Annotated in this window: 102 protein-coding genes, 4 tRNA genes, 1 other RNA gene and 2 pseudogenes (2 of these 109 cut by a window edge); 59 read left to right on the forward strand and 50 right to left on the reverse strand. The window is 71.9% G+C overall.

Features of this window, described 5'->3' with window-relative positions:
• Positions 1–730, reverse strand: partial view of a zinc-dependent metalloprotease gene (locus GA0070562_RS22860; RefSeq protein ID WP_091426057.1) — the 5' portion only. 338 nt of this gene lie to the left of the window's left edge; only the first 730 of its 1068 coding nucleotides appear in the window; it begins with the start codon at positions 728–730; its stop codon lies off the left edge, out of view.
• Between the two features lie 66 nt (positions 731–796).
• Entirely contained in the window at positions 797–2227 is a 1431-nt protein-coding gene (dacB, locus tag GA0070562_RS22865) for a D-alanyl-D-alanine carboxypeptidase/D-alanyl-D-alanine endopeptidase (RefSeq protein WP_175438839.1), read from the reverse strand.
• 490 nt (positions 2228–2717) lie between these two features.
• Here dacB and GA0070562_RS22870 point away from each other — a divergent pair, with 490 nt between their 5' ends.
• Positions 2718–3224: an inorganic diphosphatase gene (locus GA0070562_RS22870; RefSeq protein WP_091425759.1), complete on the forward strand. Its 507-nt coding sequence runs from the start codon at positions 2718–2720 to the stop codon at positions 3222–3224.
• Between the two features lie 55 nt (positions 3225–3279).
• Here GA0070562_RS22870 and eccD read toward each other — a convergent pair whose 3' ends face one another.
• Entirely contained in the window at positions 3280–4662 is a 1383-nt protein-coding gene (gene eccD, locus GA0070562_RS22875; RefSeq protein WP_091425763.1) for a type VII secretion integral membrane protein EccD, read from the reverse strand.
• A 105-nt stretch (positions 4663–4767) separates the two neighbouring features.
• On the opposite strand from eccD, the gene eccCa reads away from it, so the two are divergent.
• The 4 genes from eccCa to GA0070562_RS22895 all read left to right on the forward strand — a co-directional run bounded on the left by eccCa (position 4768) and on the right by GA0070562_RS22895 (position 11696).
• Positions 4768–8706 carry a type VII secretion protein EccCa gene (eccCa, locus tag GA0070562_RS22880; RefSeq protein ID WP_091425767.1) on the forward strand — a complete coding sequence of 1313 codons (3939 nt, stop codon included), beginning with the start codon at positions 4768–4770 and terminating at the stop codon, positions 8704–8706.
• A gap of 88 nt (positions 8707–8794) precedes the next feature.
• The gene (gene mycP, locus GA0070562_RS22885; RefSeq protein WP_175438840.1) at positions 8795–10108 is read left to right on the forward strand and encodes a type VII secretion-associated serine protease mycosin; all 1314 of its coding nucleotides are present in this window, start codon (positions 8795–8797) and stop codon (positions 10106–10108) included.
• A gap of 40 nt (positions 10109–10148) precedes the next feature.
• Complete coding sequence (locus tag GA0070562_RS22890) at positions 10149–10940, forward strand: phosphatase PAP2 family protein (RefSeq protein ID WP_091425770.1); 792 nt, start codon at positions 10149–10151, stop codon at positions 10938–10940.
• Between the two features lie 30 nt (positions 10941–10970).
• A complete protein-coding gene (locus tag GA0070562_RS22895) occupies positions 10971–11696 on the forward strand; it encodes a phosphatase PAP2 family protein (protein ID WP_091425773.1) in 726 nt (241 codons plus the stop codon).
• A 15-nt stretch (positions 11697–11711) separates the two neighbouring features.
• Here GA0070562_RS22895 and GA0070562_RS22900 read toward each other — a convergent pair whose 3' ends face one another.
• The 6 genes from GA0070562_RS22900 to GA0070562_RS22925 all read right to left on the reverse strand — a co-directional run bounded on the left by GA0070562_RS22900 (position 11712) and on the right by GA0070562_RS22925 (position 17110).
• The gene (locus GA0070562_RS22900) at positions 11712–12890 is read right to left on the reverse strand and encodes a MarP family serine protease (RefSeq protein WP_091425775.1); all 1179 of its coding nucleotides are present in this window, start codon (positions 12888–12890) and stop codon (positions 11712–11714) included.
• A gap of 76 nt (positions 12891–12966) precedes the next feature.
• Complete coding sequence (locus GA0070562_RS22905) at positions 12967–13659, reverse strand: NUDIX hydrolase (RefSeq protein WP_091425777.1); 693 nt, start codon at positions 13657–13659, stop codon at positions 12967–12969.
• A complete protein-coding gene (locus GA0070562_RS22910; protein ID WP_175438841.1) occupies positions 13656–14261 on the reverse strand; it encodes a TlpA family protein disulfide reductase in 606 nt (201 codons plus the stop codon). Before GA0070562_RS22910 ends, GA0070562_RS22905 begins: the two co-directional genes overlap by 4 nt.
• Positions 14258–15100 (reverse strand): endonuclease III, encoded by an 843-nt coding sequence (gene nth, locus GA0070562_RS22915; protein WP_372443333.1) that lies wholly within the window; start codon positions 15098–15100, stop codon positions 14258–14260. The genes GA0070562_RS22910 and nth overlap by 4 nt, the downstream gene beginning before the upstream one ends.
• A complete protein-coding gene (locus GA0070562_RS22920; protein WP_091425784.1) occupies positions 15097–16251 on the reverse strand; it encodes a CapA family protein in 1155 nt (384 codons plus the stop codon). Before GA0070562_RS22920 ends, nth begins: the two co-directional genes overlap by 4 nt.
• 172 nt (positions 16252–16423) lie before the next feature.
• Positions 16424–17110 (reverse strand): adenosylcobinamide amidohydrolase, encoded by a 687-nt coding sequence (locus GA0070562_RS22925; RefSeq protein ID WP_091426060.1) that lies wholly within the window; start codon positions 17108–17110, stop codon positions 16424–16426.
• A 219-nt stretch (positions 17111–17329) separates the two neighbouring features.
• On the opposite strand from GA0070562_RS22925, the gene GA0070562_RS22930 reads away from it, so the two are divergent.
• The 7 genes from GA0070562_RS22930 (at position 17330) to GA0070562_RS22960 (ending at position 22531) form a co-directional block, all read left to right on the forward strand.
• Positions 17330–18007 carry a Crp/Fnr family transcriptional regulator gene (locus GA0070562_RS22930; protein WP_007466162.1) on the forward strand — a complete coding sequence of 226 codons (678 nt, stop codon included), beginning with the start codon at positions 17330–17332 and terminating at the stop codon, positions 18005–18007.
• Positions 18008–18120: 113 nt separating this feature from the next.
• Positions 18121–18864: a metallophosphoesterase family protein gene (locus GA0070562_RS22935; RefSeq protein ID WP_091425786.1), complete on the forward strand. Its 744-nt coding sequence runs from the start codon at positions 18121–18123 to the stop codon at positions 18862–18864.
• 75 nt (positions 18865–18939) lie between these two features.
• A complete protein-coding gene (locus GA0070562_RS22940) occupies positions 18940–19404 on the forward strand; it encodes a glycosyltransferase (protein WP_091425788.1) in 465 nt (154 codons plus the stop codon).
• A gap of 2 nt (positions 19405–19406) precedes the next feature.
• Positions 19407–19901: a hypothetical protein gene (locus tag GA0070562_RS30945; RefSeq protein ID WP_091425790.1), complete on the forward strand. Its 495-nt coding sequence runs from the start codon at positions 19407–19409 to the stop codon at positions 19899–19901.
• Positions 19898–20686, forward strand: a complete 789-nt coding sequence (locus GA0070562_RS22950) for a class I SAM-dependent methyltransferase (RefSeq protein WP_091425792.1) — start codon at positions 19898–19900, stop codon at positions 20684–20686. Before GA0070562_RS30945 ends, GA0070562_RS22950 begins: the two co-directional genes overlap by 4 nt.
• Positions 20683–21756, forward strand: a complete 1074-nt coding sequence (locus GA0070562_RS22955; RefSeq protein WP_175438842.1) for a radical SAM protein — start codon at positions 20683–20685, stop codon at positions 21754–21756. The genes GA0070562_RS22950 and GA0070562_RS22955 overlap by 4 nt, the downstream gene beginning before the upstream one ends.
• A gap of 4 nt (positions 21757–21760) precedes the next feature.
• Positions 21761–22531: a class I SAM-dependent methyltransferase gene (locus GA0070562_RS22960; protein ID WP_091425795.1), complete on the forward strand. Its 771-nt coding sequence runs from the start codon at positions 21761–21763 to the stop codon at positions 22529–22531.
• A gap of 14 nt (positions 22532–22545) precedes the next feature.
• Here the strand turns inward: GA0070562_RS22960 and GA0070562_RS22965 are convergent, their stop codons facing one another.
• The gene (locus GA0070562_RS22965; RefSeq protein ID WP_091425797.1) at positions 22546–24585 is read right to left on the reverse strand and encodes an aminotransferase class I/II-fold pyridoxal phosphate-dependent enzyme; all 2040 of its coding nucleotides are present in this window, start codon (positions 24583–24585) and stop codon (positions 22546–22548) included.
• Positions 24586–24725: 140 nt separating this feature from the next.
• On the opposite strand from GA0070562_RS22965, the gene GA0070562_RS22970 reads away from it, so the two are divergent.
• From GA0070562_RS22970 to GA0070562_RS23000, 7 genes are all read left to right on the forward strand, one after another.
• Positions 24726–25337 (forward strand): TetR/AcrR family transcriptional regulator, encoded by a 612-nt coding sequence (locus tag GA0070562_RS22970; protein ID WP_091425799.1) that lies wholly within the window; start codon positions 24726–24728, stop codon positions 25335–25337.
• A gap of 32 nt (positions 25338–25369) precedes the next feature.
• The gene (locus GA0070562_RS22975; RefSeq protein ID WP_091426065.1) at positions 25370–26167 is read left to right on the forward strand and encodes a TIGR03084 family metal-binding protein; all 798 of its coding nucleotides are present in this window, start codon (positions 25370–25372) and stop codon (positions 26165–26167) included.
• The gene (locus GA0070562_RS22980; RefSeq protein ID WP_091425801.1) at positions 26164–27834 is read left to right on the forward strand and encodes an acyclic terpene utilization AtuA family protein; all 1671 of its coding nucleotides are present in this window, start codon (positions 26164–26166) and stop codon (positions 27832–27834) included. The genes GA0070562_RS22975 and GA0070562_RS22980 overlap by 4 nt, the downstream gene beginning before the upstream one ends.
• Positions 27831–28970: an acyl-CoA dehydrogenase family protein gene (locus tag GA0070562_RS22985; protein WP_091425804.1), complete on the forward strand. Its 1140-nt coding sequence runs from the start codon at positions 27831–27833 to the stop codon at positions 28968–28970. Before GA0070562_RS22980 ends, GA0070562_RS22985 begins: the two co-directional genes overlap by 4 nt.
• Positions 28967–30574: an acyl-CoA carboxylase subunit beta gene (locus GA0070562_RS22990; protein WP_091425806.1), complete on the forward strand. Its 1608-nt coding sequence runs from the start codon at positions 28967–28969 to the stop codon at positions 30572–30574. The genes GA0070562_RS22985 and GA0070562_RS22990 overlap by 4 nt, the downstream gene beginning before the upstream one ends.
• A 68-nt stretch (positions 30575–30642) precedes the next feature.
• Positions 30643–32619, forward strand: coding sequence for an ATP-binding protein (locus tag GA0070562_RS22995; RefSeq protein ID WP_091425809.1), 1977 nt, complete (start codon positions 30643–30645; stop codon positions 32617–32619).
• On the forward strand, positions 32616–33779 hold the full coding sequence (locus GA0070562_RS23000; RefSeq protein ID WP_091425811.1) for an acyl-CoA dehydrogenase family protein: 1164 nt from the start codon (positions 32616–32618) through the stop codon (positions 33777–33779). Before GA0070562_RS22995 ends, GA0070562_RS23000 begins: the two co-directional genes overlap by 4 nt.
• Before the next feature lie 102 nt (positions 33780–33881).
• Here GA0070562_RS23000 and GA0070562_RS23005 read toward each other — a convergent pair whose 3' ends face one another.
• Positions 33882–35660, reverse strand: a complete 1779-nt coding sequence (locus GA0070562_RS23005; RefSeq protein WP_091425814.1) for an alpha/beta hydrolase — start codon at positions 35658–35660, stop codon at positions 33882–33884.
• Between the two features lie 235 nt (positions 35661–35895).
• Here GA0070562_RS23005 and GA0070562_RS23010 point away from each other — a divergent pair, with 235 nt between their 5' ends.
• Complete coding sequence (locus tag GA0070562_RS23010; protein ID WP_091425816.1) at positions 35896–36360, forward strand: hypothetical protein; 465 nt, start codon at positions 35896–35898, stop codon at positions 36358–36360.
• Here GA0070562_RS23010 and GA0070562_RS23015 read toward each other — a convergent pair.
• The 7 genes from GA0070562_RS23015 to GA0070562_RS23045 form a co-directional block, all read right to left on the reverse strand.
• Positions 36347–37822 (reverse strand): serine/threonine-protein kinase, encoded by a 1476-nt coding sequence (locus GA0070562_RS23015; protein WP_091425819.1) that lies wholly within the window; start codon positions 37820–37822, stop codon positions 36347–36349. The genes GA0070562_RS23010 and GA0070562_RS23015 overlap by 14 nt on opposite strands.
• Before the next feature lie 30 nt (positions 37823–37852).
• Positions 37853–38311: a hypothetical protein gene (locus GA0070562_RS23020; RefSeq protein WP_091425823.1), complete on the reverse strand. Its 459-nt coding sequence runs from the start codon at positions 38309–38311 to the stop codon at positions 37853–37855.
• 135 nt (positions 38312–38446) lie between these two features.
• On the reverse strand, positions 38447–42028 hold the full coding sequence (locus GA0070562_RS23025) for an adenylate/guanylate cyclase domain-containing protein (protein WP_091425825.1): 3582 nt from the start codon (positions 42026–42028) through the stop codon (positions 38447–38449).
• Positions 42025–42825 (reverse strand): MBL fold metallo-hydrolase, encoded by an 801-nt coding sequence (locus GA0070562_RS23030; RefSeq protein WP_372443331.1) that lies wholly within the window; start codon positions 42823–42825, stop codon positions 42025–42027. Before GA0070562_RS23030 ends, GA0070562_RS23025 begins: the two co-directional genes overlap by 4 nt.
• Before the next feature lie 116 nt (positions 42826–42941).
• Positions 42942–43403, reverse strand: a complete 462-nt coding sequence (locus GA0070562_RS23035; protein WP_091425832.1) for a RidA family protein — start codon at positions 43401–43403, stop codon at positions 42942–42944.
• Between the two features lie 5 nt (positions 43404–43408).
• Complete coding sequence (locus GA0070562_RS23040) at positions 43409–43564, reverse strand: Sp36 family protein (protein ID WP_013289021.1); 156 nt, start codon at positions 43562–43564, stop codon at positions 43409–43411.
• 62 nt (positions 43565–43626) lie between these two features.
• Positions 43627–44067, reverse strand: a complete 441-nt coding sequence (locus GA0070562_RS23045) for a hypothetical protein (protein ID WP_091425833.1) — start codon at positions 44065–44067, stop codon at positions 43627–43629.
• Positions 44068–44402: 335 nt separating this feature from the next.
• Between GA0070562_RS23045 and GA0070562_RS23050 the strand changes: the two genes are divergently transcribed.
• The 3 genes from GA0070562_RS23050 to bagB are packed head-to-tail and all read left to right on the forward strand — an operon-like array spanning position 44403 to position 47208.
• Positions 44403–44981 (forward strand): Rv0361 family membrane protein, encoded by a 579-nt coding sequence (locus GA0070562_RS23050; RefSeq protein WP_091425835.1) that lies wholly within the window; start codon positions 44403–44405, stop codon positions 44979–44981.
• A 49-nt stretch (positions 44982–45030) separates the two neighbouring features.
• Entirely contained in the window at positions 45031–46005 is a 975-nt protein-coding gene (gene bagA / locus GA0070562_RS23055) for an ATPase BagA (RefSeq protein ID WP_091425837.1), read from the forward strand.
• A 54-nt stretch (positions 46006–46059) separates the two neighbouring features.
• The gene (bagB, locus tag GA0070562_RS23060; RefSeq protein WP_175438843.1) at positions 46060–47208 is read left to right on the forward strand and encodes an ArsA family ATPase; all 1149 of its coding nucleotides are present in this window, start codon (positions 46060–46062) and stop codon (positions 47206–47208) included.
• 9 nt (positions 47209–47217) lie between these two features.
• Here bagB and GA0070562_RS23065 read toward each other — a convergent pair whose 3' ends face one another.
• Entirely contained in the window at positions 47218–47538 is a 321-nt protein-coding gene (locus GA0070562_RS23065; protein ID WP_013289026.1) for a WhiB family transcriptional regulator, read from the reverse strand.
• 404 nt (positions 47539–47942) lie between these two features.
• Here GA0070562_RS23065 and GA0070562_RS23070 point away from each other — a divergent pair, with 404 nt between their 5' ends.
• Positions 47943–50387: a transglycosylase domain-containing protein gene (locus GA0070562_RS23070; protein ID WP_091425843.1), complete on the forward strand. Its 2445-nt coding sequence runs from the start codon at positions 47943–47945 to the stop codon at positions 50385–50387.
• A gap of 77 nt (positions 50388–50464) precedes the next feature.
• Here GA0070562_RS23070 and GA0070562_RS23075 read toward each other — a convergent pair whose 3' ends face one another.
• The gene (locus GA0070562_RS23075) at positions 50465–50920 is read right to left on the reverse strand and encodes a GatB/YqeY domain-containing protein (RefSeq protein ID WP_091425846.1); all 456 of its coding nucleotides are present in this window, start codon (positions 50918–50920) and stop codon (positions 50465–50467) included.
• Positions 50921–50945: 25 nt separating this feature from the next.
• On the opposite strand from GA0070562_RS23075, the gene GA0070562_RS23080 reads away from it, so the two are divergent.
• Together GA0070562_RS23080 and GA0070562_RS23085 are read left to right on the forward strand one after the other, a co-directional pair.
• Positions 50946–51839, forward strand: a complete 894-nt coding sequence (locus tag GA0070562_RS23080) for a metallophosphoesterase (RefSeq protein ID WP_091425849.1) — start codon at positions 50946–50948, stop codon at positions 51837–51839.
• A gap of 135 nt (positions 51840–51974) precedes the next feature.
• Positions 51975–52051: transfer RNA gene (locus GA0070562_RS23085), tRNA-Pro, on the forward strand.
• 156 nt (positions 52052–52207) lie between these two features.
• Here GA0070562_RS23085 and GA0070562_RS31085 read toward each other — a convergent pair.
• The 3 genes and pseudogenes from GA0070562_RS31085 to GA0070562_RS23095 form a co-directional block, all read right to left on the reverse strand.
• Positions 52208–52348, reverse strand: a pseudogene (locus GA0070562_RS31085) (tyrosine-type recombinase/integrase); the annotation flags it as partial.
• Between the two features lie 866 nt (positions 52349–53214).
• Positions 53215–54006 (reverse strand): hypothetical protein, encoded by a 792-nt coding sequence (locus tag GA0070562_RS30075; RefSeq protein WP_139135494.1) that lies wholly within the window; start codon positions 54004–54006, stop codon positions 53215–53217.
• Positions 54007–54464: 458 nt separating this feature from the next.
• Positions 54465–54848 (reverse strand): annotated as a pseudogene (locus GA0070562_RS23095) (site-specific integrase); the annotation flags it as partial.
• 811 nt (positions 54849–55659) lie between these two features.
• Here GA0070562_RS23095 and GA0070562_RS23100 point away from each other — a divergent pair.
• Positions 55660–56334: an HAD family hydrolase gene (locus GA0070562_RS23100; protein ID WP_091425853.1), complete on the forward strand. Its 675-nt coding sequence runs from the start codon at positions 55660–55662 to the stop codon at positions 56332–56334.
• A gap of 76 nt (positions 56335–56410) precedes the next feature.
• Positions 56411–57514, forward strand: coding sequence for a calcium:cation antiporter (locus GA0070562_RS23105; protein ID WP_091426068.1), 1104 nt, complete (start codon positions 56411–56413; stop codon positions 57512–57514).
• A gap of 69 nt (positions 57515–57583) precedes the next feature.
• Here GA0070562_RS23105 and GA0070562_RS23110 read toward each other — a convergent pair whose 3' ends face one another.
• A complete protein-coding gene (locus GA0070562_RS23110) occupies positions 57584–58078 on the reverse strand; it encodes a hypothetical protein (protein ID WP_091425856.1) in 495 nt (164 codons plus the stop codon).
• Between the two features lie 88 nt (positions 58079–58166).
• On the opposite strand from GA0070562_RS23110, the gene GA0070562_RS23115 reads away from it, so the two are divergent.
• Positions 58167–59456 carry an MFS transporter gene (locus GA0070562_RS23115; RefSeq protein ID WP_091425858.1) on the forward strand — a complete coding sequence of 430 codons (1290 nt, stop codon included), beginning with the start codon at positions 58167–58169 and terminating at the stop codon, positions 59454–59456.
• Between the two features lie 92 nt (positions 59457–59548).
• Here GA0070562_RS23115 and GA0070562_RS23120 read toward each other — a convergent pair whose 3' ends face one another.
• From GA0070562_RS23120 to GA0070562_RS23130, 3 genes are all read right to left on the reverse strand, one after another.
• Positions 59549–61291 carry a bifunctional metallophosphatase/5'-nucleotidase gene (locus tag GA0070562_RS23120; protein ID WP_091425861.1) on the reverse strand — a complete coding sequence of 581 codons (1743 nt, stop codon included), beginning with the start codon at positions 61289–61291 and terminating at the stop codon, positions 59549–59551.
• A 402-nt stretch (positions 61292–61693) separates the two neighbouring features.
• A complete protein-coding gene (locus GA0070562_RS23125) occupies positions 61694–62386 on the reverse strand; it encodes a histone deacetylase (RefSeq protein ID WP_091425864.1) in 693 nt (230 codons plus the stop codon).
• A gap of 12 nt (positions 62387–62398) precedes the next feature.
• Positions 62399–63178, reverse strand: coding sequence for a phosphodiesterase (locus tag GA0070562_RS23130; protein ID WP_091425866.1), 780 nt, complete (start codon positions 63176–63178; stop codon positions 62399–62401).
• Positions 63179–63354: 176 nt separating this feature from the next.
• Between GA0070562_RS23130 and GA0070562_RS23135 the strand changes: the two genes are divergently transcribed.
• Positions 63355–64812 (forward strand): GGDEF domain-containing protein, encoded by a 1458-nt coding sequence (locus GA0070562_RS23135; protein ID WP_091425870.1) that lies wholly within the window; start codon positions 63355–63357, stop codon positions 64810–64812.
• A 175-nt stretch (positions 64813–64987) separates the two neighbouring features.
• Here GA0070562_RS23135 and GA0070562_RS23140 read toward each other — a convergent pair whose 3' ends face one another.
• Positions 64988–66049, reverse strand: coding sequence for an aspartate-semialdehyde dehydrogenase (locus tag GA0070562_RS23140; RefSeq protein ID WP_091425873.1), 1062 nt, complete (start codon positions 66047–66049; stop codon positions 64988–64990).
• Positions 66050–66055: 6 nt separating this feature from the next.
• Positions 66056–67321 (reverse strand): aspartate kinase, encoded by a 1266-nt coding sequence (locus tag GA0070562_RS23145; protein ID WP_091425876.1) that lies wholly within the window; start codon positions 67319–67321, stop codon positions 66056–66058.
• A 238-nt stretch (positions 67322–67559) separates the two neighbouring features.
• Here GA0070562_RS23145 and GA0070562_RS23150 point away from each other — a divergent pair, with 238 nt between their 5' ends.
• The gene (locus GA0070562_RS23150) at positions 67560–68321 is read left to right on the forward strand and encodes a hypothetical protein (protein ID WP_254663857.1); all 762 of its coding nucleotides are present in this window, start codon (positions 67560–67562) and stop codon (positions 68319–68321) included.
• A 23-nt stretch (positions 68322–68344) separates the two neighbouring features.
• Here the strand turns inward: GA0070562_RS23150 and GA0070562_RS30780 are convergent, their stop codons facing one another.
• Positions 68345–69331, reverse strand: a complete 987-nt coding sequence (locus GA0070562_RS30780; protein WP_091425880.1) for an ArsR/SmtB family transcription factor — start codon at positions 69329–69331, stop codon at positions 68345–68347.
• Between the two features lie 71 nt (positions 69332–69402).
• On the opposite strand from GA0070562_RS30780, the gene GA0070562_RS23160 reads away from it, so the two are divergent.
• Positions 69403–70677 (forward strand): MFS transporter, encoded by a 1275-nt coding sequence (locus GA0070562_RS23160; RefSeq protein ID WP_091425882.1) that lies wholly within the window; start codon positions 69403–69405, stop codon positions 70675–70677.
• A gap of 238 nt (positions 70678–70915) precedes the next feature.
• Positions 70916–72661 (forward strand): 2-isopropylmalate synthase, encoded by a 1746-nt coding sequence (gene leuA, locus GA0070562_RS23165; protein WP_091425883.1) that lies wholly within the window; start codon positions 70916–70918, stop codon positions 72659–72661.
• Positions 72662–72679: 18 nt separating this feature from the next.
• On the opposite strand, the gene GA0070562_RS23170 is transcribed toward leuA, so the two are convergent.
• Positions 72680–74125: an MFS transporter gene (locus GA0070562_RS23170; RefSeq protein ID WP_091425885.1), complete on the reverse strand. Its 1446-nt coding sequence runs from the start codon at positions 74123–74125 to the stop codon at positions 72680–72682.
• Positions 74126–74233: 108 nt separating this feature from the next.
• Between GA0070562_RS23170 and GA0070562_RS23175 the strand changes: the two genes are divergently transcribed.
• Both GA0070562_RS23175 and GA0070562_RS23180 read left to right on the forward strand, forming a co-directional pair.
• Positions 74234–74893 (forward strand): HNH endonuclease family protein, encoded by a 660-nt coding sequence (locus GA0070562_RS23175; protein WP_091425889.1) that lies wholly within the window; start codon positions 74234–74236, stop codon positions 74891–74893.
• Complete coding sequence (locus GA0070562_RS23180) at positions 74875–75327, forward strand: hypothetical protein (protein ID WP_091425892.1); 453 nt, start codon at positions 74875–74877, stop codon at positions 75325–75327. The genes GA0070562_RS23175 and GA0070562_RS23180 overlap by 19 nt, the downstream gene beginning before the upstream one ends.
• Positions 75328–75380: 53 nt before the next feature.
• Here GA0070562_RS23180 and GA0070562_RS23185 read toward each other — a convergent pair whose 3' ends face one another.
• The 9 genes from GA0070562_RS23185 to ffs form a co-directional block, all read right to left on the reverse strand.
• The gene (locus tag GA0070562_RS23185) at positions 75381–76484 is read right to left on the reverse strand and encodes an ABC transporter ATP-binding protein (protein WP_091425895.1); all 1104 of its coding nucleotides are present in this window, start codon (positions 76482–76484) and stop codon (positions 75381–75383) included.
• On the reverse strand, positions 76481–77596 hold the full coding sequence (locus GA0070562_RS23190) for an ABC transporter ATP-binding protein (protein ID WP_091425897.1): 1116 nt from the start codon (positions 77594–77596) through the stop codon (positions 76481–76483). The genes GA0070562_RS23185 and GA0070562_RS23190 overlap by 4 nt, the downstream gene beginning before the upstream one ends.
• Before the next feature lie 11 nt (positions 77597–77607).
• Positions 77608–78576 (reverse strand): ABC transporter permease, encoded by a 969-nt coding sequence (locus tag GA0070562_RS23195; protein WP_091425898.1) that lies wholly within the window; start codon positions 78574–78576, stop codon positions 77608–77610.
• Complete coding sequence (locus tag GA0070562_RS23200) at positions 78573–79577, reverse strand: ABC transporter permease (RefSeq protein WP_091425900.1); 1005 nt, start codon at positions 79575–79577, stop codon at positions 78573–78575. Before GA0070562_RS23200 ends, GA0070562_RS23195 begins: the two co-directional genes overlap by 4 nt.
• A 78-nt stretch (positions 79578–79655) precedes the next feature.
• Positions 79656–81317 carry an ABC transporter substrate-binding protein gene (locus tag GA0070562_RS23205; protein ID WP_091425902.1) on the reverse strand — a complete coding sequence of 554 codons (1662 nt, stop codon included), beginning with the start codon at positions 81315–81317 and terminating at the stop codon, positions 79656–79658.
• Between the two features lie 322 nt (positions 81318–81639).
• Complete coding sequence (gene recR, locus GA0070562_RS23210) at positions 81640–82233, reverse strand: recombination mediator RecR (RefSeq protein ID WP_013289050.1); 594 nt, start codon at positions 82231–82233, stop codon at positions 81640–81642.
• 8 nt (positions 82234–82241) lie between these two features.
• On the reverse strand, positions 82242–82550 hold the full coding sequence (locus tag GA0070562_RS23215) for a YbaB/EbfC family nucleoid-associated protein (protein WP_064446817.1): 309 nt from the start codon (positions 82548–82550) through the stop codon (positions 82242–82244).
• Between the two features lie 108 nt (positions 82551–82658).
• Entirely contained in the window at positions 82659–85550 is a 2892-nt protein-coding gene (locus GA0070562_RS23220) for a DNA polymerase III subunit gamma and tau (RefSeq protein WP_091425904.1), read from the reverse strand.
• Positions 85551–85657: 107 nt separating this feature from the next.
• Positions 85658–85747, reverse strand: an RNA gene (ffs, locus tag GA0070562_RS23225) — signal recognition particle sRNA small type.
• 81 nt (positions 85748–85828) lie between these two features.
• Here ffs and GA0070562_RS23230 point away from each other — a divergent pair.
• A tRNA-Ser gene (locus GA0070562_RS23230) sits at positions 85829–85913 on the forward strand.
• 63 nt (positions 85914–85976) lie between these two features.
• On the opposite strand, the gene GA0070562_RS23235 is transcribed toward GA0070562_RS23230, so the two are convergent.
• Both GA0070562_RS23235 and GA0070562_RS23240 read right to left on the reverse strand, forming a co-directional pair.
• Positions 85977–87197 (reverse strand): RNA polymerase sigma factor, encoded by a 1221-nt coding sequence (locus GA0070562_RS23235; protein ID WP_091425906.1) that lies wholly within the window; start codon positions 87195–87197, stop codon positions 85977–85979.
• Positions 87194–87526: a YciI family protein gene (locus GA0070562_RS23240; protein ID WP_091425909.1), complete on the reverse strand. Its 333-nt coding sequence runs from the start codon at positions 87524–87526 to the stop codon at positions 87194–87196. The genes GA0070562_RS23235 and GA0070562_RS23240 overlap by 4 nt, the downstream gene beginning before the upstream one ends.
• Before the next feature lie 511 nt (positions 87527–88037).
• On the opposite strand from GA0070562_RS23240, the gene GA0070562_RS23245 reads away from it, so the two are divergent.
• The 5 genes from GA0070562_RS23245 (at position 88038) to GA0070562_RS23265 (ending at position 93376) form a co-directional block, all read left to right on the forward strand.
• Positions 88038–89063: an NsdA family TPR-like regulatory protein gene (locus GA0070562_RS23245; RefSeq protein ID WP_244254203.1), complete on the forward strand. Its 1026-nt coding sequence runs from the start codon at positions 88038–88040 to the stop codon at positions 89061–89063.
• 21 nt (positions 89064–89084) lie between these two features.
• Positions 89085–89597: an NUDIX domain-containing protein gene (locus GA0070562_RS23250; RefSeq protein WP_091425915.1), complete on the forward strand. Its 513-nt coding sequence runs from the start codon at positions 89085–89087 to the stop codon at positions 89595–89597.
• A gap of 51 nt (positions 89598–89648) precedes the next feature.
• Positions 89649–90263 carry a hypothetical protein gene (locus GA0070562_RS23255; RefSeq protein WP_091425918.1) on the forward strand — a complete coding sequence of 205 codons (615 nt, stop codon included), beginning with the start codon at positions 89649–89651 and terminating at the stop codon, positions 90261–90263.
• Positions 90260–90781 carry a hypothetical protein gene (locus GA0070562_RS23260; RefSeq protein ID WP_091425920.1) on the forward strand — a complete coding sequence of 174 codons (522 nt, stop codon included), beginning with the start codon at positions 90260–90262 and terminating at the stop codon, positions 90779–90781. The genes GA0070562_RS23255 and GA0070562_RS23260 overlap by 4 nt, the downstream gene beginning before the upstream one ends.
• Before the next feature lie 102 nt (positions 90782–90883).
• Positions 90884–93376 carry a hypothetical protein gene (locus tag GA0070562_RS23265; RefSeq protein ID WP_139135496.1) on the forward strand — a complete coding sequence of 831 codons (2493 nt, stop codon included), beginning with the start codon at positions 90884–90886 and terminating at the stop codon, positions 93374–93376.
• Between the two features lie 68 nt (positions 93377–93444).
• Here GA0070562_RS23265 and GA0070562_RS30370 read toward each other — a convergent pair.
• A tRNA-OTHER gene (locus tag GA0070562_RS30370) sits at positions 93445–93537 on the reverse strand.
• A 139-nt stretch (positions 93538–93676) separates the two neighbouring features.
• Here GA0070562_RS30370 and GA0070562_RS23270 point away from each other — a divergent pair.
• Together GA0070562_RS23270 and GA0070562_RS30080 are read left to right on the forward strand one after the other, a co-directional pair.
• Positions 93677–94546: a YDG/SRA domain-containing protein gene (locus GA0070562_RS23270; RefSeq protein ID WP_091425926.1), complete on the forward strand. Its 870-nt coding sequence runs from the start codon at positions 93677–93679 to the stop codon at positions 94544–94546.
• Positions 94547–95070: 524 nt separating this feature from the next.
• Positions 95071–98343: a PIN domain-containing protein gene (locus tag GA0070562_RS30080; RefSeq protein WP_338060920.1), complete on the forward strand. Its 3273-nt coding sequence runs from the start codon at positions 95071–95073 to the stop codon at positions 98341–98343.
• A 28-nt stretch (positions 98344–98371) separates the two neighbouring features.
• Here GA0070562_RS30080 and GA0070562_RS23275 read toward each other — a convergent pair whose 3' ends face one another.
• Positions 98372–99052 carry an HAD family hydrolase gene (locus GA0070562_RS23275; RefSeq protein WP_091425927.1) on the reverse strand — a complete coding sequence of 227 codons (681 nt, stop codon included), beginning with the start codon at positions 99050–99052 and terminating at the stop codon, positions 98372–98374.
• On the reverse strand, positions 99049–99915 hold the full coding sequence (locus tag GA0070562_RS23280; protein ID WP_091425929.1) for a GntR family transcriptional regulator: 867 nt from the start codon (positions 99913–99915) through the stop codon (positions 99049–99051). The genes GA0070562_RS23275 and GA0070562_RS23280 overlap by 4 nt, the downstream gene beginning before the upstream one ends.
• A 397-nt stretch (positions 99916–100312) precedes the next feature.
• On the opposite strand from GA0070562_RS23280, the gene GA0070562_RS23285 reads away from it, so the two are divergent.
• From GA0070562_RS23285 to GA0070562_RS23345, 13 genes are all read left to right on the forward strand, one after another.
• Positions 100313–100558 carry a DUF6284 family protein gene (locus tag GA0070562_RS23285; protein WP_091425931.1) on the forward strand — a complete coding sequence of 82 codons (246 nt, stop codon included), beginning with the start codon at positions 100313–100315 and terminating at the stop codon, positions 100556–100558.
• A complete protein-coding gene (locus GA0070562_RS23290) occupies positions 100558–100932 on the forward strand; it encodes an RRQRL motif-containing zinc-binding protein (RefSeq protein WP_091425933.1) in 375 nt (124 codons plus the stop codon). The genes GA0070562_RS23285 and GA0070562_RS23290 overlap by 1 nt, the downstream gene beginning before the upstream one ends.
• Complete coding sequence (locus GA0070562_RS23295; RefSeq protein WP_091425935.1) at positions 100929–101720, forward strand: ABC transporter permease; 792 nt, start codon at positions 100929–100931, stop codon at positions 101718–101720. The genes GA0070562_RS23290 and GA0070562_RS23295 overlap by 4 nt, the downstream gene beginning before the upstream one ends.
• A gap of 89 nt (positions 101721–101809) precedes the next feature.
• On the forward strand, positions 101810–102139 hold the full coding sequence (locus tag GA0070562_RS23300) for a hypothetical protein (protein WP_091425937.1): 330 nt from the start codon (positions 101810–101812) through the stop codon (positions 102137–102139).
• Positions 102136–102321: a hypothetical protein gene (locus tag GA0070562_RS23305; RefSeq protein WP_091425941.1), complete on the forward strand. Its 186-nt coding sequence runs from the start codon at positions 102136–102138 to the stop codon at positions 102319–102321. Before GA0070562_RS23300 ends, GA0070562_RS23305 begins: the two co-directional genes overlap by 4 nt.
• Positions 102314–104557: a cell division protein FtsK gene (locus tag GA0070562_RS23310; RefSeq protein WP_091425944.1), complete on the forward strand. Its 2244-nt coding sequence runs from the start codon at positions 102314–102316 to the stop codon at positions 104555–104557. Before GA0070562_RS23305 ends, GA0070562_RS23310 begins: the two co-directional genes overlap by 8 nt.
• A 142-nt stretch (positions 104558–104699) precedes the next feature.
• Complete coding sequence (locus GA0070562_RS23315) at positions 104700–104942, forward strand: hypothetical protein (protein WP_091425946.1); 243 nt, start codon at positions 104700–104702, stop codon at positions 104940–104942.
• A complete protein-coding gene (locus GA0070562_RS23320; protein WP_091425948.1) occupies positions 104939–105235 on the forward strand; it encodes a hypothetical protein in 297 nt (98 codons plus the stop codon). Before GA0070562_RS23315 ends, GA0070562_RS23320 begins: the two co-directional genes overlap by 4 nt.
• A gap of 62 nt (positions 105236–105297) precedes the next feature.
• Positions 105298–105534 carry a hypothetical protein gene (locus GA0070562_RS23325; protein WP_338060921.1) on the forward strand — a complete coding sequence of 79 codons (237 nt, stop codon included), beginning with the start codon at positions 105298–105300 and terminating at the stop codon, positions 105532–105534.
• 38 nt (positions 105535–105572) lie between these two features.
• On the forward strand, positions 105573–106565 hold the full coding sequence (locus tag GA0070562_RS23330) for a bifunctional DNA primase/polymerase (RefSeq protein ID WP_091425956.1): 993 nt from the start codon (positions 105573–105575) through the stop codon (positions 106563–106565).
• Positions 106562–108124, forward strand: coding sequence for a hypothetical protein (locus GA0070562_RS23335; protein WP_091425958.1), 1563 nt, complete (start codon positions 106562–106564; stop codon positions 108122–108124). The genes GA0070562_RS23330 and GA0070562_RS23335 overlap by 4 nt, the downstream gene beginning before the upstream one ends.
• Positions 108125–108604: 480 nt before the next feature.
• Positions 108605–108814 carry a helix-turn-helix domain-containing protein gene (locus GA0070562_RS23340; protein ID WP_091425960.1) on the forward strand — a complete coding sequence of 70 codons (210 nt, stop codon included), beginning with the start codon at positions 108605–108607 and terminating at the stop codon, positions 108812–108814.
• Between the two features lie 15 nt (positions 108815–108829).
• A complete protein-coding gene (locus tag GA0070562_RS23345) occupies positions 108830–110047 on the forward strand; it encodes a tyrosine-type recombinase/integrase (RefSeq protein WP_091425963.1) in 1218 nt (405 codons plus the stop codon).
• A 67-nt stretch (positions 110048–110114) separates the two neighbouring features.
• Here GA0070562_RS23345 and GA0070562_RS23350 read toward each other — a convergent pair whose 3' ends face one another.
• The 3 genes from GA0070562_RS23350 to GA0070562_RS23360 form a co-directional block, all read right to left on the reverse strand.
• Complete coding sequence (locus tag GA0070562_RS23350; protein ID WP_091425965.1) at positions 110115–111209, reverse strand: three-Cys-motif partner protein TcmP; 1095 nt, start codon at positions 111207–111209, stop codon at positions 110115–110117.
• An 82-nt stretch (positions 111210–111291) separates the two neighbouring features.
• On the reverse strand, positions 111292–112068 hold the full coding sequence (locus GA0070562_RS23355; RefSeq protein WP_091425967.1) for a DUF5131 family protein: 777 nt from the start codon (positions 112066–112068) through the stop codon (positions 111292–111294).
• Between the two features lie 282 nt (positions 112069–112350).
• Positions 112351–112437, reverse strand: a tRNA-Ser gene (locus GA0070562_RS23360).
• A 75-nt stretch (positions 112438–112512) separates the two neighbouring features.
• On the opposite strand from GA0070562_RS23360, the gene deoD reads away from it, so the two are divergent.
• The 3 genes from deoD (at position 112513) to GA0070562_RS23375 (ending at position 114434) form a co-directional block, all read left to right on the forward strand.
• Positions 112513–113220: a purine-nucleoside phosphorylase gene (gene deoD / locus GA0070562_RS23365; protein WP_013289061.1), complete on the forward strand. Its 708-nt coding sequence runs from the start codon at positions 112513–112515 to the stop codon at positions 113218–113220.
• 111 nt (positions 113221–113331) lie between these two features.
• The gene (locus GA0070562_RS23370; RefSeq protein WP_091425969.1) at positions 113332–113970 is read left to right on the forward strand and encodes a TetR/AcrR family transcriptional regulator; all 639 of its coding nucleotides are present in this window, start codon (positions 113332–113334) and stop codon (positions 113968–113970) included.
• Positions 113967–114434, forward strand: a complete 468-nt coding sequence (locus GA0070562_RS23375; RefSeq protein WP_091425971.1) for an acyl-CoA thioesterase — start codon at positions 113967–113969, stop codon at positions 114432–114434. Before GA0070562_RS23370 ends, GA0070562_RS23375 begins: the two co-directional genes overlap by 4 nt.
• A gap of 4 nt (positions 114435–114438) precedes the next feature.
• Here GA0070562_RS23375 and GA0070562_RS23380 read toward each other — a convergent pair whose 3' ends face one another.
• Positions 114439–114882, reverse strand: coding sequence for a nucleoside deaminase (locus GA0070562_RS23380; protein ID WP_336624796.1), 444 nt, complete (start codon positions 114880–114882; stop codon positions 114439–114441).
• 172 nt (positions 114883–115054) lie between these two features.
• On the reverse strand, positions 115055–115343 hold the 3' portion of the coding sequence (locus GA0070562_RS23385) for a tRNA adenosine deaminase-associated protein (protein ID WP_091425975.1). The gene runs 233 nt beyond the window's last position; only the last 289 of its 522 coding nucleotides appear in the window; its start codon lies off the right edge, out of view; it ends in the stop codon at positions 115055–115057.

A 115343-nucleotide genomic window follows, 5' to 3' on the forward strand; every position in this document is an offset into this window, starting at 1 on the left:
TCATCAGCGCGGTCAGCCGGTCCAGCACCGCACGCTGGGCCGGGGTCTGCACGATGTCCAGCACGCTGGCCCGGCTCTCCGGGTCCTTCACCGCGTCGGAGAGCGTGGCCACGCCGCGGCGCAGCCGCTCCAGCAGGTGCTCGCCGCCCTGGGAGGCGTCCACGAACGCCTGCACCTCGCCGAGGAAGTACGCGCGCATCCACGGCACGGCGGTGAACTGGGTGCGGTGGGTGACCTCGTGCAGGCACACCCAGAGCCGGAAGTCGCGCGAGTCGGCGCCGAGCTTCCGTTCGACCTCGAGGATGTTCGGCGCCACCAGCAGCAGTTGGCCGGGGTCGCCGGCGAAGACCTCGTACTGGCCGAGCACGCGGCCGGAGAGGTACGCCAGCACGGTGCCGGCCTGCACACCGGTCACCCGGGAGCCGATCGCCTCGGTGAGGGCACCGGGCCGCTTGTCGCCGGAGAGGCGCTCGACAAGCGGCGAGACCACCTCACGCAGGCCGGCGATGTTGGCCGCCGCCCAGTCCCGGCGGTCGACCACGCGTACCGGCGGGTGTGCGACCTGCGCCCGCAGGCCGGTGTAGTCGGCGACGTGACCGGCTGCCTCGTCGGTCAGCCGGCGCAGGTCGCCGACCACGTCGGTGGCCTCGGCGTACGACACCCGGGGGCCCGACTTGCTCAGCGCCCCCGCGGTAGCGGCGGCCAGATCCCAGTCCACGAACTGCGCCATGAACCCACCGTACCCGCGCCGGAACACCCCCACCCGGGCTCGCGCCCGCCGATCGACGCCCGTCGGTCAGCGGCAGCCGCACCCGGCGAGCGCGGAGGTGATCCGGTCCAGGGCCGCCCGGGTCTCGTCCAGCGAGCCCTGGGTCCGGTCGGTGAGCACGGCGAAGGTGAGCAGCCGGCCGTCGGCTGTGGTCACCGTGCCGGCGATCGCGTTGACGCCGCTCAACGTGCCGGTCTTGGCCCGGACGACGCCCGCGCCGGCGCTTGTCGCCGCCGCCCGGTAGCGCTCGTCGAGCGTGCCGGACCAGCCGCCGACCGGCAGGCCGCCGAAGATCGCCGCGAGTTCGGGGTGGCTGCCGTTGCCGGCGAGCGTGATCAGGTCGGTGAGCAGCGAAGGGCTGATCCGGTTGGTGCGGGACAGCCCGCTGCCGTCGGCCAGGCTGATCTCGCCGGCGGGCAGGCCCAGTTCGCCGAGCACCTGGTCGGTGGCGGCCGCGCCGCCGACGAACGAGCCGGGCTTGCCCTTGGCGAGCGCCACCTGGCGGGCCATCGCCTCGGCGATCACGTTGTCGCTGTCGCTGATCATGATGTCGACCAGCCGGATCATCGGCAGGGACTCGACAGTGCCGAGTTCGGCGCCGGGGGCCGTACCCGTGGCGCCGGACGCGGCCGGCGCGGTGCCCCGGCTCACCTGGGCGGCACCGCCGGTCAGGCCGAGCAGCTTGGCGAACTGCCGGCCGGCGGTCAGGTCGGGCTGCGGCACCCGCTCGGCGGCGTGATTGGTCTGCTCGGCGGTGCGCCGCGCCTCCGCCGCGTTCTTCCGGGCGCCGTCGGTCATCAACGCGGTGATCGCCGCGCCGAAGCCGCCGGTGGGGATGTCGGCATCCCAGCCGGGCTCGAAGACCGGGCCGCTGAACAGCGACGAGTCGACGATCACCTTGGTCGGGGCGGTGCCGCCGAGCGCGTCGCGCACCTGGGCGGCGAGGTCGTCCAGCCGGGCCGCGCCGGGGTAGAAGCCGTTCTTGTCCACGGCGAGCGTGGGGTCGCCGCCGCCGACCAGGACCACCTCGCCCGGGTTCGCACCGGCCACCGCGCGGGTCGGGATCCGGTAGGCCGGGCCGCGCGCCGCGAGCACCGCCACGCCGGTCGCCAGCTTGGTCACCGAGGCGGGCACGGTGGGGGTGTCCTGGCCGCTGCCGTAGAGCGCCTGGCCCGTGCTCACGTCGGCCACCGACACATGCACCCGGTCGCCGAGCGCGGCGGCCCGGACCAGCGGGTCCAGGGCGGAGCGGATGCCGGCCCCGGTGGGCAGCGGGGCGTTGCCGTCCGGCCCGGCAAGCACGGCCTGCGGGGAGGGCTCGGGCGGCGCGGCGACCGCCGTACCCGTGCTGTCGTCGTCGCCCAGCCACCCGGCGACCGGGCCGGGGCGCAGCACCGCGAGCCCGGCCACCGCCAGGGCCAGCACGAGCACGGAGGCGAGCGCCGCGACGAGCCGCATGCGACGTCGCGGCCGAGCCGGGGGCGGCCCGGAGGGTACGGGCGGCGCGGCGCCGGCCGGCGGGACCGGCGGGCTGACCGGGATCGGATCCGGCGCGCCGGGCCGGTTCAGCGCAGCCGTCGGCTCGTGCGGCGGCCCGACGCGGGCCGAGCCGCTCGCCGGGCCGGAGCCGTGGTGCGGCGGGCCGACGCGGGCGGACCCGGTGGCCGGAGCCGGACGATGAGGGACGTTCGCCCCCGGGACGGACACCCGCCCGGTGGCCCCGCCGGGGCCGGAACCGGCGGACCCGCGCCCGTCAACCCTCTCGGGGCGGTAGTGTGAATCTTCCCTCCCCACGGCCCCCTCCTCCCCGCTCGAAATCGCCTTGGGCGACACTACTTCGGTCCGAACACTATGCGGCGGCCGGAGCCGACGGGGGGCGTTCACCCCGCGCCGGGGGTGAGCCGCTGGTTTCCGTTAGCCAGCGTGGGCAAACGAGGGAGCGTGGAAGATGGATTTCGACGTCACGGTTGAGATCCCGAAGGGTCACCGCAACAAGTACGAGGTAGACCACGCGACCGGCCGCATCCGGCTGGACCGCACCCTCTTCACCTCCACGCAGTACCCGGCCGACTACGGGTTCATCGAGGGCACCCTGGGCGAGGACGGCGACCCGCTGGACGCGCTGGTGCTGGTGCCGGAGCCGACGTTCCCGGGCTGCCTGATCCGCTGCCGCACCATCGGCATGTTCCGGATGACGGACGAGAAGGGCGGCGACGACAAGGTCCTCTGCGTTCCCTACGAGGACCCCCGTCAGGAGCACCTGCGCGACATCCACCACCTGGGCGAGTTCGACCGGCTGGAGATCCAGCACTTCTTCGAGGTCTACAAGGACCTGGAGCCGGGCAAGTCGGTCGAGGGCGCGACCTGGGTCGGCCGGGTCGAGGCCGAGGCGGAGATCGTCGCCTCGTACCGGCGCGCCAAGGAGGCCGAGGAGCGCGGCGAGACGCTGCACTGACGCTCACGCCTGCCGCAGGCCCGGGTCGTGCTTCGCGACCCGGGCCTCCGCGTGTTCATGCGAGCAGGTCGCGGGCCCGTTCGTAGAGGCCGAGCACCGCGCAGGCCACCGGCACGACCGCGACCACGAGCGCGGTGTCGGTCAGGTCGGCCAGCCGGCCGAGGTACGGGGAGACCGGGCGCCGGGCGTACGTGGCGCCGGCGGTGACCGCCGTCAGGGCCAGGGCCAGCCCGCCCACCGTCAGCGCGAGCCGGCCACCCGGACCGGCCCGGTCGGCCAGCACCACGCCGAGCAGCGCGAACCCGGCCAGCCCGGCGACGACCGCGGGCACCCGGTGCCGTACCGCCACGAACAGGCGGGAGCGCAGCAGCAGCACCCCGCAGGCGACGGCGGCGAGCAGCAGTCCGGCGGGCCGGCCGACGGAGACGAGCACCGCGACCGCGCCGACGGCCAGCACCGCGTGGCCGAGCAGCATCCCGGTGAGCACCTCCTCGGCGCGGGCGACAGCCGCGTGCACCCGGCCGCGGTCCGGCAGGTCCCGGGTGCCGGCCGGGCTGGGCAGGGTGAGCGGCGGCAGCGGCAGCTTGCCGACCCGGATCGCCAGCAGCGGCAGCCCGCCGAGCGCGAACACCAGCACGGCGAGCAGGACGGCGGCGGTGCCGTCCGGGTCGAGCAGCAGCCCGCCGAGCGCTGCTGCCACGCCTGCCACGCCGACCGTCACTCCGGCCACGAAGACGCGGGACCGGCTGGCCACGCCGAGCAGGCCGAGCACCGCCGCCAGCAGCAGCGCCACCGAGCCGACGAGCAGTTCGGGGGCACCCACCCAGCGCAGGCCGGGGATCGGGCCGACCGGATCGCCGGAGGCGACAGCCAGCGCCCCGGTCACGGCGGCCCAGGGCAGCGCGTACCCGCCGAGCGTTGCGCCGACCGGGCCGTCCCCGTACGCCCGGGACGCCGCGGTGGCGGTGAGCACCAGGATCAGGGCGACCGCCGCGGCGACCGGCCAGCCGCGCGCGCCCGGCCCGGCGGCGGCCACGGCGACCAGCCCGACGGCCAGGGGTACGGCGGCGCCGGCCAGCGCGGCGGCCCGGGTGGCGTGGCCGGACCAGGCGGCGCCCCGGCGCCGGGCGCCGTCCACGATCGCCTCGACCACGTCGTCGTACTCCAGCTCGGGCCACTGGGCGCGGGCCGGCACGAGGTGCAGCACCTCGCCGTCGCGGACGCCCTGCGGCAGCAGCGCCTGGGCGGTGACGAGCACCGCGCCGTCGGTCCGGCGCAGCACCCATCCGCCGTGCCGTTCCCCGTCGTCGGCCAGTCCCTCACCGGCGTGCCGGAGCACCTCGGGCAGCAGCTCGGCCAGGGGCACCTGTTCCGGCAGGGCCACGTCGACCCGCCGCCTGGGCGCGCTGATGGTGACCCGGGCGAGCCCGCTTGTCATCGAGGTATCTCCATATCGAGCGGGAACAGTGGGCTGACGGACGAGAGGACTTTACCTACGATGAGCCAGGCTCGGGTTACCCAGAGCCACTTTCGGGAGGGTTGAGTGTCCACTGTCGTCATCAAGCGGCCGCCACGCCGCCCGGCCCCGGAGATCCCGGTCGGTGAGCTGCCCGTCGAGGCGCCGCCGGAGATCCCCGCGGCGGCCGGTGGGCGCTGGCAGCAGGCGCTGATGGTGTTGCCGATGCTCGGCGGGACGGTGGCCATGGCGATGATGTTCGGCCGCGGCGGCGGGGCGTACTCGTACGTGGTGGGCGGCATGTTCGGCCTCTCCTCGCTGGCGATGCTGGTGACCACCTGGGGCAGCGCCGGGCCGAAGAAGTCCGAGCTGATGGCCGCCCGCCGGGAGTACCTGCGGCACCTGGCCACGCTGCGCCGCCGGGTGCGGGAGACCGCCGGGGCCCAGCGGGCCGGGTTGTCCTACCGCCATCCCGAGCCGGGGCGGCTCTGGTCGACTGTCGACAGCCACCGGGTCTGGGAACGCCGGCCGGGTGACCCGGACTTCGCCGTGGTGCGGGTCGGTGTGGGGCCGCAGACGCTGGCCACCCCGCTGGTCCCGCCGGTCACCCGCCCGCTGGAGGAGCTGGAACCGATGACGGCCGGGGCGCTGCGGCGCTTCCTGGACGCGTACTCGGTGGTGCCGGACCTGCCGGTGGCGTTGTCGCTGCGCAGTTTCGCCCGGGTCTTCGTGCGCGGCCCGGCCGGCCCGGTACGCGGTGCCGGCTCGCCCGCCACGCAGGCGCTGGCCCGGGCGGTGCTCACCCAGCTCGCCGTCTTCCACGCGCCGGACGAGCTGCTGATCGCGGTCTGCGCCGGGCCGGAACGCCGGACGGTCTGGGAGTGGGTGAAGTGGCTGCCGCACGCCCACCATCCGGCGCGCACCGACGCGCTGGGCCCGGTGCGGCTGGTCACCAGTTCCGCCGCCGACCTGGAACGGCTGCTCGACGACGTGCTCGGCGCCCGGTCCCGGTTCAGCCCGCACGGCACGGCGACCGACGGGCCGCATGTCGTGGTGGTGCTCGACGGCGGTGATCTGACCGGCGCGACCGACCTGGCCGGTGACGGCGGCGTCGACGCGGTCACCGTGCTCGACCTGGACACCCCGCCGCCCCGGCTGCTCGACCGGTACGCGCTCCTGCTCGACCTGGTCGACGGCCGGCTGCACTCGCACTCCGCGGAGGGGCACGCCGAGGTGGGCGCCGCCGACGCGCTGGCGCCCGCCGACGCCGAGGCGGTGGCCCGGCGGCTCGCGCCCCTACGGCTCGCCGGCACGGTACGCGGACCGGACGCGCCGCCCGGCGCCGAGCTGGGCCTGCCCGAGCTGCTCGGGCTGGGCGACCCGGAGAGCTTCACCGCCGAGCAGGGCTGGGCACCCCGGGCCGCGCGGGACCGGCTGCGGGTGCCGATCGGGGTGGGCGCCGACGGCGGGGCGATCGACCTCGACCTGAAGGAGTCGGCGCAGGACGGCATGGGCCCGCACGGCCTGCTGATCGGCGCGACCGGCTCGGGCAAGTCGGAGCTGCTGCGCACGCTGGTGCTCGGGCTGGCCGCCACACACAGCTCGGAGCAGCTCAACTTCGTGCTCGTCGACTTCAAGGGCGGCGCCACGTTCGCGCCGTTCGAGCGGCTGCCGCACACCGCAGCCGTGATCACCAACCTGGCCGACGCGCTGCCGCTGGTGGACCGCATGGTCGACGCGATCAACGGGGAGCTGATGCGCCGGCAGGAGCTGCTGCGCCGGGCCGGCAACTTCGCGAGCGTGCGCGACTACGAGCGGGCCCGGGCGGCCGGCTCGCCGCTGGCCCCGCTGCCGTCGCTGCTGCTGATCTGCGACGAGTTCTCCGAGCTGCTGTCGGCCAAGCCCGACTTCATCGACCTGTTCGTGCAGATCGGGCGGCTGGGCCGGTCGCTCGGCGTGCACCTGCTGCTCGCCAGCCAGCGCCTTGAGGAGGGGCGGCTGCGCGGGCTGGACACGCACCTGTCGTACCGGATCGGGTTGCGGACGTTCTCGGCGCTGGAGTCCCGGACGGTGCTGGGCGTGCCGGACGCGTACGAGTTGCCGCGCAGCCCGGGGCACGGTTACCTGCGCTCGGGCACCGACCCGCTGGTCCGGTTCAGGACCGCGTACGTCTCCGGCGCGGTCCGCCGCCGCGGCGGTGCGGTGGGCGCGTCCGGCACCGGTGAGGCACGCGTGCTCACGTTCTCCACCCACCTGGTCCCGGTGCCCGAGCCGCCCGAGCCCGTCGCGCCGCCCGCCGAGGACGACGGCGGCGAGACGCTCCTCGACCTGCTCGTGGACCGGCTGGCCGGGCAGGGCCCGCCGGCGCACCAGGTGTGGCTGCCGCCGCTGGACGCCTCGCCCGCCCTGGACGAGCTGCTCGGCCCGGTCGGCGCCGACCCGGTACGCGGGCTCACCGTGGCGAATCCGGAGCTGCACGGGGCGCTCCAGGTGCCGGTGGCCGTGGTGGACAAGCCGTTCGAGCAGCGGCGTGACCTGCTCTGGCTGGCGCTGGACGGCGCGGCCGGGCACGTCGCGGTGGTCGGCACCACCCGCAGCGGCCGGTCCAGTCTCTTGCGCACGCTGGTCTGCGCGCTCGCGCTCACCCACACCCCGGCCGAGGTGCAGGTCTACTGCCTCGACTTCGGGAGCGGGACGCTCGGCACGCTGCGCGACCTGCCGCACGTGGGCGGCGTCAGCGGACGGACCGACGGCACCGCCGTACGCCGTACCGTCGGCGAGGTCGCCGGGCTGCTGGCCGAGCGGGAACGGCGTTTCGCCGAGGCCGGTGTGGAGTCGATGGCCGCGTGGCGACGGCGGCGGGCGGCGGGCGCACCGGACCCGTTCGGGGACGTCTTCCTGGTGGTGGACGGCTGGAACACGTTGCGCGGCGAGTACGAGGACCTGGAACCTCTGGTCACCGAACTCGCCACCCGGGGCCTGGCGTACGGGGTGCACGTGGTGGCGAGCGCCCTGCGCTGGTCGGACTTCCGGCCGGCGATCCGCGACCTGTTCGGCTCCCGGCTGGAGTTGCGCCTCGGCGACCCGGCCGACTCGGTGGTGGTCAAGCGGGCGCTGGCGGCCACCGTGCCGGAGGAGCGTCCGGGACGCGGCATCACGGCGGGCGGACTGCACTTCCTCACCGCCGAACCCCGTGTGGAGGCGCTCGGCGCGGAGACCGCCGATCTGGTGAAGGCGGTCGCCGGCGCGTGGACCGGTCCGTCCGCGCCCCGGGTGCGGTTGCTTCCGCCGGTGCTGCCGTACGCCGAGCTGGACCAGAACGCGACGAGCGGGCTGGCGTTCCCGATCGGCGTGGCCGAGGCGGACCTGTCCCAGGTGGTGCTGGACTTCGCCACCGAGCCGAACTTCGTGGTCTTCGGCGACGCCGAGTGCGGCAAGTCGTCGTTCCTGCGCGCGCTGGCCACCTCGATCGTCAACCGGTTCACCCCGGAGCAGGCCCGGGTGATGCTTGTGGACTACCGGCGCAGCCTGATGGGCGTGATCGAGACCCCGCACCTGATCGGGTACGGCACCGCCGCGCCGCACACCGCCGAGCTGATCGAGTCGGCGGCCGGCTATCTCCACGGGCGGCAGCCGGGCCCGGAGGTGACCCCGGCGCAGCTGCGCAGCCGGTCGTGGTGGAAGGGGCCGGAGCTGTTCGTGCTCGTGGACGACTACGACCTGGTGGCCGGCGGGCCGACGAACCCGTTGCGGGCGCTGGAGGAACACCTGCCGCACGCGCGGGACGTGGGGCTGCACCTGGTGCTGGCGCGGCGTACCGGCGGCGCCGGGCGGACCGCGTACGAGCCGATCGTGCAGCGGCTGCGCGAGCTGTCCACGGCCGGGCTGGTGATGTCGGGCGGGCCGGAGGAGGGTGCGCTCGTCGGTCAGGTCAAGGCGGGGCCGCTGCCCCCGGGGCGGGCGCGTCTGGTCACCCGCCGGGAGGGGGTGCGCCTGGTGCAACTGGCGCATCTCCCGCCCGGGTGATCCGCCTTGCGGAGTTGCCCCGTGACGGTCGGGACAACCGGTAATCTCCGTGCAGCATGTGTCTGACGCGACCGAACGGCTGGGGAATGTGACAGGGGATCGGCAGGGACCACCCGGTGGGCCGCCCCGGCGTCTCGCCGGACGCGCGTTGCTCGCCGCCGTGTCGGCGCTGGTCGCCGTGGCCGGTCCGCTGACGCCGCCGGCCCATGCCGCACCCGCCGCCCCGGCCACAGTGGCGCGGCCGTGGGTGAGCCCCGACCGCCTGCTGCGCACCGACCAGGTGCGCGACGAGCAGTGGCAGCTGGAGGAGTTGCGGGCGAAGACCGCCTGGCGCACCTCGACCGGGCGTGGCGTGGTGGTCGCGGTGATCGACTCCGGTGTGGACGGCGCCCACGCCGACCTGGCCGGCCAGGTGCTGCCCGGCCTGGACCTGGTGACGCCGGACGGCTCGGACGGCCCGGACCCGGTGGGGCACGGCACCACTGTCGCCGGGCTGATCGCCGGGCGGGCCGACGACGACCGGGGCGTGGTGGGGCTGGCGCCGGACGCCAAGATCCTTCCGGTCCGGGTCCTCGACGCCGAGAACCGCTACGACGACGCGCTGGTCATCGCCAAGGCGGTGCGCTGGGCCGTCGACAACGGTGCCCAGGTGGTCAACCTGTCGCTCGGCGGCAGCAGCGACAACCCGGCCCTGGCCGCGGCGCTGGACTACGCGTTCGCCCGGGACGTGGTGGTGGTCGCCTGCACCGGCAACCTGGCCACCTCGACGACCACCGAGGTCTGGTACCCGGCCCGGGAGCCGGGTGTGCTCGCGGTCGCCGGGCTGGAGCGGACCAGCGAGAACCTCTGGTCCGGCTCGATCACGGGTCACGAGACGGTGCTCAGCGCCCCGGCCACCGGGCTCTACGGCGCCCGGCCGGAGGGCTACTGGCGGGTGCAGGGGACGAGCTTCGCCGCACCGCTCGTCGCCGCGACCGCTGCCCTGGTCCGCGCGCGTTATCCGAAGATGTCGGCCGGGGACGTGGTCAACCGGCTGATCGCCACCGCCCGGGATCTCGGCCCGACCGGCCGGGACGACCGGTTCGGCTACGGCCTGGTCGACCCGGTGGCCGCGCTCACCGCCGACGTGCCGTCGGTGGGTCACAACCCGCTCGACGACAACGCCTCCCCCGGCGTGGTGGGCTTCGGTCCGGCGCCCGGCGACGGGCGGGACTCCCGGGCCGCCGCGGCGGGCCGGGGTGGCGACCCGCTCGGGCGTACGGCGGAGGCCTGGAACGCCCGGCCGGCGGGCCAGACGGACGTCTCCGCGCCGGAGCGGCTCTGGACCGGACTGGCCCTGTTCGTCGCGCTCGTCACCGGCACCGCGTTGATGGTTCGCCGGTTCCGGCAGACCCGTCGCTGAACCGGTCTGATCCCGCCCCTGGGTGGGTAGGGGAAGCCCCATGGAGACCACCGGGGCGACGGTCACGCACCGGTCGTGGCGGAGTCGCCGCCTCGACCCCGAGCACTCGCTGGGCCTGCGGCTCAGCCTGACCGTGCTCGCGGCGTTCCTGGTGCTGGTGCCGTTCGCCCTGCTCGCGCTGCTGGTGCTCGGCGCCTGGCCGCCGCTGCTGCGGCTGGACGCCTCGATCACCGACGCGTTCCACGGGTACGCGCAGGACCATCCCGCCTGGGCCGCTGTGATGACGGTCTGGACGCACGTGTTCGGGCCCGGCCCGCTGCGGGTGGCCGCGGTCGTGGTGGTGGTGTGGCTGGTCCGGCGCGGCGCGCCCCGGCTCGCGGTCTGGGTGGCGGTCACCATGGTCGCCGGCGGGCTGCTCGGCGCGCTGCTCAAGCTGCTCGTCGGCCGGGACCGGCCGGATCTGCTGGATCCGGTGGCCCGCGCCGCCGGCTACTCCTTCCCGTCCGGTCACGCGCTCAACGCGACGCTGGCGGCGGGCGTGCTGCTGCTGGTGTTCCTGCCGTTCGTGCGGGACAGCCGCCGGGGCCGGGCCGCGCTGTGGACCGCCGCCCTGCTGGTCACTGTGGTGACCGGGCTCAGCCGGATCGCGCTCGGCGTGCACTGGACCAGCGACGTGGTGGGCGGCTGGGTGCTCGGGGTGGCGGTGGTGGCCGCGACCTCGGCCGCGTTCGCCACCTGGCGCAGCGGATCCGGGCGGCCGTCCGCCCACCCGCTCCGGGAGGGGGTCGAGCCGGAGCTGGCCGACCAGCGGCCGGAGGGCGGCCGGGCGTAGCCGGACCTCCGCCGGGGTACAGGCGAGCTCATGTCCGATGTCGTGATCCGAGTCACCCGGCGTGTCCTGCTGCCGCTGGCTCTGCTCTTCGCACTGATGGTGGGCCTGGGCCTGCTGGTGACCCGGGTGCTGGCCCACACCTGGCCGTTCACCGTGGAGGACACGGTCAACCGGGAGCTGGCCGGCGACCGGACGACGGGTTGGAACGACGTCTCACTGGTGTTCAGCACGCTCGCCAGCACCCAGATGATCGTGGTGGTGACGGTACTGGCGGCGCTGGTGCTGCGGCTGGTGCTGCACCGCTGGCGGGAACCGCTGTTTCTATGCGCGGCGGTGACAGCGCAGGCGCTGATCTTCCTGTCCACCACCATGGCCATCGACCGGAACCGTCCGGCCGTCGCGCACATGGACGCCTCCCCGCCCACGTCCAGCTTCCCGTCCGGGCACACCTCGGCGGCGACCGCGCTCTACGTCGGTCTCGCGGTGCTGCTGGCGCTGCGGGCACGCAGCACCCCGGCCAAGGTCGGCTGGTGGACGCTGCTGGTGCTGGTGCCGATCGGCGTGGCGCTCACCCGGATGTACCGGGGCATGCACCACCCCAGCGACGTGGTCGCCTCGTTCCTCAACGGCGGCGCCTGCGTGGCGATCATGGCGCGGGCGGTACTCGACCGCACGCTCACCTGGGGTCGCGCCCGGCTGCCGCTGTCCCGCTCCGGGGACGAGGCGGCACCGGCGCGAGCACCGGCGGGTGGCTGAGCGCCGCCGGCCGGCTCAGGTGCAGTCGCCGGTGGCCACTCCCCGGGTACGCTCCGCGCCCGCGAGCGCCACCGGTCGCGCCTCGGCGGCGGTCACCGCGAAGCCGGTGTTCGGGTCGTCCGCCGCCGCCGCGAAGATCACGCCGAGCACCAGGCCGTTCGAGGAGACCAGCGGGCCGCCGGAGTTGCCGCTGCGCACCAGCGCCCGGATCGTGTAGATCTCCCGGTTGACGTCGCCGGTCGAGTAGATGTCCGGGCCGGTGATCCGGTCGACGTCCCGGATCCGGGCCGGGCGGGCGTCGTACGGGCCGTCGAGCGGGAACCCGAGCACGATCGCGTCCGCGCCGGTCGCGGCCGGACCGGCGGCGAAGCGCAGCGACGGTCCGGGCAGCCCGGGTACGTAGAGCACCGCGAGATCCCGGTCCGGGTCGTAGACCACCACCTCGCCGTCGTACCGCTCGCCGCGCAGTTCCACGGCCACCGAGCGGGTGCCGGCCACCACGTGCGCGTTGGTCATCACCCGGTCGTCGGCGTACACGAAGCCGGAGCCCTCGATGCGCCGCGAGCAGCTCGGCGCGGAGCCGAGCACCTTCACCACCGACCGCCTGCTGTTCTGCACCACCTGGGAGTTGGCCAGCGCCGGGTCGGGCGGCGCGACCTGCCGGGCCCGGGTCGGCGCGAGGTCGCCGAACACGTCCGGGAAGCCGTTTGTGTCGACCGTGTCGCGCAGTGCCGTGGACAGGTCCTGCGCCCTGTCCGGCAGCACCTGGTCGACGACGGTGAGCAGCGCGCTGTTGCGCACCGAGGAGGCCAGCCACGGCACCGAGGAGGAGCCGAGCGGCACGGCGACCAGCCACGCCACGAGCATCACCGCGACGACCGAGATGAACGCGCCGCCGACGTCGTCGATCTTCCGCCCGGCCGGCCCGGTGATGGCGGCCCGGAGATTGGAGCCGAGCCAGCCGGCCAGCGCCTGCCCCAGCACCGCGAGCCCGAAGATCGCCACCAGGGAGATCAGCACGCGCGTGCCGCTCGTCGTGAACTGCTGCGCGATCAGCGGCCCGACCTGGAGGCCGAGCAGCGCGCCCAGGAAGAAGCCGGAGAACGACAGGGCCCCGATGACGAAGCCCTGACGGTATCCGCTGATCGCGAACACGAGCATGAGCAGAAGAAGGACGAGATCCACGGCGGACACGCCCCAAGGGTACGGGCACCGGGCCCGCGGTCGGCTCAGCGCTCGCGGAACGTGACCCGGGGATGCGTACGGGTGATCACCGCACCGGGCTCTCGTCGGCCGCCTCGGTGCCCGCCGACGGAGCGGGCGTGGCGTCCACCGGCGGCAGGTCCACCACGCGCGAGTGCGGCCAGGGCCGGGACCAGCCGCCCATCTCCAGCAGCCGGTCGATCACGCCCGCGGTGAAGCCCCAGACGAGCATGCCACGTGCGGAGAAGGCGGGACCGATCCAGCCGCTCGGGTGGCGTACCCGCATGCGGTTGTCCGGGTCGACCAGCTCGCTGACCGGCAGCCGGGCCACGTGCGCGACCTCGGCCGGCTCGCGCGGGTGCACCGGGTGCGGGTCGTGCCACCAGGCGAGCACCGGGGTGACCACGAAGTCGCTGACCGGGATCCAGAGCCGGGGCAGCTCGGCCAGCACCGTCACGCTGCCCGGGTCGAGGCCGACCTCCTCGTTCGCCTCGCGCAGCGCGGTGGCGCGGGCGTCCGCGTCCTCCGGGTCGGCCGCCCCGCCCGGGAAGGCCGGCTGCCCGGCGTGGTTGCGCAGCGTCGCGGCGCGCTGGAGGACGAGCACGTCCGGCCCGGCGCCGGGCTCCTCGCCGAGCAGCACCAGCACGGCGCTCTCCCGGCCGCCGCTCTCCGGCGTGACGATGCGGGTGAAGTCCTCCGCCCGCGCGGTGCCGAGCCGGCCCAGCAGCGGGTCGAACCACCCGGGTGGCCGTCGGGTCATACCCGCACCCCGAGGTGGCGCTGGAGCAGCGCGGCGAGGCGGGCGTCGTCGAGCGCGCCGGTCGCGTCGGTGTGCCGGATCCGCCCGTCGGCGTCGACCAGCACCGTCAGCGGGAACGCGTTGCGTTCGAGCGCACGCTGGAACGCGTCGCCCTGGTCGAGCAGCATCGGGAAGTCGACGCCGTAGTCCTCGCCGATGGACTGCGCTCCGCCGCGGCTGTCCCGGCTGTTCACGCCGATCACCTGGAACCGGCCGTCGGCCCGCTCGCTGAGCCGCTGGAAGGCGGGCAGTTCCTTGCGGCACGGCGGGCACCAGGACGCCCACACGTTGATCACCGCCGGACCCTTGACGTCGCGCAGACTTACCGGCGTGCCGCCGGTGAAGCAGTTGAGCGTCAAGTCGGGTAGCTGGTCCCCGGCCTTGCCGGCCGGCGCCGGGGACGCCGAGGCGGGCGCGACCGTCAGCGGGGTGCAGTCGGCGAACGGCGAGGGACGCTCGGCCCGGGTCGCCGGCGCGGGGCGTTCCGGCTGCTCGGCCGTGGCGGTGCAGCCCGCCGCCGCCAGCAGCAGCGGGGCGAGCAGGAACGCGAGCCGGCGCATCACGGCACGTCCGCCGCGGCCGCCTGCTGCGGCACCAGGTCGGGATCGAGGCCGACGGCCACCGCCAGGTCACGGGCGCGGGGCCCCTTGAGCAGCTTGGCCGCGGCGGCCGGCTCGGTCGGCCCGGTGCCGTACGCGGGGCACAGCTTCGCCAGCGTGCACGCGCCGCAGGCGGGCTTGCGGGCGTGGCAGACCCGGCGGCCGTGGAAGATCACCCGGTGCGACAGCATCGTCCAGTCGCGCTTGGGGTAGAGCGCGCCGATCGCGTGCTCGATCTTGACCGGGTCGGTCTCGGTGGTGAGCTGCCACCGCTGCACCAGCCGCTGGAAGTGGGTGTCGACGGTGATGCCGGGGACGCCGAAGGCGTTGCCGAGGATGACGTTGGCGGTCTTGCGGCCGATCCCCGGCAGGGTCACCAGGTCGGCCAGCCGGCCGGGCACCTCGCCGTCGTACCGCTCGCAGAGCGCCCGCCCGAGGTTGATCAGGGAGCTGGTCTTGTTGCGGTAGAACCCGGTGGGCCGGATCATCTCCTCCAGCTCGGCGCGGTCCGCCCCGGCGTAGTCGGCGGCGGTGCGGTAGCGGGCGAACAGCTTCGGCGTGACCTCGTTGACCTTCTTGTCGGTGCACTGGGCGGACAGGATCGTCGCCACTGCGAGCTCCAGCGCGTTGGAGTGGTCGAGTTCACAGTGCGCGTCGGGGTGCGTCTCGGTCAGCACGCGGCCGATGCGCCGGGCGCGGCGCGTACGGCCGAGGTCGGTCTCGGGGGAGCGCGTGGTCACGTCGGCCAGCCTACGTCGCGGGGCCGACGCTCCGGCGGCTCGGCGCGGCCGGGGTGCGCTCAGCCACCCGCCGGTGCGGTGATCTTGCCGGTCCCGTCGAGCTTCGCGCCGGTGTCCGGGAAGTCCGCCCGGTTCAGCTCGCGGACCAGTCCGAGGCCGCGGTTCTGCCGGTCGACCGACGGACGGCCCACGCCGTTCATCACCGTGGAGGTGAACGTGCCGCCGGCGAACTTCCCCTCGGCGGTGAGCGACACCTTGAGCACGCCGCCCCAGCCGAGCCGGCCCGAGCTGTTCAGCGACTTGCCGCCACCGGCGAAGTTGCCGAGGCTGTACGCGATCAGCCGCCCCTTGTAGAACTCCATCCCGCGCAGCACGTGCGGGCCGTGCCCGATGACCAGGTCGGCGCCGGCGTCGATGACGGTCCGGGAGAAGCGGACCGGGTCACCGCGGTTCTCGCCGAAGAACATCTCGGTACCCGGCTTCACCCGGGTCTTGTCGGCACCCTCGGCGCCCATGTGTACCTGCACCACCACGATCTGGGCGGACTCCTTGGCCATCTCGACCACCTGCTTGGCGGCGTTCAGGTCGACCAGGCTGTTGGACCAGGGGTAGGACGAGAAGCCCACCACGGCGACCTTGATGCCCTTGACGTCCACCACGGTGATCTCGCCCGGCGCACCGGTGTGCTTGAGCCCGTGCGCCTCCAGCGCCGACTGGGTGTTCTCGTAGCCCTGGCGGCCGTAGTCGTAGCCGTGGTTGTTGGCCTGGTTGAGCAGCTGGAACCCGGCCGACCGCAGGTGCGCGGCGTAACCGGGCGGCGCGCGGAACTGGTAGCAGTTCTTCGGCTCCGGGCCGCACTTGCCGGCGCCGGTGTCGTCGGTGAGCGGCTCCTCCAGGTTGCCCATCACCAGGTCGCCCTTGAGCGCCGACTTGACGTCGTCGAAGAAGCCCTTGCCGCCGTTGGGCGGCAGCCGGTCCGGCGCGTTGCCCATGATCACGTCACCGGTCGCGGTGAGCGAGATCGACGGTTCCTTCGACGCGTCCGGCGCCGCCGGCTGGTCACCTGTCTGGGGCCCGGCCGAGCCGGTCGATCCGCCGCCCTGTCCCGCCTGCCACCTGGGGTCGCCGCCGGACCCGCCGGTGTCCCCGCCGCAGCCGGCGACGAACAGGACCGCGACGAGCGCGGCGAACGCGGCCAGGCGCCGACCGGGCACCGCGCGACGCGGGCCGGGAACGGCAGCGGGCGGTCCGGCGACGGCGGCGCGGAGGGTACGGGGCACAGAACGGGCGGGAGCGTACATCGTCGGCGACGCTACCGTCCCCGGGACGCCGCGACGAGGGCCGATCGGTCGGAAAACCCGGCGCGCCGGATATGACCCGTCCATGTCAGCCCGCCCGCCGGTCGGACCAGGGCACGACGGTCCCGGCGCCGCCGGAGCGGACGGCGGCGTGCACGGCCCGGGCCAGCGGCGCGCCCCAGGCCGACCGGGGACCGCCGTACGGGGCCGGATCCCCGTCGGCCGGGCAGAGCACCGTCACCGCGTCGGTGGGGGTGCCGGTGGCCGGCAGTCCCAGTTCCCAGATCGCCTGCGCCTTCGCCTCGGTGGCGGTGGCCACGGCGTTGACCAGGGCGGCGTCGCCGAGCCGCACCGGCACGTACGCGACGATGTTGACAGTGCCGACGTGCTGCGCGGGCCGGGCCGGTTCGCTCGCGGCGGGCGGCGCCGGCTCGGGCGCGGCGGCCCACACCGGCGTGCCCAGGCCCACCGTCGCCCAGACCCGGACGCCGCCGTCGGTGCGGCGGACCACCTCGGTCACGTCCACGCCGGTCAGCAGACCGACCCCGGGGCCGTCCAGTTCGAGGCCGTGCGCCAGCTCGGCCAGGTGCGCGGCGGGGTCGTCCCGGTCGTACGACATCGGCACCGTCGCGTTCAGCACCCACCCGCGGACGCCGATCCCCCCGCCCAGCGGCGCGGAGCCGACCGCCAGCAGCGGCGCCTCGGCCCGCCAGGCCAGCATCGGGATGTCCCACCCGGATTCGGACCGGCTGGTCAGGAACGGCTCACACAGCACGCCGGTCACCCTACGATCACAGGAGGGAACGGGTGGCGCCGGGCCGGGCCGGAAGCGGGATCTTAGCTGCTCACCGGGTCGGGCGGGTTACGCCCAACGATCAAGATTCCAGGGGTGCACCTCTGATTCCTACTCATGTGCGCCTAGACTGGCGGCGCGCGAGGGATCAGCGGACGGCGGACCCGGCCGACGGACGGCACGCGCAGGCGGAGGTGCGCGATGGACGAGGTACTGGCCCGCAGCGGGATCTTCCAGGGTGTCGACCCGGAGGCTGCCGAGGCGCTCGCCAAGGAGATGGAGACGATCGAGGTCCGCAAGGGCGAAATCGTCTTCAACGAGGGCGAACCCGGCGACAGTCTCTACATCCTTCTGTCCGGCAAGATCAAGGTGGGTCGCCGCGCGGCGGACGGCCGGCAGAACCTGATCGCCGTGATGGGCCCGTCGGACATGGTCGGCGAGCTGTCGCTCTTCGACCCCGGTCCGCGTACGGCGACCGCCACGGCGGTCACCGACACCCGGCTGGTCCGGCTGCGCAAGCAGGCGCTGCGGCCGTGGCTGAACAACCGGCCCGAGATCGCCGAGCAGTTGCTGCGGGTGCTGGCCCGCCGGCTGCGCCGGACCAACGACTCGCTCGCCGACCTGATCTTCACGGACGTGCCCGGCCGGGTCGCCAAGAACCTGCTCCAGATGGCCGGCCGCTTCGGCACCCGCGACGGCGGCGTGCTGCGCGTGACGCACGACCTCACCCAGGAGGAGATCGCCCAGCTCGTCGGCGCCTCCCGGGAGACCGTCAACAAGGCGCTGGCCGACTTCGCCTCGCGCGGCTGGCTGCGGCTGGACGGCAAGAGCATCATCATCCTCGACCCGGAGCGACTGGCCCGCCGCGCGCGGGTCTGACCTCCGTACCGGCTTCCCCGGCCCGGCCCGCCTCCGCGGGACCGGGCCGGCGCCGTCTCTGCCCGCCGCAGAATCGCTTGGTCCTGCCGGGCCGGTGTCGTCAGGCTGGGACGATGCCTGATCGTGTCGCGGTGCTCTCCGACATCCACGGTGTGCTGCCCGCGCTGGAAGCAGTCCTGGCCGAGCCGGACGTGGCCGCCGCCGACCTGATCGTCCTCACCGGTGACCTGGCCGCCGGTCCGCAGCCGGTCGAGGTGCTGGACCGGTTGGCGGCGCTCGGTGACCGGGCCTGCTGGGTCGGCGGGAACGCCGACCGGGAGCTGGTGCAGGCGCGGGCCGGCAAGTCCTCCTCGATCGAGGTCTCGGACTGGGCCGCCGGGCAGCTCCGCGACGACCAGGTGGCCCGGCTGGCCGCGCTGCCGCCGTCCGTCACGCTGCCGGTCACCGGTCTGGGCGAGGTGCTGTTCTGCCACGCGACCCCACGCGACGACGAGGAGGTCGTGCTCGTCGACTCGCGGCTCGACCGCTGGGCCGAGGTCTTCGCCGGCCTGCCGGCCGAGGTCGGCACGGTGGTCTGCGGGCACACGCACATGCCGTTCACCCGGCTGGTCGACCGCCGCCTGGTGGTCAACCCGGGCAGTGTCGGCATGCCGTACGGGGGCGCGGGCGCCTGGTGGGCGCTGCTCGGCCCCGGTGTGCAGTTGCGCCGGACCCGCTTCGACGTGGACGCCGCCTGCGCCCGGGTCGCCGCCGAATCCACGTTTCCGGACGCCGCGGCCTGGGCCGACGAGTACGTCCGCTCCCGCCACTCCGACGTCGACGCCCTCACGGTCTTCGCTCCCCGGGACGGCCGCTGACCCGAGTGCTCGGGGGGCGACCGTCCAGCCTGGAGCGGGGCATCGCGATCCGCGACGCTGGGATAGCGTGAAGTAGTGACGGACCGGCGGTATCGGATCCTCCTCGTCTCCAGCAGCGGCGGCGTCCTGCTCGACCTGCTCGCGCTCCGCCCGTGGTGGGAGCGACACAACCCGGTGTGGGTGGCGGTCCGCGCCCCCGACACGGAGGTGGCGCTGACCGGGCAGCGGGTGCACTGGCAGCCCGAGCTGTCGACGCGCACCCGGTGGCGGGTGCTGCCGGCGGCCTGGCGGGCCCTGCGGCTGCTGCGCCGGGAGCGACCCGACGTGGTGGTCTCGGCCGGCACCGGCGTGGCCGTCGGCGTCTTCCTCGCCGCCCGCCTGCTCGGGGTGCCGTCGCTGTGGCTGGAGACGTTCAACATGACCGGGCCCGCCGGAGCCGCCGCCCGGCTCTGCTCCCGCCTCGCCGCCGCCGTGCTGGTGCAGCGACCCGCCCTGCTGGCGTCCCGGCCCCGCGCGGTCCTCATCGGAGAGCTCTACTAGCCATGGCCCGCCTCCTGGTCACCGTCGGCATGGGTCCGTGGCCGTTCGACCGCCTGATCGAGGGTGTCGCGCCGCTGTGTGCCGCGCACGAGGTGTTCGTCCAGACCGGCACGTCGGCGGTGACCCCGCCGTGTCCGCACGCCCCGTTCCTGCCCCTGGACGACCTGCGGAGGCGGCTGACCGACGCCGACGTGGTCATCACCCACGCCGGGAACACGGTGCGGCTGGTCCAGCGGCTCGGCCGGGTGCCGGTCGCGGTGGCCCGGGAGGCGGCACGGGGCGAGATGGGCAACGACCACCAAGTCGACTACCTGCGCGAGGAGGAACGCTCCGGCCGGGTGGTCGCGGTGTGGGACGTGGCCGAGCTGCCGGCCGTGGTGGCCGCGCACCCGCAGCGGCAACACCGGTTGCTCGCGGACCGCCCGTTGCCCGGCCCGGTCGACGGCGAACGCCTGGCCGCCACTCTGGACGCGCTCTGCGCCCGGCTGGTCCGATGAACCGGGCCGACGGGGCGACACGCCAGGCGGGTGTGCAGCCCTTCGCCACCCACCCGCTACGTCGGTACGCGTTCGCCTGGGCCGCACTGTCCGGCCGCACCGGCCGGCACCTCGACCTGGGCTGCGGCACCGGAGACTTCCTCGCCGTGCTGCACGAACACGGCACCGTGACGTGCGAGGGCGCCGACCCGCACCCGGGTTACCTCGCCGAGCTGGCGGCCCGCCACCCGGATCTGCCGCTGCGCCGGCTCGGGGTCGGCGAGCCGCTGCCGTTCGCCGACCGCCACTTCGACTCGGTGAGCCTGCTCGACGTGCTGGAACACGTGCCCGACGAGATCGCGCTGCTGACCGAGACGCACCGGGTGCTCGCCCCCGGTGGGCTGCTGGTGCTCACCGTGCCCCGGCGGCACGTCTTCACCTTCCTCGATCCGGACAATGCCAAGTTCGACTGCCCGCGGCTGCACCGCCGGATCTACTCGTGGCGGTTCGGGTCGCAGGTGTGGCACAACCGGTTCGCCGACCTCTCCGACAACCTGCGCGGCGACATGTCGGTCGGCCGGGACCGGCACACCAACTACCGCACCGCAGAACTGCTCCGGCTGCTGCGCACGGCGGGCTTCACCCCGACCACTGTGACCGGCGCCAACCTCTTCTGGCGGTGGTTGCAGATCCCGGCGCTGCTCACCGGCGGCCCGGTGCGCCGCCTGCTGGAGCGCGGCATCCACCTCGACGGTCGACTGTTCCGCTCGGCCAACCTCTTCGTCCTCGCCCGGAGACTGCCGTGACTGTCGCCGACACCGCCCGCCTCGCCTGGTTCTTCGGCCGGCTCGCCGTCAAGGAACGGATCGCGCCCCGGCTGCACGTACGGCCGCTGGTCGCCGAGCTGTTCCTCACCGACAACTGCAACCTGCGCTGCACGAGCTGCGGCTGCTGGACCACGAACACCAAGGGTGAACTCTCCACCGACGAGTGGCGCGACGTCCTGCGTCAGCTGGTCGCGCTGCGTATCCACAAGGTGAACTTCACCGGCGGCGAGCCGCTGATCCGGCCGGACGCGCTGACCCTGATGTCGTACGCCCGCGAGGTGGGGGTGCGCCACCTGCATCTGAACACCAACGGCATCCGCCTCACCCCGCCCGTTCTGGACGAGGTGCTCGCCGCGGGCGTACGCAGCTTCAACGTCTCCGTCGACGGCCCGACGGCGTTGGTGCACGACCGGATTCGCGGGCGACTCGGTGCCTTCGAGACGACGACCCGGCACCTGCGGAACCTGATCGCCGCCCGGGACCGGCTCGGTCTGAAGGTACGCATGAACTTCACCGTCATGCGGGACAACGTGGACAGCCTGCCCGGTATCGCGGCACTGGCCCAGGAGCTGGGTGTGACGCTCTATCTCAACCTGGTCACCGACCGGACGTTCCTGTTCCGCACCGACGCGGTCACCACCCAGACCGACGTGGCCGGCGACCGGCTCGACGCGGCGATGGCCCAGCTGGAGACGATGGCCCGGGCCGACCGGCGGTGGTTGCCGCGTTATTCGGAGCTGCGTTACCTGCGCGGGCACTTCGACGATCTCGTCCAGCGTGACCTGCCCTGCGCCGAGTCGCAGCTCAAGTTGATGGTGCACTCCCGGGGGGAGATCGGCGGCTGCTGGGCGCACGACCCGACCGCCTCGGTCCGGCAGCGCCCGATCGCCGAGATCATCGACGCGCCGGAATACCGTGCCGAGCACGCGCGGCTGTTCCGCAAGGAGTGCGTCGGCTGCGGCAGCAACTACAGCCTCAACCTGCGCTGGCGACCGGGCACCTACCTGGCCGACCGGCAGTGGCTGCGGGGGCGGCGCAGTCTTGTCTGAGCCGATGCGCCCGAGCCAGCCGCTGTACGACGCGCTGGCGTCCGGCTACGAGGAGCATTTCGCGGTGCCGCACCGGCGTGCCTACGACGACCTGGCGTGGGAGCGGGTCCGGGCGTTGTTGCCGCCGGGCGCCCCGGTGGTGGACGCCGGTTGCGGCGTGGGTCGGTGGGCGCGGCGGCTGCTCGACCTCGGCCATCCGGTGACCGGCGTCGAACAGGCGCCGGGCATGGTCGCCGAGCTGCGCCGTCATCCGCCCGGTTCCGGCTTCACACTGGTCGAGGGCTCGATGACGGAGGTGACGCTGCCGGCCACGGCCGGCGCGGTGCTGGCGATGGGTTCCCTGCAGTACACAGCCGATCCCGAGCGGGCGGTCCGGCACCTGGCCGGGTGGTTGCGCCCGGGCGGGGCGCTGGCCGTGCTGGTCGACTCGCTGGTGGGCCTGGTCCTCGAGCTGGTCGGTGCGGGCCGGGACGACGAGGCGGTGGACCGGCTGACCCGTCGGCGGGGTGTCTGGCTTGCCGAGGGGCACGCGGCCGACCTGCACCTGCTGGACCGGGCCCGGCTGGAGGCCGCGTTCCGCGCCGCCGGCCTGGTCGAGATCCGCAGCGCCGGGCTGCTGGTCAGCGCTGCCGCGGTGGGGCGGGCCGGGCTCGCCGGACGGCTGGCCGCCGACCGGGACGCGCTGCTGGCGCTGGAGCGACGGCTGGGGGACGATCCGGTCCTCGCCGACGCCGGTAAGCAACTGCTGGTGACCGGCCGCCGCGCTCCGGGTTGACCGCCCGGCCCGGTTCAGTCCAGGCAGCGGCGGAGCGCCGCGACGACCCGTTCCGCCTGTTCCACAGTGATTTCCGAGGACATCGGCAGGGCCAGCGCCTCGGCGTCCAGCCGTTCGGTCACCGGTAGGCGCTCACCGCCGCCGAGTGGGCCAATGTGGACGGCCGCGAAGTAGGGCTTGGTCTGTACGCCGAGGGCGGCCAGCTGCGTCGCCACTCGGTCGCGCCGGGCGAAGCGGGCCACCCAGTGCACCCAGCAGTGCCGGTCCCCGGGGCGGACCTGCTGGACCTCCACCGGCAGGGCGGACGCGGCGGCGGCGTAGACCTCGGCCACCTCGGCCCGGCACCGGACCAGCGTGTCCAGCTCCGCGAGCTGGTCGACCGCGACGACGGCGTGCAGCTCGTTCATCAGCTCGGAACGGGTCCAGCCGGCCGGTGCGGCGAGGACCGCCTCGGCGGCGTCGGCGGGCAGCACCAGCGCGCCGCCGGCGCCACCGGCCGACACGACCTTGGCGAAGCTCATCGAGTACGAGTGCGACAACGCCTGCTGTGCCACCGGCCGCCCCTGGTGCAGGCTGCCGAGGGCGGCGGCCGAGTCGGCCAGCAGGGCCACCCCGGCGGGGTCGCAGACCGCCCGCAGGGCCGGATAGTCGCACGGGTTGCCGAAGGTGTCGACGCAGAGCACCAGTCGTACGCCGCCCCGGGCGATCGCGGCGGCGACAGCCACGGGGTCGATCGTCCAGGTCGCGGCGTCCACGTCGACGAAGCGCAGCGTGTATCCGAGTTGGACCAGGGTCTCGGCGGTCGCGGGGAACGTGTAGGACGGCAGCACCGCCACGTCGCCGGGGCGGGCCGGCCCGACGGTGGCGGCCACCATGATCCGCAGGGCGGCGGTCCCCGAGGCGGTGACCAGCACCCGATGGTCGTCGTCGAGTTGCAACTCCTTGCCGAGGCGTTCCGTCAGCTCGCGCGTCCACCGGTTGCCGTGCTTGACCTCCCCGCTGACGAGCGCCTCCTGCTGGCGGGCGACGACCGTCTCGGGGTGGGCCGGCGGGGGTGGCACGACGACCGGCAGCGGCGGCCGGAACAGGGGTGTCCGGTCGTCGTCGACCTCGGCCACCAGCTTCGCCAGGGCCGGGCGGAGCGGCTCGACCCGGTGGCCGGCGGCGGTCAGCTTGTCGGTGACCACCAGGCCGGAGCTGTCCGATGCCGGGCGCGGCATGGTGAGCAGCGGCGCCGACGAGCCGCACAGGTCCCGGATCCAGGCCGCGAGGTCGGTCAGTGGCACCGGTTCCCCGCCCACGTTCCATACGCCGGGGCCGATCCCGCGCAGGAGGATCCGTGCGAGGGTGTCCGCGGGCAGGAAGCTGCGTACGGTGTCCGCGGTGACCGGCAGCGGCAGTCCCTGGCGGGCCCGACGGACCAGCCGGGTGGCCGCCCGGTGCTGGCCCGCGCCGAAGACGTTCGCGAGCCGGAGCACGGTCAGCCGGTCGGGCGGGATCGCGTCCGCGACGAGTCGTTCCTGCGCGAGCTTCGCCATCGCGTACGTCCACCGGCGGGTGGGGTCGGCGTCGGTCATCGCCCGGGCCAGTGGGGCGGCCCGCCACGGCGGGCAGGGTTCCCGGGCCAGGTCGCGCACGCGGGCGCACCAGCGGTCGATTTCCTCGGCGGACCACGGCAGGTCGGGCGTGGTGTCCTCGGTGAGCGGGCCGGACGCGGCGCCGTAGACCTCGACGGAGGAGGTGAGCACCACCTGGCGCCCGGCCAGGCGGGGCAGCAGCCGGGCAGTGCTGACGGCGTTGTCCAGCGGGAGTGTCCAAGGGTGGCGGGGCCGGGGGTGGCTCGCGCCGAGCAGCACCACGACGATGCCGGGCGGCAACTCGGGCGGGTCGGCGGTGAGCAGGTCGGCCCTGATCCAGTCGAGGCCGGCGGCGGTGTTCGCCTCGGCGGGCGCATGACGGTCCACCGTGGTGACGCGCGCGCCGGCGGCCAGCAGCGCCGCGGCGGTCGCCGTGCCCAGAAAGCCCGCCCCCCCGACGAGCACAAATTCATTCATGTTGTGCCTCCCCGTGATCCAGCACGATATCGCGGAAATCCGCAGCGCGGAGGTGTCGGATAGCGGTCCGGGGTCGACGTCGGCGACGCTCCGAAAAAGTCAGGCTTGACTGTTTGTTTTGGGCGGGGCAGGCTGTCTGCGTGTCGAGCCGAGTTCCGCAGCAGGAGCGCAGCCGCGCCACCCAGGCCCGGCTGCTGGAAGCAACTGTCGAGTGCCTGGTGGAGCACGGCTGGTCCGGCACCACGACGACCGTGGTGGCCGCCCACGCCGGCGTCTCCCGGGGCGCCCAGCTGCACCACTACCCCACCAAGACCGCGCTGGTGACCGCCGCCGTCACGCACCTGACCGAGCGCCGGGCGGCCGAGCTGCGCGCCGAGGCGGCGGCCCTGCCGTCCGGGCCGCAGCGGCTCGACGGGGTGGTCGACCTGCTCGCCGCCTCCTTCACCGGCCCGCTGTTCGTGGCCGCGCTGGAGCTGTGGGTGGCCGCCCGCACCGACGCCGAGCTGCGCGCCGCGCTGGTGCCGCTGGAGGCGCGGATCGGCCGCGAGATGTACCGGCTCACCGTCGAGCTGCTCGGCGTGGACGAGCGCAGACCGGGCGTACGCGAGTCGGTGCAGGCCACTCTCGACCTGCTGCGCGGTCTCGGCGTGGCCAACCTCCTCAGCGACGACTCGCCCCGTCGCGCCGCCCTGCTGCACACCTGGAAACGCCAGCTCGCCGCGCTGCTCACCCTCGAGAGCGAGCGGCGCTGATCCCCTGACGTCCACCCCCGCCCGGAGGCATGATGGTCGACCTGACAGCCCTGCTCGCGGACCTGGCCGCCGAGTCCGAACAGCTCGACGCGCTCGTCGCGGACCTGCCGCCGGAGGGATGGGAGCGGCCGACACCGGCACCGGGCTGGACCGTCGCGCACCAGGTCGCGCACCTGGCCTGGACCGACCACGTCGCCTATCTGGCGGCCACCGACGAGTCGGCGTTCTTCGCCTCGGTCATGTCAGCGCCGGACCCGTCGCGCCTGGTGGAGGACGGCGCCGAGTCCTTCCTCGCGCCGGCGTCCGCGCTGCTGGCCCGCTGGCGCGCCGGCCGGTCGGCGCTCGCCGGGGCGCTCGCCACCGTGCCGGCCGGGCAGAAGATCCCCTGGTACGGCACCAGCATGTCGCCCACGTCGATGGCGACCGCCCGCCTGATGGAGACGTGGGCGCACGGCGAGGACGTGGCCGAGGCGCTCGGCGTCAGCCGTACCCCGACCGAGCGCCTGCGGCACGTCGCGCACCTCGGCTTCCGTACCCTCGGGCACGGCTTCGCGGCCCACGGCCGTGCGGTGCCCACGACGCCGGTGCGGGTGGAGCTGACCCCGCCCGCGGGCGGCGACGTGTGGGAATTCGGACCGGCCGACGCGGCCGACCGGGTGACCGGCCCGGCGCTCGACTTCTGCCTGCTCGTCACGCAGCGCCGGCACCGCGCGGACCTGGGCCTGACCGCCACCGGACCGGTCGCCGACGAGTGGCTGGACGTGGCCCAGGCGTTCGCCGGCCCGCCCGGCGACAAGCGTGAGCCCGCGAGTCGGGGAGAGCAACAATGAGCGTGCTGCGGATCGGGAACGCGTCCGGCTTCTACGGCGACCGCTTCACCGCCTGGCGGGAGATGCTCGACGGCGGCGAGCTGGACGTACTGACCGGTGACTACCTGGCGGAGCTGACCATGCTCATCCTCGGCCGGGACCGGATGCGCGACCCGTCGCTCGGTTACGCCAAGACGTTCCTGCGCCAGGCGGAGGGCGTGCTCGGCACCGCGCTGGAGCGCGGCGTCACGCTGGTCACCAACGCGGGCGGCCTCAACCCGGCGGGGCTGGCCGACGCGATCCGGTCGCTCGGCGACCGGCTCGGCCTCCAGGTGCGGGTCGGGTACGTCGAGGGCGACGCGATCCAGCGGCCGGACGCGCTGACCGCGAACGCCTACCTGGGCGCATTCGGGATCGCGGCCTGCCTCGACGCGGGCGCGGACGTGGTGGTCACCGGGCGGGTCACCGACGCCTCGCTGGTGGTCGGCCCCGCAGTGGCCCGCTTCGGGTGGACCCGCGACGACCTCGACGCGCTGGCCGGCGCCACGGTGGCCGGGCACCTGATCGAGTGCGGCGCACAGGTCACCGGCGGCAACTTCAGCTTCTTCACCGAGCTGCCGGACGGCGGGCATCGCCCCGGCTTCCCGATCGCCGAGCTGCACCCGGACGGCTCGACGGTGCTCACCAAGCATCCCGGCACCGGCGGCGCGGTGACGGTCGAGACGGTCACCGCCCAGCTGCTGTACGAGGTGGGCGGGCCGGACTACCTGGGGCCGGACGTGGTGACCCGGCTGGACACCGTGCGGCTGGAGCAGGAGGGACCGGACCGGGTACGCGTGTCCGGGGTGCGCGGCACGCCACCGCCGGACACGCTCAAGGTGGGCGTCAACAACCTGGGCGGCTTCCGCAACTCGATGACGTTCGTGCTGTGCGGGCTGGACATCCCGGCCAAGGCGGCACTGGTCCGGGGCCAGATCGAGGAGTCGGTCGGCACGGAGGGGCTGGAGTTCACGCTGGCCCGTACCGACCACCCGGACACCGGCGACACCGAGGCCGCGAGCGCGCTGCTGCACGTACACGTGCGCGACGGCGACAAGTCGCGGGCCGGGCGGGCGTTCTCGGCGGCGGCGGTGGAGCTGGCGCTGGCCTCGTACCCGGGCTGCACGCTCACCACGCTGCCCGGTGACGCCACGCCGTACGGGGTGTTCACCGCCGACACGATCGCGCAGGACGGGGTCGAGCACGTCGCCGTGCTCCCGTCCGGCGAGCGGGTGCCGATCCCGCCCCCGGCCGTCACGGCGACACCGGCCGAAGCGCCGGCACGGGAGGCCACCGCCGTACCGGCTCCGGCCGCCACCCGGCGTGGGCCGCTCGGTGAGCTGGTCGGCGCGCGGTCCGGCGACAAGGGCGGCGACGCCAACCTGGGCGTCTGGGCCCGTACCGACGCGACCTGGCCCTGGCTGCGCGACTGGCTGACAGTGGAGCGGCTGGCCGAGCTGCTGCCGGAGACGGCGGCGCTCACGGTCGAGCGGTACGAGCTGCCGAACCTGCGCGCGGTCAACTTCGTGATCCGTGGGCTGCTCGGGCAGGGCGTGGCCGCCTCCACCCGGTTCGACCCGCAGGCCAAGGCGCTCGGCGAGCTGCTGCGCTCGCGAGTGGTCGATCTACCGACGGAGGCTCCGGCATGACCATCGTGGACACGCCGGAACGCCGGCAACTACGCGAGCTGACCCGCTCGTTCGTGACCCGGGAGGTGCTGCCGCACCTGTCCGACTGGGAACGAGCGGGCGAGGTGCCGCGGTCGCTGCACGAGACCGCCGCGAAGATCGGCCTGCTCGGCATCGGCTTCCCGGAGTCGGTCGGCGGCAGCGGCGGCGACCTGCTCGACTCGATGGTGGTCACCGAGGAGATCATCCGCTCGGGCGGGTCGTCCGGGCTGGTCGCCGCGCTGTTCACGCACGGGATCGCGCTGCCGCACATGGTAGGCACGCAGGACGAGGCGCTGATCGAGAAGTACGTCCGGCCGGCGCTGGCCGGGACGATGATCGGCGCGCTGGCGATCACCGAGCCGGATGGCGGCTCGGACGTGGCGGGCATCCGCACCTGCGCGGTACGCGACGGCGACCACTACGTCGTCAACGGCGCCAAGACGTACATCACCAGCGGGGCCCGCGCCGACTTCGTCACCACAGCGGTCTGCACGGACTTCCCCGGCTCGGGCTCGGTCAGCCTGCTGGTGATCGACAAGGGCTCGCCCGGGTTCACCGTGGGCCGGCGGCTGGAGAAGCTGGGCTGGCACTGCTCGGACACCGCCGAGCTGTCCTTCGTCGACGTCCGGGTGCCGGTGACGAACCGGGTCGGCCCGGAGGACACCGGCTTCCTCGCCATCATGCAGCAGTTCGCCAACGAGCGGCTGTCGCTCGCCACGCAGGCGTACGCGACCGCGCAGCGCTGCGTGGACCTGGCCGTGCGGTGGTGCCGGGACCGCCAGACGTTCGGCCGCCCGCTCGTCGGGCGCCAGGTCGTCCGGCACAAGCTGGCCGAGATGCACAGCCGCACCGACGCGGCGCGGGCGTACGTGCACGACGTCGCGGAGCGGGTGGCCGCCGGGCAGCCGGTGGTGACCGAGGTGGCGATCGCGAAGAACGTGGCGGTGTCCGCCTGCGACTTCGTCGTCGACGCCGCGCTGCAACTGCACGGCGGCTTCGGCTACATGCGTGACGCCGAGGTCGAGCGGCACTACCGCGACGCCCGTCTGCTCGGCATCGGCGGCGGAACCACCGAGATCATGAACGAGATCATCGCGAAGGGCATGGGCCTGTGAGCACGACAGTCCTGCAGAGCACGATCGACCCGTCCGCGCCCGCCTTCACCGCCAACCGGGAGGCGCTGCTGGAGCGCCTGGCCGAGCTGGAGGAGGCGCTCGACCAGGCCCGGGGCGGTGGCGGCGAGAAGTACGTGACCCGCCACCACGGTCGCGGCAAGCTGCTCCCCCGGGAACGCATCGAACTGCTGCTCGACCCGGACAGCCCGTTCCTGGAGCTGTCGTCGGTGGCCGCGTTCGGCACGGACTTCCCGGTCGGTGCCAGCACCGTGACCGGCATCGGCGTGGTCGAGGGCGTCGAGTGCCTGATCGTGGCAAACGACCCGACGGTACGCGGCGGCGCGATCAACCCGTGGTCGCTGGCGAAGACCCGGCGGGCGGGTGAGATCGCGGCGGCCAACCGGCTGCCGATGGTGAACCTGGTCGAGTCGGCCGGCGCGGACCTGCCGACCCAGGCGGAGATCTTCATTCCCGGCGGCCGGGTGTTCCGCGACCTGACCCGGCTGTCCGCGCAGCGGATCCCGACCGTGAGCGTGGTCTTCGGCAACGCCACAGCCGGTGGGGCGTACGTGCCCGGCATGTCGGACTTCACCATCATGATCCGCGACCGGTCGCAGGTCTACCTGGCCGGGCCGCCGCTGGTGAAGATGGCCACCGGCGAGGTCACCGACGACGAGTCACTGGGCGGCGCGTCGATGCACGCCACCACGTCCGGCCTGGCCGACTTCCTCGCCGAGGACGAGCGCGACGGGATCCGGCTGGCCCGGCAGTGCGTCCGCCGGCTCAACTGGCGCAAGCACGGTCCGCCGCCACGCAACCCGCACCCGCTGCCACCCCGGTACGACCCGGAGGAACTGCTCGGCATCGCCAGCGCCGACCTGAAGGTGCCGTTCGACCCGCGCGAGGTGCTGGCCCGGGTGCTCGACGACAGCGCGTTCGACGAGTTCAAGCCCGGCTACGGCACCGCGCTGGTCACCGGCTGGGGTGAGCTGCACGGCTACCCGGTCGGTGTGCTGGCGAACGCCCGGGGCGTGCTGTTCAGCGAGGAGGCGCAGAAGGCGGCCCAGTTCATCCAGCTCGCCAACGCGGCGGACACGCCGCTGGTCTTCCTGCAGAACACCACCGGCTACATGGTCGGCACCGAGTACGAGCAGCGCGGCATCATCAAGCACGGCGCCTTCATGATCAACGCGGTGTCGAACTCGACGGTGCCGCACCTGACCGTCAACCTGGGCGCCTCCTACGGCGCCGGCAACTACGGCATGTGCGGCCGGGCGTACGATCCACGGTTCCTGTTCACCTGGCCGAACGCAAAGTCGGCGGTGATGGGCCCGGCGCAGCTCGCCGGGGTGCTGTCCATCGTGGCCCGGCAGGCCGCCGCCGCCCGGGGACGCGAGTACGACGAGGACACCGACGCCGCCATGCGGATGATGGTCGAGCAGCAGATCGAGTCGCAGTCCGGCGCGTTGTTCCTGTCCGGGCGGCTCTACGACGACGGGGTGATCGACCCCCGGGACACCCGTACCGTCCTCGGGCTGTGCCTGTCGGCGATCCACAACGGACCGGTGAAGGGCGCCGACGGTTTCGGCGTCTTCCGGATGTGACCTGTGAGCGCGAGGAACGCAGCGAAGCGGAGTCCCGCAGTCGCGAACGAAAGGCAGGCTCAGCGCCTATGATCACGAAGCTCTTGGTTGCGAACCGCGGGGAGATCGCCCGCCGGGTCTTCGCCACCTGCCGCGCCCTCGGCGTGGCCACCGTCGCCGTGCACTCCGACGCGGACGCCGACGCGCCGTTCGTGGCCGACGCCGACCAGGCCGTACGGCTGCCCGGGAACACGCCGGCCGAGACGTACCTGCGCATCGATTTGATCCTGGACGCGGCCCGCCGGTCCGGCGCGGACGCCGTCCACCCCGGTTACGGCTTCCTGGCCGAGAACGCCGAGTTCGCGGCGGCGGTGACCGACGCGGGCCTGACCTGGGTCGGTCCCTCGGCCAAGGCGATCGCCGCGATGGGCGACAAGATGGCCGCCAAGGCGCTGCTCGCGGACGCGGGCGTGCCGATGCTGCCCACCTGGACCGACCCGGCGGAGGTCACGGCCTTCCCGGTGCTGGTCAAGGCCTCGGCGGGCGGCGGCGGCCGCGGCATGCGAATCGTCCGCGATGCCGCCGGGCTGGCCGAGGCCGTCGCGGGCGCGCGCCGCGAGGCGGCGGCGGCGTTCGGCGACGGCACCGTCTTCATCGAGCGGTACGTGGAACGCGGCCGCCACGTCGAGGTACAGATCTTCGGCGACACCCACGGCACAGTCGTGGCCCTGGGGGTACGCGACTGCTCGATCCAGCGCCGCCACCAGAAGATCGTCGAGGAGGCGCCGGGTGTGCTGCCCGACGACGTGCGCGCCGCGCTGCACGAGGCGGCGGTGGCGGCCGGGCGCGCTGTCGACTACGTCGGCGCGGGAACCGTGGAGTTCCTGCTCGCGCCGGACGGGCAGGTGCACTTCCTGGAGATGAACACCCGGCTCCAGGTGGAACACCCGGTCACCGAGCTGACCACCGGGCTGGATCTGGTCCGGCTGCAACTGCTCGTCGCCGAGGGCGAGCCGCTGCCGGTCACCACCACCCCGCCCGCCGACGGCCACGCCATCGAGGTACGGCTGTGCGCCGAGGACCCGGCCCAGGGCTTCCGCCCGGCCACCGGCACGCTGCACCGGTTCGCGGTTCCCGGGGTGGCCGCCGAGTTCGGCCCGGCCCGTGGGCTGCGGCTGGACTCCGGCGTGGTGGACGGCTCGGCGGTGAGCGTGCACTACGACTCGATGCTGGCGAAGCTCGTCGCCTGGGCGCCCACCCGCACCGAGGCTGCCCGCGCCCTGGCCGGCGCGCTCGCCCGCGCCGAGCTGCACGGCGTGGCCACCAACCGGGATCTGCTGGTCCGCGTGCTGCGCAGCCCGGAGTTCGCATCCGTGGACGTGGACACCGGCTTCCTGGACCGGCACCCGGAGGTGTTCGAGCCGCTGCTGCCGACGGAGCAGCTTCCGGTGGCGGCACTTGCGGCGGCGCTGTCCGGGGCCGCCGCGCGCCGGGCCGCCGCACCGGTGCTCGCCGGGCTGCCGTCGGGCTGGCGCAACGTGCCTGCCTTCCCGCAGGTCACCCGGTTCACCGGCCCGGGAGACGAGGAGATCGAGGTCCGGTACCGGCTCGACCGCAAAGGCGGGCTCGCCGAATGGTCGGTGTCCCCGTCCGACGCCACGCCGGCCGTGACGGTCGTTGACGCCGCCCCGGAACGGGTGCTGCTCGACGTGGACGGGGTGCGGCGGGCTTTCCGCGTACACCGGGTGGGGTCGTCGGTCTTCGTGGACGGCCCGGACGGGGCGGCGAGCCTCACCGAGCTGCCCCGCCTGCCACTGCCCACCGCGGAGCTGGCGGCCGGGTCGCTGCTCGCGCCGCTACCCGGCGCGGTGACCCGGGTGCACGTGGAGGTCGGTCAGCGGGTCGCCGCCGGTGACCTGCTGCTGACGCTGGAAGCGATGAAGCTCGAACATCCCGTGCTCGCCCCCGCCGACGGCGTGGTGACGGAGCTGCCGGTGCCGGCCGGCGGCCAGGTCGAGACGGGTGCCGTACTTGCCGTGGTGGACCCCGAGGAGGACCCGCAGTGAACTTCGACCTGACCCCCGAGCAGGACCAGCTCCGCGACGCCGTGCGGTCGTTGGGCCGCAAGTACGGCCACTCCTACTTCGTCGAGAAGGCCAAGTCCGGCGAACACACCACCGAGCTGTGGCACGAGGCCGGACGGCTGGGCTACCTGGGCGTGAACATCCCCACCGAGTACGGCGGCGGGGGCGGCGGCATCACCGAGCTGGCGCTCGTGTGCGAGGAACTGGCCGCGACCGGCTGCCCGCTGCTGCTCCTAGTGGTCTCCCCCGCCATCGCCGCCACGATCATCAACAAGCACGGCACCGAGGAACAGCGCAAGAAGCACCTCCCCGGCCTCGCCGACGGCTCCCAGAAGATCGTCTTCGCGATCACCGAGCCGGATGCGGGATCGAACTTCCACCGGCTGGGCACCGTGGCCCGCCGCGACGGCGACGACTGGCTGGTCAGCGGCCGGAAGATCTACATCTCCGGCGTGGACGAGGCCGGGCACGTGCTCGTGGTGGCACGTACCGAGGACTCCTCCACCGGAAAGTTGAAGCCGGCGCTGTTCATCGTGCCGACCGACGCGCCCGGCCTGGAGAAGTCCAAGCTGGACATGGAGATCCTGTCGCCGGAGAACCAGTTCCTGCTCTTCCTCGACGACGTCCGGCTCCCCGCCGACGCGCTCGTCGGTGAATCGCTGGACGCCGGGCTGCCCGCGTTGTTCGCCGGGCTCAACCCGGAGCGCATCACGGTGGCCGCGATGGGCGCCGGCACCGGCCGGTACGCCATCGAGAAGGCCAGCGACTACACCGCCACCCGCAAGGTGTGGGGCGGACGTTCGATCGGCTCCCATCAGGGCGTGTCGCACCCGCTGGCGCACGCGGCAGTGCAGGTCGAGCTGGCCCGGCTGATGATCCACAAGGCGGCGACGCTCTACGACGCGGGCCGCGACCTGGAGGCCGGCATCTCCGGCAACATGGCCAAGTACGCGGCGGGCGAGGCCGCCGCGCTCGCCGTCGACACCGCCGTCCAGGCGCTCGGCGGGGCCGGCATGACCACCGAGTACGGCGTGGCGACGCTGCTCGGCGCGGTACGCGCGGGCCGGATCGCCCCGGTCAGCCGCGAGATGATCCTCAACTTCGTCGCCCAGCACGTGCTCGGCCAGGACAAGTCCTACTGACCCGCGGTTTCCACCCGGGCGGCTGACGCCCGCCTCGCCCGAGCGTGGGGTGGGCCCGGGGTACGGCGGGTGCCCGATCACCCGCCGTACCCCGGGGGTCCGTCAGCGGACGGTCAGCGTGCCGGCCGCGGGGCGCGGCGTCGCCACCGGCGGCAGCCTCTTCGGCTCGCCCCGGCCCGGCTCGCCCGCCCGGGCCAGCGCGCTCTTCGACGCGTCCGCCCGGCTTGCCGCCGCGTCCTCCTGGAACGGCTGCGCGTCACCGACGCAGATCGTGCCCTTGGCCGGCAGCTTGCCGGTCAGCAGGTACGCGTCGATCCGGCCGGTCGCGCACGCCGAGGTGCCGTACGCGGTGTGGCCCCAGCTGTCGCTGCTCAGCAGGCGGCTGTTCGGCAGCAGCCTGGCCGAGCTGACCGCGCCCTGGTAGTTGGTCGCCGGATCCCAGTAGTTGCCGACCACCAGCACCGGGGCGGCGGTGACCCGGTTGAACGGCCCGGTCCAGGCGTCCTCGTCCCGCACCGTCCAGGTGTTGCGGGCGCAGGGCGAGGTGCCCCAGGCCCACGCCCGCCCGAAGTACGGCGCCCGCTTGTCCTCCTTCGCCGACAGCGCCGGCCAGGCGTCGGCGCTCTTCGGGTGGTACGCGTCGGTGCAGTCGACCGTCAGGAAAGTCTCCAGCCCGTTGTCGTACGGGAAGTCGTACCCCCGCTGTTGCCGGGCCTGCGCGGCGCGGGCGGCGAGCGCCTTGCGGGCCGACGCGGTGGCGGCCTTACCGGCGGCCGGGTCGGTCGCGGCCAGGAGCTGCACGGTGATGTCGACGACCGACTGCCAGCCGTACGGGTCGTAGAGCGCGCCGAGCGTGGCGCCGACGAAGTCGGCGTAGCTGACGGTGAAGGAGCCGAAGTCCGGGTCCTCGATCACCACCGGCTTCTTGCGCAGCCGCTTCGCGACCGTGTCGTACGCGGCGAGCGGATCCCCGGTGGCGGCCAGGGCGCACTGCTCGGCGCCGGCCTCGCCGCACCGGGCCAGGATCTCCCTCAGCGCCCGGTACGCGCCGTCGGCGCTGCGCAGTCGCGTCTCCTGGAGCTGGTTGCGGGCACTGCCCTGGCCGACCCAGGCGTTCGGGTCGAGCACGCCGTCGACGACGAGCGCGCGGAAGCGGTCCGGGAACATGTTGGCGTAGTACTGGCCCAGCGCGGTGCCGTAGCTGAACCCGAGGTAGCTGAGCAACTTGTCGCCGACGGCCCGGCGCAGCACGTCCATGTCGCGGGCCACCTCGGCGGTGGACGCCGCGCCGGTCAACGGCTTGCCGGTGGTGGAGCACGCCTTGCCGACGGCCTTGGACGCGGCGACGTACGCCTTCTCCTCCGCCTTGGTCCACGGGAACGCGACATTCAGCCCGGCGTACGCCCGGGTCTGGTCCTTCACCGACCGGAAGCACTTGATGTTCGTGCTGGCCTCGACGCCGCGCGGGTCGACGCCGACGATGTCGAAGCGGTCGAGCAGGTCGTCGCCGAGGAAGTAGGGAGCGGCGAGCGCGATGCTCGTGCCGGAGCCACCCGGGCCACCCGGGTTGAGGAACAGGCTGCCGACCTTGCGCTGCTGGTCGCGGGCCTTGACCCGCAGCAGCGCGACCTCGGTGGTGGCACCCTTCGGGTTGTCGTAGTCCAGCGGCAGCCGGACCGTGGCGCACTCGGCGTAGTCGTAGCAGGCGTACCAGTCGAGCTTCGGCGTCGGCACGCGGTCCACCCGGCGCGCCTCGGCGGCGCTGGTGCGGTCGTACGCGGGTGGTTGCGGAGTCGCCGCCGCGGCGGGCGCGACGGCCGGTCCGGCGAGGAGGACGCCGGCGATCCCGGTTGCGGCCAGGGATCGAATTGAACGGGGCATGGAGCTGCCTTCCGTCGGGGAACGATTCCGTCGAGGAGACCTCGACCCCCGTCACTTTAGGGATCGACGCCCACGTTAGCGGCCCCCAAACCTGGATCGATACGGCAAACAACCAGATGATGTAACGATTTTTTCTCGATCGTCGCTATCCGCGACTCCGAAGTGGAGCGTCGGTGACGGGAAGCCGTCTCATCCCGCCGGTTGACAGGTGGACGCGCTGGGCCATGCTTGTCGGGTGAGATCGTTCCCGAAGCCCGATGCGCGGGCGAAGGCCGTCGTCGCGTCCATGGCGACGGTGGCGGCGGTGGTGACCCTCGCCGTGTGGCGTCCGCCCGGCATCCTGTCGGTCGTGCTGGCCCTGGTCTGCGTCCTGCTCGCCATGATCACGGGAGTGACGATCACCGCCGCGCGCCAGCCCGGCGGCACCGGCGGGCCCGCGCCGCAGGCCGAGAGCTGGCCGGTCCCCCACCAGGGGTACGGAGTGGACGCCGACACGCTGGAGGCGATCGATCCGCGCGCGGTGCGGAACCTGCGCACCCCGGCGGGCCAGCCGATCGACGCGGACACGCTGGAGACGCTGGACCCGCGGGTGGTCCGCGGCATGCGGGCACCGACGGCGGTGGACGCCGACACGCTGGAGACGCTCGACCCGCGGTCGGTACGGCAGGGCCGGACCGTGAACGGGCTCAGCGACCGGTGAGCGTGGGGCCGGCGAGCGCGTTGACGCCTTGGCCGGCCAGACAGCGGTAGGTGCGGTCCGCCTCGGCCTCCGGCGGCAGCACCTCCAGGTTCCACCCGCTCGCCGACTTGCCACCACTGACCAGCCGGAACGTGTCGGCGTTGCACACCCGCCCGACGGCCGGGTCCGCCGCCACCGTCTCGTGCCGGGCCCCGGCGAGACCGGCCGGCAGGTCACCGGCGGCGTAGGTCTCCCAGGTGTGCTGGCCGTCGCACGGCACCCGGCTCGCCTCGGCCCGGTCGCGGCGCAGCCGTACCGGACCGAAGCACTCCAGCTCCGTCGCGCAGCGCGCCCCCGCGGGCAGCCGCACGTCGGCGGACGCGCAGCCGGGCACCGGCGCGGCACCGGCCACGCCGCTGGGCGCCGGCGTCGGCGCGACGGGCGGCGCGTGCCCGGCGGCCACCCAGCCACCGCCGGCCGAGGCGGCGAGCGCCAGCACCCCGGCGCCGCCGAGGAACCAGCGCTTGGGCCAGCGCCGGGCACGCGAGGCCACAGTCGGGTGGTCGTCGTCGGCCGGCGGTCGCGGATTCGGCCCGCCGGTGCGGTGGGACCGGTCGCCGGTGGCGCCGTCGTACAGGCCGCCGGTCGCCGGGGCGCCGTCCAGCGGCAGCGAGGCGAGCAGGCCACGCAGCTCGACCGCGGAGGGCCGCGCACCCGGGTCGTTCGACATACCCAACCGGAGCACGTCGATCAGCTCACCGGGCACGCCGGGCAGGCCCGGGATCGGCTGCTGGAACATCTCCAGCACGGTGACCAGGCTCGGGTTGCGTTCGGAGTGCCAGCGCGGCGGACGGCCGTACATCACCGCGTAGAGGGTGGCGCACAGCGAGTAGACGTCGACGGCGGGCGTGGGCGGGCTGTGGTTGAACGTCTCCGGTGGTGCGTACGCCGGGGTGAGCGCCTCCAGCATCACCGAGGAGTCACGGAACTCGGCGAGCACCGCCAGGCCGAAGTCGGCCAGAACGGCCGAGTTGAACTCGGAGTGCAGGATGTTCGCCGGCTTGACGTCGCGGTGCAGCACGCCCGCCGCGTGCGAGTGGACCAGCGCGTCGGCGATCTTCACGCCGAGGTCGCGGGTCTCCGCCGGGCCCAGCGGGGAGGTGCGCATCCGCTCGGCGTACGAGCCGTCGCACAGCTCCATGATGAGGTAGGGGTGCTGGTCGACGGTGACCCCGACGTCGAACAGGTCCACCACGTGCGGGTGCGACGACATCCGCCCGGCGGCACGGGCCTCGCGCAGGAAGCGGGCCTGGTCGCGTTCGCTGTCCAGCGTGCGGTTCTCGATCTTGACCGCGACCTCGCGTCCCACCGAGATCTGGGTGGCCCGGTAGATGGTGGCGTAGCCGCCCCGGGCGAACACCTGCAGATCGGTCAGACCGGGCACGATGGGCAGCCGCAGGGCGCCGGGCGGGGTCTCGGTCACAGCTCGAAAATACCCAACGATCCGGACCCGTCAGCGCGCCGCGTCGGTGGCCGGCACCGGACCCGGGACGGAGTCGTCGGTGGCGGCGCCCGCCCGGCGGGCGTCCCACCACAGGCCGGCAGCTGTCGCGACGGCACCCAGCCCCTCCCATGCGGCGACCGCGAAGAAGCGGTCCGGCGCGACGTCGGAGAGCACCGCGATGGTGAACACGGTGAAGGTGACCAGGCGGAACCACACGGTGAACCGGTAGAACGGCCGCCACTCGGTGGCGACGGCGAGCAGGTAGTAGACCCCCATGTTGAACGAGGCCATCGAGGACGCGGTGAGGAACGTGCCGGTGTAGTCGCCCGGAGCGCGCTCGGCCGGCACCTCGAAGCCGAGCAGGCGCAGCTGCGTCTCCGGCCAGATCAGACCGAGCGCGCCGAGCAGCAGCGCGAGGAGCCCGAAGACCGCGATCGTCCAGCCGGCGCCCGAGCGCGGCAGCCTCATCGTTCCTCCCCAGCGTGGTCTGCCGGTGACGCAGGCGCGCACCGGGAGGCGACAGTCGATCCACGACTGTCGCCGCCCCACGCTAACCGGCCCCACCGACGAACACATCCCCGGAACCGTCAGAACAACGGGCGATCAGCCGCCGGAGAGGCGGATCCGCAACGCGTCCGCGACCATCCGCTCACTGCGCTGCTCGGTGGCGTACGCGAGGCGTACCGCCTCCTCCGCTTTCGTCAGCGCCTCGGCCCGGCGACCGCAGGCGTCCAGCGCCTCGGCCAGCACCAGCAACGCCACCACCTGGCTGCGCACGTCCTCGGCCGGGGCGGTGATCGACCGCTGCGCCCAGTCGAGCGCCTGCTCGCGCTGGCCGTGGGCGAGCAGCGCGGCGGCGTACCGGGCCATCGTCTGCCGCCGTGAGAACAGCAGCGAGGGCGCGTTCGCCGCGCCCGTGGCCACCGGGGCGAGCAGCCCCACAGCGGTGCCCGGATCACCCGCCGCGAGGCGGGCCATGGCGAGCAGCACTCGCGGCGCGACCTGGGCCGGCGCCTGCGGGTTGTGCGGCTCCACCCGGGTCAGCACCGACCGCGCCTCCCGCTCGGCGGTCTCGTGGTCGCCCATGTCCAGCGCCACGAAGCCGCGCAGCGTGCCGGCCATGCCGGTGAGCAGCGGGTGGGTGGTCCGGTCGGCGTACTCGAGCGCCTCGGTGAACAGGTCGGCCGCGTGTTCCGGCTCGCCCAGCCCGCGCGCCACCACCCCGCGCACCACCAGCGCGAAGCCCTGCCCCCAGTCGTCGCCGACCTCGGCGAAGTCCCGGTACGCGCGCCGCGCGGCCCGGTCCGCCTCGGCCAGGTCGCCCAGCTCGGCGGTGGCGTACGCCTCGACCGCCCGCAGCGTCCCCACCGCCCACGCCTCACCGACCCGCTCGCCGAACGGCAGGAACACCCGCGCCATCCGGCACGCCTCCCGCAGCCGGCCGGCCAGCAGCCGGGCGAACGCGGTGGTGCCGCGCAGCCACGCCCGCCCGTACGGATCCTTCAGCTCGGCGAAGAGACGGGCGGCCCGCCCGAGCACCGCGTCGGTGCCGGCGAAGTCGCCCCGGGTGGTGGTCACCCACGCCAGGTTCTGCAACGACCAGGCCTGCCCGCGGGGATCCCGTGCGGCGAGGCTGACCTGGTAGGACGCGGCCAGTCGGCTGCTCGCCTGCCCGAGCCGGCCGGCGATGAAGTCGGCCATGCCGAGCCGCCGCATCGCCGATGCCCGCAGGGTGGGCAGGTCGGCGTCGGTGGCCACCTGCAACGCCTCCTGCCAGTTGCACTCGGCCCGCTCGGCGTCACCGAGGGTCTGCTGGGCCTGCCCGGCGAGCAGCAGCGCGGCGGTACGGGTGGCCGGGTCGCCGGTGTTCGCGGCGATCTTCTCGGCGAACGCGAGCGCGTCGGCCGGGCGGCCGATCTGGAGCAGCGCTCTGGCGTGCACCACCCGGTCGGCCGGTGGCACCCCGTCGCGGGCCAGCTCGGCCGCGCGCTCGGCGTACTCGACGGCGAGCGCCGGCTCCCCCGACCGTAGCGACCGGCGGGCGGCCCGGCCCAGCGCGGCCACGCCCAGCGGGGTGACCGCCCGGGCCGGCGCGTCCGGGCGCAGCTTGACCGCGTCGGCGAGCGCGGTGGCCCGCTCCACGTGCTCGGCGACGAAGTCGTCCCGGGCGGCCTCGGTGAACGCGCCGGCCGGCGCGCCGCCGGTCTCGTCGACGCTCTCCGGCGCGGCCCAGCGGGCCAGCGCCGCGTGCCGCTCGGCCAGCTCGGCCTTGCTCACCCCGGCGTACACGGCCTCCCGCATCAGCGGGGTGGCGAAGGCGAACCCGCTGCGGGTGCGGTGCAGCATGCGCCGTTGCAGCAGCTCCTCCACCGCCCGGTCCAGCTCGACGGCGGCCACCGCGGCGGGCCGCCCGTCGCGTCCGTCCCGCTGTTCCCGCAACGCCTCCAGCGCGCCCGCCGGTACGTTGTCGCCCACCACCGCGGCGTCGCGCAGCGCCGAGCGGGCGTTCGGCGGCAGCGCGTCGATACGCGCCGCGAGCACCGCGGCCAGGTCCCGGGAGAGCAGCCGGCTGCCGAGCGAGCCGGGGGCGAGTCGCCAGCCGACGTCCGCGCCCCGGCCCGGGCCGGCGGTGAGCGCCCCGCGCTCCATCAGCAGCGTGACCAGCTCGGCCAGGTAGAACGGGTTGCCCTGCGCGGTGGCGAGCAGCCGGTCCGCGTCGGCCTGGGGCATGCGGCCACCGGACAGGTAGCTGGTGAGCAGCCGGGAGGCGTCCGCGCCGCGCAGCGGCGGCAGCGCGTGCACCTCGGCGTCCGCGACGCGGGTCAGCGCGCCGGCGGTCCGTACCAGCTCGGGACGGCCGAGCAGCAACACCAGCACCGGCCCGCTGAGCCGGTTGAGGGTCAGCGCCAGCGCCTTGAGCGTCTCGGCGGTGGCGTCGTGCAGGTCGTCCACCACGATCACCAGCGGCGCCTCACCGGCGAGCGCGCTGAGCAGGTCGGCCACCGCGGTCGGCACCGCCTCGTCGTCCGGCGGCGGTCCGGCCGCGTTCCACTCGCCGTTCTCGGCGGCGGGCGGGAGTTCGGCGTACCCGAGCAGGGCCAGGAGCTGGTCCACGGCGATCGGCGGCGGGTCGCCGGGGAGCCGGGACAGGCGCTGGCCGAGGCGGCGCAGCCGCTCCTCGACGGCCGGCCGGGTCACAGCGGTGGCCGCGTCGCCGGGCAGGCCGACGGCGGCCCGGACCAGGTCGGCCAGCGGGGCCAGCCGGCGCCGCTCGCCGAACGCCGCGCAGCGCACCGAGAGCACCCGGGCGCCGGTGTGCGCCGCGTACCGCCCGGCGCCGACGTCGTAGCCGGCGGCGAGGCGTTCCACCTCGGCCGCGAACCGGGACTTGCCGATCCCCGCCTCGGCGGTCATCAGCAGCACCCGGGGCTCGCCCCGGTCGATCACCTCGGCGAGCCGGCCGGCCACCCGGCCGATCTCGGTCTCCCGGCCCACGAACGGCGCCTCGTCGCCGAGGCCGGACCGGGTGCCGGGCGCGTCCAGCAGGCCCAGCAGCTCGTACGCCTCGACCGGTTCCCGCTTGCCCTTGAGCCGCAGCGGGCGCAGCGCGCGCCAGGAGGCGACGTGCCGGGTGGCGGCGGAGGTACGCGCCCCGGCGTAGACCGCGCCGACCGCGGCGGCGTCGGCCAGCCGGGCGGCGGTGTTCACCGTGTCGCCGATGACCGTGTACTCGATCGCCGCCTGGATGCCGGCGATCACGTCCCCGGTGTTGAGGCCGACGCGCAGGCCCAGCGGCGCGCCGCCGCCGCGCTCGTCGTCGAGCACCCGCCGCACCGCGCGCTGCATGGACAGCGCGGCGCGGACCGCCCGCTCGGCGTCGTCCTCGTGCGCGACCGGCGCGCCGAAGACCGCCATGATCCCGTCGCCGGTGAGCTTGTCGACGTGCCCGCCGAACGTCTTGACCGCGCCCGCGAGGGCCGCCAGCACCCGGTCGGTGACCGCGCCGACCCGTTCCGGGTCCAGGTCCTCCGACCAGGAGGTGAAGTCGGAGAGGTCGCCGAAGAGCACCGTCACCACGCGGCGCTCGGCGGCGGGCAGCGTGGCGGCAGCCGGCAGCGCCGCCCCGCAGTTGTGGCAGAACCGCGCCCCGGGCACGGCTACGGTTCCGCACACCGGGCAGGTCACGGCTGCTCCACCCCGAGGTGTTCGAGCTGGGCCCGGACCGACCACTCGGCGGCCCACCACAGCGACCTGTCGACGTCGGCGTAGACCACTGCGACCACCTCGGCGGCGGTGGTGGCGCCCGCGGCGACGGCGGCGCGCACCTGGTCCAGCCGGGCCCGCCGGTGGGCCAGGTAGAAGTCGGCCGCCACACCGCAGTCGGCCAGCGCCGGGCCGTGGCCCGGCAGCGCCGGGATCCCCCGGTACGTGGAGAGCAGCTCCAGGCTCGACAGGTAGTCGCCGAGGTGCCCGTCCGGGTGGGCGACCACTGTGGTGCCCCGGCCGAGGATGGTGTCACCGGTCAGCACGACGCGCTCGCCGCCGTGCGCGGCGACGAGGCAGACCGAGTCGGCGGTGTGTCCCGGGGTGGGCAGCAGTCGCAGGTCGAGGCCGAACCCGCCGAAGTCCTCGCCCGGCTCGGTCAGCGGCTCACCACCGATGGTGTGCGCCGGGTCGGCGGCGAGCACGTGCACGCCGCCGAGCAGCTCGCTGAGCCGGGGCGCGCCCTCGGTGTGGTCCGCGTGCCCGTGCGTGATCAGCACGAGCCCGACCGGCCCGTGCGCCGCGATGGCGGCCAGGTGTCCCTCGTCGGCGGGCCCCGGGTCGACCACGAGGGCGGGCGCGTCCGGCCCGGTCCGCAGCACCCACGTGTTGGTCCCGTCGAGCGTCATCGGCCCCGGGTTCGGCGCACGCAGCAACGTCACCCACCCCGGCAGCCCGTCCGCAAGCGCCCCCGCCGCACCGGCCATACGCCCACCCATGGCTGCGATCGTACGACTCCGCCCGCCACTCCCCGCGATCTTGCAGTTCCGGCCCGGGGTTTGTCCCCGTCTGGGGCTTCTGCCGGGGCAGCAACCGCAAGATCGCGGGTTGAGGGTCACGCGACCTCGACGATGACCTCTACCTCTACCGGGGCGTCGAGGGGAAGCTCCGCCACGCCTACGGCGCTACGGGCGTGACGACCGGCCTCGCCGAACACGGCGCCGAACAGGTCGGAGGCGCCGTTGATCACGCCGGGCTGGCCGGTGAAGCCGGACGCGCTGGCCACGAAGCCGGTCAGCTTCACGACCTTCACCACGTTCTCCAGCCCGACCAGCGCGTCGATCGCGGCGAGCGCGTTGAGCGCGCACCGTTCCGCCAGGTCCTTCGCCTGCTCGGCCGAGACGCCGTTGCCGACCTTCCCGGTGGCGAGCAGCTTGCCCTCGGCCATCGGCAGCTGGCCGGACACGTAGACGTGCTGCCCGGACTGGACGGCCGGCACGTAGCTGGCCACCGGCGGCACCACCTCGGGCAGTTTCAGGCCGAGTTCGGCGAGCTTCGCGTGGGGTCCGTTGCTCATGGAGGTCAGCCCTTCGGACGCTTCAGGTACGCGACGAGCTGCTCCGGGTTCGGGCCGGGGACCACGGAGACCAGTTCCCAGCCGTCCTCGCCCCAGTTGTCGAGGATCTGCTTGGTCGCGTGGACCAGCAGCGGCACCGTGGCGTATTCCCACTTCTGCATCGGAGGAGGGCTCCCTTGCCTGACTTGGACTTCGGTCAGGCACAGCCTACGGTCCGCCGCGGTCACCAGGACGCGGGACGCGGCTCCGGCGCCGGTGGCGGCTCGCCGCACGGGCCCTCGTGCTCGAAGCGCTGCGGGCATCGGCTGCGGTCGGGCAGCAGCAGGTCGCAGAAGACCCGGTGCCTGTTGTTCTGGTCGTCGGCGGTGGAGACGGTGGTCTCGCCCGCGTCCAGCTCCAGCAGGAAGCCCAGCGAGGTGGCCACGGTGCCGGCGAGCGCGGTGGCCGCTGTCAGGTCGGGCACCCGGACCTGGAGGTGGATGACGTAGCCGGGCTCGTCCTCGTCCCGCCCCTTCCCGCCGGAACGGGGAAGCGTCCGTACCCCCTCGACCGGCGGGACGTAGGACCGCTCGTTGAACGGCGCACCCGGCCCCTCGGCCTCGCCCGGCCGTCCGGCCCGGTCACCCGGGAACTGGGCTCGGGGACTGTTCTCCGCGTCGCGCATCCGTCGCCTCCGGGCGTCGTACCTGTTCACCAACACCGCCATCCGGCTCGGAGCCGTCCCCGGCCCGGCTCTCCGCGTCGGGGACGAACGTAGATCCTGCGACGAGTCCCGGCAACGGGACGCGCACGCCTCGTCACGTCCAGTCACATTTGCGACACAAGGCGGGTCGGAAACACGGTGGCCGACTCCGTCCGGCGGGGCGCGTACGCGGGGCTGGCAAGCGCCCCGCCGACCGATACCCTTCCGGACTGGACGCGCGCCGACGCGCGTCCGCACACCTCGACCCGTGCCCGTCGCCTGGGGCGGCGACGGGAGCCGCAACCCGGGGGAGACAGATGACCCAACCGCCCGCCGGTGGCGACACCGGCACGCCCGGCGACCCGAATCCGCAACCGCCGCCCACCGGCGGCGCGCCGCCGGGATCCGCACCGACAGCCGGCCCGCCGGCGTACCCGTCCGACACCCAGCCGCGTAAGCGACCGGCGGTGCTGATCGTCTCGCTGGTACTGGCCGCCGCGGTCCTGCTCTGCGGCGGTGGGGGCACCGCCGCGTTCCTCGCGCTGCGCGACAGCGAGGACGGTCAGGGCGCGAAGGAGCCGCAGGTCGCGGTCGACGGCTTCCTCAAGGCCGTCTACCAGGAGCGCGACGCCGAGAAGGCAGCCGCCTTCGTCTGCTCCGCCGCCCGCGACGACGAGAAGATCGCCACCAAGGTCGCCGAGGTGCAGAAGTACGTCGCGCAGTACCAGAACCCCCGGTTCCGCTGGCCCACCCCGACCGTCGACAACCAGACCGGGGACCGGGCCACCGTCTCCGCCCGGGTGACCATGACCACCGCCGACGAGAAGGTCGCCGAGCAGGCGCTGCGTTTCACGGTGGTGCGGAAGACGGGTTGGTGGGTCTGCGAGGTCGGCTGATCCCACCGGCCGGACAGGGCTGGTCCCAACGGCTGGTTAGGCTCGACGGGTGGCAGCGAGTGAGCAGCCGGCCGAGTCCGCCGGCAGATGGCCGGCCCGCCTGCACGTGGTGACCGGCAAGGGCGGCACGGGAAAGACGAGCGTGGCCGCCGCGCTGGCCCTCGGCCTGGCCGCCGAGGGCCGGCGCACCCTGCTGGTCGAGGTGGAGGGCCGGCAGGGCATCGCGCAGCTCTTCGGCACCGATCCGCTGCCGTACGAGGAGCGGCACCTCGCCGACGCGCCCGGCGGCGGTGAGGTGCGGGCGCTGGCGGTCGACGCCGAGGAGGCGCTCCTCGAATACCTGGACATGTTCTACAAGCTCGGCGCGGCCGGCCGGGCGCTGCGCAAGCTCGGCGCGATCGACTTCGCCACCACGATCGCGCCGGGCCTGCGCGACGTGCTGCTCACCGGCAAGGTCAAGGAGGCGACCACCCGGACGAGCGGGTCGCGCCGGACGTACGACGCGGTGGTGCTGGACGCGCCGCCGACCGGGCGGATCGGCCGCTTCCTGAACGTGACGGCGGAGACCGCCCGGCTGGCGAAGGTCGGCCCGATCAAGACCCAGAGCGAGGGCGTCTCCGCGCTGCTCCGGTCGCCGATGACCGCTGTGCACGTGGTCACGCTGCTGGAGGAGATGCCGGTCCAGGAGACGCTCGACGCGGTGGCGGAGCTGACCCAGCTCGGTTTCCCGGTCGGCCGCGTGATCGTCAACGGCGTCCGCCCGCCGGTTCCGGCCGGGCGGGCGGTCACCGCGGCCGAGCTGAAGCGCGGGCTGGCCGCCGCCGGCCTGCCGACCGACGGCCCGACCGTGGCCGGGCTCGTCGAAGAGGCCCGTGACCAGCAGGTACGCCGCGAGCTGGAGGACTCCCTCCGGGGTGACCTGGTGGATCTCGGCCTGCCCCTGGTCGAGTTGCCGCTGCTGCCCGAGGGGGTCGACCGGGCCGGGCTGGAGACGCTCGCCGGGGCCCTCGTCCGGGCGGATTGACTCACACCTGCGGCCGGCACGGAGCAGAGTGCCCCTCGGGACCGATACGCTCGATTGGTGCCTTCCGAAGACGCGGCGCCTCCGCTTGACGTCGACCAGATCCTCGCCGACGACGGCGTACGGATCGTGGTCTGCTGCGGGGCGGGCGGCGTGGGCAAGACGACCACGGCGGCGGCGCTGGCGCTGCGGGCAGCAGAGCGGCACGGCCGGCGCACGGTGGTGCTCACCATCGACCCGGCCCGCCGGCTGGCCCAGTCGCTCGGCCTGACCGAGCTGGACAACACACCCCGGCAGGTCAAGGGCATCGACGTCGAGGCCAGCGGCGGTGAACTGCACGCCATGATGCTCGACATGAAGCGCACGTTCGACGACGTGGTGCTCCAGCACACCGACCCGGCGAAGGCGGCGGAGATCTTCGCCAACCCCTTCTACCAGGCCATGAGTTCAACCTTCGCCGGCACACAGGAGTACATGGCGATGGAGAAGCTGGGCCAGCTGCACGCCCGGGGCGAGTGGGACCTGATCGTGGTGGACACACCGCCGTCGCGCTCCGCGCTCGACTTCCTGGACGCGCCGGCCCGGCTGTCCCGGTTCCTCGACGGCCGGATGCTGCGGCTGCTGCTGGCCCCGGCGCGCAGCGGCGGGCGGAGCATGTTCAGTCTGGTCACGGCGAGCTTCGGGATGTTCTCGAAGGTGGTGCAGAAGGTGCTGGGCGCCCAGCTGCTCACCGACCTGTCCGGCTTCGTGGCCGCCCTCGACTCGATGTTCGGCGGGTTCCGGCAGCGCGCCGAGCAGACGTACCGGATCCTCCAGGCCCGGGAGACGGCGTTCCTGCTGGTCGCGGCTCCGGAGCCGGACGCGGTCCGGGAGGCCGCCTACTTCGCCGGCCGCCTGCGGTCCGAGCGGATGCCGCTGGCCGGGCTGGTGCTCAACCGGGTGCACCGGCCGGCGGCGGACCTGTCCGCCGCGGAGAGCCTGGCCGCCGCGGAGCGGCTGGCCGGCGTGGGTGGGCACGAGGGCACCGTCGAGGTGTTGCGCGCGCACGCCGCGCTGGCCCAGCAGGCGGTACGCGAGGAGCAGGTGGCGGCCCGGTTCACCGAGGCGTTCCCGGCGGTGCCGGCGGTGTCGGTGGCGGCGCAGCCCGCCGACGTGCACGACGTCGACGGGCTGCGGACGATCGGCGAGGCGATCAGCCGGAGCTGACCGGTCCGGTCAGTTGGCCGTGGTTACCAGGATCTTGTCCTTGCCGGCCTTCTCCTTGGCGTTCTTCTTCATGGCCGCCTCGAACATCTTGCGCCAGCTGGTGACCTGCGGGTGACGGCGCAGCAACGCCCGGCGCTCGCGCTCGGTCATGCCACCCCACACGCCGAACTCGATCCGGTTGTCGAGCGCGTCGGCCAGGCACTCGTACCGAACTGGGCAGCTCCGGCAGATCCTCTTCGCCACGTTCTGTTCGGCGCCCTGTACGAACAACGCGTCCGGGTCTCCGTTCTGACACGCCGCCAGTGACGGCCAGTCAGTGATCATGCCCATCTGTACACGTCCCCCCTTGCAGTACCTACCGACTTCGCGCGAGCAGCCCTCGTACATCCCCCCGGTCGTTCGCGTCGGCCTCCCCAGGGCGGCACGAACGACTCATGGCTGCGGTCGCCGCCACCATCATGCTGTGTAGTCGCCCGATTACGCAACGTTGTCGGCGAAATCCATCATTCCGGACACTCCCGGCTTCCCGGGCTTTCGCCCCGCGACTACCCCGCCCGAGAACGTGAAAACGCTGCGCTACTCCCGGACTTCGCCAGAGACTTCCGCCGGATCTCACGCAACCCCGGACCAGGGCTCGTGCGTTTAGCACAACGAGGCCGGCGCATGCAGGAAATGGGGAAACTTCCCCGCGCGCCCGCCGATTCCTGCTCGCGTACCCTGTCGAGGTGACCTGGATGCGGAAACGTGACCACAACGTGCTGACCAACGCCGCATCGCTGCTGATCTGCGGCCTCTTGGCCGGAGTGGTGGTCGCTGCGGCGGCCTTCCCCGTGGCGGCGATGTCCGGACTGGCCGCAAAGGCCGGGGCGGAGACGTTCGAGGCGCTGCCCAAGGAGCTGACAGTCGCCCGGGCACCCCAGATCACCCGTCTGCTCGCGGCCGACGGCAAGACCGTGCTGGCCACGATGTACGACGAGAACCGCAAGGACGTCAAGCTCAAGGACATCGCGACGCCCATGCAGAAGGCCATCATCGCGGCCGAGGATCACGACTTCTACAAGCACAACGGCGTGGACATCAACGGTGTGGCGCGGGCCTTCGTCAACAACCAGGCCGCCGGCTCCTCCCGGCAGGGCGCCTCGACGCTCACCATGCAGTACGTCCGGCTGGCCATCTCGTACTCGGCCACCCACCCGGCCGACGTGGTCGCCGCGACCGAGGACACCAGCGGCCGCAAGCTGCGCGAGATGAGCCTCGCGCTCCAGGTCGACAAGGAGCTCTCCAAGGACGAGATCCTGGAGCGCTACCTCAACATCGCCGCGTTCGGCAACGGCGCGTACGGCATCTGGGCGGCCAGCCAGGTCTACTTCAACAAGCCGCCGAGCAAGCTCGACATCCAGGAGTCGGCGATGCTCGCCGGCATGGTGAAGGCTCCCACCTCGTTCGACCCGACCACCAAGTCGGGCTACCCGGAGGCGGTCGGCCGGCGCGACTACGTCATCCAGAACATGGTGCAGATCGGCGCGATCACCCAGCAGGAGGCGGACGCCGCCAAGAAGATCAAGCTTGAGGTCAAGGGCAAGCGCACCCCGAACGGCTGCACCCAGACCACCACCCGCTCGTGGGGCTTCTTCTGCGACTACCTCTACCGCTGGTGGCTCCAGCAGGAGACGTTCGGCGCCACCTCGTACGACCGTGAGCGGCGGCTCAAGAGCGGCGGCTACACCATCGTCTCCACCCTGGACGTCCAGGCGCAGAAGGGCGCCGACAAGGCCGTCCGCAACAAGCTCGGCGAGAGCAGCAAGGCGGCCCGGATGGTGGCCGCCGTGGAACCGGGCACCGGCCGCGTCCGCGCCGTGGCGGTGAACCGGAACTTCAAGCTCGACGACCCGTCCGACCCGCAGAACAAGATCTCCAGCGACCCGAAGAAGGCCAAGAAGAAGATCCGGGGCAACTACCCCAACACGGTGAACCCGCTGGTCACCGGCGGTCCCGGCATCGCCGGCTACCAGGCCGGCTCGACCTTCAAGATCTTCACGCTGGTGGCCGCGCTGGAGAAGGGCTACCCGCTCAGCTACCCCATCAACGCGAAGCCGGTCTTCGAGTCCAACTACCCGGTCGAGTTCAACTCGCCCGCCGCCTGCCCGGGCACCAGCAAGTACTGCCCGAAGAACGCCAACCCCGCGATGGCCGGCATGCACAACATGTGGAGCGGCTTCGGCTTCTCGGTCAACACGTTCTTCATCGACCTCCAGCAGCGGGTCGGCGCGGAGAACGTGGTGAAGGCGGCACAGAAGCTCGGCATCTCGTTCCGCTCGTCGAGCGACGCGCAGCTCGCCGCCAACCCGCACCAGTGGGGCGCGTTCAGCCTCGGCGTCTCCCAGACCACGCCGCTGGAGCTGGCGAACGCGTACGCCACGCTCGCCGCCGACGGCAAGTACTGCGAGCCGATCCCGGTGCAGGAGATCCGCGGCCCGGACGGCGAGAAGCTGGACGTCGCCAACCCCCGCTGCGAGCAGCGGGTCAGCACCGAGGTGGCCCGCGCCGCCGTCGACGCCGCGCGCTGCCCGGTCGGTGACCGCTCCTCCACCACCAAGTGCGGCCCCGCCACCGCCGGCAACGTCCGCAACATCGTCGACGCGCCGGTGGCCGGCAAGTCCGGCACCACCGACTCCGACCGCACCTCGGCGCTGGTCGCGATGACCAAGCAGTACGCGGTGGCCGGCATCATGGCCGACCCGGACTGGCCGCAGACCAACCAGAAGATGGGCCACGACGAGACGCCCCAGGGCATCAACCCGGCGGTCTACCAGACGCTGCGTGACGCCATGAAGGGCAAGGAGCGGAAGAACTTCACCCCGCCCAGCGGCAAGATCGTCCTGGGCGACCAGCGCTCCATCCCGGGCGTCAAGTGCGAGTCGATCGAGACCGCGAAGTCCCGGCTGAAGGGTGCCGGCTTCGAGCCGGTGGTCGCCAGCAACAAGGTGCCGTCGGAGTGCCCGGCGGGCACCGCGGCCGGCACCAGCCCGGACGGTCGCACCATCAAGGGTGGCGTGGTGATGATCGAGGTCAGCTCCGGCCAGGGCGGCACTCCGGAGCAGGGCGGCACCGCGACACCGGACCGGCCGGGTGGCCCGGGCGGACCGGGTAACGGCAGACCGGGACGACCGGGCAACTGATCCCGGACAGCAGAGCGCGACGGCCACCTCCTGCGGGAGGTGGCCGTCGTCGTTTCCGCGCTACGGGAAGAGCCGGCTCAGAGACCGAGCTGGCGGCGTACCTCGGCGGCGACCCGACCACCCTCGGCCCGGCCGGCCACCGCGGCCTGGGCGGCCTTCATGGCCGGGCCCATCTGCGCCTTGCCGGTGATGCCGCCCGCGGCGAGCGCCCCCGAGACCAGCTCGGCCAGCTCCTCGTCGGAGAGCTGCTTGGGCAGGTAGCGCTCCAGCACCTCACCCTCGGCGGTCTCCTTGCCGGCCTGCTCGGCGCGCCCCGCGTCGGCGAACGCCACCGCCGCCTCGCGGCGCTTCTTCGCCTCCTTGGTCAGCACGACGAGCACCTCGTCGTCGCTGAGCTCGCGCTTTTCCCGGCCGGCGACCTCGGCGTTGCCCACGGCGGCCAGGGCCATCCGCAGCGTGGAGGTGGTCAGCTCGTCGCGCGCCTTGAGAGCGGCGCGCATGTCGGCGGTGAGACGGTCCTTCAGCGTGCTCATGGACGGTGAAACTACCCTGAACGGCATGCGAAAGCGCACACTATTCCGGCTCGCGGCCGGAACCGTCGCCGCCGGCGCGGCCACCCTGGCGTACGCGTCGCTCGTCGAGCGCAACATGTTCACCCTCCGCCGGTACGACGTGCCGGTGCTCCCGACCGACGCCGAACCGCTGCGGGTGCTGCACCTCTCCGACCTGCACATGATGCCCGGCCAGCGACGCAAACAGGACTGGGTGGCCTCCCTGGCCGCGCTCGACCCCGATCTGGTCGTGGTCACCGGCGACAACATGGCACACCCCGAGTCGGTGCCGGGCGTGCTGCGCGCCCTGCAACCGCTGCTCGACCTGCCCGGCGCGTTCGTCTTCGGCTCCAACGACTACACCGGGCCGGTCCTGAAGAACCCCTTCACCTACTTCCTGCCCGACCGGGAGTACACCGAGGGCGTGCCGCTGCCGTACGAGGAGCTGCGCGACATCCTCACCGGCGCCGGCTGGGCCGACCTGAACAACGCCCGCACCACGCTCAAGGCCGGCGGGCGGGAGATCGAGCTGGCGGGCGTGGACGACCCGCACATCGAACGGGACGACTACGACGCCGTGGCCGGCCCGGTCAGCGGCGACGTGGCGCTGTCGATCGCGTTGTCCCACTCCCCCGAGCCGGTGGTGCTGGACCGGATGGCCGCCGACGGCTTCGGTCTGCTGCTGGCCGGGCACACCCACGGCGGCCAGGTCTGCGTGCCCGGGTACGGCGCGCTGGTGACCAACTGCGGGCTGCCCCGCTCGATGGCGCGCGGGTTGCACCGCTGGCCCGGCTCGGACTCCTGGCTGCACGTCTCCGCCGGCCTCGGCACCCACCCCACCGCCCCGATCCGCTTCGCCTGCCCGCCCGAGGCCAGCATCCTGACCCTGATCTCCCGCTGAACCCTCCGCCCGGCAGACTTGGTACGCGCCCGCCCTTCCCGGGGCCGATCCGTACCAAGATCTGCCGGGTGCGCGGGGCGGGGGGTACCGAGTTTGACCGTGGGGGCGGGTGAGCTACTATTTGTCGGCACGCCTCGGGGTGTGGCGCAGCTTGGTAGCGCGCTTCGTTCGGGACGAAGAGGTCGTCGGTTCGAATCCGGCCACCCCGACCAGAGGTAAGTACAGGTCAAGGCCCCTCCACGGAGGGGCCTTGATTCGTTTCCGCCGATCATTGCTCTGGCAGAGGCAGCGAGAAGGCAGCGAACGACGCGAGCACCCTGCGATCCCGGTCCCGGGTCGAATGCGTGTACCGGTCCAGAGGTCGTGGACGTGTACTCGTGTCCCATCACCTTGGCTACGTCGTTGATCGGCACCCCGTCCGAGACGAGCCAGGTCGCGTAGGAGTGCCGCAGGTCATGGAACCGGAGCCCGATCGGCAGGCCGGCGCGTTGCAGGGACGGCTTCCAGATCCGAGCCCGAAACGTTCCCCCGCTTCAGCGGCTCGCCAGTCCGGGCGACGAAGATCAACCCGTCGGTGCCCGTCTCGAAGGACAGGAGAGTGTCAGGGCGACCACGAGCGGAGCGGGTAGACGCAGCCGGCGTCACGCGAGGATGAGCCAACCGCCTCCGAGGCCGCACAGGATGGCGGCGGCCCGGCGGTGTTGTGGCCGCGCCGGGCTGGGGTCGACTCGGCGCGCTGTACGTAATCTGTTGCCGAATTGGCCTGTACTAGATCAAGCGCGCTCCGCGCGGCGCGGGCCGGGCGCGGTAACCGGCTCCTACGGAGCCGCCGCCCCGCCCGCCTACGGCGGCGGGGCGGTAAGTCAGCCGGCCCGAAAGCCACGCCCGCCCCGCGCGTCACCCGTGGTTCCGTGAAGGGACCGGTGACGAGTCCAGGAGAACGACCTGGACCAGGACGACAACGTCCTACCCTCACGTCGCGCATTCAGCCTCACGACGGAAACCGCGGACCGGTCGACGGCCGGGCCGAGTGAGTTGCCGAACGGAATCACGCCGACCGCTCACGGGTCCGAGGTGGGGAAGAGGTGAGGGTGGGGAAGGGAGCGGATGGTGGGCAGGGGTTGGGTCAGAGATTGTGCCTCCGGCGGGGGCCAGACGACTCCAGGATGGAGTTGCCGAACGGTTGCGGTCGTGGGTGGTAGTGGTTGGGGGATGCCATCCCGTCCACCGCCGACCCAGGCAAGCCGAGCAGACCAGGGCCAGGGTGTGTGGGTCGGCGGCAGACGGGATGGCAACAGGGAGGCGGTCATTGAAGCTCCCAGCTACGCACGTTGAGACGGACCTTGGGCGACCGAGGACGGAATGAGATGGCCGGTCAGGAGCTCATCTCGTTCACGAGCCATAGTGGATGATTTCCGGGAGCCACCATTAGCCTGGCAACTCCTAGCCCTTTCTCCGTGAGCTGCATCCAGTAGCGATCCGACCCCTCAGCATCTCGGTGCTCAAAACGAAGAAGGTCCTTCTCGGCAAGACCGGTAAGGGCGGGGCCCCAATCGCCATTGGCGCGTCGCCTAGCCGGCTGCTTCGCTGAAATTCCTGCCTGCACCCGCTTCCTCGCCTCCATCGCAATTCGAGCAAGACCTTGAGCTTCCCAGGGCGTTAGTGTTTTCAGGATCCGAGCAAATTCGCGTCCCTCACCTTCATCCGGGAAAGAGTTCAAGATCTGATATTCGGGCGATTGTTCGTTCTTAAGTGCTGGCTGAGACGGTAGGCGTGGCAGGACTTCCGGCGTCTGCCGGACGATATCTGTTACCCGTCTGAGGATCTCTTCCTGCAGTTGCTGGCGCTGACGCTCCTCGTTGAGTGAGTCCGTGTTGTCGTTGTCTTCTGACAACGTTAGTTCCACGGCTTCCGGGACTGCCTTGGAAAGCGCAGCTCGTAGCACTTCCCCGAAGTGTTCCTTCTGAGTAGCGAGAAGGGCATCACTTGTGGCGCGTAGTGCCGCTAACGCCGATTGTGTGTCGGCGTTGACTCGTTCAACCTGTGCGATCTGCTGTGCACCCGCCATTCCCTGCGCTAACGAAACGATGAGTTGAGCGGCGAAGGCGATCACTGCTAGGGCGAGAGCAATGGTGCTGAGTGTGTCGATGTCCTTGACGCCAACCACGACAGCGAGGGTGCCTAACGCCCCGATGGCAGCGGTTCCTAGTGCGGCAACTAGCCATGTCCACGGCACAGTAAGGCCGGGCTTCGCTTGAACTCCGCGAGATTGGTATCCGTCCACGGCCCTAATTCTTCCTGCTGGCGTCAAGGGCGTCGCTGCTGCCCGCGCAGGTGTCCGAGTAGCAACAGATCGGTCAGGGGTTCAGTCTTGAACCCGTACAAGGCAGAGCAGCAAGGAGGCAGCGAAACGGTCGTCAGCCGCTGACGACGCCCAGCGTTGGCCGTCATGACGGCCATGCGCAGGAGCAACGGACGGCAACGGCTGACAGGCGATGGTGCACCCTGCTGGCGTTCGGGACGAAGAGGTCGTCGGTTCGAATCCAGCCACCCCGACCAGGTGAGAGGGCACATCCTATCGACGGATGTGCCCTCTCAGTGCATCCTGGGTGACCAACTGAGTGACTACGCCTCAGCCGTCGGCGCGAAGATGCGATCCATTACCGCCGCGCCTTGGAGCACTACCGGCCGGAGCTGATGCCGGTAGACGATTTCCGTCACGGTCGTGCCGGAGTGGCCGCACGGTTCGGCGATGTCTTCCAGGCTGACCCCGCTGTCGGACAGCATCGACACGAGGCTGCGCCGGAGTTCACGAAGGGCTCGTGCGGCCGGATCGGGACCAGCCGGGGTGACGATGAGTCGGAAGGCCCGACGGACGTCGGCCGCATCGAGGGCAGCGCCGACAATCGAGGTGAAGACCAGTCCGAGCGACTGCCAGTCCTCACCGGCTCTCTGGCGCTCCTGACGCGGGCGGTGACGGGTGAGCTCGGCAACGCGCCGCGCGGGCAGGAACCCTAGCCGAGCAACGCTTCGCTATCTATCCACGCCGCTATTGGGGATCGAAGACTCACGGCTCGCTGTCTGCATTATCTGACCTGCGGGTATTTGACCCGGCCCCATAGCTGATTGCGGCCCTCGGATCGATGCCCGTTCCGACACGGTCCACTTATCACCTGCTTTCGCGCCGACGCAGTCCAGCCTCAGGTGAACTTCCTCGGGAATTGGACCATTGAAAGCCACTCTCCACATGGCGCGGTCTCCAGCCGTCAGTGTTCCTTGTTGGGAATGCTCCGCAGACCACGAGGCAGTCTGGATAGGTCCACCCTTCGAGCTTAGGACTCCGTTCTGGCTGGGAGTGAATTGAAGCCCTCCTCCGCCGAGGATTGTTGCCTGCACCGAGCTCAGTGGCACGGGCGTCGCCAGCCGCAGGACGAGTCTCATCCAAGTACCCATGTCCTCCACGTAGCAGTTGAACTTGGGAGCACGCTGATCATGCAACTGTGACCGGACCACCTTCACTTGAAGCCAGGCTATATATGCCGCAGTGAGGGACACGAGCACTGCGAAGATCGAAACTACGAACGCCGCTATGGCCATCTGAACAGCGTAGGCTCGCTCGCTCGACGTGGCTAACCGCAGGGAAGTCACCAGCTCAGAGCCCCGTTCGGTCAGGTATGTCTCGCCTCCCGTGAGCCGAGTGCCCGAGCCGCGATGAATAGCTGGGCGGCTTCGTACAGCCTTGGTGTCAAGCATTCGTACGACCGCCTGAATGAGGTTGCGGACCCGGCAACGGCGGTAACCGTCGCAGTAGGATCCCGGCATGCCACGGCCGGTGGTCTTCGACCTCTTCCACACCCTGGTCCACGGTGCCGACGACGAGCGGGACCGGGTTGTCGGCGAGATGGCGCTCGTCGTGGGGGTGGATCCGGCGGCGCTCGTCGCCGCGTACCACGCCACCTGGCGGGACCGCCTGGTCCGGTGGAACGCGGCGGAGACCGTACGCATCCTCGCCGAGCGTCTCGGGGCCTCGCCGACTGACGATCAGGTGACCCGGGCCGCCGCGCATCGGCTGACCCTCGCCCACCGGGTGCTGGGCCGTGTCGCGCCCGCCACGCTGGACGTGCTCGACGCGCTGCGCCTGCGCGGGCACCGGCTGGCCCTGATCAGCAACGCCACGTCCGAGACGGCCGAGGCGTGGGCGGGCGGCCCGCTGGCCCGGCGTTTCGACGTCGCGGTCTTCTCCTGTGCGGTCGGGCTGGCCAAGCCGGACCCGGCGATCTACCGCACCGCCGCGGAGCGGCTGGGCGTCGCGCCGGCCGACTGCGTGTACGTGGGCGACGGCGCGGACGGCGAGCTGGCCGGCGCGGCGGCGGCCGGGATGACGGTGCTCCGGACGACCGAACACCAGGACACCGATCCGGGCTGGACCGGAACCGTGATCGCGAACCTCCGTGAGGTGCTCGACCACGTGGAGCAACCGGCCCCGATCGAATAGATCGACAGGACTGCCCGGAGCCACCCCGCCACGCGCGGTTGCCCCTGCCTCCTGGCAAAGTATGCGCATGCCGCCGATGATCCGATCCCGCCTGACCGATTGGACCACCGTCGCGCCCCTGGTCGCCGTGCTCGTGCTCGTGATGACCTGGGGACGGGAGTTGCCCGGCCCGCTCATCTTCGTGGTGGCGGCCCTGCTCGCGGCGGCCGTACTGGCGGCGGTGCACCACGCCGAGGTGGTCGCGCACAAGGTCGGTGAGCCGTACGGGTCACTCGTGCTCGCGGTGGCTGTCACCGTGATCGAAGTCGGTCTGATCGTCACGCTGATGATCAGCGGCGGCGACAAGACGCAGGCGCTGGCCCGGGACACGGTCTTCGCCGCCGTCATGATCACCTGCAACGGCATCCTCGGCCTGTCGCTGTTGCTCGGCGCGCTGCGCCGGCAGGTGGCGGTGTTCAATCCGGAGGGCACCGGCGGGGCGCTCGCCACGGTGGCCACGCTCGCCACGCTCAGCATGGTGGTGCCGACGTTCACCACGAGCCGGCCGGGGCCGGAGTTCTCCCCCGCGCAGCTCGCCTTCGCGGCCGTCGCCTCGCTGGCGCTCTACCTGTTGTTCGTCATGGTGCAGACCGGCCGGCACCGCGACTACTTCCTCCCGGTCACGCAGGAGGGCAGCATCCTCGCCGAGGACAAGACCGGCGACGGGCACGCCGAGCCGCCGTCCACGCGTACCGCGCTGGCCAGCCTGGCCCTGCTCGTGGTGGCGCTGGTCGCGGTGGTCGGTGACGCGAAGACGATCTCCCCGACGATCGAGACGGCGGTCAGCGCCGCCAACCTGCCGCCGGCGTTCGTCGGCGTGGTCATCGCGCTGCTGGTGCTGCTGCCGGAGACGCTCGCCGCCGCCCGGGCGGCACGGCGGGACCGCGTGCAGATCAGCCTCAATCTCGCGCTCGGCTCGGCCATGGCCAGCATCGGCCTGACCATCCCGGCCATCGCGATCGCCTCGATCTGGCTGGACGGGCCGTTGATGCTGGGCCTGGGCGGCACCCAGATGACGCTGCTGGCGCTGACCGCGGTGACCGCCGTGCTCACCGTGGTGCCGGGCCGGGCGACGGTGCTCCAGGGCGGCGTGCACCTGGTGCTGCTCGCCGCGTTCGTCTTCCTGGCCGCCAGCCCGTAAGCAGGCACGCCCGCCGCAGCCCGCGAGCAAGCCGTCCGCCAGCCCGTGAGCCGCCGGACAACAAGACCGTCAGTCGTGCAGTTCGGTCCGGGCCACCTCGTCGAACGCGGCGGTCAGGTACTCGGCGAACGGGCGCCCGGTGACCGCCAGCAGATCGGCCACCAGCAGCGGCGCGTGCCGGGCGATCGCCGCCGGGTCGGGCGGGTTCTCGTCGTCGCCGGGGTCGTAGACGCCGAGCGCGCCGGCCAGCAGCACCAGCAGCACGTGCGGGTCGACGTCGGGCCACCACGGCGCCGCCGACCGGACGCACTGTTCCAGCACCTGCCGTACGTCGTCGCCGTCCAGCCCGTCCGGGTGCCCCTCCTCCAGCAGCAGCCGGACCACCCCGCCGAGCACCAGCCCGGCCCGGTCGGCGGCGGCCAGCCGCTCGACGGCCGGGGCGTACGCCTCGGCGTCGCGGGCGCGCGCGGCGGTGACCGCGTCGGTGGCCGTCTCGGCGATCTCCCGGGCCGGTGCGGGCAGGTGCCGCCAGGTCGTCGTCACCGGGTCAGCATGGCAGAGCACGTGTGATCGCTCACCTTCCGGCCCGCCGCCCATGTGTGTAAGGGGTAAACGGGTCGCGGTAGTCGTACCCGCCCAACAGAATCCCAGCATGCTGCGCCGCGCCCTGCCCGCCCGCCCCGAAGCCCGCCGGATCCTGCTCGGCACATTGTTCTCCGCTGTCGGGCGCGGCCTCACCCTGCCGTTCCTGTTCATCTACCTCACCGACGTACGCGGTCTGACCGACACCCGGGCCGGGCTGGTGATCGGCTGGTTCGGCGCGGTCACGCTGGCTCTCTCGCCGCTGGCCGGCACGTTCATCGACCGGTTCGGCGCACGCCGGGTGGTGTTGCCCTGCCTGGTGATCGAGGCGATCGGCACCGGCTCGCTGGCGCTGGTCGACTCGACGGCCTCGGCGTTCGGCGTGATGACGCTCGTCGCCATCGGCAGCTCGGCGATCTGGGCCGGGCAGAACACGATCCTCGCCTCGCTGACCGACGACGGCGAGCGGCAGCGCGTCTTCGGGCTCAACTTCGCGCTGCTCAATCTCGGTATCGGCACCGGCGGCCTGATCTCCGGCGCGGTGATCGACGTGGCCCGTCCGATCACCTTCGAGGTGATCTACCTGCTGGACGCGGTGAGCTACCTGACGCCCGCGCTGATCCTGCTGAGCCTGCCGCACGTCGGGCGCCGGCCGGCCGTGGCGACGGGCGCGAAGGCTGACGACCGGAGGACCGGCGGCTATCTCACGGTGCTGCGGGACCGGCCGTTCCGCCGCCTGGTCATCTTCGGCCTGGTGCTCACCACCTGCGGGTATGCGCAGATCGAGGTGGGCTTCGCGGCGTACTCGGTCCGGGTGGTCGAGGTGACGCCCCGGGTGGTGGCGTGGGCGCTGGCCGCGAACACCGTGATGATCGTGCTCTCGCAGCTGCTGGTGATCCGGCGGCTGGAGGGGCGCAGCCGTACCCGTGCACTCGCCGCTGTGGGCGCGGTCTTCGCCGGCGCCTGGCTGGTGCTCGGCGCGGCGGGCGTGGTGGGCAGCGGCAACGCGGTGCTCGCGGCGCTCGGCGTGGTGGCCTGCTCGGCGATCTTCGGGTTCGGCGAGACGATGCTGTCGCCGGTCATGCCCGCCCTGACCAACGCGCTCGCCACCGACGAGCTGCGCGGCCGGTACAACGCGATGAGCTCGATGATCTTCGGGATCAGCGGGGTGGTCGGCCCGGTCACCGCCGGCCCGCTGATCGGCGCGGCGAACGGGCGGGTGTGGGTGGCCGTCGTGGTGGGCGGCTGCCTGGCCGCCTCGGTGCTCGCGCTGACGCTGCGTCCGCTGCTCACCGCCGCGCAGGACGGCCGCCCGACGGCCGCCGCGACGCCGGAGCCCGAGCCCGCGGGGGCGACCTGACACGAAGCCGGCGGCCTGCGACGAAGCTGCGCAGCCTGACACGAACGGGCCCCGGAGCGTCGCTCCGGGGCCCGTCGGCGTGCGGTCGGCCGTCAGCCGGCGGCGACCTCGGTGGTCGTGCGGATCCGGTCCAGCGCCGGCGGGGAGACCGGCGACTTCTCGGTCAGGTACGCGGTGAAGGCGTCCAGGTCGATCTGCCCGGTCACCGCGTTGGTGCCACCGGTCAGGACGCTGAAGCCGTCGCCGCCACCGGCGAGGAAGTTGTTCACCGTGACCCGGTAGGTGGCGGTGTCAGTCACCGGGGTGCCGTTGATGGTGAGGCTGCCCCGGACCACCCGGGTGCCGGCGCACGGCGTGCCGGCCGGTGCGGTGGTGCCGTTGACGTCCACGACGTAGTTGACCGTCGAGGACGCGTAGAGCACGCGCGCCACGGTGAACTGCTGCTCCAGCATGCAGTAGAGCTGCGCGCCGGTCAGGTCCAGCGTCACCAGGTTGTTGGCGAACGGCTGCACGGTGAACGCCTCGGCGTAGGTGACCGGGCCGGCGTCGAGGTCGGCGCGTACGCCACCGGGGTTCATGAACGCGGCGACCGCGTTCTGCTCGGTGTCCGTGGCGGCGAGCTGTGCGTCGGCGATCACGTTGCCCAGCGGCGACTCACCGGTCTGGTACGTCGGCTTGCCGTTGACGTCGACCCCGGTCTGGTACAGGTTCTCCTGGGTCTTGGTGATCGCGGCGGTGGTCTCGCCGACCACGCGGTCGGCCACCGGGCCGAGCGCGGTCTTGTACCGGTTGATCAGGTCGGTCGAGGGCTGGTCCGGCTTCACGTCTCGGGTGACCACCACGTTGTTCGCGGACGCGCTCACCACGTCGCGGGTGCGCGGGTCGATCTTCAGGTCGATCTGGGTGACCAGGCGGCCGAACGAGCTGGCGCTGGTGACCAGCTTGCCGTTGATGTTGCAGTTGTACGCGGCGTGGGTGTGCCCGCTGACGATCACGTCGATGGACGGGTCCATCCGGTTGGCGATGTCGACGATCGGGCCGCTGAACCCGGTGCAGTCGTTGATGCCGCCGCCGTTCTGCACGCCGCCCTCGTGCAGCAGCACGACGATGCTCTTGACCCCGAGCAGGCGCAGGATCTTGGCGTACTTGTTGGCGGTGTCGGCCTCGTCGGTGAACCGCAGGCCGGCGACGCCCTGCTGGCTGACGATGTTCGGGGTGGCCTCCAGGGTCATCCCGATGAAGCCGATCGGGACACCCTTGACGATCTTGATGCCGAACGGCTGCATCAGCGGCAGGCCGGTGGAGGTCTTGAACGCATTCGCCGAGAGGTACGTGAACTTGGCGCCACCGAACGGGGTGCCGTCGGCGCAGCCGTCCACCGGGTGGCAGCCGCCGCGCTGCATGCGCAGCAGCTCGGCCGCGCCCTCGTCGAACTCGTGGTTGCCGACGCTCGCGAACTCCAGCCCGGCGAGGTTCATCTCCTCGATGGTGGGCTCGTCGTGGAACGCGGCGGAGAGCAGCGGCGAGGCGCCGATCAGGTCGCCGGCGGCGACCGTGACAGTGCCCTTGCCCTGCTGCTTGGCGGCGGCGCGCATCGACTTCAGGTGGCTGGCCAGGTATTCCGCGCCACCGGCCGGCTGGCCCTCGATGGTGCCGCTGGAGCCGGTCGGCGGCTCCAGGTTGCCGTGGAAGTCGTTGATCGCGAGCAACTGGACGTCGACCGGCTTCGGGCGGGCCTCGGCCTGGTCGGGGGTGACGGCGACCGCGGTGAACGCGGTCGCGGCGAGTGCGGCCAGGCCGACGGCGGCCCGGCGTCGCATCCCGGTGACGGACATGGAACTCCTCGTGAGATGCCGGTATGTGGCGTCCGGGCGATGGTTCGCCCGGCGACCCTGATCCGTGCCGTGACAGGTGTCGATCGCGGTGGACGGTACTCGGGGGAACGCCGCCCCGCCGGGGTAGCTTCTCATCCACCGGCCGCCAGGTCGAACGGGGCGGCATCAGGAATCGTCGTTGCCTCCGGGCGGCCCGTACCGGTCTGCCGGACGAGTCGGACATGATGGTCAGGTGACATTCCGCGCGGCGCGCGCTGTCGACGCCTGCCGTTCTCGAAGGCGCCGGCTCCCAGGGACAGGGAGCCGGCGCCGACGCTCATGTCACGCGCAATTCCTTGCGCTGGCAACCGTCCTTGCCGGAATCACCTCCTGCCGGACACCCATCGCGAACCGAACGGTCGTTCATGTCCGACGGCCCGGCATATCGAGCAAACTGTCCGAACTCGACTGACGCCCCGGAGGGCTGGTCGCGGGTCCGCTGTGGGCGGTGGCGACGAGCCTGCGCAACGCCGGCCGCGTCCACCGCCCGGCCACCCCCGGCCGGCCCGCCAGGTAGCCGACGGTCCGCGCGGCGTCCCAGCCGTGCGCCTCGCGCAGCCCGCGCGCCAGCATCCCGAGATAGACCGGAGCGGGCCGGGTCCACCGCACCTCCACCGCCCGGTGCGGCGCGGTGAACGTGAGCATCGGCAGGCCCTCGTGGACACCGACGCGCAGCAGCGTCTCGTAGCGGCCCGGCCCGAGCCTCGCCCGCCCGGTCTCGACCGCCGCGAGGATCCCGGCCAGGTCGGCGCCGGGCGGCCGGTACATCTCCTGCGCGGCGATGTCGGCGAACTGCTCGACGGTCACCAGGTAGCCGCGCGCCGCCGCCCGGCCGGGCAGCAGCGGATCGTAGAACGCCATGCCGCCGGTCCAGGCCCTCGACTCGCCGGCGAAGTAGACGCCGCCGGGGATGAGCACCGGAACCGTCCGGCGCGGTGGCCGGCGGTCCCGGCAGCCGGGGTACGTGCGCAGCCCGCCGGGTGGACACCCGCCACGCAGATACCAGTTGAGCCGTGCGGCGTGCAGATTCGAGCCGTACGCGACGTACCAGAGCATCGGCGGCGCGGCTCAGAACCAGCAGGTGCGCCCGGCGGCGTGGCTGACCTGGACGGTGTGCGTCACGCAGCCGCCGTCGGCGATCAGGTGCAGCAGGAAGGCGGTCGGCTCGGCGAGGAACCCCGGCTCCTCGTCGTCGGTCATGGCCAGGCCCACCTGGATCCAGGTGCTCGGCGCGGTGGTCAGCACCGTACCGGCGAACGCGCTCGTCACCTGACGGTGCAGGTGGCCCGCGGCGACGCGTACGACATGGGGGTGACGGCCGACCACGGCGGCGAGCGCGTCGGCGTCGACGAGACCCATGCCGTCCATGACGGGTGCGCCCACCGCGACCGGCGGATGGTGCAGGCACACGACGGCGGGCGCGTCGGTACGCCCGGCGAGCACCCCGTCCAGCCAGGCGAGCTGCTCGTCGCCGAGGCGTCCGCCAGGGCTGCCCGGGGTGAGCGAGTCGAGCACCACGAGCGTCGCGTCCGGCAGGTCGACGTGGTAGTGCGCCGAGAAGCCACCCGCCAGGTAGGGGGTGCCGCCGAACGTGTCGAGCAGCGACTCGCGGTCGTCGTGGTTGCCGGTCACCAGGTGCACCGGCAGCGGGAACGCACCGACGATCTCGCGCAGGGCGAGGTATTCGTCCGGGCGGCCGTTGGCGGTCAGGTCACCGGTGATCACCACGCAGTCGGGCCGGGGACGCAGCGCGAGCACCGTGCCGAGTGCCCGGTGCAGCCCGGACGCCGGGGCGGCCGCGAGCGGGCCGGTGGTCACGTGCGGGTCGCTGAGCTGGGCGATGAGCATCGGTGGCCTCCTCGGGTCCCGGCCCTCACGCTATCGCCGCGCGCCCTCCCCGCGCAGGCCCGATCTCGCCCACAGGCTGCGTCCACAGCCTGTGGATAGCACATGTGTACGAAGGTCGGCGGCGGCTGCGCTGAGTACCCTTGATCGCGACCCGACCCCCTCCGAGCAGGAACGACGTGGATCACGAGCGAGTCCTCCGCGACGTCACGGTGCGCCTCCCCACGGCGTCCACCGTCCCGGAGGCGTGCCAGTGGACCGTCGCCGCGCTCGCCCGGCACACACCGGCGACCGCCACCGTCCTGCTCCGCGTCCACGACCGTCTGCGCTGCGTCGCCGCGACCGGCGCCTGGCAGGTGTTCTCGCACGTGCCGGCGACCGCCGACAGCGCCCCGCCGGGCCGTCACCGGCCCGAACCCTCGGTGGTGCGGCGGGTCTACGCCTCCGGCCTGACCGCCGCCGTGCCCGACGTCAGCGCCGACCCCGACTATCTCGAGGTCCGCCCGGACGTCACCGCCGAGCTCTGCGTGCCGGTACGGGACCCGGACGGCCGTCCGATCGGGGTGCTCGACCTCCAGTGGAGCGAGCCGGTCGTGCTCGCGGCGTGGCGGGAGACCGCCGAACTCGTGGCCGACCGCCTCGGCGGGCGGATCGCCGCGCTCGGCGGGCCACCGGCCGAGAGCCGCAGTGAGAAGCTGCTCCGGCACGCGGCCGCGTTCACCGCCGCGCCGACCGACTGGGACCTGATGACCGCCGCGCTCGCCGCGGCCCGGGACGTGTCAGCGCTCTCCGCCGCCGTGCTGGTGCTCACCGGCCGGCGCGGCCCGCGCCTCGGCGCGCCCACCGGCACCCCGGGCGAGTTGGAGGCGCGGATCCGGGCCGAGCTGGACGAGGCCGGGCCGGCCGGGCTCGACCGCATGATCGACCGGGCCCACCGGTACGGCTCGGCGTACACGCTGGGCGAGGCGGGCCACCCGCCCACCGACGAGTACCTGCCGCTGACCCGCGCCGGCGCACGCACGCTGGTGGCGGTGCCGGTCGGCACACCGGCCTCCGGCGGCGTACTGCTCGTCGCCGACGAGCAGCGCCTACGCCCCGACCCGACCACGGTCAACCTGATCGAGCTGCTCGCCGGGCAGGCGTGGACCTGCCTGGACCGGTTGCGTACGCTCGCCCGGCTCCGCGAGCAGGCCAGCTCGGACCCGCTCACCGGGCTGCGGCACACCGGCCCGTTCGGGCAGCGGATCGCCACCGCGACGCCGGGACGTACCGCCCTGCTGGCGATCGACGTGGACGGGTTCAAGGACGTCAACGACACGTACGGCCACCAGGCCGGCGACCGGCTGCTGGTGGGGCTGGCCCGGGCTCTGGAGGGCGCGTTGCGCCAGGGCGACGAGCTGTACCGGACCGGTGGCGACGAGTTCGTGGCAGTGATCGAGGTGAGCCGCCCGGAGGAGGCGGTCCGGATCGCCGAACGGCTCACCGAGGCGGCCCGCCGTACCGGCCGCACGATCAGCGTCGGCATCGCCCTGCCGAGGCCCGGCGAGTCGCCCGAGCGCACCCTGCACCGAGCCGACCAGGCCCTCTACGCGGTCAAGCGCCACGGCCGAGACGGCGTCCACCTCTCCGCCGCCTAACCCCGCTCCCGCTCCCGCTCCCGCTCCCGCTCCCGCTCCCGCTCCCGCTCCCGCGATCTTGCACTTCTTGCCCCGTCGAAAGGTGCAAATGCCCCACAGCCGGGGCCAGAAGTGCAAGATCGACGCCAGAAGGAGGGCGGCAGGCGAGCGCGCGGCGCGAGGGCGCGGGGCCGGGTTAGGGGCGGGTCATGTCCTTGGCCAGCAGTTCGGCGATCTGGGCCGTGTTGAGGGCCGCGCCCTTGCGGAGGTTGTCGCCGGTCACGAACAGGTCCAGGGCGCGGGGGTCGTCCACCGCCCGGCGGATCCGGCCCACCCAGGACGGGTCGGTGCCGACCGCGTCGATCGGCATCGGGAACTCCCCGGCCGCCGGGTCGTCGACCAGGATCACGCCCGGGGCGTTGCGCAGCACCTCGCGAGCGCCCTCGGCGTCCACCTCGGTGGCGAAGACCGCGTGCACGGCGACCGAGTGACCGGTCACCACCGGCACCCGTACGCAGGTGGCGGACACCTTGAGGTCGGGCAGCCCGAGGATCTTGCGCGACTCGTTGCGCAGCTTCATCTCCTCGGAGGACCATCCGCCGTCGGCGAGCGAGCCCGCCCACGGTACGACGTTCAGCGCCAGCGGCGCCGGGAACGGACCCAGCTCGTCTCCGACGGCCTGCCGCACGTCCCCGGCACGGGTACCGAGCACCCGGTCTCCAGCGATCTTGCCGAGCTGGAGGTGCAGCGCGTCCACGCCTGCCTGCCCCGCCCCGGAGACCGCCTGGTACGACGCGAGCACCAGCTCGCGCAGCCCGTACTCGCGGTGCAGCGGCGCGACCGCCACGATCATCGCCAGGGTGGTGCAGTTGGCGTTGGCGATGATGCCCTTGGGCCGGTTGCGCACCTGCTCGGGGTTGATCTCGGGGACCACGAGCGGCACGTCGCGGTCCATCCGGAAGGCGCCGGAGTTGTCCACCACCACGGCGCCGCGCGCGACAGCGACCGGGGCCCACTGAGCGGAGACGTCGTCCGGCACGTCGAACATCGCCACGTCGACGCCGTCGAGCGCGTCGGCGGTGAGCGCCTGGACGGTCAGCTCCTCGCCCCGGCACTGCACGCGCCGGCCGGCCGACCGCTCGGATGCGAGCAGCCGGATCTCGCCCCAGACGTTGCGCCGGGAGGAGAGGATCTGGCACATCACCGTGCCGACGGCACCTGTCGCCCCGACCACGGCGAGGGTGGGTAGCGACGCCATGACGCGTTACCGCCCGGTGCCGGCGTAGACGACGGCTTCGGTGTCACCACCCAGCTCGAAGGCGTCGTGGATGGCCCGGACCGCCTTGTCGAGGTCGGTGTCGCGGCAGACCACGGAGACCCGGATCTCCGACGTGGAGATCATCTCGATGTTCACGCCGGCCGCGCCGAGGGCGGCGAAGAAGCCGGCGGCCACGCCCGGGTGCGAGCGCATGCCCGCGCCGATCAGGGAGACCTTGCCGACGTGGTCGTCGTACAGCAGGCCCTTGAACTTGACCGACTCCTGGATCTTGCTGAGCGCGGTCATCGCGGTCGGGCCGTCGGCCTTGGGCAGCGTGAACGAGATGTCCGTGCGGCCGGTGCCCTCGGTGGACACGTTCTGCACGATCATGTCGATGTTGATCTCCGCGCCAGCCACGGTGTCGAAGATCGACGCGGCGGCGCCCGGCTCGTCGGGCACGCCAACGATCGTGATCTTCGCCTCGCTGCGGTCGTGGGCGACCCCGGTGATCAGTGCCTGTTCCACAGGAAGGTCCTCCATCGATCCGGTGACCATCGTGCCGGTGTTGGTCGAGTATGACGAACGGACGTGGATCGGCAAGCCCGCGCGCCGCGCGTACTCGACGCTGCGCAGGTGCAGCACCTTCGCGCCGCAGGCGGCCAGCTCCAGCATCTCCTCGTAGGTGATCAGCTTGATGTGCCGCGCGTTCGGCACGATGCGCGGGTCGGCGGTGAAGATGCCGTCCACGTCCGTGTAGATCTCGCAGACGTCCGCCTCCAGCGCGGCGGCGAGCGCCACTGCAGTGGTGTCCGAGCCGCCCCGCCCGAGCGTGGTCACGTCCTTGGTGTCCTGCGAGACGCCCTGGAAGCCGGCCACGATGACCACCGCGCCCTCGTCCAGCGCGCCCTTGAGCCGCCCCGGGGTCACGTCGATGATCCGGGCCCGGCCGTGCACCGAGGTGGTGATCACGCCGGCCTGGGAACCGGTGAACGAGCGGGCCTCGTACCCCAGGTTGTGGATGGCCATGGCGAGCAGCGCCATGGAGATCCGCTCCCCGGCGGTGAGCAGCATGTCCAGCTCGCGGCCCGGCGGCAGCGGGCTGACCTGGTTGGCCAGGTCGAGCAGCTCGTCGGTGGTGTCGCCCATGGCGGACACCACCACCACCACGTCGTCACCGGCCTTGCGCGCGGCCACGATGCGCTCGGCCACCCGCTTGATCCGCTCGGCGTTGGCGACGGAGGACCCGCCGTACTTCTGCACCACGAGTGCCACGACGGTGCACTCCCTCCCAGCGACGACCCTGAGCGTGCCGACGCCGCCGGGTCTCTCGGTCCGGCGGCGCGTGTCAGACCGCCTCAGCCTATCGGGCGGGCCGCGACACCGGGTCGGGTGATCCCACCATCCGGCCTCGCCGTGGGGCGGCTCACCAGCCCGGGAGTACGCGACACGCCAAGCGGTACAGCCGTACGGTGGGCTGTCCGCGAGCGTCCCCACGACGCAGAATGAGCCGGTGCACGCTCATCGACGTGCGGCCCGCCTGACCGGCGTGCTCGCGCTCACCCTGCCGGTACTGCTGGCCGCCTGCGACGGCGGCCGTCCCGATGCGGCGCCCACCGGCACCGCCGACCCGGTCCCGGTGCAGGTGGACGCCGCCCGCGAGGAACTGGCCGGACTGGCCGCCGCGGCGCAGGACCGGCACCTCACCGCCACGTACGCGTTCGCGCCCGCCGATGGCGCCCCCCGCACGGTGTCCTTCACCAGCGCCAACGACGGCAGCTGGCGGGTCGACGTGCCCGGCTGGGGGCACGCCGGCACGGTGGACGTCTCACTCGCCGGCACCTCCGACGGGCTGTTCCAGTGCGCGCTGCCCTCGGCCGGCTGGGCACAGTCGGCGACCTGCGTCCGCCTCGGCGACGCCGACGACGCGGTGCCGCGCCGGCTGGATCCCCGGGTGCAGCACCCGTTCACCGACTGGCTGGAGGTGCTGACCGACCGGCGTGCGCCGCTCGCGGTCTCCCCCGCCGAGCCGCTGCCGGGCGCCGACGGCCCGTGCTACACGGTCGACAGCACCTCGGCGTCGCTGAACGCGCCGCTCGACGTGGGCATCTACTGCTTCCGGGAGGACGGCACACCGGCGGCGGTACGGGCCGGGTTCGGCACCCTGACGCTGACCGGCGAGCCCGGCGCCGCGCCGGGCTCCGTCGAGCTGGCCGGCGCGGTGACCGACGGCGAGCCGGTGAGCCGGGACGCCCCGAGCCCGGGAGCGCCGTAGCGCTGGGCGTACGACCCGAGCGCTCAGGAACCGCGGGCCGCGCGCAACAGGGCCGCGCCCACCTCGGTGTTGCGGTAGAGCACGTGCCGCCCGGACCGGGACCGGACGACGAGACCGGCGGCGTGCAGCGCGGAGAGGTGCTGCGAGACGTTCCCCGCCGACATCCCGGTGATCCGGGCCAGATCGGTGGTCGTCACCGACGTGTCCAGCAGATGCAGCAACGCGGCCCGGCCGGCCCCCACCACCCGGACCAGTGGATCGCCCTCGGGCTCCGGCGCGCGTTCCCAGAGCGTCCCGACCGCCCGCACCGGGTACGCCGCGGCGGGCAACGAGTCCTCCAGCAGGTTCCACAGCACCCGCTGACGGCTGAACACGCTCGGGTTCAACGCCAGCCCTCGCCCCCGCAGGTCGAAGTCCCGCTCGAACGGGTCGTCGCTGACCACCCGGTCGCCGAGCCACCGCAGGCCGGGGTGGAGCCGCTCGAACAGCTTCCCCGTCCCGCCCTCGGCGAGCTGGGCCGCCCGGTACGCGACGTCGGCGTCGAGCACCGCCCGCATCCGCGGCCAGTCCGGGGCGATCGCCTCGTCGTACCAGACCCGCATCGCCTCGACGAGCCGCGGCAACAGCCCGGTCGGGTCGGCGAGCAACGCCCGGCCGAACGGGCGCAGCGGTCCGCTCGGCGTGGTCGCGAGCAGGTCCCTGACCACCACGCCGGGCGGCGTCGCGGCGATCTGGTCGAGCTGGCCGTCCATCTCCACCCCCGGGCGGGCCGCCGGGGTGAGGAAGTCGGGCAGCCAGCGGCGCGGCAGGGTGAGATGCACCAGCGGAGCGACCCGCTCGGCCACCTCCGGGCGGCGCAGCGTCGTCCGGGCCCGGTCGATCCACTGCAGGTGCACCGGATAGCGGGCCGGGTCGGCAAGCGCCCACATGCTCATGACCGTCTCGTTGGCCGGCGACACACCGAACCGCACGCCCGCGACGTCGGCCAGCGTGAACCGCAACTCGGACATGCGCACCCCCCGATTCGGCTCAGCCTAAAAGGCTCGCCCCTGGCGTGGGGGGCACGATCTGCTTACCGGTCATGGGGGCCAGAGACAGCATCCGCACCGCCGTCCGCGACGTCGTACCACCGGCCGGCCTGACCCGCGCCCTGGCCGTGCAGGCGATGGTCTTCGCCGTCGGCACCGGCCTGTTCCAGGCGGGCAGCGCCGTCTTCTTCACCCGGGCGCTCGGGCTGAGCCCGGCCCAGGTGGGGCTCGGCCTCTCACTCGCCGCCGGGGCGTCCCTGCTCGGCACCGTGCCGCTGGGCGGGCTCACCGACCGGTACGGGCCGCAGCGGGTGTGGATCGTCTGCCTGCTGCTGGACGCGGCGCTGTTCGCCGCGTACCCGTTCGTCGGCGGCGTCGCCGGGTTCCTCGCGGTGGTGATCGCGCTGGCCGTGACGGGCGCGGCGACCGGCGTGGCCCGCCAGGTCTACTCGATCAACGTGCTGCGCCCGGAGGAACGGGTCACCGCGATGGCCTACCAGCGCTCCTCGCTGAACGTCGGCTTCGGGGTCGGCGCGCTGATCAGCGGCCTGGTGCTGGCCGTCGACACGATCTGGGCGTACCGCGGGATGGTCTGGTTCATCGCCGTGGTCTTCCTGGTGACCGCCGGTTTCGTCCGCCGCCTGCCCCGGCTGCCGGAGGTGACCCGTCCCGCCGAGCCGATGAGCCGGCTGGCGGTGCTGCGGGACCGGCCCTTCATGGCCGTCGCGCTGCTCTCCGGGCTGCTCACCGCGCACCAGACGCTCTACCTGACGGTGATGCCGCTGTGGATCCTCACCCACACCGACGCGCCGAAGACGATCATCGCCGGGCTGGTGCTGCTCAACACCGTGCTGATCGTGCTGTTCCAGGTACGCGCCAGCCGGGGCGCGGACGACGCGCCGGGCGCGGCCCGGGCGTCCCGCCGGGGCGCGGTGCTGATCGCCGCGTTCTGCGTGGTCCTGCCGATCTCCGGCGCGACCCGGGGACCGCTCACCGTGGCGGTGCTGGTCGCCGCCGCGACGCTGCTCATCCTGGCGGAGCTGATCGAGTCGGCGGGCGCCTGGGGACTCACCGCCACGCTGCCGCCCGCCGCCCAGCGCGGCGCGTACGTCGGCGCGTTCGGGCTCGGCTCCCAGGTGCAGTTCCTGATCGCTCCGGCCGGGCTGACCGCGCTCGGCGTGAGCACCGGCGGCTGGGGCTGGTACCCGGCCGCGGCGATCTTCACCCTCGTCGGGCTGGCGATCGTGCCCGCGGTGACCCGGGCGGAGCGGACACCTCGGCTACCGGGCGTGGCGAAGTCCTCCGACTCCGTGACTCTGGTCCCATAGTCCGGACCAGCCTTCCCACGGCACGTCCCACCACGTAGGGTGACCCTGTCATGTGGCGCGCGTACCTTCTCCTTGGCTGCCGCGACGAGGCCTGACCGGCCGGCACCTCGTCGCGGAGTAGAAACGCGCCGTCCAGCACATCCGATCTTCTTCTCGGCACCGCCGCGCACCGTCGCCCGGCATCTCGCCGACACCTTTCCGATCTGCTGACGCCACATGTTCCAGGGAGCACTCCGAGATGGCTCAACCTGTCACCGAGACCGATCCGTTCGCCAGCCAGCGCCCCAGCCGGATGCCGGTCCACCGCTACGTCCCGTACGACCGTGAGTTCGGCGTCGACCTGCCGGACCGCGCCTGGCCGACCCGCCGCGTCGAGGCCGCGCCCCGCTGGTGCGCAGTCGACCTCCGCGACGGCAACCAGGCGCTGATCGACCCGATGTCGCCCGAGCGCAAGCGCCGGATGTTCCAGCTCCTGGTGCAGATGGGCTACAAGGAGATCGAGGTCGGTTTCCCGTCGGCGAGCCAGACCGACTACGACTTCGTACGGCAGCTGATCGAGCAGGACCTGATCCCCGAGGACGTCACCATCCAGGTGCTGACCCAGTGCCGGGAGCACCTGATCGAGCGGACCTTCGAGTCGCTGCGCGGCGCCCGCCGGGCCATCGTGCACTTCTACAACTCCACCTCGACGCTGCAGCGCCGGGTGGTCTTCGGCCTGGACCGCGACGGCATCACCGACATCGCCACGCAGGGCGCGCGGCTGTGCCAGAAGTACGCGGAGATCCACACCCCGGACACCGACATCCACTACGAGTACTCGCCGGAGTCGTACACGGGCACCGAGCTGGAGTACGCGCTGGAGGTCTGCTCGGCGGTGATCGACGTGATCGACCCGACGCCGGACCGGAAGCTGATCATCAACCTGCCGGCCACCGTCGAGATGGCGATGCCGAACGTCTACGCCGACTCGATCGAGTGGATGCACCGGCGGCTGCCCCGGCGGGACAGCCTGGTGCTGAGCCTGCACCCGCACAACGACCGGGGCACCGGCGTGGCCGCCGCCGAGCTGGGCCTGCTGGCCGGCGCGGACCGGATCGAGGGCTGCCTGTTCGGCAACGGCGAGCGCACCGGCAACGTGGACCTGGTGACGCTGGGCCTGAACATGTTCTCCCAGGGCATCGACCCGATGATCGACTTCTCCAACATCGACGAGGTCAAGCGGGCCGTCGAGTACTGCAACCAGCTGCCGGTGCACGAGCGCCACCCGTACGCGGGCGACCTGGTCTACACCGCGTTCTCCGGCTCGCACCAGGACGCGATCAACAAGGGCTTCGCCGCGCTGCACGCCGACGCGACGGCGGCCGGGGTGCCGGTGGACGACTTCACCTGGGCGGTGCCCTACCTGCCGATCGACCCGAAGGACCTGGGCCGCACCTACGAGGCGGTCATCCGGGTCAACTCGCAGTCCGGCAAGGGCGGCGTCGCGTACATCATGAAGACCGAGCACCAGCTCGACCTGCCGCGCCGCCTCCAGATCGAGTTCTCCGGCGTGGTGCAGCAGGTCACCGACCACGACGGCGGCGAGGTCGAGCCGGGCGCGATGTGGGAGATCTTCGCCCGCAACTACCTGGTCGACCACCAGGTCGACCCGGCCGTGAAGCTGGCCGAGTACACGATCGGCACCGTCGACGGCAAGGTCGAGATCGACGCCCGCGTCGGCTTCGGCGGCGAGACCCGCGCGCTCACCGCCGTCGGGAACGGCCCGATCGACGCGTACGTCAACGCGCTGCAGTCCCTGGGCGTGGCGGTACGGGTGCTCGACTACCACGAGCACGCGCTGTCCTCCGGCGGTGACGCGCAGGCCGCCGCGTACGTGGAGTGCGAGGTGGACGGCCGCACGGTGTGGGGCGTCGGGGTGGACGCCAACATCGTCACCGCCTCGATCAAGGCGGTCACGAGCGCGGTGAACCGCACCCGCGCCTGATTCCGGCACGGCGGGGCCTCAGCGTGACGCGGGGGCCCCGCCCTCCCGCCGGGGGCGGTGGATCAGCACGGCGGCGAGCACCGCGCCGGCCAGCAGCAGCCCGGCGCACCAGGCCAGCGCCCCCCGGTACGCGTCGGCGAGCGCGCCCTTCTGCTCGTACCCGGTGCCGGAGAGCCCGACCAGCAGCGGCAGCGCGGCCACCGCGAGCAGGCCGCCGGCCCGGGAGGCGGCGTTGTTGAATCCGCTCGCCACCCCGGCGAAGCGGTCCGCGACGGCACCGAGCACCGATGTGGTCAGCGGCGCCACCACGAGCGTGAGCCCGGCGCCGAACAGTGCCACGCCCGGCAGCACGTCCACCCAGTACGACGCGCCCGGCCCGACCCGGCGCAACAGCAGCAGACCCACCGCGGCGATCACCGGGCCGACGGTGAGCGGCAGCCGGGGGCCGATGCGGGCCGACAGCGCGCCCGCGCGCGGCGAGCCGACCAGCAGCAGCACCGTCATCGGCACCGTGGCCAGGCCGGTGAGCAGCGCCGACCAGCCGACCACGTTCTGGAGGTAGACGGCGAGGAAGAAGGTGAACCCGCCGAGCGCCGCGTACACCACCACTGTGAAGACGTTCAGCACGGAGAACAGCCGGCTGGAGAACAGCCCGGTGGGCAGCATCGCGGTGTCGCCGCGCCGCCGCTCGACGAGCACGAAGACCACCACGGCGGCCACCCCGAGCACCGCCGTGACCAGCACCGCCGGGGAGTCCAGGCCACGCGCCGGCGCGTCGATCAGCGCGTACGTGACTCCGCCGAGCGCGAGCGCGCCGAGCAGCGCGCCTGCCACGTCGAACCGCCGCCCCTCCCCGGTACGCGACGTCTCCTCGTCCCGGCTCTCCGGCACCCAGCGCAGTGCGGCGAGCACCACGCCGACGGCCAGCGGCAGGTTGACGAAGAAGATCCACCGCCAGGAGAGCGTGTCGATCAGCCAGCCGCCGAGCAGCGGACCGAGCGCTGTGGACACCCCGGACAGCCCGGACCAGGTGCCGATCGCCCGGCCCCTGTCGTCCGGGTGGAAGCTGGCCTGGAGCACCGACAGCGAGCCGGGGGTGAGCAGCGCCCCGCCGGCGCCCTGGAGGAACCGGGCGGCGACGAGCCAGCCGGTGTCCTGGGCCAGCCCGCAGAGCACCGACGCCACAGCGAACCAGACCACACCGAACAGGAAGACGCGCCGCCGCCCGAACCGGTCCCCGAGCGCACCGCCGAGCAGCACGAACGCGGCGAGCATGAGCAGGTAGCCGTTCACGGTCCACTGCAGACCGGCGACTGTGGCGTCCAGTTCGGCACCGAGGCGCGGCAGCGCGACGTTGACGACCGTGCTGTCCAGGAACACCATGCCCGAGGCGAGGATCGCGGCGAGCAGCGTGCCGCGCCCGGCGGCGGAGCCGGTACGCAGCGCGGGAGCGGGTGCGGTCACGTCTCACCACTCTGCCCGCCGCCCACCCTCGACGCCACGAATCGCGGAAACCGCCGCCGGGTACTGTGCGGACTCGCCCGGAGCACGCAAGCTGGAGAGGTGTCGTCTGTGCGTACGAGATCAGGAGCCCGAGCCGGGCTGGCGGCCGCGCTGAGCGCGGTGCTGGCCCTCGGCGTGGCCGGCTGCGACGTGTCGGTCACCGAGCCGGAGGCGCCGCCGAGCGCCGCCGGGAACGTCAACAAGCAGCTCGGTGAGCTGACCGTGGCCACCGCCGGGTCGATGAAGGGCTACAGCCGCTCCCGTTTCCCGCACTGGCGCGGCACCGGCAAGAACTGCGACGTACGCGACAGCGTGCTGCAACGCGACGGCGAGGGCATCAAGCTGTCCGGCTGCAACGTGGTCGGCGGCCGGTGGGAGAGCGTCTACGACGGGGTGGTGCTGAACGATCCGTCGGGCGTGGACATCGACCACACCGTGCCGCTGGCCGCCGCGTGGCGTTCGGGCGCGGACGAGTGGGACGACTCGAAGCGCGGCGACTTCGCCAACGACCTGACCCGGCCGCAGCTCATCGCGGTTTCGGCGCGGTCCAACCGGGCAAAGGGTGACCAGGATCCGTCCCAGTGGAAGCCGCCGAACCGGTCGTCCTGGTGTCAGTACGCGGCGGACTGGGTGACGGTCAAGCACTACTGGCGGCTGACTGTGACAAGTGCCGAGAAGGCCGCTCTCACCGACATGCTGGAGGGCTGCACATGGGCGAGCAAACCGTGACCGGGCCGGACGCCACACCGGCGCCGGAGGCAGGCGGCGCACCGGCCCCGGAGTCCGCACCGGCCGGTCCGGCCTCGGCCGGGATGACGGCTGACGGCCGGCAGCCGGCACCCGCCGACGTCGCCGGGGCGGGCATGACCGCCGACGCGGTGCCGGGTGCGCCGGCCGGCGGCGCGCCGGGCGGACCGGCGGACCGCACCGCTGACATCACCGCCGGGCCGGGCGGGGTCATGACCGACGAGGTGGGCGTGGTGACCGGAGAGTTGACGCTGCGCACCGAGCACGCCGACGGCCGGGTGACGCTGCGGGTGCAGTACAAGGACGCCGACGAGTGGTACGCGGTCACCGGCGGTTCCGCGCCGCTGGCCGACCCGGCCGCGCTGGACGCCGTGCACACGATCGCGGTGGGCCTGCTCAACCGCCCCGAGGGCTGACCGACGACAAAGCGCGTCCCCACCCGGGCCGGGTGGGGACGCGCCTTGTCGTGTCAGACGTACGATCCGGGCTCGCTGGGCGCGGAGACCACGCCCGGCTCCTCGCCCTCGCCCTCCGGCCGGGTGATCTTCGCGGTCACCTCGTGCGGGCGCAGCTCACCCGCGGCGATCTGCTCGGCCCAGTGGCAGGCCACCCGGCTGGCGCCGATCGAGCGCAGCTCCGGCCGCTCGTCGGCACAGCGGGTCGGCTGCGCCCACGGGCAGCGGGTGTGGAACCGGCAGCCCGACGGCGGGTTGGCAGGCGACGGCAGGTCACCGGCGAGCAGGATGCGCTCGCGCCGGTCCTCCACGTCCGGGTCCGGCACCGGCACCGCCGACATCAGCGCCCGGGTGTACGGGTGCAGCGGCTCGGTGTAGAGCCGGTCGCTCGGCGCCTCCTCCACCAGCGCGCCCAGGTACATCACGCCGACCACGTCGGAGATGTGCCGCACCACGGCCAGGTCGTGCGCGATGACCAGGTACGTCAGGCCGAGGCTGTCCTGGAGTTCGTCGAGCAGGTTCACCACCTGCGCCTGGATCGACACGTCCAGCGCGGAGACCGGCTCGTCGGCGACGATCAGCTCCGGGCCGAGGACGAGCGCGCGGGCGATGCCGATGCGCTGGCGCTGGCCGCCGGAGAACTCGTGCGGGTAGCGGGACAGCGCCCACCTCGGCAGGCCGACCGCGTCGAGCGTCTCGCCGATGATCCGCCGCCGGTCGTCCCGGTTCGCGCCGATGCCGTGGGTCTGGAGGCCCTCGGTCAGGATCGACTCGACGTTCTGGCGGGGATCCAGGCTGGACATCGGGTCCTGGAAGATCATCTGCATCCGGCGGCGCATCGTGCGCAGTTTGCCGGCGGGCAGCGTGGTCAGCTCGACGCCGTCGAACTTCACCTCGCCGCTGGTCGGCGGGTTGAGCTGGAGCAGCGCCCGGCCGAGCGTGGACTTGCCGCAGCCCGACTCGCCCACCAGCCCGTACGTCTTGCCGCGCGGGATGCTCAGGTCGACCCCGTCGACCGCCTTGACGTGCCCGACGGTCCGGTCGAACAGCACGCCCCGGCGGATCGGGAAGTGCACCTTCAGGTCGCGGACCTCGACGAGGATGTCGTTGTCGCTCATGGGGTCTCCTCCTCGCGCGGAGCCGGTCCGAAGCCGGGCACGGCGGGCGGGTCGGCCGGCTCGGCCTGGGCCGGCACCGCACCCGGTTCGGCGGTCGTCGGCGCGGTCGCGCGGGTGTCCGCCTCCGGGGTCAGGCCGGGGACCGGCACCGGGTTGACGCAGCGGTAGCTGCGCGCGTCGTGGGTGAGCACAAGCTCCGGCGGCTCGCCCACACACGCGTCGACGCGGCGGGTGCAGCGCGGGGCGAACGCGCAGCCGTCCGGCCAGGGCAGCACGTCGCGCACCGAGCCGGGGATGGGGTTCAGCCGTTCGCCGCGGCCGGCGTCCAGGCGCGGCACCGAACCGAGCAACCCCTCGGTGTACGGGTGCCGGGGCTGGCGGAACAGCGGACGGCGGGTGGCCGTCTCCACCACCCGGCCGGCGTAGAGGACGTTGATGGTCTCGCACATGCCGGCGACCACGCCGAGGTCGTGCGTGATCATGACCAGGGCGGTGCCGGAGTCCCGGACCAGGTCCTTGAGCAGTTCCAGGATCTGCGCCTGGATGGTGACGTCGAGCGCGGTGGTCGGCTCGTCGGCGATCAGCAGCCGAGGCTGGCAGGCGACCGCCATGGCGATCAGCGCCCGCTGCCGCATGCCCCCGGAGAGCTGGTGCGGGTACTCCTTCAGGCGCCGCCGCGGGTCCGGGATGCCCACCCGGTCGAGCAGGTCGGCCGCCTCCCTGGTGGCCGCCTCGCCCCTCATGCCCCGGTGCCGGGCGAGCACCTCGGTCACCTGGAGCCCGATCGGGATGACCGGGTTCAGCGAGGAGAGCGGATCCTGGAAGATCATCGCGACATCCCGGCCGCGGATGTCGCGGCGGGACCGGTCGTCGAGCTGGAGCAGGTCGGTGCCGTCGAAGACCGCCTTGCCACCGACCCGCAGGCCCGGCTGCTTCGGCAGCAGGCCCATGATGGCCAGCGACGTGACGCTCTTGCCGCAGCCGGACTCGCCGACCAGGCCGACCACCTCGCCGGCGTCGACCGAGAAGGACACCCCGTCCACCGCGTGCACGGTGCGCTGCCCACGACGGGCGAACGTGACGGAGAGGTCGTCCACTTCGAGCAGTGCCATGGCTGACTGACCTACTTCCGCAGCTTTGGATCGAGAGCCTCGCGCATCGCCTCACCGAGCAGGGTGAACCCGAGCGCGGTGATGATGATGCCGAGCGCCGGATAGATCGCCAGTCCCGGCCGGATGCCCAGGTACGGCTGCGCGTCGGCGAGCATGACGCCCCACTCCGGGATGGCCGAGTCGGGGTTGCCGAGACCGAGGAAGGACAGCGCGGCCGCCTCGATGATCGCGGTCGCCAGCGTCAGCGTGGCCTGCACGATGACCGGGGCGATCGAGTTCGGCACCACGTGGGTGAGGGCGATCTTGGACCGCTTCACGCCGAGCGACGTCGCGGCCAGCACGTAGTCGCTGTTGGCCTGCGCGATCATCGAGCCCCGCAGCAGCCGGGCGAAGATCGGCACCGACACCACACCGACAGCGATCATCACGGTGGTGAGGCTGGCGCCGAGCAGCGCGGCGATGCTCACCGCGAGCAGCAGGCTCGGCATGGCCAGCAGCATGTCGATGAAGCGCATCAGGGTGGTGTCGATCCAGCGGCCCCAGCGCCCGCCCAGACCGGCCGCGGCACCGGCGACGCCGCCGATCAGCGCGCCGACCGCGAGGCCGATCAGGGTGGAGACCACGCCGACGAGCAGCGTCTGCCGGGCCCCGACGATGAGCCGGCTGAACTCGTCCCGGCCCTGGTGGTCGAAGCCGAGCCAGTGGTCGGCGGAGACGCCCGGGATGATGCCCTGGCCGGACTTGACCAGTCCTTCGCGGATGCCGATGGAGTCCGTCGGGCTGTACGGGACGAGGAACGGCCCGATCACCGCGACCAGGACGAAGATCGCCAGGATGACCACGCCGATGACGGCCGCCGGATTGCGCCGCAGCCGGCGGAACGCCTCCTTCCAGAGGCTCACCCCCTGCTCGTCCTCGCGGGCGGCCAGCTCGGCGAGCCGGTCGATCTTCTCGCGCTTCTTGCCACCGGTGATGGTCATCGCACCCTCACCCTCGGGTCGATCACGCTGTAGGAGAGGTCGACCAGGAGATTCACCAGCACGTACACCACCGCAATGATCATGATGAAGCCCATCAGCACCGGGTAGTCGCGCTGGCTGATCGACTCGGCGACGAACGCGCCGATGCCGCTGAACGCGAACACGGTCTCGGTGAGCACCGCGCCGGAGAGCAGGAGACCGGTCTGGAGACCGATCGAGGTGGCCACCGGCAGCATGGCGTTGCGCAGCACGTGCCGGCGGCGGACGGTCCGCTCGGTCAGGCCCTTGGCCTCGGCGGTCCGGACGAAGTCCTCGTTGAGCACCTCCAGCACGCTGGCCCGGGTGATCCGGACGATGATCGCGAGCGGGATGCTGGCGAGCGCGACGCCCGGCAGCACGAGGTGCCACAGCGCGTCGGCGGCGGCGTCCCACTCGCGGGTCATGAGCCCGTCGAGGACGAAGAAGTTGGTGACCCGGGTCGCCCCGATGGTCGGGTCCTGCCGGCCGCTGGAGGGGAACCAGCCCAGGTTCTCCGCGAAGATCGCCTTGAGCACGTACGCCAGGAAGAAGACCGGGATGCAGATGCCGATGAGCGATCCGCCGACCGAGGCGTGGTCGAGGAACCGGCCCCGGCGGCGGGCGGCCAGGTAGCCGAGCGGGATGCCGATGCCGACCGCGAGGATCATGGCCATGACGGTCAGCTCGACGGTGCCGGGGAACCGCTCCACGAACTCCGTGGTGACGGCCCGCTTCGTACCGGTCGAGGTGCCCAGGTCGAGCCGGATCATCCGCCGCAGGAAGCGGGCGTACTGGACCAGGATCGGCTCGTCGAGGCCGAGGTTGCGCCGGATGGCGGCGCGCGTCTCGGGCGTGCCCCGTTCACCGAGGATCGCGGTCTCGGGCCCGCCCGGAAGTCGGTGGAGCCAGATGAACAGCAGGACGGAGAGCCCGAACAGCGTGGGTATCAGCTGTAGCAGGCGTCTGATGATGAACCGGAACACGGGCGCCTCGGAGGGTGTGCGGAGGGGTGCGGGCGGGCGCTGTGGTCACAGCGCCCGCCCGCGTACGGTGCCTTCAGATCACTTGAACTCTGCGGTCGCGTACCGCTCGTCGGTGAGCGGGCTCGCCTTGACCCCGGTCACGTCCTTGCCGAACACGATCGCCGGCGGGGAGTGCGAGATCGGCACACCCGGCAGGAAGTCCATGATCGTCTTGTTCAGCGCCTTGTACTTCTCCGTCCGGGCCGCCACGTCGGCGGTGGTGTCGGCGTCCTTGAACTGCGCGAAGAGCGCGGGGTTGTTGAAGCCCCACTCGTCCTTCTGGCGGTCGAAGAAGGTGCCGATGAAGTTGTACGCGTCGCCGTAGTCACCGGTCCAGCCGAGGAAGTGCAGGTCGTGCTTGTTGCCGGAGGTGGTGGCGTTGAGGTAGTCCGGGCTCCACTTCAGCGGGATGGCCTGGACGTTGATGCCGACCGCCTTGAGGTCCGCCGAGAGCAGCTCGAAGATGTCCTTCGGGTTCGGCATGTACGGCCGGGTGACCTCGGTCGGGTAGTGGAACTTCAGCGTCAGGTTCGACGCGCCCGCCTCGGCCAGCAGCTGCTTGGCCTTCTCCGGGTTGTAGTCGTACTTGGTGACGTCGCCGTTCCAGCCCTCGACGGTGTCCGGGAAGAAGTTCATCGCGACCTTGGCGCCCGGGGGCAGCTTCGAGTCGACCAGGGCCTGCCGGTTCAGCGCGTGCGCGATGGCCTGCCGGACCTTCAGGTCGGCCAGCTTCGGGTTCCCCTTCTGGTTGATCGCCAGGTAGAGGATGTTGAAGGCGGGCCGGGTGAGGACGTTGAAGCCCTCCTTCTTCAGCGGCTCCACGTCCGCCGGGCCGACCAGGTCGTAGCCCTGGATGTCACCCGAGCGGAGCGCCTGCTTGCGGGCGTTCTCGTCCGAGATCGTCTTGAAGATGATGGTCTTCAGCTTGGCCTTGTCGCCGTAGTAGTCGTCGTTGCGCTCGATGGTGAGCGACTTGTTCGCGATGTCCCACGCCTTGAACTTGAACGGGCCGGTGCCGGTCGGGTGCTCCATCGCGTACGCCGGGTACTTGATGTCCTCGGCGGTGCCGGTCACGTTGCTCGCGTCGTACTGCTCCATCGCCTTGGGGCTCTGGATCGAGAACGACGGCAGCATCAGCGCGGCCGGGATCTTGCTGGAGACCCGGGTGAACGCGAGGTCCACAGTGGTGGCGTCCTTGGCGGTGCAGGACTTGAAGAGGCTCGGCCCCAGCTCCGGGTCCTCGTTCTTGGCGAACCCGCCCATGACGTCCTGCCAGTAGGCGGTCACGTCCGGGCTCTGCATGAGGCCCTTGGCGTTGTACCAGCGGTCGAAGTTGGCGCAGACGGCTTCGGCGTTGAAGTCGGTGCCGTCGTGGAACTTGACTCCCGAGCGGAGCTTGAACGTCCAGGTGGTGCCCGCCGCGTCCGGCGTCCAGGACTCGGCGAGGCCCGGCGTCACCTTGGTGCCGCCCTCCTCCGGACGGACCAGGGTCTCGAAGACCTGGCGCGCCACGCGCAGCGACTCACCGTCGCTGGCGAAGCTGGGGTCGAGCACCTTCGGGTCTCCGGCGACGCCGAAGACGAGGGTGTCCTTCTTGCTATCTCCGGAGCCACTCTCACGGTCGCTCTCGGCGCAGCCTGCAACCGCGAGGGCCGCGACCGCGACGGCCGCGATTGCGACCTTCGGCCTGGATGCACGCATGGTGCTTTCACCTCGTCCTTGGGGGTACGGACAACGTGGTGACAGGGTCACCGATGTGCGCAGACCTTAGCCCTCGGGCGGACGGCCCGGAAACCGGCGGGGGGTGGGTTGGTATCGAATCGTGTCTGTTCCGCAACGAGGCATACGAATCGAAGGATAATCCCTTGCATCGCCGAACTTTCGTCGGTTTGAAGGGCGAATTTATTACGTCGATCCGGTCCCGGACGCACGTTCCTGTTAGATCGACGGGCGTCCGGTCCGGCCCGGAGACACGTCCGGCGGGCACCCCGGAGGGCACCCGCCGGAGGCGGCACGACTGGATTCAGACGGCCCGTCGGCCCTCGAAGGCCCGGCCCAGCGTGATCTCGTCGGCGTACTCCAGGTCGCCGCCGACCGGCAGTCCACTCGCGAGTCGGGTCACGGCGATCCCCATCGGCTTGACCATCAGCGCCAGGTAGGTGGCTGTCGCCTCGCCCTCGGTGTTCGGGTCGGTGGCGAGGATCAGCTCACGGACCTCGCCGCCGCCGAGGCGGGTCATCAGCTCACGGATCCGCAGGTTGTCCGGGCCGATGCCCTCCAGCGGATTGATCGCGCCGCCGAGCACGTGGTAGCGCCCGCGGAACTCGCCGGTCCGCTCGATCGCCACCACGTCCTTCGGCTCCTCGACCACGCAGAGCACCTCGTCGGTACGCCGTGGGTCGCGGCAGATCCGGCACTGCTCCGACTCGGCCACGTTGTAGCAGGTCGTGCAGAACCGCACCAGGTCCTTGACCTTGCGCAGCGCGCCGGCCAGCCGGTTGACGTCGGCCGGATCCGCCGACAGCACGTGGAACGCGATCCGCTGGGCACTCTTCGGGCCCACGCCCGGCAACCGGCCCAGCTCGTCGATCAGATCCTGGATGGCACCCTCGTACATCTGCCGGCTCAGAACCCGGGCAGGCCGAGGCCGCCCATGCCGCCCGCCAGCGGGCCCATCTTCTTCTCGGTCAGCTCGCGGGCCGCCTCGGCGGCGTTGTGCACGGCCGCGACGACCAGGTCCTCGAGCGTCTCGACGTCCTCCGGGTCGACCGCCTTCGGGTCGATCTTGATCGCCTTCAGCTCACCGGTGCCGGCGACGGTCGCGGTGACCAGGCCACCGCCGGCGGTGCCGGTCAGCTCCGCCTCGGCCAGCTCGGCCTGGGCCTTGGCGATCTGCTGCTGCATCTTCTGCGCCTGCTTCAGCATCTGCTGCATGTTCGGCTGTCCACCTGGGCGCACGGACCGCTCCTTCTTCCACTCGTCTGCTCGGCCGCGACCAGCCTAGTCGGGCCACGGCACCGCTGAATCGCGGTCGGCGCGCGCTCAGCGCGCGTCCACCTCGTCGATCTTCTCCGCCCCGAACGTCTCACGCAGCAGCTGCACCGCCTGCTCCTCGCTCGACTGCCGGGCGGTCCGCTCGTCGATCACGTCGTCCAGCGGTTCGTCACCCGGATCGAAACCCTCGTAGGCAGGCGCCGCCGCCGGCGCGCCCCCGCCCCGCACCGGGCCGTCGAAGTCCGGGTCGTAGGGCGGCTCGCCCGCCCACTCGGCATCGGCCGTCTTCCGCGCCGGCTGCGCCGCGCGCGGCCCCTTGCCCGGACCACCGCCCGCAGCGGCCGCCGCCGCAGCCGCACGCGCCGCCGCGATCGCGCTGTTCTTCGCCCCCGCCGGCCGCGCCCCACCGGCAGGCGCCGCCGCAGGTGCAGCAGGCTTGGGTACGACGACAGGCGCGGTAGCGGTCGCCGTGCCCCCGCCCGGACGGGCCGCCGCCGGCCAGCCCTCCCCGTCGCCGGTGCTCGCCGCCGAGGCGGTGCTGGTCGCCGAGGCCGTGCCGGTGGCCGCGCCACCGGGTCGGGCCGGCTCCGGCCAGTCCTCCTCGCCGGCCTGGTCGACAGCAGCGGTCGCCGCCGGCCGGTGCGAGGCCTCGGCCGAACCCGCGCCGGCCCGGCCCGGCGGTCCCCCGGCCTGGCTTCTCGCACCTTGACTGCCGGTGGCCGGGCTGCCCGTGGCTCCTCTGCCCGTGGTGCCGTCCGAGCCGGAGGTGTCCTGTCCATACCCGGCGTCCGCCGCGCCCGCGTTCGGGCGGACACGCCCCGCATCGGCGTCCGGACGGCCCTGAGCGGTACCTGCCGCCCCGGCATCCGGGCGACCGGACACGGCGTCGGACGCCGGACCAGGCGGGGCGGTCACCGGGCGGGCCGGAGCGCTGTCGGACGCGTTGCGGCCCGGTGCGGCGTCGGCCTGCGCGCGGCTCGCCCCGGACGGGCGGGACGGGCCGCCGAGTGAGGCCGCGCCGCGCTCGCCCGCCACCTCGCAGCGGATCTGCCAGCGACCGCCCAGCTCCTCGTAGAGCGCGTCGGTCAGCACGGCGGCGTGATCGGCCATCATCTTCGCCAGCACCGTCGACTTCACGGTCAGCACGAGCGTGTCGCCGTCCAGGTCGCGTACCACCGCGTCACGCATCAGCGCGGCGATCCGCTTGTTGCTGCGGTTCACCTTGCCGACCACCTCGGGCCAGACCCGGCGCACCGCGACCGCGTCGAGCGCGCCTGGATTGCCCGCTCCGGGGCGGGGCGGCTCGGGCGTGGCCGGATCCGGCATCACCGCGGACGGCGGTACCGGGCGTCGGGCAGCAGCCTGACCGGAAGTCGCCGAGCCGGCGGCGGCCGACGCGGGGAACCCGGCGTCCGTGTCGGGGTGGACCTCGGCAGCCGCTGTCGCTTCGGTCGCCGCCAGGGCGAGACCCGGGCCCGACTCGGCGGCGGACGGGCCGGAGTCGGCAGCCGCACCAGCCGGGGCGGGACGGGTGCCGGTAGCCCCGACGGCAGAGCCGGGGCGGGAACCAGGGGCGGCGTTCCGGGCACCCGCCGCAGCGGCGGCAGCGGCACGTGCGGCGGCGGCACCGGCCGGGGCACCGGCAGCCGCCGGCGTGCCGGCGGAATCCGGGTGGACCGCGGCGGCAGCCGCGCCCGGGGCGGGAGCCGCCGGGCGTACCCCCTGGTTCTGAGTGGGATGCGCGGAGTCGGCGGCGGCCGGCGGCAGCTCGGCGCCCCCGAGCGTCAGCCGGCGCTCCATCCGCTCCAGGCGCTGAAGCAGGCCGGCCGAGGAGTCGTCCGCGCCGGGCAGGAGCATGCGCGCGCAGATCAGCTCCAGCAGCAGCCGGGGCGCGGTGGTGCCGCGCATCTCGACCAGGCCGTTGTGCACGATGTCGGCGCAGCGGGACAGCGTGGCCGGGCCGAGGCGGTGGGCCTGGGCGGCCATCCGCTCGATCTGGTCGGCCGGGCCGTCGATGAGGCCCCTGGCGGCGGCATCGGGCACCTGCTGCAGGACGATCAGGTCGCGGAGACGTTCCAACAGGTCGGAGGCGAAGCGGCGCGAGTCGTGCCCGGCCTCGGCGACCCGGTCGACGGTGGCGTACGCGGCGGCGCCGTCACCGGCGGCGAGCGCGTCGCACATCTCGTCGATCAGCGCGGCGTCGGTGACACCGAGCAGCGCGGCGGCCCGGGCGTAGTCGACGCCCTCCGGGCCGGCGCCCGCGATGAGCTGGTCGAGCACGGAGAGGCTGTCGCGCATGCTGCCCCCGCCGGCGCGCACCACCAGCGGGAAGACCGCCGGCTCGACCTTGACGCCTTCTGCCTCGCAGAGCTGCTCGAGGTAGGGGCGGACCACCTTCGGCGGGAACAGCCGGAACGGGTAGTGGTGGGTCCGCGACTTGATCGTGCCGAGGACCTTCTCCGGTTCGGTGGTGGCGAAGATGAACTTGACGTACTCCGGGGGCTCCTCGACCAGCTTGAGCAGGGCGTTGAAGCCGGCCGACGAGACCATGTGCGCCTCGTCGATGATGTAGATCTTGAAGCGGCTGCGGGCCGGGGCGAAGAACGCCTTCTCGCGCAGCTCACGGGCGTCGTCGACACCACCGTGGCTGGCCGCGTCGATCTCGATGACGTCGATCGAGCCGCCGCCGTCGGGAGCCAGCCCGCGACACGAGTCACACTGCCCGCACGGCTCGGGGGTGGGGCCCTGTTCGCAGTTGAGGGAGCGGGCCAGGATCCGGGCGCTGGAGGTCTTGCCGCAGCCCCGCGGACCGGAGAAGAGGTAGGCGTGGTTCAGCCGCCCGCTGCGCAGCGCCTGCGACAGCGGCTCGGTGACCTGCTCCTGGCCGATCATCTCGGCGAACGTCCGCGGCCGGTACTTGCGGTAAAGGGCCAGTGCCACCCGTCCCGCCTCCTCTCGACCGAGCCATTCTGCGCCGGTCGGCCCCGGGTGACCACCCACCACCCCGTGACCCGACCCGCAGCGACGTTACCCGGCCCGGGAGACAGAAAGGCCTCCCGTGCACCCGGCAGAGCTCGCTTATCCTTGCTGCCTTCCGGCCCTGGGGAGGTTCACGAGGTACCGCCGCACGGGAGGTGACGCCAAGCCTACCCGAAGGGTTGTGGATCTTCCGGGAGGGTGGGGTGGCCCGCCGTCGGGAGACCTGTATCCTGGCTCGCGGAGGATTCGCCTAGAGGCCTAGGGCGCACGCTTGGAAAGCGTGTTGGGTTTACACCCTCACGAGTTCGAATCTCGTATCCTCCGCTCGCAGACGACAGGGTCGGTTCCCGCACGGGACCGGCCCTGAGTCGTACTGCGCGGCGAGACTCACCGGCCGCTCAACTGGTCCCGCCGCCGCCTCAAATAGGCCGTCTCCGCGCTGTTCCCGGCCAGCTCGATCGCCCGTTCGTACGCCTCACGCGCCTCCCCACCCCGCCCCATCCGGCGCAACAACTCGGCGCGCGTCGCGTGGTACGCGTGATAGCCGTCCAGCGGCAACCCGTCCACCTCGGCGAGCGCGACCTGCGGCCCGTCGAGTTCGGCGACCGCCACGGCCCGGTTGAGCCGCACGATCGGCGACGGGTCGACGCGTACCAAATGGTCGTAGAGCGCGGCGACCTGCGCCCAGTCGGTGTCCCGCGCGTCGCGGGCGTCGGTGTGGACGGCGTTGACCGCGGCGAGGATCTGGTAGCGGCCCGGCGGCCGGCCGGCGGCGATGCACGCGCGGACCAGGGCGTGCCCCTCGGCGATGAGCTGGCGGTTCCAGGCGCCGCGGTCCTGCTCGGCGAGGACGACGAGTTCGCCCGTCGCGGACACCCGGGCGGGCCGGCGGGCCTCGGTGAGCAGCATCAGCGCCAGGAGACCGGTGGCCTCGTGGTCGTCGGGCAGCAGCGTACGGACCAGCCGGGTGAGCCGGATCGCCTCGGCGGTCAGGTCCGCACGCACCGCCTCCTTGCCGGGATCGGACGCGAGGTAGCCCTCATTGAAGATCAGGTACAGGACGGCGAGCACGCCGCTGACCCGGGCCGGCAGGTCGTCGCGGGACGGCACCCGGTACGGGATCCCGGCCGCCTTGATCTTCGTCTTGGCCCGCGTGATCCGCCTGCTCATAGCGGCTTCCTGGACGAGGTACGCCCGCGCGATCTCCGGCACCGTGAGCCCGCCGACCAGGCGCAGCGTCAACGCCACCCGCGCCTCCATGGCCAGCGCCGGGTGGCAGCAGGTGAAGATCAGGCGGAGCCGGTCGTCGTCGATGACACCGAGCGGTTCCGGGACGTCGGCCAGCATCAGCGCCTCCCGGTGCTTGTCCTCCCGCCGGCTCTCGCGCCGGATCCGGTCGACGGCCCGCCGGTACGCGGTGGTGGTGAGCCACGCGCCGGGGTTCGGCGGTACGCCGTCGGCCGACCACCGCTCGACGGCGGCGGCGAACGCCTCGGCTGCCATCTCCTCGGCGACGTCGAGGTCGCCGATGCGCCGGGCGAGCGTGGCGACCACCCGGGCCCACTCCTCACGGTGGACCCGGGTGAGCACCTCGCCGACGTCGGTCACGCGCCCAGGAACGGCCGCAACTCGACCCGCCTGTTGCACCGCTGCGACGCCAGCGCGGCGAGCGGGAGCGCCACGTCGAAGTCCGGCGCGTCGATGATCCAGAACCCGCCGACGTACTCCTTCGTCTCCAGGTAGGGCCCGTCGGTGAGCACCGGGCCACCGTCCCGCGCGTCCACGACGGTGGCCGTCTCCGGCGCCGCGAGGCCACCGGCGAAGACCCAGTGGCCGTCGGCTCGCAGCCGCTCGTTGAACTCACCGATCGCGGCCATCTCCGCGTCGGTGGCCGATCCGGTCGTGTCGTCGAGTACGGAGATCAGGTACTGCGCCATCGGTTCCTCTTTCACTCTGGTCGGCCGCCGCCCGGGCTGCCGTCACCCCGGCTACGAACGCCGCCACCCCGATCCGACAGCCTCCGACGAGGTCGATCACCCAATTCTCGTACGTGGCACGTCAAAGCTCTCGTCCTAGTCATGGCCGGTTATGCGTTGCATGTATAACCGACAGTCACTGAGCAGGTTGAATAAGTGAGTGATCGCGGCATCGAGGCCAGACAGGTGTGCGCGTTGCGGCGCCAACCTGGCTGCCGACAACGGCTCGGGACGGTGCGCTCCCTGTCAACGAGCGGAGCGGGACCGCATCGTCGCTGCTCCCGACGTTCCACCCAGCTTCTGGTCCCATGAACCGCTTCGCCATGCGCTTGCGGATCGACACCTCGGTCGCGTTGTCCGTGCCTACCGTCACCATCCCTATCACGGGCGACAGCCGCTGCCCCAAACCACTGTCGCCGGCTGGTTCGGGATTACGCAGGCGCAACTGAGCCGCATCGAGAACGGACCAGCGGTGGTGCACCTCGACCGACTGGCGCATTGGGCCCGCGTGCTGCGGATACCCGCGCACACCTTGTGGTTCCGACTGCCGCCCGCACCAGGTGACACCCCGGTGCCGGCCGATGCGGTGGAGGTAGGTCCTCACCTGATCCGCGCACTCCGGTCCGCAGATCGTCAAGTCGGCGGCAAGAACCTCTACAGCGCCGTGCTGGCACACCTCGTCACCTTCTCCAGGCCGACAGGTCGTCCTCCTGCCATGCCCCCGCAAGTGCTCATGGCGACCACCGTCCTGCACGAGATGGCCGGATGGATGGCACACGATTCCGGGGACAGCACGACGAGTAGACGGCACTTCCTTGATGCCTTGGCGCTCGCCGTCGACAGCAGAGATGCGCTGCTGGTGGCGCAGGTGCACGGAAGCCTGAGCCACCTCGCCTGCCACGGTGGAAACGCGGAGGCCGCGATCTCACATGCCAGCGACGGGCTCGGGGCCGTCGCTCAAGAGGAGGCCGGCGCTCTGATACGCGCCCGTCTTCTCGTCTTGCAGGCACGCGGCCTCGCCGCGGCGGGTCTCACCGCCGACTGCCACGCTTCCCTTCAGCGGGCTGAGTCCGCCTTCGCGGAGGCGGCACCTGCACCCACCGAATGGCTGAGTCCATTCGACCGCACCTCGTTCGATATCGAGTCGGCGCGCTGCCTGCTTCGCCTCGGTGACGTCACGGCCGCTCTTCGCATCCTCAACGGCAACGTCACCGAGCGGCCGGGCGGCCGGGTGCGGAGTCAGGCGCTCGCGCGGATGCTCCTGGCCACCGCGCTCGTCGGGCAGGCCCGGATCGAGGAGGCGTGCGACCTGACGCACCAGACCGTCGAACTCACCCACGGTCTGGGATCGGCTGTCGTCCTCGACCAGCTCAGACATCTCGCACTGCTCCTGCGGTCGCATGCCGTCCGGTGCCCGGACGTGCCACAGCTTCTGGACCGGCTTCGCGACGCCATCCGGGAGCGGAGATGGGTGGCGCTGCCGCTGCCGACGAAGTGAGGACGGCTGACAATCGTCGGTATGGCCGACGAGCGTCCCCTGTACGAGCGAGATCCGGCAGCCTGGCAGATCCACCTCGCCGAGGGCAACGCGCGGCAGCCCCGGAAGCGGGTGGGGGCCGACGTACTGCTGCGCAACGGTGACGGCGACATCCTGTTGGTAGATCCGCGCTACAAGCCGGACTGGGACCTGCCGGGCGGCATGGCGGAGGCGAACGAGCCGCCGCACCTGGCCGCCGAGCGGGAGGTACGCGAGGAGTTGGGTCTCGAACTGCGCGTCGGGCCGTTGCTGGTCGTGGACTGGGTGGCACCGCACGGCCCTTGGGACGACAGCTTGATGTTCATCTTCGACGGCGGCGCACTGCCTCCCGCCGAGCTGTTGAAACCGGCTGACGGCGAACTGGCCGACGCACGATTCGTTGCGCTCGATGATGCGCAGGCGCTGCTTCGCCCGTACGTTTGGCATCGGCTGCGTCACGCGGTGGCCGCGCTGAGCGACGGACGCCCGAGGTACCTGACCAACGGAACCATCTGAGACCGTCGTACACATGTTCCATCCACAGCCTGTGGACGCCGAGAGGACCGGATGAGTTACCAGCTCAGCGCCGTGGTCGCCGACGTCGAGCTGCTTCGCGAGCAGACCGCCGACCTGGACCACGCGGTGCTCGCCGCGCTCCGCCAGGACTTCGCGCTACTGCCGGTCACCCCGCAGCTGGTGCAGGAGCTGACCGGCGGCCTGCCGGATTACGCCACCGACGAGCCGCGCGCCGAGCGTCCGTTCCGGCTGGTGCTCTCGCCGCCGCTGGCGGACGTGCTGGCCCGCTGGTCGAGAAGCGGCCCGGTGGCGTACCTGGAGGCGGAGTTCGCGGGCGGGCTCGGCCACCAGTCGGCGGTCGTCTGGCTCGGCGGCGAGGTGAGCTGGGGGCCGCGTTACGACGCCGCGCTGGACCGGCCGCGGACCGAGTGGCCGATCAACACCGCGCTGGCCCGGCTGGGCGCGGAGCCGGGCGCGTGGATCGACCCGTTCGCCGAGCTGGGCCTGCACCTGGAGCGCGACACGGACGGCTGGCTGACGCACGGCCGGCGCGGACTGTCCGCCGACTACTGGGACGAGCTGGCCGACGAGTGGGAACTGCGCCAATCCGACCAACAACAGCAACCTCATCGCCCTGGTCCCGTTGGTGACTGGGGGATTGCATGAAACTACGACAATTCGGCTTTATTGCCGCACTACTTGCTGCCGCGTCCGCAGCCGGCAGCGGCGTTCATCCACAATGGCCGGCCCGTCCGGTCGGCGCCGCCCAGGTGGTCAGTCTGGAGGGTCTGCGCAACGCGGAGTTCGGCGACACCGAGGCGGACCTGACCCGGCGCGGCGTGCTGCGCGCCGACGAGGCGGCCTGCGGGCCCGCGCTCGTCGGGCACGGTTCGGTCAGCCCGATCTTCGTCGACGACCGGCTCGTCCTACTCTGGCTCGACGACCCGATGAGCACGCCCGAGGGCGTCAGCGCCGGCACACCGGTGGGCGAGGTCCGCGCCGCGTACCCCGGCGCCGTCGACCTGCCGGCGCCGCGCGGCAGTCACCGCTTCGCCGGGCTGCTCGCCCGCGACGGCGACCGCGCGTACCTGTTCCTGCACGACGGCGTCACCGTCCGCGAGATCATCGCCGGGTACGCGGACTGGGCCCGCCGCCTCTTCGACGAGGGTTACGGCCCCTGCTGATCGAGCGGCAAGCACGACCCGCAAGCCGATTGTTGGCGATCGATCCACATGCGATCATCTCGTCGCTCGCGCAGATCGCGCGACGTCTACGGGGGAGTCCGCATGCGTACAGTCGTGCCCGATCCATGGTGGAGACACCTGGCGAAGTGGGCGGCAGTGGCCGCCATGAGCATCACCGCGGGAGGTCTGCTGGCCGGCCCGGCAACCGCCGCCCCGGCGGCGGAGCCGTCGCCGCGACCCGCCGCGACGACCGAATCCGCACGCCCCGCCGCGGCGCCGTCGACCCCGGCGCCCACCACCGCCGCACCCGCCCCGGATCGCAGGGCCAAGGCGTCGACGACGGCGACGGCCACCAGCGGCGCCGCGACCTGCGGCGGCAAGCTCCCGCTCGGCCAGGTCAAGAACTGCGCCTCGATCACCGGTGACACGAAGCAGACGTGGAAGGTCACCTCGACCGTCGACCAGGACACCCTCTTCATCCGCCTCCGCGAGGTGTCCGGTGACGGCGTCGGCGCCCAGGTCCACGGACCCGACGGCGTCCGCGCCTGCTTCGCCGGCTCGTACCTGACGGACTGCCGGCTGGGCGCCGCGGGCACCTACACGATCACGGTTTCCCTCACCTACGACACGGGCCAGGGCGCCTACTCGCTGTCCGCCGAGTCGATGCGGACGCCCTCCACCTGCGCCACCCTGTCGGAGAGCTTCTTCTCCTTCGCCTCGGCCGGTCGCAGCGGCACGCTGCCCGCCGGCCTGGCCGCCCGCTGCATCACGTTCACCCAGCCCACCGGCACGGTCCTGCACCTGGCCGATCCGGGCGGCGGCGGGAGCATCGAGGGCTCGATCCTGGACGGGCAGTTCCAGCCGCTCTGCACGGTGCGATACACCACGGAGTGCACGCTCGGCGAGCCCGGGCCGTACCGGCTCTTCCTGCACCAGAGCTACGGCGACAAGGCGACCTACACGCTCAAGATGCCGCGGATCTCGAGGGCGGTCGGCTGCCCGGCCCTGCCGCTGGCCGCGTTCGGTGACCCCGGGACGGCGGTCGGCACCGGGAGTGTGCCGCCGAGCGAGGGCATCAGCTGCCAGGCGCTGCGGGTCGCCACCCCGGGCCCGCTGGTCGTCCGCTTCGACCAGTACGCGAATCAGCACCTCTACTGGCGTGTGTTCGACGACGCCGGCCGGGAGGTGTGCGGAGAGTACGAGTCCTGGCGTTCCTGCGCGGTACCCGCGGCCGGCCCGTACACGCTGCTGGCCCAGAACTCGAACTGGGAGCCGGTCACCTACCGGGTCGCGGTGACCCGCCTCGACGGGACCGCGGGCTGCGCCGCCCCCACCGGGACGACCTGGACGCAGCCCACGCTGACCGTGCACCAGACCTCGCCGGTGCAGACCAACTGCCAGCCGTTCCAGGGCGAGGCCGGTGACCGGGTCATGGTCTACCGGGCGCCGGACCGGTACAACGACGTCTTCTCCTGGCTGGTCGATGCGCAGGGTGCCGTGCTCTGCACCGCCTACTCGGAGAGCGACGGCTGTGTCCTGCCGTCGACCGGCACCTTCCGGGTCGTCTCGTACCTCTCCCGGTGGGAGCCCGACGACACCGACCTGACCTACCGGATGCAGGTGCGCGACCTCAACGATCCGACCGGCTGCCCGACGGTCAGGCCCGGCGCCTACAACGCCGCGCCGGCCGGCGCGCTCGCCGGCGTCCGCTGCCGCGTCCTGGACCTGCCCGAGGGCACGTTCCGCGTCAAGGCGGTCGGCGAGGACAACTACCGGCAGTACGCGAACGTCTACGACGGTGACGGCCACCGGCTGTGCACGGACGAGTGGTGCCAGGTTCCCGCCGCCGGCCGGTACACGCTGGTGCTCAGCGGCGGCGTCCCGGACGCGGTGATCGACGACAACCTGCGGTACCACCTCGCGGTGCTGCCCTGGATGCCGTCCGACTGCCGGCCGGTGTCCGACAACGGCTGGCAGGACGCGCCGGTGCGAGGGCGGCTCGCCACTCCCGCACAGTTCGACTGCCTGGAGCTGAGCAGCCCCGCGGGCGCTGTTCTCACCGGACTGTTCCCGGGCGACGCCACGGGAGCCGGCCGCCCGGAGATGAGGGTGGTCGACTCCACCGGCGCATGGGTGTGCGACGAGTACTCGCTGCGGCAGTACCACTGCGAGCTGACCGGCCAGGCCCCGTTCCGCGTCGTACTCAACTCGGGCAACGGCGACGCGGACGGGCCGTACTCCCTCGCGTTCGCCCGCACCGACGGCCCGCCTGCCTGCCCGACGCTGACGGCGGGTACGACGGGCGCCACCGTGACGACGAGCGCGGAGCGCTTCGGGGTCTGCCTCTCGATCCCGGCCGACGAGCGGGGCGCCACCGAGTCGATCACCTGGAAGCGGACCGGCGGCACCGGTGACGCCCGCCTGTCGGTGTTCGACTCGGCCGGGCGCCGGTACTGCGGACCGACCGGCTACTCGACCGAGCGGACGATCTCCTGCACGCCGCCGGCCGGGCCGGTCACGGTGGTCCTGGAGGCGGACGCCGTCGACGCCACGTACCAGCTCACCCACCGGGACGCGAGCCAGCCTGCGGGCTGACCGGCGACCCGACGCGGAACGCCCGGTCGATCCTCACGGATCGACCGGGCGTTCTCGCTGTTCACGAGCGGTGGCGGAGGGATTTGAACCCTCGGAGGGCGTAAACCCTCACACGCTTTCGAGGTCTGCGACCATGCGTCCGTCCCGGTTCGACCACCACCGTGACCTCGGCACACGCCATCGAACGAACGGCAGCGCGCAACCGCGTACCGAGGCGAACGAGACCGCAACTGAGACCGTCCACGCGATGCCCCCAGTGGCCGCCCCGCGGGTGTCGGTCTCTTGCCCTATCGTGCCGCCATGGCTTCCGAGCGAACCTACGGCGAGATTCCTGGCTACCCACCCGGCTCAGCCTTCAAAAACCGGGATGAGCTCGCCGCGTCTGCCGTTCACCGCCCGAACCAGGCCGGAATCTGCGGAGGCAGGGACGGCGCGGAGTCCATCGTGGTTTCCGGTGGCTACGTTGACGACGAGGACTACGGCGCGGAGCTCGTCTACACGGGCCAGGGCGGCAATGACCCGGTCACAAAGCGACAGATCGCGGATCAGCAGCTGACCCGCGGCAACCTCGGGCTCGCACGCAGCCAGATCGATGGCAACCCGATTCGGGTGGTGAGGGGGGCCGGCGGAGACCCAAAGCACTCCCCTGGAGCCGGTCTCCGATACGACGGGCTGTTCCGGGTAGTCGACCACTGGCGCGACACCGGCAAGGATGGCTTCAAGATCTGGCGGTATCGCCTGGTCGCCATCGAGAGCAGTGACCCGCCCCCGAACAACACTGGCACTGCCGGCCAGTCCGCCGCCCGCACGGAAGCCACAATCCAGCGCCTTGTGAGGAGTACGGCTGTCGCCAACGGCGTAAAGCGCCTCCATCGATACAAATGCCAGATCTGTGGAATCCAACTGTCGACACCAGCTGGCCTATACGCAGAGGCTGCGCACATCCGAGGGCTCGGAAAACCACATAACGGTCCCGACGTGGCAAGCAACGTCCTGTGCCTATGCCCGAATGATCACCTGCTTTTCGATGCCGGCGCAATCTACATCGACGTGAACGGTGTTGTCAGACAGACGGAAACCGGCGACGAGCTTGGAAGTCTTCGGCTGACGCAGGGCCACTCGGTGGACTGGGCGCAACTGTCGTATCACCGGGAACATCACAAGCCATAAAGTCTAAGCGCCGACCCAAAAGCACCGACCAGATCGCGCTATACCACCGTCAAATGCAAATACAGGCCCAACTAGCAAAACCGGAGTCGCGCAGGATGATAGAGGTGAGCGTTGCCGCGATTGTTGGGCTGGGCAAACAAATCGGCCCTCTCGCCAAGCTGGCCGGCCCCATGTTCAAGGTCGGCAGATGGTGGTGGGCGCGCTGGCAACGCCGTGTCGCCGCGGATGTCGCTCAACAGTCGCCATTCCCCGTCCCCAAGCGGGCCCTCCGGAAAGCACTTCGGACCCCTGAGATGCTGCGCGTGTTGGGGCCAAACGACGAAAAGTCTGCAGCGGGCGCGGTAGCAGTCCTACGCAGCCATATGGATAGCGCCAAGGAGTGGCGCAACCTGACACCATCGGAGGCCGAGTCACGGGCCACGCGGTTAGTAGTGCTGATACAAAGCAATCTATTGGCGCGCCTGGACCCATCGCAGGCTGTTAGCGTGGCTGACTCAAGGTCACACCAGCGACACGTGGCTGAGATGGACGCGATCAACGGGATTGCCCGTTCTTTTGAGGCAGATCGGCGGCTAGATACGTTAGCCGCAGCCCTTCCTCCCTTCTTACACACCGAGATCCTAGAGAACATCGACCGTACCCCCAATCTGTCGACCCTTGCATACGCACTGGTGGATAGTATCGATCCGCGAAGCACGTTGAGCGATTGGGCGGAATCTCCTCCACGGTGGTTGGACCAATCGACGCCACGAGCATGGATTGTCTTTGCTGAGGCGCTCGCGGCCTTCGATCTAAAGCCCGAAGCAGTGCAGGCGATCGGAAATGCGATCGATGCTGGGATCCCTAACCGGCCATATTGGCTTGCTCGCATCGCCCTCCTGGAGTCGTTAACCCCAGCAGCGGCCGACGCACTTCGGCAGCAGGCCGGTCAATCTCAGCACCCCCTCTCTAATGCGGCGCTAGCCATAGCAGGGAACCGGTTCTCAGACGCCGCATCGGATCTGAATCAGTGGGCCCCGGATGCACCACGGGATGACAATCTCCGTTTGACTCTCAAGGCAGAGTGCGAACGTCTGCTTGGTCAGACCCAGAACCAGCTGGAGACCCTAGCGATCCTTATCGAGATGTACGAGGATGTTGCAGCTCCCCGACTGCTCCTAGCCACCGCTCTTCTCACCCGAGCACAGCGACGGGAATCTCAGGCTGTTGCTGCTGACGTACAACGCGCCGCGGAGCTAGCGCTTGAGGCACGTGACCGCCGCAGACGTTGGCGCGGCGACAGCACCGAGGCCGCGGTACTCGCAGCTAAAGCGCTAATGATGGCCCATGATTTGGGTCGCATGCGGTCAGTGGCAACAGCCGAGCCTATAGGCGAAGCAACAGCCGCAGAAGCGGCATCACCAGAACTAAGATCGCAAGCTGCTATCGCCGCCGCAGTTATGGGCTACCACGCGGAGGCTTTGGAACTCGTCGCTGATAACACGCCTTTTGCCGCCGCCGAAGTCGCCGCACTCATCGCTGAAGCGAAAGACGACGGCTCCGACCGCGCCCATGCCGATATACAGAATGCATGGAGGGCCGTTTACGCAGCCGCATCTTCGGATGAAGAACGGCTTGGCGCGGCACGGGGAGCGATTTTGGCCGGCGTACCCGAGGTAGAGCTCGATAACTTGCCTGCGCAGGTCCGAGAACATCTAGAGGACACCCTCCGGCTTGCACAAGCACTAGGGCTCTCCGGTGGACCCTCTAGCCGCGATCAAATAATCGGACAACTGCGACTAATGAAGCGAAGTGAGCCGTACGCGGCTCTCAAGCTTGCAGAGCTCGTGGGGCAGACGGAGGGACCAGCCGCTGCGGCTGCGGAACTCGTTGAAGCAGCCGATTGCTTTAATGACCAGTTCTTCCGCCTGATGGCTACGTCGCTACTGTACGAAGCCGGGCTCCACGAGGCTTCTGCTCTTGCCGCCAATGAAGCGCTTGCCAAGTCGCCGAGAGACTGGCCAGGCCGACGACGCGCCCTCATGGCTTTAATCAATGTCTCTCAAGCGCTGGGCAATTGGAGCGAGGCTGCGACTTATTCAGGCCAACTTCTTGCCCTTGATCCGCGCAATGAAAAGGCAGCATGGGCTCAGGCGCAGTCCCTTTGGAACGACGATAAGGCAGACCAAGCATGGGCTTCCTTGCGAGCGAACTTCTCGGGTTCGCCTCGTCCCTCCACTCAGCAGGAGGGGCTACTACTCTTGCGCTTGATGCGCCAGTTCGGCGAACGACGCGACCTCATTTCTTTGGCGGTAGAGCTAATCCGCACCCATCAGGACGACGACGACTTCGTCGCTAATGTGCTGCTGATTTCTTACATGCCCGCTTCAAGCGCCGACGACGCCGAGCCCGCCGACGAGGCGCCTGAACAGGCTCAGCTCAACGAGCTCTTTCAGAGGTTTACTAGCACTTTCCCTCAGCATCCCGCCCTGACAACCATTTCCGGGGAAGACGACGACCAGTTCCTGGCGCGGATCAAGGAAATGATGAGGCGCGGCGCGGAGGCCCGCGCAGAAGTCACCAAGCTGGTATCCGAAGACCAATGGCCTGTCGGGGCTCTGGCGATAACCTCACGCAAGCAGTACGCCTACGCAATCATCGCGCGGGGCGCCGGACACCGCTTCATCCGTTCGGCCGATCCAGCCGCGCGTACAGCATCGCGCGACACTGTCGGGCGCGCACTGGATCCGGCGGATTCATCTAGGCTACTCGTCGACGCATCGGCCATTTACACTCTATCCGGCCTCACAGACGGCGTCGCCGCGGTGCTTCGCGGATCAATGCCCTCACAACACATTACTAGCGCTGCCCTTTACGACATACGTGGGACGCGACATGAACTGGCAATGCCGGCTGCGGGTTACCTGAACTATGATGCTGAAAGTGATGAACTGATATTCAGCGAGCCGGACGCCGAGGAAGTCAATAGGCTACGATCACGAGCCGTGGCGATGGTTGCCATAGCGGAATCTCTTTCTCGCTTGCCTACCACGCCGCTCAGTGATACATCGTCAAATGGTCAGCGATCAGAACCATGGCTCGGCAACATCGACGTCGCAGCACAGGGAGGATACCTTTTCTGGTGTGACGATGCCGTGCTTCGCCAATTGGCTAGGTCCCAGGGCGTTGCTGCCTTCGGAACGTTCGAGCTTGCTGAGGAGTTACTTCGGAGAGGGCGACTGTCAAGCGATCAATGGTCAAGCCTCCTGATCTCACTCGCGAGCGATTACGCAGCGGACCTGCCGTTGACAGTCGATCTGTTGAGTACAGTCGCCGCTCATGACAACTGGCTTCCCAAAGCTGCCGCGTTTGCGCTAAGTCGTCTGGAGACCTGGAACAAGCCCGAAGTCCCGAGTGAGGTACTCCGTCAAGCAATCAATAAGAATCTGACTCAACTAGACGTCGTCGAACATTGGGTACGATGTGGCGCCAGGGCGCTAACGAGTACGCGCCTAGAGCCCAGTGTTGCCGGCAACAATGCGGCACTGCTGCTTCAATACGTGGTAAGCCTTCCTGCAACACGGCCCGCGATCATCCGTGTCGCGTTGAGTGCAATTCGGTCTGAGACCAACGTACGTGGCCTTGCCGACCCGTGGCCAGCGACCTGCCGAAAGCTGCATTCCTCTCTTCTCAGCGAGAGGGGGGAGGCAGAAGCGGCAGCAGTGGCACTGGCAGTGTGTTCGGAGCTTAACCCGGAGGACAGGAGAACGATGATGTCTGTTATTTTCGACCCCCGTCGCAGGCCACCGTCTGCCTAGGCGCGGCCAGAGCTATTCACAAAGCCTCCTAAAGCAAGGCGTTCGCGAGCTCGCTCATGCTGACGATCACTGCTTCAGCTCCGGCGGACCTGAAGGCGTCCGCCTTCGTCGGTCGATTCGCATAGCCAATAGCTAAGACTCCGGCGGCATGCGCCCCTTCAATGTCAGAAAGTGAATCACCAACCAAAACACAGCGATTCGGAGCCTTTCCGAGAGCGCGGACCGCCTTCATGACCGGTTCTGGATTGGGTTTCATCCGTGCTGGCTCGGCATAAGCCCGCCCGACCACCGGCGACACGTACCCGGCGAGCCGGTGAGCGGTCAGGTAGGACGTAATGGCGCTGGCAGAATTGTTGCTTACCACTGCTACAGGTAACCCGGCCTGCCGAGCGGCCACGATGACCTCGCGACCGTACGGCGTTGGCTCGGCAGACTCGGCGGCAAGGCGCTCAGCGGCACAAAGAGCTTTCTCCACTGCCCGCGTCAGGCCCCGGTCACCGGCCGCCCCGATCCGGCGCAGAACTTCAAGTGGGTCTGGTTCGCTCGCGAGATCCGGCGGCACGTCTACCCCGCAGCCTCGGAGCACGTCGACCAACTCGGCGGCAACGTGCGGCGCCGGGTAGCCGGCAAAGATGCTGCATACCGGCCCATCGAAGTCGAGCAGCACAGCGTCTACTTGGTTAAGCAGCCGGCCGAGCTCGGCGCTCATGCCTCGTACCGGTAGGCGATTGTCGACCAGACCGAGTCGAACCACTGGCGGGACGCCTCCACGAACTGGGTGCCGTGGGAGGTGTCATCGTCGGTCACCGCGTAGTGGAACAGCGGCACGTCCTTGCCCATCAGGTCATAGATCGCCATAGGCTCGCCCTTGATTGAGACGGTCCGCTCAACGACCGGGTAGAAGCCGTAGAAGACCTCGTCGCCGTTCAGGATGTAAAGCTTGAACAGCGGAGACGCCCGGTGCATCCGAACCTCAGCCGTCGCCGACCGAACTAGGCCGAGGTCACCCAGCTCGGCGACCTGATCGATGATGCCGTCAGCCGCCCGCCGAGTGATGCGCTCGGCCCGCTCGCGTACCGCTGGGTCGTCGGACTGCGTCTCGGCCCGCGACGGCAATGCCATGGGTGCGGTCATGTCAGAGATCAGAACTCGTACCGCGATCGTCTCCGGTGCAAGCCGGCCGACACGCACCTTGTCGAGCGCCTCCGCAAGCGCGTCGCGCAGCGTCTCCCCCGAGAACCCGGCAAAGTCGATGGTGACGTGGGGCCGGTCGAACGAGGCCTCGATGTGCGGGCGCAACTCAACCGCCCGCTGCGTCTGCGCTCGGACGAAGGCCCCGCTGCCCTGTCGGGAGACGATCAGCCGCTCTGCCCGAAGCAGCTCCAAGGCTCGCTTGACCGTCTCCCGTGCTACGCCGTAGCGGGCGGCTAGCTCAGGCTGTGAGGGCAGTTTGTCGCCCGGGGCGAGCCGGCGCGTGAGGATGGCGGCCCGCAGCTTGTTGGCGATCTGCTGCGAAGCCTGCTTGGGGTCGTCGGGATCTAGCTGACCGAGGAAGTCAAGTTTCTCGCTCACCCGCTCACCGTAGCGCTGACTAGCCAAGTTAGAAAAGTTCGCCGCGCCCCCTTGACCTGACTAGCCAAGCCGGCCTACGTTCATGGCGTTGATCCTGGCTAGCCAGGACCAACAAGCCGAGGCGGAAGCCGGGGAAGGCAGCGCATCCGCTGCACGCCCACGGGCCGGTCGTGTGGTCGTTCATTCAGAACTTCACAGCAGAAGCGCCGCGTGGATCCGTCCGCGGCAACCCCGCCTTGAGTCACACGGTGGCCGACCCCGGTAGATCCCGGGCGAGCGGGGCGAGCGGCCGAATCTCGGCGCGCGGCCAGCTTCTGCCTCTCATCGCACCAAGTGCGCGACCGCTATTGGTCGCTTCTCCGTTCATTGCTCTGCATCGAGTCACCGGAGGTCTCCCGTGAGACAGCACCTCATCCCCGTCACCGCCGAGCCGGCCGCTCAAGACCTGGCGGCCATCGAGGCCGAATGGCCGCTGATCGCCGCCGAGCTGGACGTCCTCGACGCCGAAATCACCCTGCTCTACGCCGAGGACCACGGCGGCCCGACCGCGCTGGACTGGCGGCGGCTGCGCCGGGCCGAGGCTCGAGTCACCCGCGCCGCCGCCGACCTGACCACCCGCAGCAACCCGCACCGCGCGGCCTGATGTCCCGCATCCGCGCTGCCTTTCACGATCCGGACGGGGCGCGGTACGGCATCCCCACCTACTGGTGGCGAGGTGCCCCGCCCGGCTACGCCACCCGCCGCCAACTGACCGCCGCCGGCCTACGCCCCGGCGGACAGCCGATCGCCGCTCAGATCCTGTGGCGCGGCGTCGGCGGCACCCGCGCCGCCTACCTCTACCGGGTCGACCTGGCCCGCCCGAAGCGCACTGCCACCCCCGCCCAGCTCCGGGCGGTCCGCGCCGCGCTGACTGCCCGCCGCACCTGCCCGACATGCCGGCAGGTCCTCGGCTACTACATCCCGCGCTCGCTGGGCGAATGCCTCGCGTGCGCCTACCCGTTGGAGGACGCAGCATGACCGCCCCCACGATCAACGGCACCCGCTACCCGCAGCCCATCGAAGACCTGTTGCCCGCCGCCCGCGCCCTGGACCTCCCTGACGGGGAGGCGTTCCCGTCGCGTAACCGGCTCATGCGGGAGTTCCGCATCGGCGCACCCAAGGCCGGTGAACTGCTCGCCCTGCTCAAGGCCGAGCCCGTTGCGCCGCCGGTCGACACCGCCGAGTCGGACTCCACGAACCCGGCCGAGGCGCCGGCCGCACCCGAGCCCATCCCGGCGGTCGAGCCGGACCCGACGCCCGCGCCGGAGATCACGCCGCCCGACCTGCCGGCCGAGGTCATGCCGGTCGGTCGCCCGGACACGCCAACCCCGACCGCCCCGGCCCGCCGGGCGGTGGCCTGGCCGGTGGTGCTGCTCGCCCTGCCGGCGTTCGTCGCGATTTGGTCCGGGTGGGTCGGCCTCGGCGGACTCACCGGATTCGGCATCGTGCACCCGCTACCCGGCATCTGGGACAGCTTCTCCATCAACTCCGCGATCACCCTGCCGATCGGGGTCGAGACGTACGGCGCGTACGCGCTCTACGTGTGGCTCTCCGGCCGGGTACCCGCCCCCGCGCTGCGGTTCGCCAAGTGGTCCGCCCTCGGGTCCCTCGCCGTGGGCGCGCTCGGCCAGGTCGCCTACCACCTGCTCGTCGCCGCCGGGGTCACCTCGGCCCCCTGGTGGATCACCACCGCCGTCGCCTGCCTCCCCGTCGCGGTGCTCGGCATGGGCGCCGCCCTCGCACACCTCGTCCGCACCCACGACTAGCGCCGCCCGGCGGCACGGCCCCTGGCTTCCCAACCTGCGCCGTGCCGCCGGCCTCACCCATCCGGCATCAACCATCAGGAGAGACCTTGATGTTGTCACCCCGCCGGGCACTGCGCGCAGCAGCCGCCCGCCTGCGCCACCGCCGCCCCTACTGGCTCGGCACCCCGCTCCGCGCCACGATCACCGCCGCCGCGAGCGGCGGCTACACCCTGCTCATCGACTACAACCAGGGCACCGAATGGGTTGACCTGCCGCCCCGCACGGAGCCCTACGACAGGCCCGACGAGCGGGAGTTCACCGCCGTGGCCGCCGCCCTGGCCGCGCGTCGGCTGATCCGCACCACGCCGTGGCAGATCGACGCGCACGGCCGGCTGTTCGCCCCGGTCGTCGTCTTCCGCCCTGGTAAGGCGACCCGGTGAGCGCCCCGAAGCGGTCCGCCGCCGCGAAGTCCTCGCCGAGCGAGGACGTGTTCAAGGGCTTCGGCAAGTCCCGGGGCGGCTTCACCGGCACCGCCAAGGGCAGCGGCCGGACCTGGAACGACAACGAGCACCGCCCGACCTCCCGTACCCCCGCGACCCGCAAGGAGGCCCGCCGTGGCTAGCCCCACCCCTCACGATGACGAGCGTTTCGACTGGCAGGCGGCCGAGGCCGACCTGTCCGACCCCAACGGCCCGGACGGCCCGGATGCCGAGGTGGTGGACCTGGACGCCGCCCGGTCCCGCCGTCAGGCATCCGCCCCTGACGGTGACAGCGACCCGGACGACGACCGGCCCGAGGGTGGGCCGGTGCTGGTCGACAGCGTGGAGGCGCAGCGGCGGCCGCGGTTCTCCCTCGCGGGGTTCCGCGACGCCGAGCGGGTGCCGATCGTGCCCGGGTGGCTGCGCTCCCGGTCGGAGTTCGCCGGGAACATGGCGTGGGCCGGTGGGTTCGGCCTGCACGCCCTGGCCTACCACGGGCTGCGCGCCCCGAAGTACACCGTGAAACTGGCCTGGCGTGCCCCGGTCGGGGTCGGCCGGACGGTGCGGGGCTACGGGCGGTGGCTGTTCGACCTGGAAGGCGAGCCGGTCCGGCAGTCGGTGGTCCGCGCCGCGATCGACAAGCCTGAAGAGGCCCGCACCTATCAGGGCTTGTCGCGGCAGCGTGACCGGCGGGTGCGCTGGCGCGGCTTGACCGCGATCCCCGCCGTGCTGGCGCTGTTCACCCTGACCGGGGTGCTGCTGGCCGCGCCGGGCGCGGTGCAGCTCGCCGCCCTGACCGTGGCGGTGGCGGTGTTCGGGTTCGTCGGCGCACCGGCCGATAAGCCGCTGCTCGACACGGCCGTGGTCCGCACCGCCGCCGCGCCGCTGACGAGCGTGGAGGTGTTCCATGCTCTGGCCGCGTTGAACATCAAGGGCATCAACGACGCGATCCGCCGGGGCGACAACGGCAAGCGTTGGTTTACCGCCCCGATCACCCGGGAGAACGGCACCGGGTGGCGGGCGGAGGTGGAGCTGCCGCGGGGGGTGACCGCTTCCACGGTGGTTGACAAGCGCGAAGAGTTGGCCGCCGCGCTCACCCGCCCGCTCGGGTGCGTGTGGCCGGAGGTCAACGCCGAGGTGCACCCCGGCATGCTGACCCTGTTCGTCGCTGACAAGGACCTGTCGCGCGCCAAGCAGAACCCCTGGCCGCTGCTCAAGTCCGGCACGGTCAACCTGTTCAAGCCGTTCCCGTTCGGCACCGACCCGCGCGGCCGTGTCGTGACCCTCACCCTGATGTTCGCCTCAATGATCATCGGGTCGATTCCGCGTATGGGTAAGACGTTCGCGCTGCGCCTGGCGCTGCTCGGGGCCTGCCTGGACCCGCGTGCGTGGATTCTCGCGTTCGACCTCAAGGGCACCGGTGACCTGTCTCCGTTGGAGCCGGTCGCGCACCGCTACCGGGCCGGTGACGACGAGGAAGACATCGAGTACGGCATCGCCGCGATGCGGGAGATCCGCACCGAGATGCGCCGCCGCACGAAGGTCATCCGCGAGCTGCCGCCGGACCTGTGCCCGGAGAACAAGGTCACCGACGACCTGGCCAGCAAGAAGTCCCTCGGCTTGCATCCCGTCGTGATCGGCATCGACGAGTGCCAGGTGTGGTTCGAGCACCCGAAGTACGGCGACGAGTTCGAAGAGATCTGCACCGACCTGATCAAGCGCGGCCCGGCGACCGGGATCACGCTGATCCCGGCCACCCAGCGACCGGACGACAAGAGCCTGCCCACCGGGATCAGCGCAAACGCGGTGCTGCGGTTCTGCCTCAAGGTCATGGGCTACCGCGAGAACGACATGGTGCTCGGCCAGTCGATGTTCAAAAGCGGCATCCGGGCGACCATGTTCGCCAAGCGGGACAAGGGCATCGGCTACCTCGCCGGTGAGGGCGACGACCCGACCATCACCCGCACGTTCGAGATCGACAGCCCGACCGCCAAGGCCGTCGTCACCCGGGCGCGGGTGCTGCGGGAGCGGGCCGGGAACATCACCGGCCACGCCGCCGGGCACACCGTCACCACCGACGCCGTACGACGGGACACGATCCTTGAGGACGTCCTCGCGGTCATGGGCGATGAGGACCCGAAGCTGTGGTCCACCGTCATCGTCAAGCGCCTCGCCGCGCTGCGGCCCGACGTGTACGCCGGGTTCACCGCCGATCAGCTCCGCGAGGCGCTCAAGCCGCACGGGGTGAAGACCGGCCAGGTGTGGGGCACCGACCCCGACACCTCCGAGACCGGCAACCGCAAGGGCATCACCCGCGCCCATGTCGCCGACGCGCTCACCAAGCGTGACCGCGACAACGGTTCCGCCGGCCGCAAGTAGGCCGAGATTCGCCGCTAGGTCTAGCGGCACCCACCGCTAGACCTAGCGGCACCGCTAGCGACCCATCAAAACCCTGGCCAGCGCCCTATCACCTAGCGGCGTCGGCTGATCGCACCCTCAAAACGGCCCGTGGAGGCGTTTCATGCTGACCATCGCCGCGCTAGCTAGCCTGACCATCCTCGGTTACGCAGCGTTCTATCTGATCAAGTGCTACGCCGTGCCGTTCGGCCCCTGCCGCCGCTGCAAGGGCACCGGAGAACGACGCGGCCTCATCCTCCGGCTCAAGCGGGAGTGCCACCGCTGCGCCGGCACCGGCAAGCGGGTGCGCGTCGGCCGCCGCGTCATCGAACTCGTCCGCGACGAGTACCGGGCCGGCACCCGATGAATCGCCGCAACCCCGACCCACACACCGATTGGTGCGCCGGAGGTCACCGCTGCGGCCTCGGTGAGCACCGCTCCGACGAGATCGTGGTCGACCTGCCCGGCCACGGCCGCGCCGTCCTGGTCCGCGTCCGCACCGCCACCGGCCGCGAGCACGCCGAGGTGCGCGTCCGCGTCGCCCTGGCCGCTGCCGAGCTGCCCGCCCGCCGACAGTTGGTCGGGTTGCTCGGCGACCTGCGCCAGGCCGTCACCCGCGCCGCGATCGCCGCCCGACCTCGACCGAGGCGGGCCGCGTGATGCCCGCGCCGCGCCGCGATGGCGCATCGCCCCGCGACCCGCATCTCACCGGCGGCCTCGAAGTGTGGTTGACCGGCACGCAGGCCGAGCTGGATGCCGCCACCGCCGCCCTGACCGCCGCCGGACGGGTGGTTCAGCACGGCACCCGGCGGCCGCTGACCGGTGCCGACGCCGGCCGCCACCGGCTCTACCTGCGCCTCACCGTCGCCACCGGCAGACAGCCGACCCGCGCCCCGGACACCTCGCGCGGCGCCCTGATCGACCTCGACGCCGCCCGCGCCCACCGCCGGCCCGCCTGACCGCCGGCCCTCGGCTCGACCCTGAACAGGAGCTCCCCATGTCTGACCTGCTCGCCGCCGCGCTCGCCCACGCCGCGCGCGGCTGGCACGTCTTCCCCCTGCGGCCCGACGACAAGCGACCCGCGTTCCCCGACCACACCGCCGACGACTGCACCGGCCGCGACCCGCGCTGCCGCACCGGCCACGTCGGTTGGGAGCAGCGCGCCACCACCAACCCCGACCGCATCCGCCGCGCATGGTCGAGCCGGCCCTACGGCATCGGCATCGCGTGCGGCCCGTCCGGTCTGGTGGTGGTCGACCTGGACGTGCCCAAGCACGCGGGCGACACCCCACCCGAGGAGTGGGCGGGGGCGTGCGACGGGTGGGACGTGTTTGCCACCCTCGCCGTCCGGAACGGCACCCCCGTCGATCCGTTCGACGGGTTCGGCCCGGACGCCCCTCCCCGCACCGGCATCGACGCCACCTACACCGTGGGCACCGGCAGCGGCGGCACCCACCTCTACTACCGCCACCCGACCGGCGGCCCGGCCCTGCGCAACACCACCGGCGACCGGGGCGGCCTCGGGTGGAAGGTCGACACCCGCGCCCACGGCGGCTACGTCGTCGCCGCCGGGTCAACGGTCAACGGCCGCCCGTACTCTGTCGCCCTGGATCACGAGCCCCGGCCGCTGCTCGAATGGGTGGCCGGGCTGCTCGCCCCCGCCCCTCGCCCGGTCCGGCCGGAAGCCGCGGTGACCCTGCCGGCCGACCGGCACGGCCGGTACGTCGCTGCCGCGATCCGCCGCCAGGTCGCCCACCTCGCCGCCGCCACCGAGGGCCAGCGCAATCACGCGCTGTTCGCCTCGGCCGTGGCGCTCGGCCAGCTGGCCGCCGGGGGCGCGCTCACCGACGACGACGTGACCGCCGTTCTGGAACCGGTCGCCCTGTCCCTCGGTCTCCGGCCTGGCGAAGTGAGCCGGACGATCGCGTCCGGCCTGCGGGTCGGTGCGCGGCAGCCTCGCTACCTGGCCGACCTGGGGAGGGTGGCATGAGCGGCACTCGGTTGCAGATCGGCACCGGCCCGGAAACCATCCGCGTGCTCAAAGCGGCCCTGGTCGATGGGCTGCTGCCCGACACCTACGTGTCGGCCGGGTCGCTGGTGCATATGGAAGCCGTCTCGGGCGGCCTGGCCACCGCCGCTGATGAGGATTCGCCGCTGCCGGTGTCGGCGAGCGTGGTCACGCCGGCCGGGCTGGCAGGGCTGCTCGCCGAGCACGCCTACGTGTACCGGCTCAAGACCCGCAAGAGCGACACCGGCGACCCGGAGGTGTTCGAGGAAGAGGTCACCCCGCCCCGGGACACGCTCGCCTCGGTGCTGGCGGGGAAGACGTGGCCGGGTGTGGCGCCGCTGCGCGGCATCATCGGCGCACCCGTGCTGCGCCGCGATGGCACCCTGTTGCAGCAGCCCGGCTATGACAAGGCCACCGGCCTCTACCTCGCCTCCAAAGTCGCCCTGCCCCCAGTGCCCGACGAGCCCACCGCCGAGCAGGTGGCCGAGGCGCGCACGTTCCTGCTCGGCCGGTTCCTGCGCGACTTCCCGTGGGCCAGCGCGGCTGACCGGGCGAACTACGTGGCGCTGCTGGCCACGCCGATCCTGCGGCACTTCACCCGCTCTCTGACGCCGTTCGCGCTGATCGACGCCACCATGCCGTCATCCGGCAAGACGATCCTGACCGCCGGCCCCGGGATGCTCTACGGCCAGCGCGTCATGACCTGGGCCTACTCGGATGAGGAACTGCGCAAGTCCATCACCGCCGTTCTCGCGGAGCAGGTCGGCGTGGTCATCTGGGACAACCTCGCCGAGGGCAGCGTCATCGACTCCGCCGTGCTCGCCCAACTCGTCACCAGCGGCGTCTGGTCCGACCGGCAGCTCGGGGCGTCGCGGAACATCGCCACCGTCAACGACCGGCTGTGGATGGCCACCGGCAACAACTTGCAAGTCGGCGGGGACATGGCGAGCCGCACCGTCCGCGTGCATCTCGACCCGGACATGCCCCGCCCCGAGCTCCGCGACCAAACCGGGTTCGGTATCCCGCACCTCGACCAGTGGATTACGGACCCGACCAACCAGCTCACCGTCCTGTGGCACCTCCTGGTCCTCGTCCTCGACTGGACCCGCCAAGGAGCGCCCAGGGTGTCGGGGCTGTCGATGCGGCAGTTCACCCCGTGGGCGCAAGCCCTCGGCGGGTTCCTGCACCACCACGGCATCGACGGGTTCCTCACCAACGCCGCCGACATCCGCGAGATCGATGAAGACGAAACGCGCTGGCGCGCGTTCCTCACCACCTGGCACGACCGCCACGGCGGCCGTGCAATCACCGCCGCCGACCTGCGCCGCGACGCCGAGCCGGTGCAGCTCGGCAGCGACATCCACGATCCGTGGGACGGGCAGTTCATCACCACCCACAACGGCCGCCTACCCAACCCGCTGCAACTCGGACGGATGCTCACCGGACAGGCCGGACGCTGGCGCGGCAACCACGTCATCCGCGCCGGCCGCAACGACCGAGGCGACCGGGCCGTCTTCTGGGTCGAGCACCACGACGGATGAAAACCGCTGAACCATCTCCGCATCTCCGCAACGCCGCACCAACCCGCCACCACCAGCGGAAACACTCTGCGGAGATCAGAGCATCAGGAATCCTCGATCTCCGCATCTCCGCAACCTCGTGCGGAGATGAACCCCGATTGCGGAGATGACCGGTCAACGGCACTCCGCATCTCCGCAAGCATTCGCCCAGCTCACAGCCATGTTTGCGGAGATGCGGAGATGCGGAGATGGTTCAGCCCCTCCCACAACGAGCACCGACCACCGCTACCAACCCGCGTAGGTCGGCCCGCTGAGAGCCCCTGAGCCGCACCGACCCATGCCATCACCCCGGCCCGCCCGAAATCTTGGCCCCACGGCGCCCGCAGCGGGCCGCTCTAACGGTCACCGTCGATACGCCTGCTGCATCTAGCAACTGACCCTCGCCCGACGAGAACGCCCGCCACCGGCGCTCTCAACCCACCGGAACCACGGGGAGAAGCCTTGCCCACGCCAGACAACCGTGTCGTCCTGACCATCGAAGAAGCCGCCCAACGACTCGGCATCGGCCGCACCACCATGTACGCCCTCATCAAAACCGGCCAAATCCGCACCGTCACCATCGGCCGCCTCCGCCGCGTCCCCACCTTCTGCCTCGACGAGTACGTGCAGAACCTGCTCGCCGAACCCACCCACCTCGACCACGCCGCCTGACGAAAGGAGCCACCGATGGGACGCAAGCCGAACGGCGCATCCAGCGTCTATCTCGGCGCCGATGGTTCGTGGCACGGTCGGGTGACCGTCGGTGTGAAAGACGACGGGTCCCCAGACCGCCGGCACGTCCGCGGAAAGACCGAAGCCGCTGTCATCAAGAAGGTGCGGCTCCTTGAGCGGGAGCGAGACAGCGGCACAGTCCGCAAGGCCGGCCAGCGCTGGACGGTGAAGACGTGGCTCTCCCACTGGGTGGAGAACATCGCTGCCCCAGCCGTGCGAGAGAACACCCTCGCCGGCTACCGGGTGGCTGTCTACCGGCACCTCATCCCGGGCCTCGGTGCCCACCGGATCGAGCGCCTCGAACCAGAGCATCTGGAGCGCTTCTACCGCCGGATGCAGGAGACCGGCAGCGCCCCGGCGACCGCTCACCAGGCGCACCGCACGATCCGGACCGCGCTCAACGAGGCGGTACGCCGGGGCCACCTGGCCAAAAACCCGGCCAGCCTCGCCAAGGCACCACGCCTGCCAGAAAGCGAGATCGAGCCGTACACAGTCGCCGAGGTACAGCGGCTTATGGCCGCCACCCGTGGCCGACGCAATAGCGTGCGGTGGGCGGTCGCACTCGCCCTTGGCCTACGCCAAGGGGAAGCCCTCGGCCTGCGTTGGTCGGACGTAAATCTCGACGCTGGCACCCTCACCGTCCGGCGCGGCCGGCAGCGGCCAAGATGGGAGCACGGGTGCCGCTCACCGTGCGGCCGGAAGCACGGCGGACACTGCCCCAACCGTCGTCAGGTGCGAGCAGACACCGCCGACACCAAGTCTAGGGCCGGTCGGCGCAGCATCGGCCTCCCTGACGAGCTGGTGGCGCTGCTCCGCAGGCACCGTGACGAGCAGGACCAGGAGCGGCTCACCGCCGCCCAACTCTGGGAGGACGGTGACTGGCTGTTCGCCACGCCGACCGGCGGCCCTGTCAATCCACGCACCGACTACGACGAGTGGAAACGGCTGCTCAAGCTTGCGGGACTGCGAGACGGCCGGTTGCACGACGCTCGGCACACCGCAGCCACCGTGCTGCTGATCCTCGGCGTCGCCGAGCGGGCCGTCATGGGGATCATGGGCTGGTCCAACTCTGCGATGGCGACCCGATATCAGCACCTCACTGCTCAAGTCCGGCGAGACATCGCTCAACAGATTGGTGGCCTGCTCTGGGATGCCGAAGACCGCGGCGACTAGCAGAGGAGGGCCTGGGCTAGCAACGTCGGTGCTAGCCCAGGCCCCACCGGAGCGGTAAGGCTACGGCCTAGCGGGACGGTGCCGGCGCCAGCGAAACCAATGACGCTATCCGCAACGGGCCCCCACCGTCGACGTTGAGTGCACCTTGGTCCCGAAGCGGCTTCAACGCTTCGATGACATGCTCCGGTCGGTAGACGGTCTCAAACAGTGCGAAGTCGCGCAGCTCCTGGACTCGGACGGGTCCGCTCTCCCGAAGTTTTTGAGCAAGCAGTCGGGTCAGTGGCCCGAGCTGCGGTTGATCCAGGTTGAATAACGTCTCGGCCTGCTCGTCCCGAGGATCGCGGAAGCCAACGCCTTGGGTACGGTCAACCTCCCAGAGGCTGTCCTTCATTTTCTGCATCCCGAGACGGTGGCGAGTACCGAAGACGAGATAGAGAGGTTGCCCCTTCTGGGGGATGAGCTCGAAGTCCAGTAGATACGGAAAGCCCGCCTTGTGCAGTGCTTGGCGATAGCAGGTGAGGATATGCCGGCTCTTTGCTGCGGGGGCCAGGTCGGCGACCGTTCGCCAGTTCGGGTCTCCACCGAACACCTCATCAGCCGCTTCGCCCAGGTTGCTGACGAAGCGAACGAAGTGTTGAGGGAACAGGGTAACGATGACCTCGCTTGAGACGTTCGCGGCGAGACGTCTTAGAAGCCGATACGGCACAGGGGCGTTGCCCCAGGAGTCGAGGTTCGCAAAGATCGGCTGACCCCATGCCTTCATGCTGTCGAGGGTCGCCTCCAGGTGCGTGGCACACGTCCCCTTGACGATCTTCACGGGCATCGCCGTGTCCGGCCGCGGACGGTCAGGGAAGACGGCCCTTAGGGTGTTCCATAGCATCGTGACGCAGCGCTGGTCGTCGTCGACGAAGGCGAAGCGAGCAACACCCTTGGTTGGCGGGACCTTCTCAATGAGCGCCCGCATCGCGATGACGGGCGAGCCGTCTTCGCCGCCGCTGTAGACGCCTGGGCCAGAGAAGCCCTCCGCATAGGTGACCGACGGGTATGCGCTAGAGCCGGCGAGCAGGATCGGGAACCATCTCTCAAGATAGCGGCGGTAGATGTCGTGTTTAGCACCCGTATGCGGTGCACATGGCCATGGAACCTCACCGCTGACCGGCATCAGCCCTCCTGACTACTCAAGGTCATGGATCAGTGTCCCATCGCAACCGCCCCGATGGAACTCCCGATTAGGGCTGCACGTCTCAGCTGCGGGCAGCCTCCATCTCCTGAACACCCCTACAGCCAGCCGCGGGCATCGCAGAGTGTTCACGCCCATCGAGACGGCGGCCGCCGGCCTTCGGCGTGCGGCCACCCCACTGCTTAAAGAAAAAGGCAGTCCCGGCTGCGGCGCACTGATCTCTTAGCGCTCGCACCCATGCCGCGTTCACCGGACGGCAGTTGAGCCCAGACTCGCCGCCGGCGATCAACCAATCGATACCGTCCAGGTCCAGATCGAGGAGCGGGCCGAGCAGGGGCTCAGCGGAGACGAAGCGCACGGCGGCGGGCACTTCCCGCAAGTCATCAATGCGACCTACCTCGCTGGCGTCCTCGACGCTCACGCCCATCCATACGTTCGAGGGCCAGTCGAGTTGGTCGGCCACCTTCGCCAGCCTTGAGGCCCGCTTGGTGAGCAATTGGTATGTATGGCGAGGCGTCTCACGCATAACCTCGAACACCTGCTGCACGTAGCCCAACGGCACCCGGGCGTGGAACAAATCAGACATCGAGTTGACGAACACGAGCCGCGGGTCTCGCCACCGACGCGGGACGTCTAACGCGTCCGCATGGACCGCCACGCCAAATCCCGGCCCAGACGTTCGCGGATCGCCATCAGTCTGATACTTAGCCGAGCCCATGGCCTTCAGGCGCTTGGACAGGGCCAGGGCGTAGCAGTTGTCGCAACCCGCGGAGATGCGATCACACCCGGTCGTAGGGTTCCACGTAGCTTCGGTCCACTCGATGGAACTACGATCCGCCACGTCATCACCTCCTCTGATCAGACATCTTGTCGAACATCCGTACGGCACGGAAGGGTCACCTACCGTCACGTCCCATACGGGTGTGAGATGGCTTATGTCATCCGTACAACGCCTCACAGGGCCGAGGGCAGCGCGTTCGACCGGACTAGCCGCACGGACGACCGAAGCAGCAGGCGGCGGGGTCGGGCGCCGATGGACCCCAACTGAGACCGAAACTGAGACCACAAGCGGAACGCCCGGCCGATCCTCGGGGATCGACCGGGCGTTCTCGCTGTTCACGAGCGGTGGCGGCGGGATTTGAACCCGCGGAGGGCGTAAACCCTCACACGCTTTCGAGGCGTGCTCCTTAGGCCGCTCGGACACGCCACCGCCGACGAGGGTACAGGACCACCGGCTTGGACGCCGAACCGGTATCCCTCGGCCCGGCCTGGCAGGATCTTTGCCATGAGTACGCACATCGGCGCTGAGCCGGGAGAGATCGCCGAGCGGGTCCTGATGCCGGGCGACCCGCTGCGGGCCAAGTGGATCGCGGAGACCTACCTGGAGGGGGCCCGCTGCTACACGACGGTGCGCGGCATGCTGGGCTTCACGGGCCGCTGGAACGGCGTTGACGTGTCCGTCCAGGGCTCCGGCATGGGCATGCCGTCCGCCTCGATCTACGCCCACGAACTGGTGAACGAGTACGGCGTGAAGTCGCTGATCCGGGTCGGCTCCTGCGGGGCCCTGACCGAGGATCTGCAGCTGCGCGACGTGGTGGCGGCGATCGGCTCGTCCACCGACTCGAACATGAACCGGATGCGCTTCGACGGGCTGATCGACTACGCCCCGGTGGCCGACTTCGGGCTGCTGCGTACCTCGGTCGAGGTGGCCGAGCGGCGCGGCATCAGCATGCGGGTGGGGCCGATCCTGGCGGCGGACGCCTTCTACACCGACCGGCCGGACCTGTACGACAGGCTCGCCGACTACGGCGTGCTGGCGGTGGAGATGGAGTCGGCGGCGCTCTACACGATCGCGGCGCGCTTCAAGGCCCGCGCGCTCACCATCCTGACCGTCAGCGACCACATCAAGACCGGCGAGAAGACCACGTCGCAGGAGCGGGAGCAGACGTTCGGCCAGATGGTCGAGATCGCCCTGGACACCATCATCGCCTGACCTGATCGACCCTGGACCGCCTCGTCGCCGCAAGGTGGCGGGGCGGTTCGCGTTACCCGCGTCACAAAAATAAATACGACCGGTCGTGCTTATTTCCTCTACGCTGACCGCATGACCTCCGACGGCCGCGTCGCCCGTGGCGACCGCACCCGCACCGCGGTGCTGGACACCGCCGTGGCGCTGGCCACCGAGGTCGGCCTGCACGGCCTCTCCCTGGCCCAGCTCGCCGACCGGCTGGAGGTGAGCAAGTCCGGCCTGTTCGCGCACTGGCGATCCAAGGAGGCGCTGCAACTCGCCACCGTCGACCGGGCCGTCGCGCAGTGGCAGGAGCGGATCCTCGCGCCCGCCCTGCACGCCCCACCGGGTGTCCGCCGGCTGCGCGCGCTGCACGAGGCCCGCATCGACTTCTACGCCGCCCGGGTACTGCCCGGCGGCTGCTTCTTCGCCAACACCGAGTTCGAGTACAACGCCCGTCCCGGCCCGGTCCGGGACCGGCTCGCCGAGGCGTTCGGCAGGTGGACCGCGATCCTCGAACGCCTCGTCCAGGAGGCCGTCGACCTCGGCGAACTTCCCGCCGACCTGGACGTGCCACTGCTGGCGTACGAGATCGACGCGCTGGGGATCAGCGCGGCGATGCGGTCCCGGCTGCTCGACCCGGACGCCACCTACCGGCATGCCCGCCAGGGCCTGCTGAACCGGCTGCGGGCGCTCTGCCCGGATCCGACCCTGCTACCGGAAGGCCAGTCATGAGCCACGCCACCGTCGACCGGCAGGCCGCCGAGTTCGGGCACGTCGCGCACGTGCCGGTGCACTTCGACGACCTCGACGCCATGGGCCTGCTGCACAACGCCCGCTACGCGGTGCTGCTGGAGCGCGCCCTCACGCCCTACTGGGCCGAGCGCGGCGTCGTCTTCCGCGGCGACGTGCACGCCGCCCCCGACGTGTTCCACGCGGTCCGCGAGTTCACCATCACCTACCAGGCGCCGATCATCGGCGTCGGCACTGTGGCTGTGCACTTCTGGCTCGAACACTTCGGCACCAGCAGCGCCCAGTACGCCTTCGAGTTCCGCTCGACCGACGGCACCACCGTGCACGCCACCGGCACCCGGTCGATCGTCCGGCTGGACCCGGCCACGCTGCGCCCGACCGCCTGGACCGAGGTCGGCCGCGCAATCGCCGCGACGCTGCTGCGCCCTGCGCCGGCAAGCGCCTGAGCCCTCAGCGGAAGAACGCGCGCAGCAACGCCGCGCTCTCGTGTTCCAGCACGCCGCCGTACACCTCCGGGCGGTGCGTGACGCGGCGGTCGCGCAGCACGTCCCAGAGCGACCCGACCGCGCCGGTCTTCGGCTCCCAGGCGCCGAACACCACTGTCGAAACGCGGGCCAGCGCGATCGCACCCGCGCACATGGTGCACGGCTCCAGCGTCACGACGAGCGTGCAGTCGTCGAGCCGCCACCGGCCCAGCCGGTGCGCGGCCCGGCGCAGCGCCAGCACCTCGGCGTGTGCGGTCGGGTCGCCGGTCAGCTCCCGCTCGTTGCGCCCGATCGCCAGTTCGGCGCCGTCGGGGCCGTAGAGCACCGCGCCGACCGGCACGTCGTCGGCGTCGGGGGTGGCGTCGTCCGGGCCGGTCACCGCGACCTCCAGGGCCCGGCGCATCCACAGCTCGTGCCGCTGCCGGCGGCCGACCGCACCCGGGTCGGCGAGCGCCTCGTCCGCGCCCGGACCGGCACGCGCGGCCCGGCCGGGCGTGGGCTGCCCCGGCCGTACGGTCTCCAGCGCCGGATCGGTCGCGTCGGCGGGTTCGGCGGCGCCGGGCGTCAGGGAGTCCCCGGGCTCAGACCTCACGCAGCTCCTCGACCTCGTCCACGCAGCCGAGCACCTGGCAGATCTCGGCGGTCACGTCGGCCGGCATGGCGCCCTCGTGCGCGCAGAGCGCCAGCAGCTTCTGCGCCGGAATGCCCAGGTCGGCGAGCAGGTCCGCGTCGCCCACCGGGTCGGCCTCCGGGTCCACAGCGGGCTGCTCGGTGTCGTCGTCGCCGGAGGCGCGCGGCTCGTCGACCTCCTCCAGGCCGGTCACCGAGGTCTTCAGGTCACCGACGAGCAGCGCGCCCAGCCGGGACTCC

This window comes from Micromonospora tulbaghiae (assembly GCF_900091605.1).
GTDB classification, from domain to species: Bacteria; Actinomycetota; Actinomycetes; order Mycobacteriales; family Micromonosporaceae; genus Micromonospora; species Micromonospora tulbaghiae.

Bases quoted from the DNA above. Each gene is read 5' to 3' on its own strand.
- GA0070562_RS22975 (WP_091426065.1), top strand. From the start codon at position 25,370: ATGGTCGACCTGACAGCCCTGCTCGCGGACCTGGCCGCCGAGTCCGAA.
- GA0070562_RS23080 (WP_091425849.1), top strand. From the start codon at position 50,946: ATGCGAAAGCGCACACTATTCCGGCTCGCGGCCGGAACCGTCGCCGCC.
- GA0070562_RS23205 (WP_091425902.1), bottom strand. From the start codon at position 81,317: ATGCGTGCATCCAGGCCGAAGGTCGCAATCGCGGCCGTCGCGGTCGCG.
- GA0070562_RS23270 (WP_091425926.1), top strand. From the start codon at position 93,677: ATGGCTTCCGAGCGAACCTACGGCGAGATTCCTGGCTACCCACCCGGC.
- GA0070562_RS23045 (WP_091425833.1), bottom strand. From the start codon at position 44,067: ATGCGCGACGCGGAGAACAGTCCCCGAGCCCAGTTCCCGGGTGACCGG.
- GA0070562_RS23195 (WP_091425898.1), bottom strand. From the start codon at position 78,576: ATGACCATCACCGGTGGCAAGAAGCGCGAGAAGATCGACCGGCTCGCC.
- GA0070562_RS23215 (WP_064446817.1), bottom strand. From the start codon at position 82,550: ATGCAGCAGATGCTGAAGCAGGCGCAGAAGATGCAGCAGCAGATCGCC.
- GA0070562_RS22950 (WP_091425792.1), top strand. From the start codon at position 19,898: ATGAACCGGGCCGACGGGGCGACACGCCAGGCGGGTGTGCAGCCCTTC.
- GA0070562_RS22960 (WP_091425795.1), top strand. From the start codon at position 21,761: ATGCGCCCGAGCCAGCCGCTGTACGACGCGCTGGCGTCCGGCTACGAG.
- GA0070562_RS22935 (WP_091425786.1), top strand. From the start codon at position 18,121: ATGCCTGATCGTGTCGCGGTGCTCTCCGACATCCACGGTGTGCTGCCC.
- GA0070562_RS22890 (WP_091425770.1), top strand. From the start codon at position 10,149: ATGGAGACCACCGGGGCGACGGTCACGCACCGGTCGTGGCGGAGTCGC.
- GA0070562_RS23065 (WP_013289026.1), bottom strand. From the start codon at position 47,538: ATGGGCATGATCACTGACTGGCCGTCACTGGCGGCGTGTCAGAACGGA.
- GA0070562_RS23030 (WP_372443331.1), bottom strand. From the start codon at position 42,825: ATGGGTGGGCGTATGGCCGGTGCGGCGGGGGCGCTTGCGGACGGGCTG.
- GA0070562_RS23275 (WP_091425927.1), bottom strand. From the start codon at position 99,052: ATGAGCGCCGAGCTCGGCCGGCTGCTTAACCAAGTAGACGCTGTGCTG.
- GA0070562_RS23315 (WP_091425946.1), top strand. From the start codon at position 104,700: ATGCTGACCATCGCCGCGCTAGCTAGCCTGACCATCCTCGGTTACGCA.
- recR (WP_013289050.1), bottom strand. From the start codon at position 82,233: ATGTACGAGGGTGCCATCCAGGATCTGATCGACGAGCTGGGCCGGTTG.
- GA0070562_RS30080 (WP_338060920.1), top strand. From the start codon at position 95,071: ATGGACGCGATCAACGGGATTGCCCGTTCTTTTGAGGCAGATCGGCGG.
- GA0070562_RS22985 (WP_091425804.1), top strand. From the start codon at position 27,831: ATGACCATCGTGGACACGCCGGAACGCCGGCAACTACGCGAGCTGACC.
- GA0070562_RS23070 (WP_091425843.1), top strand. From the start codon at position 47,943: ATGCGGAAACGTGACCACAACGTGCTGACCAACGCCGCATCGCTGCTG.
- GA0070562_RS23330 (WP_091425956.1), top strand. From the start codon at position 105,573: ATGTCTGACCTGCTCGCCGCCGCGCTCGCCCACGCCGCGCGCGGCTGG.
- GA0070562_RS23260 (WP_091425920.1), top strand. From the start codon at position 90,260: ATGAAACTACGACAATTCGGCTTTATTGCCGCACTACTTGCTGCCGCG.
- GA0070562_RS23335 (WP_091425958.1), top strand. From the start codon at position 106,562: ATGAGCGGCACTCGGTTGCAGATCGGCACCGGCCCGGAAACCATCCGC.
- GA0070562_RS30780 (WP_091425880.1), bottom strand. From the start codon at position 69,331: ATGTCCGAGTTGCGGTTCACGCTGGCCGACGTCGCGGGCGTGCGGTTC.
- GA0070562_RS22930 (WP_007466162.1), top strand. From the start codon at position 17,330: ATGGACGAGGTACTGGCCCGCAGCGGGATCTTCCAGGGTGTCGACCCG.
- GA0070562_RS23140 (WP_091425873.1), bottom strand. From the start codon at position 66,049: ATGGCGTCGCTACCCACCCTCGCCGTGGTCGGGGCGACAGGTGCCGTC.
- GA0070562_RS23375 (WP_091425971.1), top strand. From the start codon at position 113,967: ATGAGCCACGCCACCGTCGACCGGCAGGCCGCCGAGTTCGGGCACGTC.
- GA0070562_RS23130 (WP_091425866.1), bottom strand. From the start codon at position 63,178: ATGCTCATCGCCCAGCTCAGCGACCCGCACGTGACCACCGGCCCGCTC.
- GA0070562_RS23185 (WP_091425895.1), bottom strand. From the start codon at position 76,484: ATGAGCGACAACGACATCCTCGTCGAGGTCCGCGACCTGAAGGTGCAC.
- GA0070562_RS23125 (WP_091425864.1), bottom strand. From the start codon at position 62,386: ATGCTCTGGTACGTCGCGTACGGCTCGAATCTGCACGCCGCACGGCTC.
- GA0070562_RS23350 (WP_091425965.1), bottom strand. From the start codon at position 111,209: ATGCCGGTCAGCGGTGAGGTTCCATGGCCATGTGCACCGCATACGGGT.
- GA0070562_RS23180 (WP_091425892.1), top strand. From the start codon at position 74,875: ATGGGCGAGCAAACCGTGACCGGGCCGGACGCCACACCGGCGCCGGAG.
- GA0070562_RS23020 (WP_091425823.1), bottom strand. From the start codon at position 38,311: ATGAGGCTGCCGCGCTCGGGCGCCGGCTGGACGATCGCGGTCTTCGGG.
- GA0070562_RS23100 (WP_091425853.1), top strand. From the start codon at position 55,660: ATGCCACGGCCGGTGGTCTTCGACCTCTTCCACACCCTGGTCCACGGT.
- GA0070562_RS22895 (WP_091425773.1), top strand. From the start codon at position 10,971: ATGTCCGATGTCGTGATCCGAGTCACCCGGCGTGTCCTGCTGCCGCTG.
- GA0070562_RS30945 (WP_091425790.1), top strand. From the start codon at position 19,407: ATGGCCCGCCTCCTGGTCACCGTCGGCATGGGTCCGTGGCCGTTCGAC.
- GA0070562_RS23120 (WP_091425861.1), bottom strand. From the start codon at position 61,291: ATGTCCGTCACCGGGATGCGACGCCGGGCCGCCGTCGGCCTGGCCGCA.
- GA0070562_RS23190 (WP_091425897.1), bottom strand. From the start codon at position 77,596: ATGGCACTGCTCGAAGTGGACGACCTCTCCGTCACGTTCGCCCGTCGT.
- GA0070562_RS23320 (WP_091425948.1), top strand. From the start codon at position 104,939: ATGAATCGCCGCAACCCCGACCCACACACCGATTGGTGCGCCGGAGGT.
- GA0070562_RS22995 (WP_091425809.1), top strand. From the start codon at position 30,643: ATGATCACGAAGCTCTTGGTTGCGAACCGCGGGGAGATCGCCCGCCGG.
- leuA (WP_091425883.1), top strand. From the start codon at position 70,916: ATGGCTCAACCTGTCACCGAGACCGATCCGTTCGCCAGCCAGCGCCCC.
- GA0070562_RS23005 (WP_091425814.1), bottom strand. From the start codon at position 35,660: ATGCCCCGTTCAATTCGATCCCTGGCCGCAACCGGGATCGCCGGCGTC.
- GA0070562_RS22870 (WP_091425759.1), top strand. From the start codon at position 2,718: ATGGATTTCGACGTCACGGTTGAGATCCCGAAGGGTCACCGCAACAAG.
- GA0070562_RS23255 (WP_091425918.1), top strand. From the start codon at position 89,649: ATGAGTTACCAGCTCAGCGCCGTGGTCGCCGACGTCGAGCTGCTTCGC.
- dacB (WP_175438839.1), bottom strand. From the start codon at position 2,227: ATGCGGCTCGTCGCGGCGCTCGCCTCCGTGCTCGTGCTGGCCCTGGCG.
- GA0070562_RS22980 (WP_091425801.1), top strand. From the start codon at position 26,164: ATGAGCGTGCTGCGGATCGGGAACGCGTCCGGCTTCTACGGCGACCGC.
- GA0070562_RS23160 (WP_091425882.1), top strand. From the start codon at position 69,403: ATGGGGGCCAGAGACAGCATCCGCACCGCCGTCCGCGACGTCGTACCA.
- GA0070562_RS23075 (WP_091425846.1), bottom strand. From the start codon at position 50,920: ATGAGCACGCTGAAGGACCGTCTCACCGCCGACATGCGCGCCGCTCTC.
- GA0070562_RS23240 (WP_091425909.1), bottom strand. From the start codon at position 87,526: ATGGCGCAGTACCTGATCTCCGTACTCGACGACACGACCGGATCGGCC.
- GA0070562_RS23040 (WP_013289021.1), bottom strand. From the start codon at position 43,564: ATGCAGAAGTGGGAATACGCCACGGTGCCGCTGCTGGTCCACGCGACC.
- GA0070562_RS22965 (WP_091425797.1), bottom strand. From the start codon at position 24,585: ATGAATGAATTTGTGCTCGTCGGGGGGGCGGGCTTTCTGGGCACGGCG.
- GA0070562_RS23295 (WP_091425935.1), top strand. From the start codon at position 100,929: ATGACCGCCCCCACGATCAACGGCACCCGCTACCCGCAGCCCATCGAA.
- GA0070562_RS23300 (WP_091425937.1), top strand. From the start codon at position 101,810: ATGTTGTCACCCCGCCGGGCACTGCGCGCAGCAGCCGCCCGCCTGCGC.
- eccD (WP_091425763.1), bottom strand. From the start codon at position 4,662: ATGACAAGCGGGCTCGCCCGGGTCACCATCAGCGCGCCCAGGCGGCGG.
- GA0070562_RS23345 (WP_091425963.1), top strand. From the start codon at position 108,830: ATGGGACGCAAGCCGAACGGCGCATCCAGCGTCTATCTCGGCGCCGAT.
- deoD (WP_013289061.1), top strand. From the start codon at position 112,513: ATGAGTACGCACATCGGCGCTGAGCCGGGAGAGATCGCCGAGCGGGTC.
- GA0070562_RS23370 (WP_091425969.1), top strand. From the start codon at position 113,332: ATGACCTCCGACGGCCGCGTCGCCCGTGGCGACCGCACCCGCACCGCG.
- GA0070562_RS23265 (WP_139135496.1), top strand. From the start codon at position 90,884: ATGCGTACAGTCGTGCCCGATCCATGGTGGAGACACCTGGCGAAGTGG.
- GA0070562_RS23035 (WP_091425832.1), bottom strand. From the start codon at position 43,403: ATGAGCAACGGACCCCACGCGAAGCTCGCCGAACTCGGCCTGAAACTG.
- GA0070562_RS23105 (WP_091426068.1), top strand. From the start codon at position 56,411: ATGATCCGATCCCGCCTGACCGATTGGACCACCGTCGCGCCCCTGGTC.
- GA0070562_RS23250 (WP_091425915.1), top strand. From the start codon at position 89,085: ATGGCCGACGAGCGTCCCCTGTACGAGCGAGATCCGGCAGCCTGGCAG.
- GA0070562_RS23115 (WP_091425858.1), top strand. From the start codon at position 58,167: ATGCTGCGCCGCGCCCTGCCCGCCCGCCCCGAAGCCCGCCGGATCCTG.
- GA0070562_RS23050 (WP_091425835.1), top strand. From the start codon at position 44,403: ATGACCCAACCGCCCGCCGGTGGCGACACCGGCACGCCCGGCGACCCG.
- GA0070562_RS22905 (WP_091425777.1), bottom strand. From the start codon at position 13,659: ATGACCCGACGGCCACCCGGGTGGTTCGACCCGCTGCTGGGCCGGCTC.
- GA0070562_RS23290 (WP_091425933.1), top strand. From the start codon at position 100,558: ATGTCCCGCATCCGCGCTGCCTTTCACGATCCGGACGGGGCGCGGTAC.